Source organism: Ginsengibacter hankyongi (assembly GCF_008710285.1).
Taxonomy (GTDB): domain Bacteria; phylum Bacteroidota; class Bacteroidia; order Chitinophagales; family Chitinophagaceae; genus Ginsengibacter; species Ginsengibacter hankyongi.
In genome coordinates, this window is record NZ_VYQF01000004.1 from 115,343 (window position 1) to 230,685 (window position 115,343).

General features: G+C 37.1%; 93 protein-coding genes and 1 pseudogene (2 of these 94 running past the window's edge). 54 read left to right on the forward strand and 40 right to left on the reverse strand.

Annotation, left to right across the window (positions count from 1 at the left end):
• The 4 genes from FW778_RS14980 to FW778_RS14995 form a co-directional block, all read left to right on the forward strand.
• On the forward strand, positions 1 to 39 hold the 3' portion of the coding sequence (locus tag FW778_RS14980; protein WP_150415620.1) for a UxaA family hydrolase. It extends 1,614 nt beyond the left edge of the window; 39 of the gene's 1,653 nt are visible here — the last part of the coding sequence; the start codon falls outside the window, past its left edge; it ends in the stop codon at positions 37 to 39.
• A gap of 64 nt (positions 40 to 103) precedes the next feature.
• Positions 104 to 1,504: a glucuronate isomerase gene (gene uxaC, locus FW778_RS14985; RefSeq protein ID WP_150415621.1), complete on the forward strand. Its 1,401-nt coding sequence runs from the start codon at positions 104 to 106 to the stop codon at positions 1,502 to 1,504.
• A gap of 113 nt (positions 1,505 to 1,617) precedes the next feature.
• Positions 1,618 to 2,229 carry a SatD family protein gene (locus tag FW778_RS14990; protein WP_150415622.1) on the forward strand — a complete coding sequence of 204 codons (612 nt, stop codon included), beginning with the start codon at positions 1,618 to 1,620 and terminating at the stop codon, positions 2,227 to 2,229.
• Positions 2,226 to 2,951, forward strand: coding sequence for a DUF3307 domain-containing protein (locus tag FW778_RS14995; RefSeq protein WP_150415623.1), 726 nt, complete (start codon positions 2,226 to 2,228; stop codon positions 2,949 to 2,951). Before FW778_RS14990 ends, FW778_RS14995 begins: the two co-directional genes overlap by 4 nt.
• 88 nt (positions 2,952 to 3,039) lie before the next feature.
• Here FW778_RS14995 and FW778_RS15000 read toward each other — a convergent pair whose 3' ends face one another.
• From FW778_RS15000 to FW778_RS15035, 8 genes are all read right to left on the reverse strand, one after another.
• Positions 3,040 to 3,492: a YhcH/YjgK/YiaL family protein gene (locus FW778_RS15000; protein ID WP_150415624.1), complete on the reverse strand. Its 453-nt coding sequence runs from the start codon at positions 3,490 to 3,492 to the stop codon at positions 3,040 to 3,042.
• A 76-nt stretch (positions 3,493 to 3,568) separates the two neighbouring features.
• Positions 3,569 to 4,879 carry an MFS transporter gene (locus FW778_RS15005; RefSeq protein WP_150415625.1) on the reverse strand — a complete coding sequence of 437 codons (1,311 nt, stop codon included), beginning with the start codon at positions 4,877 to 4,879 and terminating at the stop codon, positions 3,569 to 3,571.
• A gap of 257 nt (positions 4,880 to 5,136) precedes the next feature.
• Positions 5,137 to 7,326, reverse strand: coding sequence for a pyrroloquinoline quinone-dependent dehydrogenase (locus FW778_RS15010; RefSeq protein WP_235906272.1), 2,190 nt, complete (start codon positions 7,324 to 7,326; stop codon positions 5,137 to 5,139).
• 102 nt (positions 7,327 to 7,428) lie between these two features.
• Positions 7,429 to 8,370, reverse strand: coding sequence for an RraA family protein (locus tag FW778_RS15015; RefSeq protein WP_150415626.1), 942 nt, complete (start codon positions 8,368 to 8,370; stop codon positions 7,429 to 7,431).
• Between the two features lie 57 nt (positions 8,371 to 8,427).
• Positions 8,428 to 9,606, reverse strand: coding sequence for a mannonate dehydratase (locus FW778_RS15020; RefSeq protein ID WP_150415627.1), 1,179 nt, complete (start codon positions 9,604 to 9,606; stop codon positions 8,428 to 8,430).
• 175 nt (positions 9,607 to 9,781) lie between these two features.
• A complete protein-coding gene (locus FW778_RS15025) occupies positions 9,782 to 11,272 on the reverse strand; it encodes a mandelate racemase/muconate lactonizing enzyme family protein (RefSeq protein WP_150415628.1) in 1,491 nt (496 codons plus the stop codon).
• 650 nt (positions 11,273 to 11,922) lie between these two features.
• Positions 11,923 to 12,990 carry a heparan-alpha-glucosaminide N-acetyltransferase domain-containing protein gene (locus FW778_RS15030; RefSeq protein WP_235906273.1) on the reverse strand — a complete coding sequence of 356 codons (1,068 nt, stop codon included), beginning with the start codon at positions 12,988 to 12,990 and terminating at the stop codon, positions 11,923 to 11,925.
• Between the two features lie 87 nt (positions 12,991 to 13,077).
• Positions 13,078 to 14,103: a sugar kinase gene (locus tag FW778_RS15035; RefSeq protein WP_150415629.1), complete on the reverse strand. Its 1,026-nt coding sequence runs from the start codon at positions 14,101 to 14,103 to the stop codon at positions 13,078 to 13,080.
• A 298-nt stretch (positions 14,104 to 14,401) separates the two neighbouring features.
• On the opposite strand from FW778_RS15035, the gene FW778_RS15040 reads away from it, so the two are divergent.
• Together FW778_RS15040 and FW778_RS15045 are read left to right on the forward strand one after the other, a co-directional pair.
• Positions 14,402 to 15,061: a bifunctional 4-hydroxy-2-oxoglutarate aldolase/2-dehydro-3-deoxy-phosphogluconate aldolase gene (locus FW778_RS15040; RefSeq protein ID WP_150415630.1), complete on the forward strand. Its 660-nt coding sequence runs from the start codon at positions 14,402 to 14,404 to the stop codon at positions 15,059 to 15,061.
• 32 nt (positions 15,062 to 15,093) lie between these two features.
• Complete coding sequence (locus FW778_RS15045; protein ID WP_150415631.1) at positions 15,094 to 16,389, forward strand: MFS transporter; 1,296 nt, start codon at positions 15,094 to 15,096, stop codon at positions 16,387 to 16,389.
• Positions 16,390 to 16,520: 131 nt separating this feature from the next.
• On the opposite strand, the gene FW778_RS15050 is transcribed toward FW778_RS15045, so the two are convergent.
• Positions 16,521 to 17,408 carry an AraC family transcriptional regulator gene (locus FW778_RS15050; RefSeq protein WP_150415632.1) on the reverse strand — a complete coding sequence of 296 codons (888 nt, stop codon included), beginning with the start codon at positions 17,406 to 17,408 and terminating at the stop codon, positions 16,521 to 16,523.
• 445 nt (positions 17,409 to 17,853) lie between these two features.
• Here FW778_RS15050 and FW778_RS23175 point away from each other — a divergent pair, with 445 nt between their 5' ends.
• From FW778_RS23175 to FW778_RS15105, 11 genes are all read left to right on the forward strand, one after another.
• On the forward strand, positions 17,854 to 20,220 hold the full coding sequence (locus FW778_RS23175) for a glycosyl hydrolase (protein ID WP_202552272.1): 2,367 nt from the start codon (positions 17,854 to 17,856) through the stop codon (positions 20,218 to 20,220).
• Positions 20,217 to 22,046, forward strand: a complete 1,830-nt coding sequence (locus FW778_RS15060) for a sodium:solute symporter family protein (protein WP_150415633.1) — start codon at positions 20,217 to 20,219, stop codon at positions 22,044 to 22,046. Before FW778_RS23175 ends, FW778_RS15060 begins: the two co-directional genes overlap by 4 nt.
• A 29-nt stretch (positions 22,047 to 22,075) precedes the next feature.
• Positions 22,076 to 23,296: a glycoside hydrolase family 130 protein gene (locus FW778_RS15065; RefSeq protein ID WP_150415634.1), complete on the forward strand. Its 1,221-nt coding sequence runs from the start codon at positions 22,076 to 22,078 to the stop codon at positions 23,294 to 23,296.
• A gap of 15 nt (positions 23,297 to 23,311) precedes the next feature.
• Positions 23,312 to 24,538: an AGE family epimerase/isomerase gene (locus FW778_RS15070; RefSeq protein WP_235906274.1), complete on the forward strand. Its 1,227-nt coding sequence runs from the start codon at positions 23,312 to 23,314 to the stop codon at positions 24,536 to 24,538.
• Positions 24,539 to 24,591: 53 nt separating this feature from the next.
• On the forward strand, positions 24,592 to 26,145 hold the full coding sequence (locus FW778_RS15075; protein ID WP_150415635.1) for a glycoside hydrolase family 28 protein: 1,554 nt from the start codon (positions 24,592 to 24,594) through the stop codon (positions 26,143 to 26,145).
• A 93-nt stretch (positions 26,146 to 26,238) separates the two neighbouring features.
• The gene (locus tag FW778_RS15080) at positions 26,239 to 27,123 is read left to right on the forward strand and encodes a sugar phosphate isomerase/epimerase family protein (RefSeq protein WP_202552273.1); all 885 of its coding nucleotides are present in this window, start codon (positions 26,239 to 26,241) and stop codon (positions 27,121 to 27,123) included.
• A 29-nt stretch (positions 27,124 to 27,152) separates the two neighbouring features.
• Positions 27,153 to 27,932 (forward strand): NIPSNAP family protein, encoded by a 780-nt coding sequence (locus FW778_RS15085; protein WP_150415636.1) that lies wholly within the window; start codon positions 27,153 to 27,155, stop codon positions 27,930 to 27,932.
• Positions 27,933 to 27,942: 10 nt separating this feature from the next.
• Positions 27,943 to 29,454: a TolB family protein gene (locus FW778_RS15090; protein ID WP_150415637.1), complete on the forward strand. Its 1,512-nt coding sequence runs from the start codon at positions 27,943 to 27,945 to the stop codon at positions 29,452 to 29,454.
• 42 nt (positions 29,455 to 29,496) lie between these two features.
• Positions 29,497 to 31,788, forward strand: coding sequence for a glycoside hydrolase family 3 N-terminal domain-containing protein (locus FW778_RS15095; protein WP_150415638.1), 2,292 nt, complete (start codon positions 29,497 to 29,499; stop codon positions 31,786 to 31,788).
• A 6-nt stretch (positions 31,789 to 31,794) separates the two neighbouring features.
• Positions 31,795 to 34,638 (forward strand): glycoside hydrolase family 31 protein, encoded by a 2,844-nt coding sequence (locus tag FW778_RS15100; protein ID WP_150415639.1) that lies wholly within the window; start codon positions 31,795 to 31,797, stop codon positions 34,636 to 34,638.
• A gap of 49 nt (positions 34,639 to 34,687) precedes the next feature.
• Positions 34,688 to 35,893: a glycoside hydrolase family 27 protein gene (locus FW778_RS15105; protein ID WP_150415640.1), complete on the forward strand. Its 1,206-nt coding sequence runs from the start codon at positions 34,688 to 34,690 to the stop codon at positions 35,891 to 35,893.
• Positions 35,894 to 35,932: 39 nt separating this feature from the next.
• Here FW778_RS15105 and mgrA read toward each other — a convergent pair whose 3' ends face one another.
• Complete coding sequence (gene mgrA, locus FW778_RS15110; RefSeq protein WP_150415641.1) at positions 35,933 to 36,931, reverse strand: L-glyceraldehyde 3-phosphate reductase; 999 nt, start codon at positions 36,929 to 36,931, stop codon at positions 35,933 to 35,935.
• A 435-nt stretch (positions 36,932 to 37,366) separates the two neighbouring features.
• Here mgrA and FW778_RS15115 point away from each other — a divergent pair, with 435 nt between their 5' ends.
• Complete coding sequence (locus FW778_RS15115) at positions 37,367 to 39,325, forward strand: gliding motility-associated C-terminal domain-containing protein (RefSeq protein ID WP_150415642.1); 1,959 nt, start codon at positions 37,367 to 37,369, stop codon at positions 39,323 to 39,325.
• Positions 39,326 to 39,349: 24 nt separating this feature from the next.
• On the opposite strand, the gene FW778_RS15120 is transcribed toward FW778_RS15115, so the two are convergent.
• Positions 39,350 to 39,571, reverse strand: coding sequence for a DUF3303 domain-containing protein (locus FW778_RS15120; protein WP_150415643.1), 222 nt, complete (start codon positions 39,569 to 39,571; stop codon positions 39,350 to 39,352).
• 193 nt (positions 39,572 to 39,764) lie between these two features.
• Between FW778_RS15120 and FW778_RS15125 the strand changes: the two genes are divergently transcribed.
• Entirely contained in the window at positions 39,765 to 40,676 is a 912-nt protein-coding gene (locus FW778_RS15125; protein ID WP_150415644.1) for a sugar phosphate isomerase/epimerase family protein, read from the forward strand.
• Positions 40,677 to 40,766: 90 nt separating this feature from the next.
• On the opposite strand, the gene FW778_RS15130 is transcribed toward FW778_RS15125, so the two are convergent.
• The 4 genes from FW778_RS15130 to FW778_RS23505 form a co-directional block, all read right to left on the reverse strand.
• Complete coding sequence (locus tag FW778_RS15130) at positions 40,767 to 41,120, reverse strand: hypothetical protein (protein ID WP_150415645.1); 354 nt, start codon at positions 41,118 to 41,120, stop codon at positions 40,767 to 40,769.
• Between the two features lie 86 nt (positions 41,121 to 41,206).
• Positions 41,207 to 41,590: an SMU1112c/YaeR family gloxylase I-like metalloprotein gene (gene gloA2, locus FW778_RS15135; RefSeq protein ID WP_150415646.1), complete on the reverse strand. Its 384-nt coding sequence runs from the start codon at positions 41,588 to 41,590 to the stop codon at positions 41,207 to 41,209.
• A gap of 63 nt (positions 41,591 to 41,653) precedes the next feature.
• Positions 41,654 to 42,025, reverse strand: a complete 372-nt coding sequence (locus tag FW778_RS15140) for a DoxX family protein (RefSeq protein ID WP_150415647.1) — start codon at positions 42,023 to 42,025, stop codon at positions 41,654 to 41,656.
• 34 nt (positions 42,026 to 42,059) lie between these two features.
• The gene (locus tag FW778_RS23505) at positions 42,060 to 42,272 is read right to left on the reverse strand and encodes a hypothetical protein (protein ID WP_235906275.1); all 213 of its coding nucleotides are present in this window, start codon (positions 42,270 to 42,272) and stop codon (positions 42,060 to 42,062) included.
• Positions 42,273 to 42,367: 95 nt separating this feature from the next.
• Between FW778_RS23505 and FW778_RS15150 the strand changes: the two genes are divergently transcribed.
• On the forward strand, positions 42,368 to 42,736 hold the full coding sequence (locus FW778_RS15150) for a hypothetical protein (protein ID WP_150415649.1): 369 nt from the start codon (positions 42,368 to 42,370) through the stop codon (positions 42,734 to 42,736).
• Positions 42,737 to 42,743: 7 nt separating this feature from the next.
• Here FW778_RS15150 and FW778_RS15155 read toward each other — a convergent pair whose 3' ends face one another.
• Positions 42,744 to 43,268, reverse strand: a complete 525-nt coding sequence (locus FW778_RS15155; RefSeq protein ID WP_202552274.1) for a DinB family protein — start codon at positions 43,266 to 43,268, stop codon at positions 42,744 to 42,746.
• A gap of 81 nt (positions 43,269 to 43,349) precedes the next feature.
• A complete protein-coding gene (locus FW778_RS15160) occupies positions 43,350 to 44,906 on the reverse strand; it encodes a hypothetical protein (RefSeq protein ID WP_150415650.1) in 1,557 nt (518 codons plus the stop codon).
• Between the two features lie 197 nt (positions 44,907 to 45,103).
• Here FW778_RS15160 and FW778_RS15165 point away from each other — a divergent pair, with 197 nt between their 5' ends.
• From FW778_RS15165 to ilvA, 11 genes are all read left to right on the forward strand, one after another.
• A complete protein-coding gene (locus tag FW778_RS15165) occupies positions 45,104 to 46,270 on the forward strand; it encodes a 2-isopropylmalate synthase (RefSeq protein WP_202552275.1) in 1,167 nt (388 codons plus the stop codon).
• 266 nt (positions 46,271 to 46,536) lie between these two features.
• Positions 46,537 to 47,985 carry an ATP-binding cassette domain-containing protein gene (locus FW778_RS15170; protein WP_150415652.1) on the forward strand — a complete coding sequence of 483 codons (1,449 nt, stop codon included), beginning with the start codon at positions 46,537 to 46,539 and terminating at the stop codon, positions 47,983 to 47,985.
• A 23-nt stretch (positions 47,986 to 48,008) separates the two neighbouring features.
• Positions 48,009 to 49,124, forward strand: coding sequence for a 3-isopropylmalate dehydrogenase (leuB, locus tag FW778_RS15175; protein ID WP_150415653.1), 1,116 nt, complete (start codon positions 48,009 to 48,011; stop codon positions 49,122 to 49,124).
• A 298-nt stretch (positions 49,125 to 49,422) separates the two neighbouring features.
• Entirely contained in the window at positions 49,423 to 50,319 is an 897-nt protein-coding gene (locus FW778_RS15180) for a branched-chain amino acid transaminase (RefSeq protein WP_150415654.1), read from the forward strand.
• Complete coding sequence (gene ilvD / locus FW778_RS15185; RefSeq protein WP_150415655.1) at positions 50,316 to 51,995, forward strand: dihydroxy-acid dehydratase; 1,680 nt, start codon at positions 50,316 to 50,318, stop codon at positions 51,993 to 51,995. The genes FW778_RS15180 and ilvD overlap by 4 nt, the downstream gene beginning before the upstream one ends.
• 51 nt (positions 51,996 to 52,046) lie before the next feature.
• Positions 52,047 to 53,792 carry a biosynthetic-type acetolactate synthase large subunit gene (gene ilvB, locus FW778_RS15190; protein WP_150415656.1) on the forward strand — a complete coding sequence of 582 codons (1,746 nt, stop codon included), beginning with the start codon at positions 52,047 to 52,049 and terminating at the stop codon, positions 53,790 to 53,792.
• Between the two features lie 53 nt (positions 53,793 to 53,845).
• Positions 53,846 to 54,628, forward strand: coding sequence for a class I SAM-dependent methyltransferase (locus FW778_RS15195; RefSeq protein WP_150415657.1), 783 nt, complete (start codon positions 53,846 to 53,848; stop codon positions 54,626 to 54,628).
• A gap of 42 nt (positions 54,629 to 54,670) precedes the next feature.
• Positions 54,671 to 55,258 carry an acetolactate synthase small subunit gene (gene ilvN, locus FW778_RS15200; RefSeq protein ID WP_150415658.1) on the forward strand — a complete coding sequence of 196 codons (588 nt, stop codon included), beginning with the start codon at positions 54,671 to 54,673 and terminating at the stop codon, positions 55,256 to 55,258.
• 10 nt (positions 55,259 to 55,268) lie between these two features.
• Entirely contained in the window at positions 55,269 to 55,655 is a 387-nt protein-coding gene (locus tag FW778_RS15205) for a glyoxalase superfamily protein (RefSeq protein ID WP_150415659.1), read from the forward strand.
• A 57-nt stretch (positions 55,656 to 55,712) separates the two neighbouring features.
• Positions 55,713 to 56,813 carry a ketol-acid reductoisomerase gene (ilvC, locus tag FW778_RS15210; protein ID WP_150415660.1) on the forward strand — a complete coding sequence of 367 codons (1,101 nt, stop codon included), beginning with the start codon at positions 55,713 to 55,715 and terminating at the stop codon, positions 56,811 to 56,813.
• Between the two features lie 7 nt (positions 56,814 to 56,820).
• Entirely contained in the window at positions 56,821 to 58,107 is a 1,287-nt protein-coding gene (gene ilvA, locus FW778_RS15215; protein ID WP_235906276.1) for a threonine ammonia-lyase, read from the forward strand.
• 85 nt (positions 58,108 to 58,192) lie between these two features.
• Here the strand turns inward: ilvA and FW778_RS15220 are convergent, their stop codons facing one another.
• Positions 58,193 to 59,365, reverse strand: a complete 1,173-nt coding sequence (locus tag FW778_RS15220; protein ID WP_150415661.1) for a trans-sulfuration enzyme family protein — start codon at positions 59,363 to 59,365, stop codon at positions 58,193 to 58,195.
• Positions 59,366 to 59,576: 211 nt separating this feature from the next.
• Here FW778_RS15220 and FW778_RS15225 point away from each other — a divergent pair, with 211 nt between their 5' ends.
• Positions 59,577 to 61,484 carry a TlpA family protein disulfide reductase gene (locus FW778_RS15225; RefSeq protein WP_150415662.1) on the forward strand — a complete coding sequence of 636 codons (1,908 nt, stop codon included), beginning with the start codon at positions 59,577 to 59,579 and terminating at the stop codon, positions 61,482 to 61,484.
• A 38-nt stretch (positions 61,485 to 61,522) separates the two neighbouring features.
• Here FW778_RS15225 and FW778_RS15230 read toward each other — a convergent pair whose 3' ends face one another.
• From FW778_RS15230 to FW778_RS15265, 8 genes are all read right to left on the reverse strand, one after another.
• Positions 61,523 to 63,058 carry a TSUP family transporter gene (locus tag FW778_RS15230; protein ID WP_150415663.1) on the reverse strand — a complete coding sequence of 512 codons (1,536 nt, stop codon included), beginning with the start codon at positions 63,056 to 63,058 and terminating at the stop codon, positions 61,523 to 61,525.
• On the reverse strand, positions 63,059 to 63,799 hold the full coding sequence (locus FW778_RS15235; protein ID WP_150415664.1) for a DUF2490 domain-containing protein: 741 nt from the start codon (positions 63,797 to 63,799) through the stop codon (positions 63,059 to 63,061). It lies immediately after the preceding gene.
• Positions 63,800 to 65,470, reverse strand: coding sequence for an assimilatory sulfite reductase (NADPH) hemoprotein subunit (gene cysI, locus FW778_RS15240; protein ID WP_150415665.1), 1,671 nt, complete (start codon positions 65,468 to 65,470; stop codon positions 63,800 to 63,802).
• Between the two features lie 105 nt (positions 65,471 to 65,575).
• A complete protein-coding gene (locus tag FW778_RS15245) occupies positions 65,576 to 67,267 on the reverse strand; it encodes a diflavin oxidoreductase (protein WP_150415666.1) in 1,692 nt (563 codons plus the stop codon).
• A complete protein-coding gene (gene cobA / locus FW778_RS15250) occupies positions 67,257 to 68,105 on the reverse strand; it encodes a uroporphyrinogen-III C-methyltransferase (RefSeq protein ID WP_150415667.1) in 849 nt (282 codons plus the stop codon). Before cobA ends, FW778_RS15245 begins: the two co-directional genes overlap by 11 nt.
• Positions 68,106 to 68,154: 49 nt before the next feature.
• Positions 68,155 to 69,396: a sulfate adenylyltransferase subunit 1 gene (locus tag FW778_RS15255; RefSeq protein ID WP_150415668.1), complete on the reverse strand. Its 1,242-nt coding sequence runs from the start codon at positions 69,394 to 69,396 to the stop codon at positions 68,155 to 68,157.
• Between the two features lie 93 nt (positions 69,397 to 69,489).
• Positions 69,490 to 70,398, reverse strand: a complete 909-nt coding sequence (gene cysD, locus FW778_RS15260) for a sulfate adenylyltransferase subunit CysD (RefSeq protein ID WP_150415669.1) — start codon at positions 70,396 to 70,398, stop codon at positions 69,490 to 69,492.
• A 16-nt stretch (positions 70,399 to 70,414) separates the two neighbouring features.
• The gene (locus FW778_RS15265; RefSeq protein ID WP_150415670.1) at positions 70,415 to 71,140 is read right to left on the reverse strand and encodes a phosphoadenylyl-sulfate reductase; all 726 of its coding nucleotides are present in this window, start codon (positions 71,138 to 71,140) and stop codon (positions 70,415 to 70,417) included.
• 611 nt (positions 71,141 to 71,751) lie between these two features.
• Between FW778_RS15265 and FW778_RS15270 the strand changes: the two genes are divergently transcribed.
• The 10 genes from FW778_RS15270 (at position 71,752) to FW778_RS15315 (ending at position 87,719) form a co-directional block, all read left to right on the forward strand.
• Positions 71,752 to 72,201 (forward strand): DoxX family protein, encoded by a 450-nt coding sequence (locus FW778_RS15270; protein WP_150415671.1) that lies wholly within the window; start codon positions 71,752 to 71,754, stop codon positions 72,199 to 72,201.
• A 57-nt stretch (positions 72,202 to 72,258) separates the two neighbouring features.
• Positions 72,259 to 73,095, forward strand: a complete 837-nt coding sequence (ygiD, locus tag FW778_RS15275) for a 4,5-DOPA-extradiol-dioxygenase (RefSeq protein ID WP_150415672.1) — start codon at positions 72,259 to 72,261, stop codon at positions 73,093 to 73,095.
• A 347-nt stretch (positions 73,096 to 73,442) separates the two neighbouring features.
• Positions 73,443 to 77,954 carry a glutamate synthase large subunit gene (gene gltB, locus FW778_RS15280; RefSeq protein WP_150415673.1) on the forward strand — a complete coding sequence of 1,504 codons (4,512 nt, stop codon included), beginning with the start codon at positions 73,443 to 73,445 and terminating at the stop codon, positions 77,952 to 77,954.
• 58 nt (positions 77,955 to 78,012) lie between these two features.
• Positions 78,013 to 79,485, forward strand: coding sequence for a glutamate synthase subunit beta (locus tag FW778_RS15285; RefSeq protein ID WP_150415674.1), 1,473 nt, complete (start codon positions 78,013 to 78,015; stop codon positions 79,483 to 79,485).
• A 245-nt stretch (positions 79,486 to 79,730) separates the two neighbouring features.
• Positions 79,731 to 81,125, forward strand: a complete 1,395-nt coding sequence (locus FW778_RS15290; protein WP_150415675.1) for an ammonium transporter — start codon at positions 79,731 to 79,733, stop codon at positions 81,123 to 81,125.
• 699 nt (positions 81,126 to 81,824) lie between these two features.
• Positions 81,825 to 82,898, forward strand: coding sequence for an outer membrane beta-barrel protein (locus tag FW778_RS15295; protein ID WP_150415676.1), 1,074 nt, complete (start codon positions 81,825 to 81,827; stop codon positions 82,896 to 82,898).
• Positions 82,899 to 82,942: 44 nt separating this feature from the next.
• On the forward strand, positions 82,943 to 84,484 hold the full coding sequence (locus tag FW778_RS15300; protein WP_150415677.1) for an ammonium transporter: 1,542 nt from the start codon (positions 82,943 to 82,945) through the stop codon (positions 84,482 to 84,484).
• Positions 84,485 to 84,546: 62 nt separating this feature from the next.
• Positions 84,547 to 85,758 (forward strand): Na+/H+ antiporter NhaA, encoded by a 1,212-nt coding sequence (gene nhaA, locus FW778_RS15305; RefSeq protein WP_202552276.1) that lies wholly within the window; start codon positions 84,547 to 84,549, stop codon positions 85,756 to 85,758.
• 209 nt (positions 85,759 to 85,967) lie between these two features.
• Entirely contained in the window at positions 85,968 to 86,312 is a 345-nt protein-coding gene (locus FW778_RS15310) for a hypothetical protein (RefSeq protein WP_150415678.1), read from the forward strand.
• Positions 86,313 to 86,450: 138 nt separating this feature from the next.
• Positions 86,451 to 87,719: an NRAMP family divalent metal transporter gene (locus FW778_RS15315; protein ID WP_150415679.1), complete on the forward strand. Its 1,269-nt coding sequence runs from the start codon at positions 86,451 to 86,453 to the stop codon at positions 87,717 to 87,719.
• Positions 87,720 to 87,734: 15 nt separating this feature from the next.
• Here FW778_RS15315 and FW778_RS15320 read toward each other — a convergent pair whose 3' ends face one another.
• Positions 87,735 to 88,622 carry a DMT family transporter gene (locus FW778_RS15320; RefSeq protein WP_150415680.1) on the reverse strand — a complete coding sequence of 296 codons (888 nt, stop codon included), beginning with the start codon at positions 88,620 to 88,622 and terminating at the stop codon, positions 87,735 to 87,737.
• Between the two features lie 329 nt (positions 88,623 to 88,951).
• Between FW778_RS15320 and FW778_RS23745 the strand changes: the two are divergent.
• Positions 88,952 to 89,131: pseudogene (locus tag FW778_RS23745) on the forward strand (2TM domain-containing protein); the annotation flags it as partial.
• Positions 89,132 to 89,420: 289 nt separating this feature from the next.
• Positions 89,421 to 90,524 (forward strand): T9SS type A sorting domain-containing protein, encoded by a 1,104-nt coding sequence (locus FW778_RS15330; protein WP_150415681.1) that lies wholly within the window; start codon positions 89,421 to 89,423, stop codon positions 90,522 to 90,524.
• 211 nt (positions 90,525 to 90,735) lie between these two features.
• On the opposite strand, the gene FW778_RS15335 is transcribed toward FW778_RS15330, so the two are convergent.
• Positions 90,736 to 92,028, reverse strand: a complete 1,293-nt coding sequence (locus FW778_RS15335; RefSeq protein WP_150415682.1) for an MFS transporter — start codon at positions 92,026 to 92,028, stop codon at positions 90,736 to 90,738.
• A gap of 421 nt (positions 92,029 to 92,449) precedes the next feature.
• Positions 92,450 to 93,487, reverse strand: a complete 1,038-nt coding sequence (locus tag FW778_RS15340; protein ID WP_150415683.1) for a DUF6340 family protein — start codon at positions 93,485 to 93,487, stop codon at positions 92,450 to 92,452.
• Between the two features lie 156 nt (positions 93,488 to 93,643).
• Between FW778_RS15340 and FW778_RS15345 the strand changes: the two genes are divergently transcribed.
• The 3 genes from FW778_RS15345 to FW778_RS15355 all read left to right on the forward strand — a co-directional run bounded on the left by FW778_RS15345 (position 93,644) and on the right by FW778_RS15355 (position 95,989).
• Positions 93,644 to 94,546 (forward strand): class I SAM-dependent methyltransferase, encoded by a 903-nt coding sequence (locus tag FW778_RS15345; protein WP_150415684.1) that lies wholly within the window; start codon positions 93,644 to 93,646, stop codon positions 94,544 to 94,546.
• A gap of 93 nt (positions 94,547 to 94,639) precedes the next feature.
• Positions 94,640 to 95,308 (forward strand): NADPH-dependent FMN reductase, encoded by a 669-nt coding sequence (locus tag FW778_RS15350; RefSeq protein ID WP_235906281.1) that lies wholly within the window; start codon positions 94,640 to 94,642, stop codon positions 95,306 to 95,308.
• Positions 95,309 to 95,431: 123 nt separating this feature from the next.
• A complete protein-coding gene (locus FW778_RS15355; RefSeq protein ID WP_150415685.1) occupies positions 95,432 to 95,989 on the forward strand; it encodes a hypothetical protein in 558 nt (185 codons plus the stop codon).
• 125 nt (positions 95,990 to 96,114) lie between these two features.
• Here the strand turns inward: FW778_RS15355 and FW778_RS15360 are convergent, their stop codons facing one another.
• Positions 96,115 to 96,567 carry a DUF4440 domain-containing protein gene (locus FW778_RS15360; protein WP_150415686.1) on the reverse strand — a complete coding sequence of 151 codons (453 nt, stop codon included), beginning with the start codon at positions 96,565 to 96,567 and terminating at the stop codon, positions 96,115 to 96,117.
• A 390-nt stretch (positions 96,568 to 96,957) separates the two neighbouring features.
• On the opposite strand from FW778_RS15360, the gene FW778_RS15365 reads away from it, so the two are divergent.
• Positions 96,958 to 98,997 (forward strand): sensor histidine kinase, encoded by a 2,040-nt coding sequence (locus FW778_RS15365; RefSeq protein ID WP_150415687.1) that lies wholly within the window; start codon positions 96,958 to 96,960, stop codon positions 98,995 to 98,997.
• Between the two features lie 87 nt (positions 98,998 to 99,084).
• On the opposite strand, the gene FW778_RS15370 is transcribed toward FW778_RS15365, so the two are convergent.
• Together FW778_RS15370 and FW778_RS15375 are read right to left on the reverse strand one after the other, a co-directional pair.
• Complete coding sequence (locus FW778_RS15370; RefSeq protein WP_150415688.1) at positions 99,085 to 99,327, reverse strand: hypothetical protein; 243 nt, start codon at positions 99,325 to 99,327, stop codon at positions 99,085 to 99,087.
• An 81-nt stretch (positions 99,328 to 99,408) separates the two neighbouring features.
• Entirely contained in the window at positions 99,409 to 101,988 is a 2,580-nt protein-coding gene (locus FW778_RS15375) for a phosphoenolpyruvate carboxylase (protein WP_150415689.1), read from the reverse strand.
• Between the two features lie 323 nt (positions 101,989 to 102,311).
• Between FW778_RS15375 and thrA the strand changes: the two genes are divergently transcribed.
• The 4 genes from thrA (at position 102,312) to FW778_RS15395 (ending at position 107,575) form a co-directional block, all read left to right on the forward strand.
• Positions 102,312 to 104,756 (forward strand): bifunctional aspartate kinase/homoserine dehydrogenase I, encoded by a 2,445-nt coding sequence (thrA, locus tag FW778_RS15380; RefSeq protein ID WP_150415690.1) that lies wholly within the window; start codon positions 102,312 to 102,314, stop codon positions 104,754 to 104,756.
• A 54-nt stretch (positions 104,757 to 104,810) separates the two neighbouring features.
• On the forward strand, positions 104,811 to 105,788 hold the full coding sequence (locus tag FW778_RS15385; RefSeq protein ID WP_202552277.1) for a homoserine kinase: 978 nt from the start codon (positions 104,811 to 104,813) through the stop codon (positions 105,786 to 105,788).
• Positions 105,789 to 105,878: 90 nt separating this feature from the next.
• Positions 105,879 to 107,174, forward strand: a complete 1,296-nt coding sequence (gene thrC / locus FW778_RS15390) for a threonine synthase (RefSeq protein WP_150415691.1) — start codon at positions 105,879 to 105,881, stop codon at positions 107,172 to 107,174.
• A 92-nt stretch (positions 107,175 to 107,266) separates the two neighbouring features.
• A complete protein-coding gene (locus tag FW778_RS15395; protein ID WP_150415692.1) occupies positions 107,267 to 107,575 on the forward strand; it encodes a YHS domain-containing protein in 309 nt (102 codons plus the stop codon).
• 29 nt (positions 107,576 to 107,604) lie between these two features.
• Here the strand turns inward: FW778_RS15395 and FW778_RS15400 are convergent, their stop codons facing one another.
• Positions 107,605 to 108,231, reverse strand: a complete 627-nt coding sequence (locus FW778_RS15400; RefSeq protein WP_202552278.1) for a YdcF family protein — start codon at positions 108,229 to 108,231, stop codon at positions 107,605 to 107,607.
• Positions 108,232 to 108,631: 400 nt separating this feature from the next.
• The gene (locus tag FW778_RS15405) at positions 108,632 to 108,856 is read right to left on the reverse strand and encodes a hypothetical protein (protein ID WP_150415694.1); all 225 of its coding nucleotides are present in this window, start codon (positions 108,854 to 108,856) and stop codon (positions 108,632 to 108,634) included.
• On the opposite strand from FW778_RS15405, the gene FW778_RS15410 reads away from it, so the two are divergent.
• Positions 108,855 to 110,600, forward strand: a complete 1,746-nt coding sequence (locus FW778_RS15410; RefSeq protein ID WP_150415695.1) for a glycoside hydrolase family 13 protein — start codon at positions 108,855 to 108,857, stop codon at positions 110,598 to 110,600. The two genes, FW778_RS15405 and FW778_RS15410, sit on opposite strands and share 2 nt — an antisense overlap.
• Before the next feature lie 201 nt (positions 110,601 to 110,801).
• Here FW778_RS15410 and FW778_RS15415 read toward each other — a convergent pair whose 3' ends face one another.
• Positions 110,802 to 111,323, reverse strand: a complete 522-nt coding sequence (locus tag FW778_RS15415) for a hypothetical protein (protein ID WP_150415696.1) — start codon at positions 111,321 to 111,323, stop codon at positions 110,802 to 110,804.
• A 371-nt stretch (positions 111,324 to 111,694) separates the two neighbouring features.
• On the opposite strand from FW778_RS15415, the gene FW778_RS15420 reads away from it, so the two are divergent.
• Positions 111,695 to 112,147, forward strand: a complete 453-nt coding sequence (locus tag FW778_RS15420; RefSeq protein WP_150415697.1) for an Hsp20/alpha crystallin family protein — start codon at positions 111,695 to 111,697, stop codon at positions 112,145 to 112,147.
• A 197-nt stretch (positions 112,148 to 112,344) separates the two neighbouring features.
• Here FW778_RS15420 and FW778_RS15425 read toward each other — a convergent pair whose 3' ends face one another.
• The 5 genes in view from FW778_RS15425 to nosD are tightly spaced (at most 24 nt apart) and all read right to left on the reverse strand, a layout consistent with a single transcriptional unit that may run on beyond the window.
• A complete protein-coding gene (locus FW778_RS15425) occupies positions 112,345 to 113,256 on the reverse strand; it encodes a transporter (RefSeq protein ID WP_150415698.1) in 912 nt (303 codons plus the stop codon).
• A 24-nt stretch (positions 113,257 to 113,280) separates the two neighbouring features.
• Positions 113,281 to 113,655, reverse strand: a complete 375-nt coding sequence (locus FW778_RS15430; protein WP_150415699.1) for a group III truncated hemoglobin — start codon at positions 113,653 to 113,655, stop codon at positions 113,281 to 113,283.
• Between the two features lie 17 nt (positions 113,656 to 113,672).
• Complete coding sequence (locus FW778_RS15435) at positions 113,673 to 114,440, reverse strand: ABC transporter permease subunit (protein ID WP_150415700.1); 768 nt, start codon at positions 114,438 to 114,440, stop codon at positions 113,673 to 113,675.
• Positions 114,441 to 114,444: 4 nt separating this feature from the next.
• The gene (locus FW778_RS15440; protein ID WP_150415701.1) at positions 114,445 to 115,155 is read right to left on the reverse strand and encodes an ABC transporter ATP-binding protein; all 711 of its coding nucleotides are present in this window, start codon (positions 115,153 to 115,155) and stop codon (positions 114,445 to 114,447) included.
• Positions 115,152 to 115,343 carry the final stretch of a nitrous oxide reductase family maturation protein NosD gene (gene nosD / locus FW778_RS15445; protein ID WP_150415702.1) on the reverse strand. Its footprint extends 1,044 nt past the window's final position, so 192 of the gene's 1,236 nt are visible here — the last part of the coding sequence; its start codon lies beyond the right edge, outside the window; its stop codon occupies positions 115,152 to 115,154. The genes FW778_RS15440 and nosD overlap by 4 nt, the downstream gene beginning before the upstream one ends.

A 115,343-nucleotide genomic window follows, 5' to 3' on the forward strand; every position in this document is an offset into this window, starting at 1 on the left:
AATGACTTTATACCATGGAAGCGCGGTGTAAGCCTTTAATGATTTTTTTCCCTCTCATTATAATAATTAAAATAATTTAAACATAAATCAACGAGGATTTAGTATGAAAAGCTTTTTGGATGAAGATTTTTTGTTGCAAACTGAAACTGCAAAAAAATTATATCACGATTTCGCAAAACAAATGCCTGTTATAGATTATCACTGTCATTTACCTGTGCAACAAATTGCTGATGATATTAATTTTGAAAATCTTACACAAATATGGTTATATGGTGATCATTATAAATGGCGTGCGATGCGTACTAGCGGTGTTGATGAAAGTTTTATAACCGGTAATAAATCTGATTTTGAAAAATTTGAAAAGTGGGCGGCTACTGTTCCCTATACTTTGAGAAATCCCTTGTATCATTGGACACACCTTGAATTACAGCGATATTTTAATGTGCATGAATTATTAAAGCCTGGTAGTGCAAAAGAAATTTATGATGATTGCACACAAAAACTACAGTCCAAAGAATATTCAGTAAGAAATTTACTTCGTAAAATGAATGTTGCCGTGGTTTGTACCACAGACGACCCTACTGATACCCTTGAATATCATCAAAAAATAAAGGCCGATGGATTTGAAATAAAAGTGCTTCCTGCCTTCAGGCCGGATAAAGCGATGGACGTGGATGATGTAAATGAATTTAATTTATACATAAAAAAATTAGAAGCTGTAAGCGGCATAAATGTCACTTCTTATCAAACTTATTTAGATGCTTTAAAACAACGTCATGATTTTTTTGCAACGATAGGTTGCTCGCTTTCAGATCATGGCCTCGAATATATATTTACGGAGGAATACTCAGATGATGAAATTATTGCGACATTTAATAAAATCCGCAATGGGAGAGAACTTTCATTGGAAGAAAGAGCGAAATTTAAAACTGCGATGCTGTATGTTTTTGCAATATGGGATCACGAAAAGAACTGGGTGCAACAATATCATTTGGGTGCGTTGAGAAATAATAATATACGAATGCTCGAAGTTTCAGGTCCTGATACTGGTTGGGACTCTATCGGAGATTTTCACCAGGGGAAAAAACTTGCTACGTTTCTTGGCAGGCTCGATTCATCCAATCAACTGGCAAAGACAATTCTGTATAATGTAAATCCTGCAGATAATGAATTGATGGCAACTATGATTGGAAATTTTAATGACGGAAGTATCAAGGGTAAAATTCAATTTGGTTCAGCATGGTGGTTTTTAGATCAGAAAGATGGAATGACCAAACAGATGAACGCCTTGTCCAATATGGGTTTAATTAGCCGCTTTGTAGGTATGATTACTGATTCACGAAGTTTTCTTTCTTATCCACGACATGAATATTTCAGGAGAGTTTTATGCAATTTATTCGGCGATGAAATTGAAAATGGCGAGTTACCCAATGACCTGGAATGGACGGGGAAAATTATTAAAGATATATGCTACTATAATGCAGAGAATTATTTTGCCTGGTAAGCCTTTTATTATTATCACGCAAAAACTTGATATTTTAAATTATCACGTATATGCGTGATATTTTTGTTTATCACGTTTAAACGTGATAATTTTATAGAAAGTATATTGTTCCAATGATTGCCGTTATTACAGGAGATATTACCGATTCAAAAAAAATTGATCCAAAGATCTGGCTAAAGCCTTTAAAGAAAGAATTAGATACTATCGGCAGCAGCCCGAAATTTTGGGAAATATACCGTGGGGACAGCTTTCAAATAATTATCAGCAAGCCGGAAGACGCTTTAAGAACAGCGATAAAAATTAAGGCTACTTTAAAATCGATCCAGGACATGGATGTGCGTATGGCAATAGGCATTGGAACCAGGACACACAATGCTCCGAAGGTTACAGAATCTAACGGTACCGCGTTTATTCATTCCGGTGAAAAATTTGAATTGCTTAAAAAAGAAAAACAAAATCTTGCTGTAAAAAGTGACTGGCCCGGGTTTGATAAAGAAATGAATCTTTTTCTAAAACTGGCTTTAATTGCTATGGATAACTGGACGGTAAATGCTGCTGAAATAGTAAAAACAACCATGGAAAATCCAGATAAGCTGCAGGAAGAATTAGGACAAATAGTTGGCATAAAACAAAATGCAATTAGTAACAGGCTTAAGCGGGCTTACTACGATGAAATAATGGAAGTAAATGAGATGTACCTGTCAAAATTAAAAACATTGAAATGATTGTTTTGCTGAAATTATTTATAGCTCATCTAACCGGCGATTTTTTGTTGCAGCCTGAAAAATGGGTTAGAGCAAAAGAAGAAAAAAAGTTGGGCGCATGGCAATTGTACTGCCACTCGTTGTTGCATGGCGTATTGGTTTTATTGCTCATGTGGGATACCAGCTTTTGGATGTGGGCATTGCTCATCGCGTTTGTTCATTTGGTAATTGATTCATTTAAATTACTGGTTCAAAAAAATAATACAAAGCGGGCACTTTTTTTTATAGATCAGCTACTTCATTTTATTTCCATTTATGCAATATGGTTATTGTATGAAGGGAAATACTTTTCATTTTCATTTTTGAAAAATGCCAATTTATTGTTGTTGATCGTGCTGATAATTTTTCTAACCAGGCCTGTATCATTTGCCGTAAAAATATTTATTTCAAAGTGGACGCCGGATACTGAAGCGGGTGATGATGTAGTATCGCTGCAAAGTGCGGGAATGAATATTGGCATTTTAGAAAGATTGCTGGTATTTGTATTTATGATTAACAACGAGTGGCAGGCCGTGGGGTTTCTTCTTGCCGCAAAATCAGTTTTCAGGTTTGGAAATTTGCAGGAAGCGAAAGACCGGAAACTTACAGAATATATTTTAATAGGAACCTTGCTAAGCTTTGGTATTGCTGTTCTTACAGGAATGGGATACCAATACGTGATCGCCCTAAAGCTGGGTTATTGAATTTTTCCTGGTAATTAATATCACGTAAAAGCGTGATAAATTGAATTATCACGTAAATGCATGATAATTAATTCGCCTCTAAAATTAATTATATTTTCACTTTTATTACCATCTTCTTAATAGCCCCATCGCCAATCATTGGAGCATGCACATCGCCTGGGAAAAAGATGGCAAATTGATTATTGGTTAATTGAAAGAACATATCGGGTGCATCATTAAAAAACAGCACATCCTTTTCAGGATTATATTCTCCTTTCTGCTGAAGGCAGTTCTTTCTTGGCTTCCAGCCTATTTTCTCTGTTCCATTTATGCAAAGCTGTATGTCAATGTGCTTATCATGGCATTCAAATTTTGCTACAGATTCTTCTATTGTCATTCCTGGTTTGTCAGAAACGATGGCTTTCAAGAGGTCGGTATCAATTTCATACCTGCCAGGTTCAATTGTATCCAGCTTTTGCGAGTTAACATATTCAAACGCTTTTTTAAATTGGGGATGAACACAAAAATACTTTTCTGCATTTGATAATGTATCTATAATCATATTCTGTTTTTATAAATGAAGTTATTCGGTTTTTATTATTTTAAATAAACTAACTGTATAGCATACCTGTAATTTTTTACAAGGCTGTTGCAGGTGAAATTACAGTTTTATCAGGCACATCGATTCCCGGTTCTTTTAAAATTTGCCGGTTGTCTTTTACTGCGATCATAGTTATAATTGCTGACAGTAAAAGTGCTACTGACATAAAGATATAAGAAGCGTCAAAATTGGTAGTTGCTCCATTTAAGTAACCTACAATATATGCGCCGATAAAAGATCCCAGGGCTCCAAGACTATTAATTAATGCAATAGCACCGCCTGAAACATTTTGGGGTAAAATTTCTGTGATGATTGCAAAGAATGGCCCGTAAGGCGCATACATAGCGCCGCCCGCAATTACAAGCAATACAAATGATAACCAAAAATTACTGGTTCCCACCAGGTAAGAGCTATAAAACGCAACGGAGCCGATCAATAAAAAAGGCCAAACAAAAGCTTTTCTGTTTAATGTTTTATCAGAGAAATAGGAAACCGTAAGCATGGCTATAATTGCAAGCAAATATGGAACAGAAGATAGCCAGCCCGTTTTAATGATATTCATATCGGGGGCCGAATTTAAGATTGATGGCAGCCACATTACAAAGCCATATACACCAATACTCCATAAAGCATATTGCAGGCAAAGAAGAATTACTACTTTAGATTTAAATGCTTGCGCATAATTCTTTACCGGCTTTATAATTTGTTGTTCTTCGTGAAGTTTTTGTTCAAGATTTATTTTCTCAGTATCAGTTAGCCATTTTGCATTTTTTGGCTTGTCTTCAACAAGATACCACCAAAAGAAAGCCCAGACGATGGCGGGCAAACCTTCAAAAATAAACATATAACGCCACCCAACCGATTTCACCAGGTAGCCTGATAGGATAGACATCCAGAGAATAGTTGCAGGGTTGCCAAGAATTAAAAATGTGTTTGCCCTTGATCGTTCAGATTTTGTAAACCACCTGCTTAAAAAAATAAGCATCGAGGGCATAACAGCGCTTTCTACGACACCCAACATAAAACGAATTGCAATTAAAATATTTATATTGCTTATCATACCTGTTGCCATAGCAAGAAATCCCCATAAAATAAGCGACCAGAAAATTAATTTTTTCGCACTTTTATTAGAAGCATACAACGCTCCTGGGATTTGAAAGAAAAAATATCCCAGAAAAAAAAGTGATCCCAGCAAAGAAGACATTGATGCTGTAATATTCAAATCCTTTGCCATCCCCCCGGCAGCGGCAAAGCCAAAATTGGCCCGGTCAAGATATGCAAGGCTATAGGTTATAAAAGCAATCGGGATAAGGCGATACCAGCGTTGTTTAGCAATCGTTTGATTCATGATTATTCAATTTAATTTTCGATCCATTTATTAAATACCTTTTTATAATTATATACAAATCAATTCTCATTATTTTGTACTCTCACCTTAATAACTATTTTCTTTATTGTATTATAACCGTCAAGCTTAAACGCATGACGATGAATTTCCTTCGGAGAAAAAATAAAGAAGCTTTGCAAATTTTTCAAGTTAGAATTTTTTCGGTTAAGCAATGTTGAATTTTATATAACCATTTATTCAATTTATTAAAACTTATTTCATTTCAATGTAAACGCAATATAGTTGCCGCCCGCCTTTCCGCCTCTTGCACCACCTGCTGCTATTACAATATATTGTTTACCGCCAACTTCATAAGTTATGGGAGTTGCAAATCCTCCGGCAGGTAATTGATATTCCCAAACAATCTTTCCTGTTTTCCGATCAAAGGCCCGGAACTTCTCATCGGGTGTTGCAGCTATAAACACAAGCCCTCCTGCTGTTGCCAAAGGACCGCCATAATTTTCAGTTCCTGTAACTGGAATTCCTTTCTTTGTTAACTCAGGATATTCACCCAAAGGTACTTTCCATAAATAGTTTCCTGTATTTAAATCGATCGCATTGAGTGTGCCCCAGGGTGGTTTAATTGCGGGATAACCATTTTGATCCGTTAATTTTTTCCAAACCTTATTTACATAAGCAGGCTTAAATCCAAACTCTTTACTTTTCACGTCAGGTATATTTATTGTACTATGCTCACTAAAAACGGGTGATTTAATATTTGAAGGCATATTCAACAAATATTGTACGATGGCAGTTCGTTCTTCGTCTGATAAACGTTGAAATGATGGCATTCTCCCGCCTCCTGCTTTTATAATCTTTTGAATTTCGTTTATTGTGCGTTTCTTTCCAATATTGACTAAGTTAGGAAATTCTGTGCCACTGCCTTTTTTATCCTTTCCATGGCAGGCAGCACAATTCATTAAGTAAAGAATATTACCGCTTGAGAGCGAAACAAATTCTTTATTTCTTGTCGCAGTATCTATCAATTGTGTTATCCAGGGGTCATCGTTTGAATTTTGATACAATACGCCATCAGCGCTTATCGCATTGCCGCCCCATTCGGCGCCACCGCTATAACCGAATAGTAAAGTTCCAGTAGTATTTTGAGGAGTAAATTTATTGTCAGTTCTATATTTTTTATATTCTTCTAAAACATAGGCATGCGATTCAGATGAAAGATTGGTAATATCTGCTTCAGTGAATATTTGGTGAGAAAAGGGCAGGGGCTTTAGTGGGTACTTTTGTGTTGGCCATGGATGTTCACCGGGAAGCCCACCGGTTGGTACGGGTCTTTCTTCAACAGGAAATATTGATGTGCCGCTATCGCGATCTAATATATAAATAACACCATCTTTAGTTGATTGAACTACCACATCCTCTTTCTTCCCATTGTGTGTTACTGTTGTAAGATTAGGGGGACAAGGAATGTCACGATCCCAAAGGTCATGGTGAATTGTTTGATAATACCATTTCATTTTACCGGTTGCCGCATCGAGGGCCATAATGCAATCTGAAAAAAGATTGGTTCCTTCACGATTACCTCCATAAAAATCCGACGAGGGAGAGCCTGTTCCAAAATATACAACTTCTCTTTTTTCATCGAGCGTTAAGCCACTCCAATTGTTGGCTGCACCAATATTTTTCCATGCATCTTTCGGCCAGGTGTCATGACCAAATTCGCCGGGACGTGGAACAGTGTGAAAAACCCATCTTAATTTTCCTGTTAAAATATCGAAAGCTCTGACATTCCCAGGCGCAGCATCTCCTGATTCGGGCACTGCCGAACCAATGATTAAAAAATTTTTATAAACAATTCCCGGTGTGTTGGCCGTTACTGAAAGTTGGCTTACATCATGGTCAGAGTCGGGAGCAAGGCCTTCATGAAGATCAACAACACCATTTTGTCCGAAACCTTTAACCAGTTTTCCGTCATTTGCGTTCACGCAAAAAAGATTTGATCCTGCACTATACAAAATGCGTTTATCCTCGCCGTTAGTCCAATAAGCAACACCCCTGTTTACATTAATTACATTGTATCTTTTTCCATCTTTCGAAGGTTCAAATTTCCATAATTGTTTTCCGGTGCCTGCATCGAGTGCAAACAAGTTAAGGTCTGCGGTAGTTCCATATAAAATTCCATTAACAACTATTGGCTGACATTGTATCTGTTTCGGCCTGGGAGGTTTTGAATCGTTTGGGTCCGGAACTTCAGCTGCATTGTACATCCAGGCTATTTTTAAATTATTTACATTGCCCGCATTTATTTGGTCCAAAGATGAATACCGGTTTCCTGCTTTGTTTCCGCCGTAAACAGGATAGTCTATTCCAACTTGCATGGAAGTTTCCTTGTGTTTACAACTGATCATCAACAAAAACACCAGAATAAAAAGCAGGAATGTTTTCTTCACTTTTTGATTACCTTATGTTTAATAAATAATAACTGCCGATGATTTTCCATGCAGAAGTTTTCGGGGATTTATTAAATAATATTCTTTAAACAAAATATTCGTCTATTCGTTGTAGTTATGAGTCTTTAGATAATCATTCAATTCTTTTCTCGTCATGGGTAGTTTACTGTCTGGATAATTGTTGATCCAGTTTATAAAATCTTTTTTTATTTCATCGGACCAGCGGCTATCAATTTGCCCGGCGAGATATTTCTTTTCCTTCAAACGCTGAAAGCCAAACTGATCGCGTAAGGCCGTAACTTCTGATGATATTACTAATTCTGCTACAAGATTAGCCGGTATGAAAATTGTGCCATACTGATTGGCGAGTACGACATCGCCTGGCAACACAATTGCACGCCCAACGCGGATGGGCGCATTAATGGAAGTGAGCATTTCCTGTTGAAGATAAGAAGGATCATCTCCTCTTATCCACCCGTTAAATCCTTTAATTTCTTTTAACCCGCCAAGGTCTCTAACGGAGGCATCGAAAATAACGCCGTTTTGTGAATTGGCATAGATTGCATTTCCAAGATTAGACCCTATCAATGTTCCATCAATAATTCTCCCATAACCATCCGCAACATATACATCACCTGGTTGCAAAATATTAATTGGCCATGAATTGGTTCCTCCTGAAGAATCACGGCCTTCGGATATTCCCTGTTGTTTTATAAGCTTTGCAAAGTCGGGTCTCAATGGCATATATTGTGCGGTTATTACGCGACCCGTCATCACACTATCGGGATTAATAATTTTCCAGTTTCCTTCATATTGGTTTTGATAACCCTGGCCACGAAGATAACCCCATGCTTCTTCCATGGCAACATTTTTTAATCGTTTCAAAATAGCATCTGAAACTTTAGGCCGGCCATCTGCAAAACGTTCGCCTTTCCAATCTGCCGTGAGTGATTTAATATACTCTGGTGAAGAACCCACACGTTGGGCAATGGCGTAACATAAGGTAAACACAAATGCTGTGAGTAATATTAATTTTTTATTCATGATTATTGTTGTTTTTATCCAATAGTTATATTGCCTTTGTCAATCTCTATTAAGCAGCTATGCTGGCTTAGCAGTTAAAGTTGTTCCTCTTGCTGCATCAATAAGTCCTCGTATGTAACCTATAGCAAATAAAGTTCCTATTGTACTGTATCCCGGAAAACTATTACTATCGCCGGCCATCGTAGGCACATGATCCGGTCGTATCGGGCCCTTGAAACCATTATCATACAATATGTGCATCAACCTCGCCATATCCATTTGCCCGTTATCTATAAAGGTTTCATGAAAGTGTTGTTTATAACCAACTACGTTTCTAAAATGAACGAACGTAATCACATTTTTTTTGCAAAAATATTCTATAGCAACAGGCAAGTCTTCCTGCTTACCTTCATCTCCCATTTCACCAAAAGTTCCATCCCATGTAATACCATTATTTGGACTTGGATAAATATCTATCATTCGTTTAAAGGCAGCAACAGATGTCATTATCCGCGGAATCGCCCTGATTGCATCAACGGGAGGATCATCAGGATGCATGGACAACTTTATTCCATATTTTTCTGCCTCGGGAACAACTGCCTTCAAAAAATATTCAAGATTTTTCCACATCAAACCATGCGTCAATGTTCCATATTCTGTTATTGGATCGCCTTCCATTTTATCAATATCAAAACCCATTACCAATGCGTCGCCACGGTCGGGCCTTGCTTTATCGCTACGGGCCCAGCTTATTAACGGCATCCAGTTGTAACACACGGTATCAATCCCCAATTGTGAAATATTTTTCATAAACGTAACGAAGTTGGCAATCTCTTCATCTCTTCCCGGAAGGCCCAGTTTAGTTTTGGTATTAAGGGCAGGCGGCCCTTCTATCACAGTTAGTTTTAGTCCTTCTTTGTCCCATGATTCCTTTACAGCTTTTATTACATCAAATTCCCAACTGTTTGCATTGTCCATTCCAACCATTTTTGGGTTGATTCCTCCAACAGCACCTAATACACCCATTTGCTTTGCAAGTTCAATTCTTCGTGGTTCCTTGCCTGCAAAATAAGCAAGGCACAATTTCATTCCTGCATCTTTAATATAATTTATTTCGGGGTTTTGGTCTTTTAAAGAGTTCCTGTTATTTTCATTTCGTTTATGCCTATCCGTTGCGAATGCGCCCATTGTCCCAAGTGATAAGGATGCAGCAACCGATGTACTTTTTATAATAAAATCGCGGCGATTGTCTTTCATGATTATGAATTTTTTGGACTTGAAAAAAAGAACAGATATTGTTTAAAATATAAATGGAAAATACGCAAAAACGATTTTATTCCACGGCCGGTTTCATGTATTATTCTATCATTTTAAGATATTATTCTATCCTGCCCTGAGTGATTAAAATATTGAACATCAATATTAAACTCTTTTAACTGAATACCCTGTCGTGTGAACGTATTTCATTCCATTCTGGTGTTGGGGCAAAAAAGCTTTTATCTTTTGCATGCAAATGCTTTTTTACTTCTTCTTCATTTAATTCAATGCCCAGACCGGGCGCAGAAAACGGAACGTTAGCAAAGCCTTTTGTTATCAATTGCCTTCCATCTGTTGTCTTCACTAAACCTTCCCACCATGGCACATCAATATTATGATGTTCACAGGCAAGGAAGTTTTGGGTTGCTGCTGCACAGTGCACATCGGCCATAAACGAAACGGGTGTACCAGCCTGATGCATCGCCATGGCTACACCGTGTTCTTCAGCATAATCTCCAATTCTCTTCGTTTCTAATAAGCCTCCTGAAGTTGCGAGATCAGGATGAACGATATCAACCGCATGAATATCTATTAATGGTTTAAAGTTTTTCAGAAGGTAGATATCTTCGCCGGTAAGCAAAGGAGTTTCAAGTGCATCAGACATTGTTTTCCATTGATCAGTTAATTCCCACGATACAATATCTTCCATCCAAGCAAGCCTGTATTTTTCCAGTGCCTTGCCCAATCTTATACCGTTATTCAAATCAAAGTGTCCATAATGATCTGTAGAAAGTGGTATATCATATCCCACCATATTGCGAACCTTCTCTACTATTTTAGTTAATTCATCAAGGCCTTTATCTGTTATTTGTATTTGAGTAAAAGGATGAAGTGTATTTGCATAAGACATATTATCGCCCTGCCATTGTTTAAGAGAGCCCTGGCTTTCCCAGAATTTTTGATTAACTAAAGTGCCTGGAATTTTTGTAAGCTCATCAATTGAAACATCCATTTTAAGCCATGTGTATCCCTGGTCTTCGGTGCGGTACTTAATTAATTTTAATTGTTCTTCGGGTGAATTAGCTTCAGGTGTATCAGCATACAGTCTTATCTTATCACGATACCTGCCTCCTAATAATTGCCATGCAGGAACGTTATATGCTTTGCCACATAGATCCCAAAGAGCCATCTCTACTGCACACACGCCACCCGCTTGGCGGCTTGGTCCGCCAAATTGTTTTATAATTTTAAATATCATCTCTACATTACATGGATTTAGACCAAGGATGCGGCTTTTCAACATCAAAGCATAGCGGGGATCGGCCGCATCCCTCACTTCTCCTAAACCATAAATGCCCTGGTTAGTGTCGATACGAATAATAGCGGTGCCTCCCATTGCAGCCGTGAGCGCATAGCGCATATCGGTAATTTTTAAATCGGACGGGGCCGAATAACGTTTAACCTTAGACGTAGTTAATGCAAGCGTGTCTTCGATAGACAATCCCATCATTCCTGCAAGCGTAATCCCCCCGAAAGCTGTTTTCTTCAAAAAATCACGACGGTCTTTTTTTGTTTCGGGATTATTTATTTCTGCCTGCGCTTTAAGCGCTTCAGCTTTTTCAAGTTCTTTATTGTTTTCACTTAATTGTTTTAAAATACTTTTCATAAAAAATGTTTTAGATGAGATTACGTAGCCGTTATTTTCAAAATGAATAATCGTTATCGTTAGTTTTCTCTGTTAGGCCGATTAAAAATTCTAACAAAATGTTCTGCAAATTTTATTTAAAACATTCCATCCGATTCTATTAATTTTTCAACAAAATAGTTATCAGATTCCCGGATCCGGTATTCTTTATAACATGTACACGCAATCGTTATATTAACTAAAAATAGCCAATTTATTATTGTTAGCAGCAAAAAACTCATATCTGGGAAATAAACTAAAACTAAATATTGAAAATATTTAAATACAAAAGTTTAATTCCAATCGCAATGCTGTACCGCACTAATTCTTTTTTTACTGCTCTATTGTTCCAGAGGAACGTTTTGTGCTAAATTAGTTCTTTGAAAATATATTGCTCGCCATATTCTACTTCAAGAACCTTGAGCATTCTTCTAAATTCATCTAAAAATAGTAGAACCACAAAAAATGAACACAAATTTGAAGTCTGATCTTTCTTTTTTCTAACAATCCTGCAATCCATATCACAAAAAAAGCAACCAGGAAAGAACGGATAATTCCGCCTGCACCTTCATTGAAAAATTGCGGATAGTGGAATCCCATCAATGTGTAAAAAGAATAGAGCAGGTAAGGAATTAAGTAGGTGGTAAGTGTACTTGTGCCGGCCGGCCGGATAACTTTAAACCAATCTTGCCTCTTATATCAATGAAATAAATTAGTAATTCAAAAATAAGAATGCCAAGACCTATACAAATAGCTACCCATGCCGGAGTTGCCCGAATCTTTGAAATGCCTGCAGCATAAGGCCTGATATATAATCCAAAAATCAGCATTGCAATTCCAACAGATGTAAACAAAATCCATAGTAATTTATCTTTTCCCTTACCGGCTAATTCCCTGTATAAAAGGGATATTACCACGCCTCCCATCGTTAATGCCACGGAAGCAGCATTGCCAATAACCCATAGGGAAAATTTCAGAGCATGAGTATGAAATGCAACGTTAATAATCATGAATAAAAAAAAGGCGGTTAGCTGTATCCAAAAATTACCTCTTGACAAAAGATAAATAAAAGCACAAACAAGATACGACCATCCGATGATGCCCAGAATACCCCACCAATACGGTTTAAATCCAACAGGGGCTGTTGGTTGTCCTCCTTTAAATAGCCAGGCCATCAGTAATAAAATCAATATACCTATACTTTGTAAAAAATACTTTTTTGATTTCTTCATAGCACCGGGATAATCAATCCATATAAGAAAAAAGGCAATGGTTATAAATATCTCCCACACGGCTTTTGGCAAAATTGCAATGCTGTTATAATTTTCTAAATTAACATGGAGAAATCCCATAACCAGCAAAGCAAAAGAGCGGGCTAAAATATAGGTGGCAACCTTATAAAAAGAATCGCCTCTCTTTATTCGTTTGGTGAGTGCAAACGTAAGAGACAAGCCTACAATAAAAAGAAAGATGGGAAAAATTGTATCAGCAAAACCAAGGCCATCAGCCTGTGCGCTTACATGTTCAATCCATTCAGGAATATTTTTAACGCCACTTACATCATTTACGAAAATCATAAAAAACATAGTGATCGCCCGGAATACATCTATTGATAATAGACGTTTTGGGAGCTGTCGCATCGTATTGGAAATGGAATCTTCTAGAACACGATCGCTAATTATTCCTTCGGATATTTGCATGTCCTACATTTTTTTTCTTTCCGTGACGATATCGAATATACATCATCATTTCAAGAAAAAAATCAATTAATTCTTACCGAAAAATATTTAACGCTGCACTCTTCCGCTTGCATCTCCTTTCATTAATCCTTTTACATCACTTAATGTAGCATGGTTTAAATCTCCGGGGATAGTATGTTTCAATGCAGAAGCAGCAACACCGAATTCGGCGGCATCTTTCATCGCCATTTCAGTAACCAATCCATAGATAAAGCCGCTTGCAAAAGAATCACCGCTTCCAACGCGGTCTACAATTCTTACTTCGTATTGTTTGGTATGATAAAATTCATTGCCATCATATACTAATGCACTCCATCCATTATCTGAGGCACTATGACTTTCTCTTAATGTAGAAGCAATGTATTTGAAGTTGAATTTTTCTTTCATCTGTTGAAATACATCTTTATAACCATCAAGATTTAATTCGCCTTTAGTTACATCGGTTCCTTTACTTTTAAATCCTAACGTTGTTTCTGCATCTTCTTCGTTGCCGATACATACATCAACATAAGCGCAAAGCTTCGTCATTACTTCTTTGGCTTTTTCCTTACTCCATAATTTCTTGCGATAATTAAGATCAATACTGGTGGTAATTCCTTTAGCCTTTGCCGCTTTCAAAGCTGCTTCGGTAAGGGCCGCAGCACTATCGCTTAACGCCGGCGTTATCCCGGTTGTATGAAACCATGAAGCGCCATCAAATATTTTATCAAAATCAAAGTCTTTAATTTCAGCTTCTGAAATAGCCGCATCAGCACGATCATATACCACTTGTGATGCACGCATAGACGCTCCTGTTTCCAAAAAATAAATGCCTAATCTTTTTCCGCCTCTTGCAACAAATTGCGTATCTACACCATAACGGCGCAGGTGATTTATTGCAGATTGTCCTATTGGATTATCCGGCACTTTGGAAACGAAAGTTCCCTGTAATCCATAGTTACAAAGGGCTGCAGCTACGTTTGCTTCTCCGCCACCATAGGTCACATCAAATATATCCGCTTGCACGAATCTTTTAAAATCGGGAGTAGATAACCGAAGCATTATTTCTCCAAGTGTTACAACTTTTTTTGCCATGATCATTTATAAATTAAAACTTAAACAGATTTATTTCTCAATTCGATAAGGCCGAATTTCTCTCATATTTATTGAAGCAACAAGAATTATAGCAATAATTATCAAAAAAAATACGGAATCGATTGCGTAGCGAACCGGAATTACAGGCTCTTTTTTCAATTTTTAATTTCGAAAAGAAAGGCACTTGCGTGAACAATTTCAATCGTTATAAGTTACAAATTCGGTAACGTTTGCGTAAAAAAATATGGTTTAATAATATAATTCCAATAACATTGTTCATCTGGAAAAAAATTATTTTATGGATACAAAAAATGAATTATTAAAATTAATCCCTGAACAGGGAGTATTACCCTTATATTTTTATAAGGATACCGAAGTAAGCATTCAGGTGCTAAAATCATTGTACAGTGCAGGTATAAGAGCAGTTGAATATACCAACCGCGGAGAAGCTGCATTGCTGAATTTTAAAAAAATGCGTGAAGTCTGTGATGCTGAATTAAAAGGAATGTACCTGGGAATAGGGACTATAAAGAATGGGAACATGGCGCAGACATTTATCGATGCGGGCGCAGATTATATTATTTGCCCTGGACTTATTGAAGAAGTTGCTACAGTTGCTGATAAGAATAATATGCTTTGGGTTCCTGGCTGTATGACTCCTTCGGAAATTATTCGTGCAGAGAATATGGGTGCAAAAATGATAAAACTATTTCCAGGAAATATTTTAGGACCAGGTTTTATGAGCGCCATAAAAGAATTATTTCCTGGGTTATTATTTATGCCCACCGGCGGAGTTGATCTTGATAAAGAAAATATTGCAGGTTGGTTTAAAGCAGGCGTATGCGCAGTTGGAATGGGGAGCAAATTGGTAAGCAAAAATTTATTGGAGCAAAAAGATTATTCAAAAATTGAAGCGCTTACAAAACAGGTAATAGATATTGTAAAGTCAGTGAGATAGATAGATAATTGTTTTAAAAATAAACATACGACATGCAGAAGAATATGGGAAAATACAGGTGGACGATTTGCGCTTTGTTATTTTTTGCCACTACAATTAATTACCTCGATAGACAGGTAATCAGTTTACTCAAACCTTATCTTGAAGTACAATTTAAATGGACGGAAAGCGATTATTCCTACATCGTTATGGCCTTCCAGTTATCGTATGCTTTAGGAATGATTTTCGTAGGAAGATTTATTGATAAAGTTGGAACTAAGTTAGGTTATGCCTTATCAACCCTGGCATGGAGCCTTGCTGCAATGGGACACGCTTTAGCCCAAAGTACCTTAGGATTTGGCATTGCACGTTCCGCTCTTGGTATTAGCGAAGCTGGTAATTTTCCTGCAGCAATAAAAACAGTTAGTGAATGGTTCCCTAAAAAAGAAAGAGCTTATGCAACAGGAATATTTAATTCAGGTTCTAATATAGGGGCTATTGTAGCGCCACTTACTGTTCCCTGGATTGCTGAAAAAATGGGTTGGGATTGGGCATTCATTTTAACGGGTGCAGTTGGTTTTATCTGGCTTATCTTATGGATATTTATTTATGAAATTCCTGCAAAAAATAAAAGACTTTCTAAGGAAGAATTTGCATATATCAATAGTGATTTGGATGAACCGGTTGATACACAAGAAAAGCCTCCCCGCACTTCATGGTTTAAATTATTAGGGTTTCGCCAAGCATGGGCATTTGTTATCGGAAAATTTTTGACAGATCCAATATGGTGGTTCTATCTTTTCTGGCTACCTGCGTTTCTTGATGCTCAATACGGAGTTACCGGAACTGCTATAGGGTTGCCAATTGCACTCGTATATACGATGACCACATTTGGAAGTATCTTCGGAGGATGGCTGCCTATGTATTTTATAAGAAAAGGCTGGCCCGTTTTTAAAGCACGAAAAACATCTATGCTTATTTATGCTTTTTGTGTGGTGCCTGTAATTTTTGCACAATGGCTGGGCTCGTTAAACATGTGGCTGGCTGTATTCATTATTGGTTTTGCAGCATCGGCACACCAGGCATGGAGCGCTAATATTTTTACAACGGTATCGGATATGTTTCCTAAAAAAACGGTTGCTTCTGTTACCGGGCTTGGCGGCATGTCCGGCTCGGTTGGAGGTATATTAATTGCATGGCTGGCAGGTATTCTATTCGATAAATATAAATTACTGGGTAATATTGAAACCGGCTATTATATCATGTTTTTCATCTGCGGTTTTGCTTACCTTATTGCGTGGGTCGTTATGCATTTGCTGGTTCCTAAAATGAAAATGGTGGATGTATAATTAATCTTAATTAAGCTGAATTAAATCTTACGATTAACTATAAGTGTTTTAATGGAGTCGATTATCTTCTGACGGGGTTAAACTTACAATAAAACGAAGGGAAATAATGATAATTCTTTTTTGAAAATATTTTAAACAAATCTTCTAACGCCGGTTGAAATATAATTTTGCCTGTATTCTTTTGGAGTACTGATTTTTTTCTTTTTAAATATCCGGTTGAAATTTGACATGTTGTTAAACCCACATTTGTACGCAATTTCATTAATGCTGTTAGTGGTGTCAATTAGCATTCTTGTAGCATGGCCCAGGCGCACTTCATTCAAAGTGTCAATAAAAGTTTTCCCGGTTCTTAATTTAAAAAACCTGCTGAGAGATACTTCCGCCATTCCCGCAATTTTAGCTGCATCTCCCAATGTTATGTTCTCACTAAAATTGTTATTGAGATAAGTCATAATCTTTTCAATTCTGCGGCTGTTGTATGAAGGCGTTTCTGTATTAAAGGCCATAACGGATAAAGTTCTCAAGTTCCTGGAAGTGGACAGGTCGTGCAGGATCGACATAAGTTCTAATACGGAATCGAAGCCGTGCTTTTGCTGTAGTTGGATTAATCTGGGCGTGATCGACAGGGTTGTAGCTTCTGAAAATAATACTCCTTTTGACGAGCGTTGCAGTAATGTTCTTATAAAACTTAATTGGTTGCGGTGCAAAAATTTTTCATCAAAAAGGTCGCGGTGAAACTGGATGGTGATTTCATTAATGACCTTGTTTTTACACTTATGAGTAAACCATCCATGTTGCAGGTTCGGGCCTACAAGAACCAACTCTGTATTTCCTATTTCTTCCACATGGTCGCCTACTATACGTTTCGCACCTGCCGCATTCTGAATAAAATTCAGCTCAAATTCATCATGAAAATGTAATGGAAAATCAAATTCCTTTTTAGATCTAGAGAACAACGAAAAGCAATCGTTTTGCGTAAGAGGCGTAATTTCTCTTAGTAATTTAGTCGTTAAACTCATAACAAAGCATTAAAAATGGATAAGATATATTAATAAAGTATTACAAATATGTCCAGTTTTGATACTCAAAAATCCTTGCGAATAAAGGAAATAAAAAGGTAAAAATATGATTTCAAATAATAAAACATAAATAAAAGATAAATATGTACTGATTTGGGGGTATAAATTGAAATACTTTTGAAGAAGCAAAGCTTGAGCAATGAGAAATTATTTTAATACGAAATTGGTGTTGATTTTATTATTCACTTTTTCAGTAAGCTTCATTTATTTAATGATTTCCCCATGAAGTTTTTTGTTTAACCCATTATTTAGCGTAGACGTAGAGAGAAAAGGGTGATTTATGATTATGCAATCGATGTTATAGAAATAATTTTTCCCCAGTGCGGTTTTGTACATCTTTATATAAGTAAAACATAGAACTAAAATGGCATTTTTAAATTTAAAAATGATAAAGAACTTATTTGTCTTATTATGCGCAGTTTTATTTTTTAAGATTTTACCAGCTCAATCTGAATTGGTGAAAATTAAAGGCAGCCAGTTTTATTTAGATGGTCATCCTTTTTATTATGTAGGCACTAATTATTGGTATGGAAGTGTACTCGCTCTAAAAAAAGACAAGCAAAAAGGTATCGACAGGTTGAGGCAGGAACTGGATTTCTTAAAATCGCATGGTGTAACTAACATAAGAATATTAGGAGGAGCAGAAGGAAAAGGTTTAATTAATGGTGTGCAAAGGGTTGGCCCTCCTTTACAAATTAAAGAAGGAGTATTTGATCCGGGTTATTTAAAAGGAATGGATGTGTTACTAACTGAGTTGGCTAAACGCAAAATGACCGCGGTTATTTATTTAAGTAATAACTGGAACTGGAGTGGAGGTTTTCTGCAATATCTTAAATGGAACGGGTTAATTCCTGATTCGGCATTTAATAAAGACATTCCCTGGGGTGAGTTGGGAAATTATACCAGTAAGTTTTATGACTGCGAAAAATGTAAGGCAGATTATTTCAAACAGGTAAAATATATTGTTGGGCATACTAATTCAATCACTAATAAAAAATATTCAGAAGATCCGACTATAATGGCCTGGGAAATCGCTAATGAGCCTCGGCCCATGCGCTCCTCCGCAATTAATTTTTACAGAAAATTTATAAGTAACACGGCTTCATTAATAAAAAAGATCGATTCCCATCATTTGGTAACTACCGGTACTGAAGGTTATATGAGTACGGAAAGTATCCAGTTGTATAAAGATGTTCACAATGATAAAAATATTGATTATCTCACTATACATATTTGGCCAAAAAACTGGTCGTGGTTCAAGGGCAAGGATATTGCCGGCGGCATGGATTCGGTTATTAGTAAAACAATTACTTATTTAAATGTTCATAAAAAAATAGCAGAAGAATTAAACGAACCGCTGGTAATAGAAGAATTTGGTTTGCCAAGGGATAATCATTCTTATGATATTGACTCGCCTACTACTTACAGAGATATTTATTACACCAAAATTTTAAGTGAATGGTTGAACAGTAAGCGTACTAGCGGACCGTTAGCTGGCGTAAATTTCTGGGCTTACGGCGGTATTGCAAAACCTATAAAAGGGCAAATCATGTGGAAAGAAGGAGATGAATATATGGGCGATCCGCCAATGGAAGAACAAGGATTAAACACAGTATTCAATTCGGACAAGAGCACTTGGAATGTTATTGATTCGTTTTCAAAAAACACAAATAAAAATCTACTAACGGATGATCTGCCAATTGATAAAAGAGCAACACAACACGTAATTAATTTATATCATAATTTAAAAAGGCTGCAAAAAAAAGGAATCATGTTCGGCCACCAGGATGATCTTGCTTATGGAGTTGGCTGGAAATATATTCCTGGCAAGAGCGACGTAAAAGAAGTTACAGGCGATTACCCGGCAGTACACGGCTTTGAGTTAGGCAGGATAGAATTAGGCCATCCTGTGAATCTTGACAGTATGCCGTTTGATAAAATGCGAAAATATATTCTGCAGGTTTATGAAAGAGGCGGCGTGGTTACATTGAGCTGGCATTTAAATAATCCATTAACGGGTAAAACGGCGTGGAATGCCGCTCCCGGCACTGTTGCGTCTATACTTCCCGGTGGGGAGAGGAATGAATTATACAAAACCTGGTTGGATAAAGTGGCGGATTTTATTGTAAGTTTAAAAACAAAAAATAGTGTGCCCGTTCCCGTTATACTTCGTTTGTTTCATGAGCTAAATGGCAATTGGTTTTGGTGGGGAAAAGATCATTGCACACCCGAAGAATTTAAAAAGCTTTGGCAATTTACAGTTTCGTATTTAAGAGATACAAAACATATTCGCCAGCTATTGTATGCGTATAACACCGATCGTTTTTCTTCTAAAGAAGAATATCTTTTAAAATACCCCGGTGATGAATGGACAGATGTTGTGGGTTTTGATATTTATCAAAGAAATGGCGGTGCAGATGGAAATGCTGCGTTCATTAAAGACGCAGGTAACATGCTAACAATGCTGGAAGAAATAGCCTCAGAGAGAAATAAAATCCCTGCACTAACAGAGTTTGGCTATGCAAAGGTGCCCGACAGTAGCTGGTGGACACAAGTATTTTTAAAAGCGCTGGACCATCATAAAATATGTTATGCATTAGCATGGCGCAATGCTGGCTATATGCCTTCCGGCGAAGCAGAATATTACCTGCCTTTTAAAGGCCAGCAGTCTGAAGAGGATTTTATAAAATTTTACAAAACTCCTGGGATTTTATTTCAAAAAGATATAACGAAAGAGCATCTTTATAAATGAAATTACAGTTTATAGATATAGCAATAGTTGCCCTGTATCTTTTAATGATGCTGATGCTGGGATGGTTTCTCAGGAAAAAAGCAAGACAGGATAACGAGAGTTATTTAATGGGTGGCAAAAGGCTTCCGTGGTATTTGCTGGGGCTTAGTGATGCAGCAGATATGTTTGATATAAGCGGAACCATGTGGATGGTTTCATTATGCTTCGTGTATGGGTTAAAAAGTATCTGGATTCCTTGGTTGTGGCCGGTGTTTAACCAGGTTATTAATATGATGTTCCTCGCAAAATGGTTGCGGCGTTCTAACGCCAATACAGGAGCCGAATGGCTGGCTACACGATTTGGCATAAAAGGTACTGGCGTAAAATCTTCTCATAATGTTGTTGTTGCTTTCGCATTAATTGGCTGCCTTGGTTTTTTAGCATATGGTTTTATTGGCCTCGGAAAATTTATTGAAATTTTTGTTCCCTGGAACCTCGTTCAGCCGTACATTCCGTTTCATGTAGCGCCTCAATATGTAGCGCATTTTTACGGAATTATATTTACGCTGTTTGCCATGTTCTATTCAATTCTTGGCGGCATGCGGAGTATTGTGTTGGGAGATCTTATTAAATATATAATCATGACTGTTGGCTGTATTGCTATTGCAATAATTGCCGTTATACACTTAAATGGCCATTCTTTAAATGTGCCGGCAGGGTGGAGCAATCCTTTCTTCGGCTGGCATCTAAACTTAGATTGGTCGGGCATTGTAGCTGATGTAAATAAAAAAATTACCGACGATGGGTATGGCCTTTTTGGTTTGTTTTTTATGATGATGTTGTTCAAAGGTGTATTTGCAAGCTTGGCTGGCCCTGCTCCTAATTACGACATGCAAAAAGTTTTGTCAACAAAATCGCCAAAGGAAGCTTCCAAGATGACGTGTTTTGTTTCTATTGTTTTATTGCCGATAAGATATTTAATGGTGATTGGTTTAACCGTTCTCGGGTTGTTATACTATAATCAAATGGATCTTTCTGACGGATTGGGACATACTGATTTTGAAAGAATATTACCGGGAGCCATCAACAGTTTTTTGCCGGCTGGAATTTTGGGGTTAGTGCTTACTGGTTTATTAGGTGCATTTATGGGCACTTTCTCCGGCACTATGAACGCGGCACAGGCCTATATTACGAACGATATTTATTTAAAATATATTAATCCAAACGCTACCAACAAAAAAGTTATCTATATAAATTATTTGTCAGGAGTTGTGGTGGTTACCATTGGAGTTGCACTTGGATTTTTTACAAAAGATGTCAATAGCATTTTGCAGTGGATAGTGTCAGGATTATATGGCGGCTATATTGCTGCTAACATGCTCAAATGGTATTGGTGGCGTTTCAATGCGAACGGGTTTTTTTGGGGCATGCTTGCAGGAATTGCAGTAGCGCTAATATTTTCAAGGTTTTTTGACGGCATACAATTCCTTTATTATTTCCCGGTTCTTTTTCTTATATCAATAACTGGTTGCCTTGTTGGAACTTATGCATCGCCGCCAACAGATACCGAAGTGTTGAAAAGTTTTTACAAAACGGTGCGCCCGTGGGGCTTTTGGAAGCCAATTCATACAATGGTAGTAAATGAAGATCCCCTATTTATTGCCAATAAAAGATTCAAACTCGATATGTTTAATGTAGCCCTTGGGATTATTGCACAGCTTTGCCTCACTATTTTGCCAATGTATCTTGTTTTGTGGATGAAACTTCCTTTAATCCTAACGGTTAGTATACTTCTAATAATAATAATTATACTTAAAAGAACGTGGTGGAATAAACTGGAAAACTAAAATATTAAACCTTTAGCAACATTTTTATAATGAATACATATTTTCATAAAAGAGTAAAAACATTAACGGCAACTTTTAATGATTTAATAACTAAGAGGAATAAGCCGCTTGAATCAGTAAATGGAATTTACGAGCGCTACGAAAACCCTGTTCTCACTGCAGCTCACACTCCTCTTACCTGGCGTTTCGATTTCAACGAAAAAACAAATCCTTTTTTTATCGAAAGGTTCGGGATCAACGCCGTTTTCAATTCCGGCGCAATTAAATTTCATAATAAATATGTATTAGTACCAAGAGTTGAAGGCCTCGACCGGAAATCTTTTTTTGCGGTAGCTGAAAGCGATAACGGGATTGATAATTTTAAATTTTGGGATCGTCCTGTTATAATGCCTTCCGCTAATGAACCGGAAACAAATATTTATGATATGCGTTTGGTTCAACATGAGGATGGGTGGATTTATGGTATTTTCTGTACCGAGAAACGAAATACCACGGCGCCAGAAGGCGATCAATCTGCTGCAATAGCTCAATGTGGAATAGCCAGGACTAAAGATCTTGTAAAATGGGAACGACTTCCTAACCTTAAAACCCATTCACCTCAACAGCGAAACGTTGTTTTGCATGCTGAATTTTATAAGAATAAATATGCTTTTTATACCCGGCCGCAAGACAGCTTCATTGAGGCTGGAAGCGGTGGTGGTATCGGTTTCGGTTTTTGTGATGATATTAAAAATGCAGTAATTGACCATGAAATTGTAATTGATAAAAAAGTTTACCATACAGTTTATGAAGCAAAAAACGGCTCAGGCCCCGCTCCGCTTAAGACTTCTAAAGGCTGGCTACACCTGGCACACGGCGTGAGAAGCACTGCGGCAGGATTGCGCTATGTGTTGTATATGTTTATGACAGACCTTAATGATATTACTAAAATAATTCACAAGCCCGGCGGATATTTTATGGCGCCGCAGGGTGACGAAAGAGTGGGCGATGTTTCTAACGTAATTTTTACTAACGGTTGGATAGCCGATGATGATGGCACTGTGTTTATTTATTATGCCTCTTCCGATTTAAGAACACATGTCGCCACCTCTACTATTGAAAAACTGCTTGATTATGTCATGAACACTGCAGAAGATGGATTTACTTCTGAAGCGTCCGTTAAAACGATTACGGACATTATTGACAGTAACCTGGTCGGAAAAGAATATAATGGTACAGTACAAACGCAGATTCAGGGTTATGATAAATGAAAAAGATAAGAAATTTTGCTCATAAGTAACGATATCGAATTGGTTAAGCAATTAACGCTTTATAAAAAGCAAATGCAGCAGGAGTTGTCAGCAATTCTGCACTTCTGGCAGCGGTATACGCCAGACACCGCATTTGGCGGATTTTACGGCAGGCTCGATAATCTTAATAACGTTTCGAAGAATGCCCCCAAAGGCTCCGTTTTAAACAGCAGAATTTTATGGGCATTCTCGGCCGCTTTTAATCTTCAAGGCAATAAAGATTACCTGGATGTGGCAAACAGGGCTTTTCAATACATCATTAATTATTTTATAGATAAAACCAACGGAGGAATTTATTGGACCGTTGATTACAAAGGGGAACCCCTGGATACAAAAAAGCAGATGTATGCATTATCATTTGGAATTTATGGGTTAAGTGAATTTTATGTGGCCAGTAAAAATCAACAGGCAAAAGAAACTGCTATAGCATTATACCACCTTATTGTTGAACACAGTTATGATAAAATAAATGGAGGTTATTTGGAAGCATTGTCTGCAGATTGGAAGGAAATAGGCGATTTGCGTCTTAGTAAAAAAGATGCAAACGAAAAAAAATCCATGAACACACATTTGCATATACTGGAATGTTTTGCTGCTCTCTACCGTATATGGCCAGACGAAGTTTTAAAAAATAAAATTGAGGAGTTAATTCAGATTTTTTTAGATCATATAATTGATAAAAAAAGCAATCACCAGGTGTTGTTTTTTGATGAACAATGGAATCCGAAATCAAATATAATTTCATATGGCCACGACATTGAGGCCGCATGGCTGATCCAGGAAGCTGCTGAAATTATTCAAAATAAAAATTTAATTGAAAAGATTAAAATACGTTCGGTACAACTTGCAAATGCCGCCGCCGAAGGATTAGATACAGATGGTGGCTTATGGTATGAATATGAAGTAGAGGAAAAAAATCTTATTAAAGAAAAGCATTCATGGCCACAGGCAGAAAGCATGATTGGGTTTTTTAATGCCTGGCAATTAACCGGCAATGAAGATTTACTGGAAAAGTCTTTTGCCAGTTGGAAGTTTATACAGCAACACATTCTTGACAAAAAAAATGGTGAATGGTTCTGGGGCGTTAAAGAAAATTATTCGCTAATGAACGAAGATAAAGTGGGACCCTGGAAATGCCCATATCATAATAGCAGGGCTTGTATTGAATTGATAAAAAGAATAGATAATACACTAAAGAGTTAGCTAATGAATAAAATTAGTTTTTATTTTTTGCCGTTGAGTTTTAAATAATAAACATGAAAAAAAATTTGTCCTTTTTCATATGTGTTTTTTTCACTTCATTATGTACAGCGCAAACACAAACTTTTAATATTAAAAGTTATGGCGCTGTTGGTGATGGAAAATCAATTTGTACCAAAGCCTTGCAAAACGCAGTTGACGCATGTCATAAAAATGGCGGGGGCGATGTATTAATTCCAACCGGTATTTTCGTAATTGGAACGGTGCATTTAAAAACCAATGTGCACTTGTATTTACAGAGTGGCGCTGTACTCCGTGGCAGCGGTAACCTGGATGATTACGAGACTTTTTATGCAGGCAAGCCTTTTAGCCCGGTTCATAAGGGAATGCTATTTACGGAAGATGCGGAAAACATCACGATATCAGGCGAAGGGCGGATTGACGGTAACGGCGATGTTTTTTTTGAAATGGATAAGGCAAAAAAACTAAGCAGCAGTGATACGAAATTTACGAGACAAAAAGATAATTTCCGGCATGTTGATGAGAGAATAGGCGACGGGCCTTTTGTGCCAAAAGACAGGCCCTACCAAATGTTTGTTTTTAGTAATTGTAAGAGGGTAACTGTAAAAGACATTCTTATTACGAAGTCGCCATTCTGGTGCATGCATTTTGCCGATTGCGATGCTGTACGCGTAAGTGGCATTCGCTTATGGAATAATTTACTGGCACCTAACGCCGATGGCATAGACGTAACTAGCTGCAACAATGTAATCATTGACGGGTGCGATATACGCAGCGGTGACGACGCGATTGCAATAGTTGGCTATAATCATCATTTTGAAATTCCGGGATTTAATAATTCACTACATCCATCAGGTAATATTATTATAAGTAATTGTAATCTTCAATCGTATTCAAGCGGCATCCGTATCGGTTTTTTAGATCAAAATTCTGTGAAGAATATTCACGTTAGCAACGTAAATATTACCAACTCTACAAGAGGTATTGGCATTTTTGTAAGAGACCAGGGCTCGATTGAAAACATCACGTTTTCTAACATTAATATTGAAACGCATTTGAGAACAGGTGACTGGTGGGGCAATGGCGAGCCTATTCATATTTCGGCAGTAACGGGAAAGGATTCTGTAAAACTCGGCCAGGTAAAACACGTATTGTTCCAAAATATTATCTGTACAGGTGAAAATGGAATATTGTTGTATGGAAGCGACGAAAGCATGTTGGAAGATATTTCATTCGATCATATAAGATTTAATCTTATTGACAGCAAACTCAATGAAGTTGCCGGTGGCAATATCGATCTTCGCGGAAGCAGTCTGCAACCATCCCTTTTTAAAAGCGATATTCCCGCGATGTATGCGCAATACATTAAAGGTTTGCGCATCAGCGATTTTCAGTTGGAATGGGTTAATACCCGGATGCCGTTTTTTACCAATGGTATCGAATTAAATCATTTTGAAGATGCGGAAATAAAAGATTTTAAAGGAAGCGCATCACCCACAAATCCCAAAGCATTTAAGATTTATGCTGAAAATGGCAAAGACTTCAAAACAAATAGTAATAATGGTGTTTCAACCCAAAATGTGCAATAATTTTTGTATAATATGTAAACCCTGCAAGCTGCTTACTTAAAAATGAGTAAATTGAAAGGCTAAATTATTCGTGAACTTTTTAAAATAAATAACATGACAACTTCAAGAAGATCATTTCTAAAATCAACCACGTTACTTTCAGCAGGGTTATACATGGCCCCATCAAAGTTTAAGATGAAATCGCCCACAATTGGCTTGCAATTATATACCGTAAGAGATGCAATGGCGAAAGATCCGGTATCGACGCTGGCAAAAGTTGCAGCAATAGGTTACAATTCAGTAGAAGGCGCAACATATACCGGCGATGAAAAATTTTACGGTATGAGCGCCGCTGAATTTAAAAGAGTATTGAAGCAAAATGGCTTGATCATTCCAAGCAGCCATTACCGGTTGGGCGAAGAAAAAGTGAATGGAGAAACGCAAAAAGGAACAATGCTTAATGATTGGAACAAAGCCGTAGATGACGCCGCCGAAGTTGGAATTAAATATATGGTGTGTGCTTATTTATCAGAAACCGAAAGAGGTGATCTCGATCACTATAAAAAAGTGGCTGATCAATTAAATATTGCCGGAGAAAGATGCAAAAAATCGGGGATTCAATTGTGTTATCACAACCACAATTTTGAATTTGTAAAACAGGGCGAAACTTATCCTTATGATATTTTATTAAAGAGCGAAAAGAACCTTGTCAAAATGGAAATTGATTTGTATTGGATTAAAAAAGCAGGCCAGGATGCAGTTAAACTTTTCCATGAACATCCCGGAAGATTTCCTTTGTGGCACGTAAAAGATATGGACAAGACGCCTGAACAAAATTTCACAGAAGTGGGAAACGGTATTATCGATTTCAAAGAAATTTTTAAGTATAAAAGTTTAGCCGGAATGAAATACTTTTTTGTAGAAGAAGACAAATGCCCCGGCTCACCATTTGATAGTATTACAAAAAGCATCAATTATATAAAAAAGAATTTGGTTTAAATTTTCAATCATAAACTTTGCGACTAAAAATGTACACAAAAATTAAAATGGGTTTTATCATCGCATCTCTAATGACTATTTCTTCATCATTATTTGCAAAAGGCGGGCGTAATTTTTATCAAATGAAAATTTATCATTTAAAAAATAATGAACAGGTTAATAGTGTTGATGAATATTTGCAGAACGTTTATCTGCCTGCATTGCATCGCTTAAATATAAAAAACATTGGTGTGTTTAAACCAATTGCAAACGATACCGCGGCTGTAAAATATATCTATGTATTAATTCCTTTTAAATCAGACGAAGAATGGGTAAAACTTGATAAAAATATTGTAAAAGATAAAGTGTACGATGAGGCTGCAAAAGGTTTTTTGGCTGCGCCATCGGATAAGGCACCTTATGAAAGAATGGAATCCATTTTACTGGAAGCTTTCGAAAGCCAGCAGCAATTATTATTACCGGCAACAAAAAATGCAGAAAGGGTTTTTGAATTGAGAAGTTATGAAAGCCCTACCGAAAATTTATCAGCAAAAAAAATAGGCATGTTTAACAAGGATGAAATAAATATTTTCAACCGGCTTGGATTTAATCCTGTTTTTTACGGAAGAGTTTTGTCCGGGAGTCGCATGCCTAACCTGATGTATATGCCCATATTTAAAAGTGTGGAAGATAGAAATGCGCAATGGAAAGTATTTGGTGCAGATGCAAAATGGAAAGAAATTTCGGCAGACCCAGTGAATGAAAATAAAGTTTCCGTTTCGCACATTGACAGTATTTTAATGCACAGCACTTCATATTCTGATTATTAAATTTAAAATCATGCCTTTCAAATTATCAGGCTTAAAGATCTTTATGTTGGCGGTTAGTGCGCTTCCGTCACTAAATTCCTTTTCACAAAAAGTTGGTGTTTTTGAAAATCAAAATGACGTGGGTAAAATATTACATCGCGGTAGCGGAACATACAATGAAGCTACGGGTGAATATTTTTTATCGGGGTCGGGAACCAACATTTGGTTTACCCATGATGACTTTCATTATGTATGGAAGAAGATAAAAGGCGATTTTATATTACAGGCAAGAGGAAAATTGATCGGTAAAGGAGTAGAAGAACATCGAAAATTTGGTTGGATGGTTCGCGCAAATCTCGACAGCACTTCTTCAATGATCGCTGGAACCATTCATGGCAGCGGCCTTACGTCATTGCAATACAGGAAAGCGCCTAAAACAAATGTTGAGGAAAAGCAATTCACCATTTCAGGACCTGATGTAATCCAGTTAGAACGAAGGGGAAATCAATACATCATGTGTGTTGCGCATTTTGGAGAGCCGTTTGTTACTGAGGAAATTACTGACGTTGATTTAGGAGAGGATGTGTATGTGGGATTGTTTATCTGTTCACACAATAAGGATGTAGTGGAAAAAGTAAAATTCGATAACGTACGAATCATCGTTCCTGCAAAGGCGGATTTTGTTCCTTATAAAGATTACCTGGGAAGCAATATTGAAACCATGGATGTGTTTACAGGAGCAAGAAAAATTTTATACACTTCTCCTGCATCTTTACAGGCGCCTAACTGGATGCGTGATGGGGAAAGCTTAATTTATAATACAAATGGATTGATGTATCGGATCAATATTCAAAATTGTAAACCAACATTGATTAATACAGAGCCGGTAAAAAATAATAACAATGACCACGTAATTTCCTTTAACGGAAAGATGTTGGGACTAAGTGCCGCAAGTATGGATCATAAATATAACTCCGTTGTATATACAGTACCGGTAAACGGTGGTACGCCAAAACAAATAACGCCAACCGGCCCATCATATTTGCATGGATGGTCACCCGACGGCAAATGGCTAACGTTTACGGGCGAACGAAATAGCGAATTTGATATTTATAAAGTTCCTTCTAACGGCGGAGAAGAAATTCGCCTTACAACTACTCCTGGTTTGGACGATGGCTCTGAGTACAGTCCCGATGGAAAATACATTTATTTTAACTCTGTAAGAAGCGGTACCATGCAGTTGTGGCGCATGAAGCCGGATGGAAGCGACCAGCAACAATTAACGAATGATGAATACAATAATTGGTTTGCCCATATATCTCCCGATGGTAAATGGATTGTGTGTTTATCTTTTTCAAAAGATATTAAGGCTGATGATCATCCATTTTACAAACATGTTTATTTGCGCATGATGCCGGCTACAGGCGGCAATCTTAAGGTAATTGCTTATTTATACGGAGGGCAGGGTTCTATCAATACACAATCCTGGTCACCTGATAGTAAGAAAATTGCGTTTGTTAGTAACAGTGATGTAATAAAATAATTTGATGAATTGAACAATTTAGAAACCTAATTAAAGCTTGATATGAGACGCGTAGTTAACATTAAAAGTGCAATGCTTATTTTATTAATTGCAATAATTGCATTGCCATTAAAAAATAAAGCGCAACAGGTAAACGATCCCGCCATTGATGCGAAAGTGAATGCGCTGGTAAAGCAAATGACATTGGAAGAGAAAGTGGGCCAGATGGCGCAGGTTTCCATTGAGTCTCTCGGTAAAATAAGAAATGGGAATTTTGTTTTTGACCAGGATACTTTTAAAAAAGCCGTTATACAATATAAAATAGGCTCTATTCTTAATACGCCCGGCTTACAAAATGCGCAACAATGGAATAATATAATACAGGAGATACAAAATGCGGCTAAGCAAACAAGATTGAAAATTCCTGTATTGTATGGGCTTGATGATAATCACGGTGTAAATTATGTTGCGGGGGCTACTTTATTTCCCCAGGAAATTGGACAGGCCGCCACCTGGAATCCGGAACTTATTTATAATGCCGGGGTAATTACTGCTTACGAATCGCGGGCAGCAAGCGTGCCGTGGACTTATTCACCTGTGTTAGATTTAGGTACAAATCCGCAATGGCCGCGTATTTGGGAAGATTATGGCGAGGACCCCTATTTGAGTTCACGGATGGGCGTTGCATTTGTACATGGTGTGCAGGATCCGCTCGGCAGCAAAGACAAACTTGTAGTAAGTCTAAAACATTACATGGGTTACTCCGATCCCAAATCGGGGCATGACAGAACAGATGCATGGATCCCCGAAAATTATTTGCGGGAATATCATTTGCCGGCCTTTCGTGCATGCGTAGACGCAAACGCCAGGACAGTTATGGTTAACTCAGCATTAATTAATGGGATACCAACTCATATTAATAAACACGTTCTTACTGATATTTTAAAAGACGAATTGGGCTTCACAGGTTTTACTGTGAGCGATTGGCAGGATATTGAAAATGTGTACCGGCGCGATCATATCACTAAAGATATTAAAGGTGCAATTATGCTGGCTATAAACGCCGGAATTGATATGTCGATGATTCCTTATAATTACAAGGAATTTTGTACCGACCTCATTGCTTTGGTTAAAGAAGGAAAAGTTTCTATGAGCCGAATCAACGATGCCGTTACAAGAATTTTGAGGGTGAAAGAAGAATTAAAACTCTTTGAAACGCCAATGACTTATTTAAAAGATTATCCAAAATTTGGAAGTGCCGAATTTGAAAAAGCATCTTATAATACTGCCGCGGAATCTATTACGCTTTTAAAAAATTCTAACAACGTTTTGCCTTTGCCAAAAACTGCCAGGGTTTTGGTAACAGGCCCCAATGCTAATTCCATGAGAACATTAAATGGCGGTTGGACCTATACATGGCAGGGAGAGAGAACAGATGAATACGCACAGAAATACAATACTATTTTAGAAGCCGTTCAGAACAAATTCGGCCCTACAAATGTATTGTATGAGAGAGGTGTGTCTTACAATACGGCCGGAAAATATTATGAAGATTCAATTGTTGATATGGACGCGGCTGTAAAAGCTGCCGCAAATGTTGATTATATTTTATTATGTATTGGTGAAAATAATTATACAGAAACACCGGGCAATTTGAATGATTTGACCTTATCTCACAACCAGTTGTTGCTTGCAAAAGCAATGATTAAAACGGGCAAGCCTGTAATTTTTATTTTGAATGAAGGACGGCCAAGGATTTTTAATGAGGTGGAATCTGCTGCAGCTGCAGTTATCGACGTATATCTTCCTTCAAATTTTGGCGGCGATGCTTTGGCGGATATTCTTACGGGAGATGTTAACCCGAGCGGAAAGCTTCCAATAACCTATTCACGTTTCACTAATGCACTGGCAACCTATATACATAAGCCTTCCGAAGGTGATGGCAATCCACAAGGCGGAGATTTTTATCCGCAATATCAATTCGGATTTGGATTGTCTTATACATCTTTTGAATACAGTAACCTTTCTGTTAATAAAAATGTTTTTTCACCTGGCGACACGGCAACTATACATGTTACTGTAAAAAATTCGGGTAACCGTGATGGTAAGGAAGTTGTTGAATTGTTTGCGTCTGATCTTGTTGCTTCTTTAACCCCGGATGTAAAAAGGCTAAGAGGTTTTGAAAAAATTGATTTAAAAGCCGGGGAATCAAAGACGGTAACTTTCCGGCTTCCAATGAAAGATCTTGCCTACGTAAATTCAAACAATAAAACAGAGTTGGAAGCAGGCGATTTTAAACTCCAGGTTGCAAATCTTAATGCATCTTTCAGTGTTAATAAAACGGTGATCTATTAAATAGATATGAAAACGATTGCTACGTATTTTTTTATCGCTTTTAACCTGTTAAGTGTATCTGCATCATATGCACAAAATGCCAGGTTTGAAAAGCTCGATAATGGAGTAATAATTTACTTTTCAAATCATGAAACCAATTCCACGAGGGCTTTACAACTTGTGGTAGTTGATAAGAAAATTATCCATGTAATTAAAAGCCCCGAACTGCCACTGGTGGCCGATACCAGCCTCATGATTTTAAAAAATAGTTCTAAAACGCAATTCTTTGTAACTAATACAAACGACGAGGTAACACTTTCAACCGCGGAATTGAAAGCAACTGTTTCTTTAGAAACTGGCCTGGTAACATTTGAAGATTCAGCCGGAATTAGATTATTACGGGAAGATAATAATGTAAAAAATTTTAAGCCCACTGTAATTGATGCGGGGCAATCGTGGCAGGTTCAGCAATCATTTATCACTCCAGAAGATGAAGCCTTTTATGGCCTCGGCCAGCATCAGCAGGGCTTAATGAATTATAAAGGAAATATAATTACGCTTTTGCAAAACAATACTGAAGTGGCCATTCCATTTTTAGTTTCAAATAAGAATTATGGAATTCTCTGGGATAATTATTCTATTACAACATTTGGCGATGGAAGAAGTTATGAACCCCTTAATCATTTAAGGTTGTTTGATGCGAATGAAAATGCCGGATCGCTTTCGGCAACTTATGTTCTTAAAATGGATTCTTCCAAAATAATCACAAAAAGAAATGAAGACTCAATCGCTTATGATTATTTATCCGATTTAAAAAACTTTCCCGCTTCATTTGAATTAGGTAAAGGAATGGTAATGTGGAATGGATTTATTCAGTCACCTTATTCCGGACTTCATAAGTTTTCGTTTAGATATGGTGGTTATATTAAGGCATGGCTTAATGATTCTCTGTGTTTAAATGAATGGCGCCAATGCTGGAACCCTGAAATGACGATTATCCCATTCGTAATGGAAGCCGGCAGGAAATATCATATCAAATTAGAATGGATTCCGGATGGTGGTGAATCTTACATTTCGTGCAATTGGCTTCGCCCGGCAAATGATGAAGAAAAGCGTCACTTTATGCTCCGATCGGAATCGGCTGATAATGTTGGCTATTATTTGGTGTATGGTGAAAAAACTGACGACATAATAAGTGGTTACCGGCAACTCACAGGCAAAGCGCCAATTGTTCCAATATGGGCGCTTGGATTTTGGCAAAGCCGGGAACGATATAAGACACAGCAGGAAGTTATATCTACCCTAAAAGAATTTCGTAAGAGGCAAATTCCAATCGACAACATTGTGCTGGACTGGCAATATTGGGAGCCCGATCAATGGGGGAGCCAGCAATTCGATTCATCAAGATTTCCAGACCCGTTTGGCATGATTGACTCGCTGCACCATTTGTATCATTCACATATGATGGTTTCGGTATGGCCGAAATTTTATAAAGGAATTGCCAATTATGATTTAATGAATAATAAGGGGTTTTTATTAACAAGAAATATTGAAGAAAACCGGAAAGATTGGTTAGGCTACGTTTCTACATTTTATGATGCTTTTAATCCTGAAGCAGCAAAAGTATTTTGGAGCCTTGTTTATAACAATTTATACCGGAAAGGCGTAGACGCTTTTTGGATGGATGCACCTGAACCTGATATTCATTCTAATTTGAATATTGAACAAAGAAAGGAATTGATGTTTCCGAATGCTTTGGGCTCTGCAACAAAATATTTTAATGCTTATCCACTTGTGAATGCCAAAGCGGTTTACGAAGGGCAGCGTTCAGTTGCTCCCAATAAGCGGATATTCACATTAACCCGTTCTGCTTATGCCGGTTCGCAACGTTATGCCGCTGCAGTTTGGAGTGGAGACATTGGATCACGCTGGCATGATATGAAAAATCAAATTTCAGCCGGAGTTAATTTTTCTATGTCCGGAATTCCTTACTGGACCATGGATGCCGGCGGCTTTGCCGTAGAACACCGTTATGAAAATGCGAAAGGGGATGATCTTCAAGAATGGAAAGAGCTAATGACGAGATGGTACCAATTCGGCGCTTTCTGCCCGTTATTTCGGGTACATGGCCAGTTTCCTTACCGCGAAATATTTAATGTGTCTTCTCCAGGCGAAGATGCTTATGAGAGCATGCTGTATTATGATCAACTGCGTTACAGGCTTCTGCCTTACATCTATTCAATGGCTGCTAAAAGTTACCTGGATGATTATACCATTATGCGTGGTTTAATAATGGATTTTCCAAATGATAAAAACGTGATCGACATAAACGATGAATATTTATTTGGAAATAGTTTTCTAATAAACCCGGTATATGAGAGAGATGCGGTGAGCAGGAAAGTTTATTTGCCTTCAGGCGATGGATGGTATAATCTTTATGATGGGAAATATTTTGAAGGAGGTCAAAATATAAATGCACCTGCACCTTACATGCGCATGCCTGTATTTGTAAAGGAAGGTTCTATAATTCCCTTTGGGCCTGCATTACAATATACCGGAGAAAAGAAAGCTGATACAATATCATTATTTATTTATACCGGTAAAAACGCATCTTTTATTTTATATGAAGATGATGGCACAACTTATAATTATGAAAAAGGTAAATATGCTACCATCACATTTAATTACAATGAAGCTGGTAAAGAATTAACTATACAGAACAGGCAGGGAAATTTTCAAGGTATGCTGCAAAAGAGAATATTTAATATTTATTGGATAAAAAAAGATAAACCCCTTGAATTGAAGTTTGATAAAAAATATGATAAGGAGATTGTATATAAGGGGCAAAAATTATCAATCAGAATGAATTAAATGGTTATATGAATTTTAGGAAATTTAGATTATTAAGTAAAATAACATCATGAAAAAAATCTTCTTCTTTGCATTTATTTTCTGCAGCACAAAAATGTATGCGCAAAAATTTGAGGGATTAGCGCTAACACCGCCGATGGGATGGAATAGCTGGAATACATTTCAAACAAAAATCAATGATTCGTTGGTAAGAGAAATTGCCGATGTAATGGTTTCTTCAGGGATGAAGGACGCGGGCTATACCTATCTTGTTTTGGATGATGGATGGATGTCAAGGGAAAGAGATAGCGTTACAGGAAATCTTGTTCCTGATCCAAAGAAATTTCCCAACGGAATGAAAGTGCTGGTTGATTATGTACATTCAAAAGGCTTAAAGTTTGGATTATACAATTGTGCAGGCACTAAAACCTGTGCAGGCTATCCGGGTACAAGAGGATATGAATACCAGGATGCGAGATTTTATGCTTCCCTGGAAATTGATTATTTAAAATTTGACTGGTGTAATACGGATGGAATTAATGCAAAGGAAGCCTATACTACTATGAGTAAGGCATTAAAAGCAGCAGGTCGCCCGATTGTTTTTAGTCTATGTGAATGGGGTACTAATAAACCGTGGGAGTGGGCTGAGAATGTTGGTGAACTTTGGCGTACAACAGGAGATATTTCGGCAGTTTATGATGGATATATTGATCATGGAACCTGGAAGCAAACAGGTGTAATGCCGATAGTTGATCTGCAAAAGGGATTAAGAAAATATGCAGGCCCCGGCCATTGGAACGATCCTGATATGCTTGAGGTGGGTAACGGTATGAGCGTAGCCGAAGATAGAACGCATTTTTCGATGTGGTGTATGCTTGCAGCACCGCTGATGGCAGGCAATGATTTAAGAAAGATGTCGAAAGAAACACAATCGATATTAACCAATAAAGAAGCGATAGCGATTAACCAGGATAAGTTAGGTATTGAAGGATTTCAATATGAAGATAAAGATAGTCTTGAGGTGTGGGTAAAGCCTTTGGAGAATGATGATTGGGCCGTATGTTTTTTAAACAGGTCTGCTAAGCCGATGAAAATAAATCATAACTGGAAGGATGAATTGATTACAGATCCATTATTTCATAAAACAATGAATGCAAAAGAACATCCATATAAAATAAGAAACGTCTGGGCGAAAAGTAATGCAGGTGACACACAAAAACCTTTAGTTGCAATAGTGCCTTCTCATGATGTAATGATGTTGAGGCTAACGAAATAACTGTTTAATGTTTTAAACCTATATTCGATTTTTTAAAGATTACTGGTTAAGAATCTTATCAATTCTTTCCAATTCCTCTTTTGAGAAACTATAATTTTTAATAGCGCCGATTGCGTCAGATACCTGCTTTGGTTTACTTGCTCCTAGAATAACCGAAGTAATGCGTTCATCTTTTAAAACCCATGCAATAGCCATTTGTGCAAGCGATTGATTTCTTTCAGCAGCGATTGCATTTAATTTTTTTGCTTTATCTATAATTTCATTGGTAACCTGGGATTCACTGATAGCACCATTTTCGAGATGCCTGCCTACCCTTGAATCTTTGGGGATTCCCTTTAAATACTTATTAGTAAGAATTCCCTGGGCTAATGATGAGAAGGTGATACAACCTACTTTTTCTTTACCTAAAAGATCTAATAAACCATTTTCAACCCAGCGGTCAAGCATTGAATATCTTGGTTGATGAATAAGACATGGAGTTCCCAGTTTTTTCAACATTTCAAATGCCTTTGCTGCTTCTTCCGGTTGATAACTTGATATGCCTACATACAAAGCTTTGCCTTGCCTTACAATGAGATCGAGCGCAGTCATCGTTTCTTCCAAAGGAGTTTCAGGGTCCGGGCGATGATGATAAAATATATCAACATAATCCAATCCCATTCGTTGTAAACTTTGGTCGAGACTTGCAACTAAATATTTTTTTGAGCCCCAATCGCCGTAAGGCCCATCCCACATTAGATATCCCGCCTTGGACGAAATAATTAACTCATCCCTGTAAGGCTTAAAATCTTTTTTAAATATTTTACCAAATGTTACCTCAGCAGCGCCCGGTGGCGGACCGTAATTATTAGCAAGATCAAAATGTGTAATACCATTGTCGAAGGCCGTATGCAAGATCTTACAGCAATTTTCGTAATCATCAATCTCACCAAAGTTGTGCCATAAGCCCAATGAAATTAATGGGAGTTTGAGACCACTGTTGCCGCATCTGCGGTATTGCATCAGGTCATAACGATTTTTATTTGCAGAGTAACTCATTATAGTTGTTGAAATTTTTTATAAATACGATTAGCCATATCAGTTATGAAACTCCTTTATTGTTGCTGTTGCTTGTGTTGCACTTTAAGATAATGGCGGTAGAATTCCAATGAGTACCTATCTTTTAAAAACATTGAATGCCTATAGTCTTTGTCTTAATCGTGTTTCTATTACTCCATTTACTAATTGTAATAACGCGTGAAATAATATCAAATGTAAATATTTTTTCTATACCCCGCCGCTATGGAATGTAATAGGAAAATGTAAATCGGCTGTTTAAAAATATTGTCACTTTCATTTCGCTTCGGATTTAATATTTTAACTTTAACAGCGGTAAAAGAATTAAGGAAATAACGAAAGAAATTTCATCTTCTTCCGTTATTTCCTTTTTGATGTATAAGAATCTGCCTTTGAAAAATATTGTTTGGGTGAAATATGTATAAGTTATTAATGAAGGAAACTGTTATGAGACCGCCATTAAAAATGTTGGTTGCCTTTTTGTTATTTACATTTCTTTATTGTTTTGAATCGAACGCTCAACTATGCCAGGGGAGCCTCGGTGACCCCGTGGTCAATATCACTTTTGGTGCCGGCTCCAATTCAGGACCGCCACTTGGTAGCACTAATTATACCTATGTTCCAAAGGATTGTCCGAACGATGGCTTTTATACAATCGCCAATTCAACAAGAAACTGCTTCAACGGCACCTGGCATACACTCACCGAAGATCATACGCCCGGTGATGTCAACGGTTACATGATGGTGGTGAATGCTTCCTACACGCCCGGAGATTTTTTTGTAAAAACAGTGGATGGCCTTTGTCCGAATACCACCTACGAATTTGCTTCCTGGATTTATAATGTGCTGCAGCCATACGCGTGCGACGGCCATGGAATAAAACCTAATATAACTTTTAGCATTGAAACAACTTCGGGCACTGTATTGCAAACTTACTCAACCGGCGACCTCCCTATGGTGGCCAACTGGACGCAATACGGCTTCTTCTTTTCAACTACTTCCGGCACAAATTCCGTCGTTTTAAGAATGACTAATAACGCCCCGGGCGGGTGTGGTAACGATCTGTTGCTGGATGATATTACTTTTCGTGCATGCGGCCCGTTAGTTACTGCTAATATAAATGGAGTTGCTGATTCTGTTGATGTTTGTACGGGAGATAATTCTGTTTTCACGTTGCACGCAAATGTTTCTGCAGGGTATTCGGATCCTGTTTATCAATGGGAGCTTAGTATAAATAATGGCGCTTCGTGGGCAAATATCTCTGGCGCAAATGATACGGTTTACACCCGGCCCGCTACCCCTAATGTGGCGACTTACCTATATAGATTGGCAGTTTCACAGCGGGAAAATATAAATGTATCAACCTGTTCAATCCTTTCAAATATTGTAAAAGTAGGCGTGAATGAATATCCGGTGACTGATGCGTCTAACCGTGGCAGTTGTATTGGTGATACACTGTTTTTAAATGCTAATGGCGGCAGCTTTTTTTCGTGGGCAGGGCCAATGAATTTCTTAAGTACCGAGCAATCTCCATTTATTGCCCCGACTGCTGCAGAAAATAGCGGAATTTATTTTGTAAAGGTTACTTCTTCCAAAGGTTGTACAACCGCAGATTCCACAAAGGTTGATTTAATCTCAAAGCCGTCGGTTTATGCGGGTGATGACGCTGAGATCTGCGAGGGAGCTACGGTTCAACTAAATGCTGCAGGAAGTGATAATATCACCTCATACTCGTGGGCGCCGCCACAGGGAATTTCAGATCCAAATATTCCTAACCCTGTTGCTTTACCAAAGGAAACAACATTATATATTCTTACAGTTGCAAACAATGAATGTAAAGTGTATGATTCTTTATTAATTACGGTTGATAAAAACCCATCCGCAAATGCAGGGCCGGATAGAGTAATTATCAAAGGGCAATCTGTTACTTTAAGCGGAACTGCGGACGGAACTGATGTTAATTATTTTTGGGCGCCAAATACTAATATAACGGGAACTGAAACACTTGTACCTGTTGTAAGCCCACCAGCAAGCCAGGTGTATGTATTGAATGTAATTTCAAATAAAGGTTGTGGAACCGCTACAGATAGTGTGCTGGTAAAAGTTTACCAACAGTTGTACATTCCGAATGCGTTCACGCCTAACGGTGACGGTGTAAATGATAATTGGTTTATAGAAACGTTGCAGGCGTATCCCGGTGCGCAGGTTAAAGTCTATAACCGTTACGGGCAAATAGTTTTTGACAATCACAGAAAAAATATTTGGTGGGATGGAAAATTCAAAGGTGTTCAACTTACCTCGGGAGCCTATGTGTATATAATCGATTTGAAAAATAATACCCCGGTCATAAAAGGTGTTGTGTATGTTCTGTTATAAGCCACTAAATATTTTTTCGGAAGTTTAAATAGCGTCGACTCTTTCTTTTGCCTGCGCCGATGTTATTACCGGGATAACCTTAAAATCAGCAAGGTCATTCCAGTGTTGAATCCATTCATTAATTTTTTCTTCCGAATCGCTTTCCATAACCTGGTAGCAAGTTGTTACTTCCTCGTTAATCCAACTATTTATATAATGAACTCCTGTGGGCAGTTGCCTTCCTTTTTCCTCAATCTTTTGTATAATTCTTTCACTTTATTTTGGCGGAAAGTTTCGATGATCATATACATCATAAAATAATTTTTGCAAGTTTTAACTAATGAAATATAATTATCAAAATAAAAAAGCAAAGTAAAGAAAATGAATAAAATAATATGCAATAAAACTTAGAACTATTAAGTATTTTTAATCTCCTTTCTTCAGCTAAATAAAAATTTATATGAATACTTCCCGCCGCACATTTATTAAAACCGGCAGTATAACGATTGGCGGCGCAGCAATGCTTCCGGATATTTTAAAAGAAAAGAAGACGAATGCTATTTTGGGATTGCAGTTATACACAGTGAGAGACGATATGAAAACAGATCCTGCAGGAACTTTAAAGCGCCTGGCAGCCATGGGCTTCAAATACGTTGAACATGCAGGCTATCATGACCGTAAATTTTATGGATATTCAATACCGGATTTCAAAAATCTTTTAAAAGATAATGGATTAAAAATGGAAAGTGGCCATAACCCACTCACGTCTAAATATTGGGATAAGGCCACAAATGATTTTACGGAGGAATGGAAATATACTATTGAAGACTCGGCCGCTATTGGATTAAAATACATGATAAGCCCGGGGGTTGATGAAAGCATGTGCAAGAACATGGACGATTTTAAATTATATATGGACATGCATAACAAAACCGGTGAGCTTTGTAAAAAAGCAGGAACACATTTTGCCTTTCATAATGAAAGTTATGAATTTAACCACAGCCTTAATGGCACCGTATTGTACGACTTGCTGCTTCAATTAACTGACAAATCTTTAGTGGCACAACAAATTGACATTGGTAATATGTATGAGCCGGGCGGAAGGCCTTTATATTATTTAAAAAAATACTCGGGAAGATTTTTATTGATGCATGTAAAAGATGAATTGAAAAGAGATTCTCCGGGAACTGATGGCAGAGTTTATGAAAATACGTTATTGGGAAAGGGAGTTATTGACGTAAAAAATGTTGTTGATTATGCACGTAAAACAGGAACGAAATATTTTATAATAGAGCAGGAAGAATACCAGGGAATAGCGCCGCTCGATTGTGCGAAAGAAGATTTAGAAAAAATGAAAGGGTGGGGCTTTTAGTAAGAGTTCAGCAACATTTTGGCTAACTAATTTTACCACATTTCATTAATCAAAGTAAGAAGTTGGTTTCTACCTTTTTTATTTTTGAATTTATTCACCGGCTTCATTTTTTGCAAACCATTTTTTAAAAACATAGTGATATATCTGAGTGGTTCCGTTTAAAACGGGAAATGCATTCACAAATATCCATCCGTCTTTACCCATATAATTCAATGCATCAACAACCGTATTAAATTTTTTCAATTTCCCTTCATCATCCTTAAGCCTTGTATCTTTCCAGATGCTTTTTTGTTCACCATAATTTATATCAATGGTAACTTTATTGCTTAAAAGCCTTGGCGTTGCAATTACTTCGCAATACTGTTCAACTTTTGACGAATCAATTTGGGAAAAGGAAACAGATGAAATAAAAACTATTATGGCGGTAATGATGAGCTTTTTCATGAAGCAGAATTTTTGCAATGATTTAATAGTAAATGTAAAAAAAATAAGCGCAATCCCGTAATAACTAAACCTGCCATCTTTAACTATCACTTCTCATACAATTCAATGGGCAAATCATCGGGATCTGCAAAAAAAGTAAAACGTTTGTTGGTGGTTTCGTCTATACGAACGGGCTCACAAGCGACGTTATGTTTTTTTAATTTTTCAATTACAACATTTAAGTCATTTACTTCAAAAGCAATATGCCTCAAGCCTGTTCCTTCCGGCCTTGACAATCTTGGTGGTGGCGCGGGAAATGAAAAAAGCTCAATAATATATACACCATTTAATGCGAGGTCTAATTTATACGACTGCCTTTCTTTTCTATAAATTTCTCTTATAATTTCAAGCCCTAAAATCTCTGTATAAAAAACTTTTGACTTTTCATAACTGGAACAAATAATTGAAATATGATGGACACGATTAAGCATACACGCAAGTTATCAATTAATGTAATTGATATTCGATCGATTTCCGAACGGTTATTGATTTCTTTATACCGTGTTCATCTTCTTATGCCACAGGTAATAGGAAAGAAATAAAAAAATTATTGGCAGCACCATAAACATTAACGATGATTGAAGTCCGTATGTTGCAAGTACCGAATAAGTGGCGCCGGCCAGGTCGAAAAATAAACCTGCATAAGCCCACTCTGTTATTCGTTTAAACCCGGGAATGAGTATAGCAATTACCCCCAGCACCTTTGCAACACCAAGAAACGGAACGATATAATTAGGATAGCCCAATTGATTATTCATAAACTTAATTGCATCGGCAGTGCTCAAAACATCTGGAATGGCTGAAAATAGCATGGACGCTGCAAACAATCCAGTGATAATCCAATATAAAATTTTTGTCTTTTTCATTTTACTCCATGTAATATTAATAAATTAATTACCGTTAGTTTGATTTCTCCACGCGATTAAACATCCAGTTTACTCCATATGTATCGGTACAACTTCCAAAGTATGCGCCCCAAAACATGTCTTGTAATTCCATGGAAATTTTTCCATCTTTTGATAACGCATTTAGAGATTTATTGGCAACCATTCCAATGATCTGTCTTCTAGTAGGATCTGCTATTGCCTGAAATACATCCCGTCGCGCTTCCATATGCAAGTATTTACTTGCGCAAATTTTTTTGATTTTTTTTACATAAGCCATAATGCAACGTCTTAGTAAGGAAGGTTGTCAACAATAAAAAAATAATGAAAAATCTTTTCGTCATCAGTATATTATTCTCCGGGATGCTATTTTTTTGCGGTAAAAATAAGCTAGAAGCTAACGGTAAAGTGCACGTGCGAATAGAAAACCTGGCAGGATTTACAATAAGAAATGTAAGCGTTGGAAATGCAAATTATGAGATCGTGATCCAGGGGCAGATTACTAATTGTAAAATTTTGGATCAGCCAATATATGCCGGGTATTGCAGTTTTATGAAAGACAGTGTTCAATCAGGTGCCGGTGTAGGAGTTTGTGGAACGCCGTCTCCACCTCTATTTAAACCGGGGTATTACACTTTCAGAGTAACTCCTGAAGTTAACGGGTATAATAATATAATTGTAATTGAAAATTAGCCCCGCATCAGTTTAAATATTTTTCTTTGATAATATTAATGTGATGCAATTCATGCCCGGCAAGGTGATAGCCCAATGCCCGCACCGTTACTTTATTTTTGTTTGCAACACCTTCTCTTAATAAAGCTGTCTTGTCAAAGCTTTCAAACAAAGTAATCGTTGCATTGCGAACGGATTCATATTCATTCAATATATTTTCAATACTTCTGTTGTTTGCATTTGAAAAAGTGGCATAGTCATCCTGTTCAAAACCCGGGAGTTCAGTTTTGTCATTTCTCGCAAAACATAAAGCACGGTAAGCATAAATGCGTTCATCATCTATTATATGAACCAATATTTCTTTTATGTTCCATTTATCTTTTGCATACCGGTAAGTAAGTTTTTCTTCCGGTAGAGAGAAGATGAATTCTTTTGTCTTGTCAAAATTTTCTTTTAAATGTTTTAATAGCAATCCATCATCTGGCAATAGACTAATATACATTATTGCATATGATGGAAATTCTCCGTTTTTTGGTTTTTCTATTTTTTTCACGTGTGTAAAAGCTTTAAACGATCTTCACTATTTTACATAGTTCGATTATATGCCTGAATGTTTTTTTCACTCTTTTTATTTTCAATGGTGCGCCATCCTCTTCCCCGCCAAATATTTCTCTCTTATAATTTCATACACCGGTTTGTTATACACTTTACTTTCCAGCCATGAAATAATATCGAGGTAGGCAAAGGCTCTTGTTTCAAATTTGCTTTTTTCAAGATCCTTAATTCTATCAAGCAATTTTTCAAATTCAGGTTGCAGTTTTCTTGCGGAGAGATAAAATGAATTCTTCAAAAATTTAAACATCTCCTCTTCAACAAGGCTCAGATTTTGCATCTTCGCCATAAAGCGGTATACTGATTTTATTAAATATTCCAGCAGTTGAAAATTGCCCAATTCATAATGAGAGATTAAATGCAGCAGTCTTGAATAGCATTGCAAATCGGTGCGCAGGTCAACTTTCCAGTTGATGATTTTATTTAAATAATCTATTGCAGTGTCATAATCTTCGGCACCAAAATATAAGGAAGCAATCTTATAATAAAAAACAAGTACCCTGTGATGATCCATATAAATACTAAACTCTTTCAGCTGTTGCTCAATTTCAGGAACCATTGCTATTCCTTCTTTAAACGTTCCTTCTAAAAAATGCTGGTTAATTTTTGATGTATATAAATAAATAAAAACCTGCACCCTGTTATTGTTGCTTTGTTTTACAATATCCGAATCCCGGAAAGTTTCAAGCTGTTGGATTGTTTTACTAAAGCCGTTATAATTCCTTAACGTAAAATGTGCATTCAATAAATTGTGCATTCCCTTTATATAATTAGCCGTTTCCATTTCCTTCATTCCTGATTCATCGGTGAAAAGATCGACCCACTTCTGTGTATAACGGTAATACAATAAAAAATCCTGCCTTATAAAAGCATACCAGCAATAGCTTTGATTGTAATATAATTTTTCATAAAAGCCTTCGGGATTTTTTATATCATCACTCAGGTGTTGCTTAAAATAATTTTCAATCACTTTTTCATCCTCTTTATTTCTTGCGTGCCCGTTTTTGATATACCAGCTATACAATTGCAGCGCAAGGTTGGAAAGTTTTGTAACCCTCACTAACTGCACATTTGTTTGATTGGATTGATCAGTTAAAGCATCGGCACGGTCCTGCATGCTTCGGGTGATGTGTAATGTTTCAATTTTCTTTTCAAGAAATAACACTTCTATAAGAAAACTAATCTGGTTGTGTTCAATTGCGTTTTCTTTTACCCGGTCTAATATTTTTAAGCTTTGCAGGTAAAGTCCTTTGTTGTATAATATTCTTGCATAATCCAATTGTTCATGCATTTGAATATCTATGTTTTCATTGCTTTCGAGTACACGAAGGCTCGCCAGTATTTGCCTGTATAGATGAGCTTTCATATTGGAAAGCTGCTCTTTTTTTATAGAGACAGTTTTATTAATGAGTTCCTTTTCATCATACTCTTTCATCTTATCAAATGCATCAAATAACTGTACAATTTTAAGATCGGGGGATGAAGAGTTTCTTTGTACATAAAGCTTAAAATTCCTCTTTTCCGACTTTTGAAGGGAATGAATCAATTGAAATACGGAGTCTGTTGATCTGTTGGGCATCGTAATAATTTTACCGCGAATGGTAGTAATAACAAGGGTTTCAATAAATTACCGTTCCTTTCGGCAATGTAAATTTCTGCTTTTTTGTTCAAAATTGTTTTGTTATAAATTCTACTTTCATACTATTATAAATCCCGGTTACTATTTGTCACCTAATTTTTGCTCCGAAACGATTGCCAAGAATAAAGTAATATATTATGGATAAAATAATAATATTTGATACAACGCTTCGTGACGGAGAACAAGTACCCGGCTGTAAACTTAACACAAAAGAAAAAGTTGAGCTGGCGCTGGATCTTGAACATTTAGGCGTTGACGTTATAGAGGCTGGTTTTCCAATTTCAAGCCCGGGAGATTTTGCTTCCGTAAATGAAATTTCAAAAAGTATTACAAATGCAACTGTTTGTGCGTTGTCCCGTGCGGTAGAAAAAGATATACAGGTTGCAGGCGAAGCATTAAAATATGCAAAACGTCCACGCATTCACACGGGTATTGGCACTTCTGATTTACACATAAAAAGTAAATTTAACTCTAACCGTGAAGATATTTTGGCAAGAGCAATTCAATGTGTAAAGTGGGCAAGAAAATATACTGACAATATAGAATTTTATGCAGAAGATGCAGGAAGAACGGATAATGATTACCTGGCAAGGGTTATAGAAGGAGTTATTAAAGCTGGCGCAACAACAGTAAATATTCCAGACACTACCGGTTATTGTTTGCCATATCAATATGGTGAAAAAATTGCTTACTTAATTAATAACGTTTCTAACATTGACCAGGCAGTTATATCATGTCATTGTCACAATGATCTGGGTTTGGCCACCGCTAATTCTATTGCAGGTGTTATCAGTGGCGCAAGGCAAATAGAATGTACAATAAACGGATTAGGCGAAAGGGCAGGGAATACATCGCTGGAAGAAGTGGTGATGATTATAAAGCAACATAAAGATTTAAATTTTTATACCAGCATTGATGCAACACAATTAAACCCGATGAGCAGGAAGGTTTCCGATATTATGCGTATGCCGGTGCAGCCGAATAAAGCTATCGTGGGAAGTAATGCATTCTCACATTCTTCAGGTATTCACCAGGATGGGTTTTTAAAAAATGCTGAAACTTATGAAATTATTAATCCATTAGAAGTTGGAGCCGACGACTCGAAGATTGTACTAACGGCAAGGAGTGGACGCAGTGCGCTGGCGCACCGGTTTAAGAAACTGGGTTACGAGTTTGACCGGAATGGTGTTGATGTTTTATATGATTGGTTTTTACAGGTGGCAGATGGTAAGAAGGAAGTGGAAGATGCCGATCTTACCCTGCTTGCAGAAAAATATAAAGAAAGAAATTTTGTTACAACTTAGTTTCATGCAGTTTTAGTTTTATGATCGGTGGGGGATTGTCCCCCACTTTTTTAGCATGTGAAGAAATGAGTAGAAACATTAAGTGGAAAACCGGGAGAAGCACCTTGTAAAATCGATGCACGCCTCCCTTATATGTATAGTGATAAATATTTTATGCATGAAGTATCCAGCCTGCACGCTTTTTGATTATTTAATAACTAATAAAAAAGATATAGAAGCATTTCAAGCAACTTTAGCCTGATCTGTATTCTTCTTTTACAATAAGAATGAAACAAACTTTTCTTTTGCAGGTAAAAAACCTAACTGTTCAACTGTCGGGCAAACCTGTGTTAAATAATGTTTCATTTGAAATAGACAAGGGTGAATGCCTGGCGATCATTGGCCTATCAGGAAGTGGTAAATCGACATTAATAAAAACCCTGGGAGGTAATTATTTTGGCGCAGGAGGCGTTTTATTCGAAAAAGAAAATGGCAAAATGCCTAATGTTATAATTATTTCGCAACAGCATTTTTTTAAAAATTTATCAAATACCTCTACGTTTTATTACCAGCAACGATTTAATTCCTGCGATTCGGAAGACGCATTAATGATAAATGATGTTTTGGAAAACTTGTCGGATGATGAGCTAACAATACAGGAAACTTTGGAAATGCTAGGAATTGGGCATCTCAGGTTTACAAGGCTTATACAATTATCTAACGGCGAGCATAAACGTTTTCAGTTAGCGAAGGCTATTCTTCAAAATGCAGATTGGATTTTATTGGATAGCCCTTACACCGGGCTTGATGCAGGAGCAAGAAAATTATTAAATAAAATTATCGATAAACTTATTGCAAACGGCATTCACATTTTGTTAGTCACTTCCCACGCAGATATACCTGCATCTGTTACGCATATCGCTTTATTGGATAATGGCGAATTAAAGGAAAAAATGCCCCGGAAAGAATTTAAACATGTAATTCCCGGAAAAAATAATTTGCCACTAGTAAATTCGAAATCACTGGAAACAATAGCTTCGGTATATGACAATGATGAATTTTCTGTTGCAATTAAAATGGTTGATACCAATGTTATTTATAACGGCAGAAAAATCCTTGACAACATTAACTGGAAAGTAAATAAGGGTGAATGTTGGAGTGTTTCGGGGCATAATGGTTCAGGAAAATCTACTTTATTAAGCTTAATTACGGGAGATAATCCGCAGGCATTTGCAAATGAAATTTATTTATTTGATAAAAGAAAGGGAAGCGGCGAATCCATATGGGACATCAAACAAAAAATTGGTTTTGTATCACCGGAGTTGCATCATTATTTTGACGCGGCATGTTCCTGCTTTGAAGTTGTTGCATCAGGATTGTTCGATACCATTGGTTTATTTAGACAACTAAGTGAAAAGCAAAGAGCAATCGTAACCAAATGGATGTCGCTATCGCATTTGGCAAATTTTGAAAAAAGATTATTCAGGCAATTATCTAATGGGGAGCAAAGATTGGTTTTGTTAGCACGTGCTTTGGTAAAAAATCCACCAATGCTAATACTGGACGAACCTTGCCAGGGGCTGGACGATGAAATGAGCGCATGGTTCATTGCTTTAATAAATGATATATGTGTTGGAATGAAAAAAACATTGATATATGTAAGTCATTACGAGGAAGAGATTCCACCATGTGTTACCTATACTTTAAAACTTGAACAGGGGAAAATTGCAGCTTAACGGAATAAAAATATTTATAAAGAATGGAAAAAAGGATTGCAGTTATATTAGGAGATGGAATAGGACCGGAAGTAACACATCAATCTATAAAAGTATTGAATGCTATTGCTGCAAAGTACCGACATAATTTTACTTATACATATGGGTTAATGGGTGCAATTGCAATTGATAAAACGGGTGACCCGTTGCCTCAACATACAATCGATATTTGCCGTCAAAGCGATGCGATCTTATTTGGTGCTATTGGTCATCCAAAATATGACAACGATCCTATAGCAAAAGTTCGGCCTGAGCAGGGTTTATTAAGACTGAGAAAAGAATTGCAGTTATTTGCCAACATACGTCCGGTTACAACTTATCCTTCGTTGCATCATCTTTCTCCTTTGAAAGAAAAGCAATTGCAGGATGTTGATTTTATAATGTATCGTGAGTTAACAGGCGGTATTTATTTTGGCAAAAAAGAATTGAGTGATGATGGTACAGAAGCCTCTGATTTATGCATTTACAATAAAAACGAAATTGAGCGTATTGCAAGACTGGCTTTTGTTTCAGCACAACAAAGAAGAAAAAAATTAACATTGGTTGACAAAGCGAATGTTTTAGAAACCTCAAGGCTTTGGAGAAAAACGGTACAGGAAATTTCTTCAGATTATCCTGATGTAAAACTGGATTACATGTTTGTAGATAATGCAGCAATGCAAATAATTGTAAATCCAAAACAATTTGATGTAGTGCTGACTGAAAATATGTTTGGCGATATTTTAAGCGACGAATCAAGCGTTATCAGTGGTTCTTTGGGATTATTGCCATCTGCGTCTCTTGGTGTTTCTTCTGCGTTATTCGAGCCTATACATGGTTCGTATCCGCAGGCAGCAGGAAAAGATATTGCTAATCCTGTTGGCTCTATTTTATCAGCAGCTATGATGCTCGATTATTTTGGCTTATACAATGAGGCGGCGGAGGTGAGAGAAGCGGTGGCCTGGACGTTAACCAACGGATTTGTATCGCAGGATATCGACCCTGAAAATCCACATTACACTTCTACTATTGGTGAATTCGCAAGCGATTATATCAGCAATGATATTCCGCCAAACATTAATGCTAAAAATATTGCATTTGGTAAGGCAACGATTATTTAATTTGAAATGCACGTACATTAAAATCAACAATGATTTTAATGAATAGAATATAGGTTTAATAAAAAGTTCTTTGTTTTTATAAAAGGGTTAGTTAAGTTTGCTGAATATTTTACTCAATGTTTAAGGGCAAACTAAATAATAACTTTCTCAGTATTTCAGCAATTATTATTGCTGTCAGCGTCATTATACCCTTTAACATTGGAGAAGGAATTATTGCTTAAAAATTTAACTAAAGTATATAACCCCCGCTCCAAAAAGCGGGGTTTTTTTATTAACCGTATTCAGGAAAACAAAAATTATGTATTACAACACAAATACTTTTATTTATCTCAATGGAGAGATTGTAAAGGCTGCGGAAGCAAAAATTGACTTATACAGTCAAACGCTTCATTATGGCTATGGTGTATTTGAAGGAATCCGTTCTTATAAATCATCATCAGGCAAAACGAAAATTTTTAAAGAAGAAGAGCATTTTGATCGATTAAAAAATTCGGCTAATGCCTTGAACCTTCCTTATCAGTGGACTGCCAGAGAGTTGATAAAAGCGACCTACGAAATTTTAGATAAAAACAATCAGCAGGACGCATACATTAGACCGTTAGTATATGCGCCCGCCAACATGAGTTTTAATCCAAATAAAGAATCTTTTATTGTAATTGAAACCTGGGAGATGCAACCCTTTCTTGGTGAAAAATTATTACGTGTAATGACGTCATCTTTTGAAAGACCCAATCCTAAAGGGTTTAAGATTGAAGCAAAAGCAACAGGCCACTATGTAAATTCTATTCTTGCCAGCCAGGAAGCAAAGGCAAAAGGTTTTGATGAAGCATTGCTGAATGATATGAATGGCTTTATTGCAGAAGGCCCCGGAGCAAATGTTTTTATGCAAAAAGATAGAGTTTTATACACACCTCAGTTGGGAAATATTTTACCAGGCATTACACGGGCTACTGTATTGGAAATATGTGAGACATTGGATATACCTGTTGTGGAAAAGCAAATAACAACATCTGAAATGCATGGTGCAGATGCTGCATTCTTTTGTGGTACCGCTGCAGAAGTAATTGGAATGGAATCGCTCGATAATATTCCCTTTAAAAAACAATGGAAAGATACTTTAGGAATACAAATTCAAAACGCTTATAAAAAATTAGTTGTGGAAAAAGCGTTTACAACTACCTCAATTACTATATGAACGAATTAAACAAATACAGCAAGACAATTACGCAGGATCCTACTCAACCTGCAGCCCAGGCAATGTTTTATGGCATTGGCTTAACAGATGATGACCTTAAAAAACCACAGGTTGGTATTGTAAGTATGGGATACGATGGCAATACGTGCAACATGCATCTGAACGAGTTGGCAAAGCTCGTTAAAATGGGAGTGTGGGATAACGATTTGGTTGGACTCATCTTTAATACTATTGGAGTAAGCGATGGAATGAGCAACGGTACGGATGGTATGCGCTATTCGTTAGTTAGCCGTGATATCATTGCTGATTCCATAGAAGCTGTTTGCGGTGCTCAATATTATGATGCACTAATTGCAGTGCCTGGCTGCGATAAAAACATGCCCGGCTCCATTATGGCAATGGGTAGATTGAATCGCCCTTCTATTATGGTATATGGTGGAACTATTGCGCCGGGTCATTACAAAGGAAAAGACTTAAACATTGTTTCAGCTTTTGAAGCATTAGGACAAAAAATAAAAGGTGATTTAAGTGAAGAAGACTTTAAAGGAATCGTGATGCATTCTTGTCCTGGAGCAGGCGCCTGTGGCGGAATGTATACGGCGAACACTATGTCAAGTGCAATTGAAGCGTTAGGAATGAGTTTGCCCTATTCATCATCAAACCCTGCTTTAAGTGAAGCAAAGAAAAATGAATGCAGTGCCGCAGGTGCAGCCATTCGTTTGTTGCTTGAAAGAGATATTAAGCCTTCCGATATTATGACAAGAAAAGCATTTGAAAATGCAATGACTATTGTTATGGTGTTAGGCGGAAGCACAAACGCAGTTTTGCATTTGATTGCAATGGCTAACAGTGTTGGTGTTGAAATAACCCAGGACGATTTTCAAAAAATAAGTGATAAAACTCCTGTGTTAGCGGATTTAAAGCCAAGTGGAAAATATTTAATGGAAGACCTTCATAACATTGGTGGCGTACCCGCAGTTATGAAATATTTATTACAAAAAAATATGCTGCATGGTGATTGCTTAACGGTAACAGGAAAAACCATCGAAGAAAATCTTAAGCATGTTCCGGATTTAAACTTTGAAGCACAAAAAATTATTCTTCCGATAGAAGCGCCGATAAAATCAACCGGTCATTTACAAATATTGTATGGCAACTTAGCCGAAGGCGGAAGTGTTGCAAAAATAAGCGGACACGAGGGTGAACTATTTGAAGGTCCTGCAAGAGTTTTTGATGGCGAACACGAATTGATTAGTGGAATTAATTCAGGTAAAATTAAAAAGGGAGATGTTGTTGTCATAAAACACGTTGGTCCGCGCGGCGCTCCGGGTATGCCTGAAATGTTAAAACCAACTTCTGCAATTATTGGTGCCGGACTTGGTAAGGATGTTGCATTAATTACTGATGGCAGATTCAGTGGCGGAACCCATGGTTTTGTCGTCGGACATATAACTCCTGAATCTTTCGACGGAGGGCTGCTCGGGCTTGTAGAAGATGATGATGTCATTGAACTAAGTGTTCCGGATAAAAAAATTACTTTAAAGGTTGATGAAAAAGTAATTGAGGAAAGAAGAAAAAAATGGAAACAGCCGGCTCTATTAGCAACGAGAGGAGTTTTATATAAGTATGCAAAATCTGTTACAACTGCAGCTGAAGGCTGCATAACAGATAAGTAAAATTTGACTGGTTGTCTTAAAAAAGTTATTAGAAAATTTAAAAATATTGTTATGGAAGAAATTCTTGAAAAAGTAAAAGAAAAAGTAAAAACAGAACCAAAAGAAACGACATCAGTTTCCGGCTCTGTCGCTTTACTTGAAATTCTTATAGCAGAAAATGCAGATATAATTTTTGGCTATCCGGGAGGTGCTATTATGCCCGTGTATGATGCATTGTGGGATTATAAAGATAAACTAAATCATGTTTTAGTGCGCCACGAACAAGGAGCAATACATGCCGCACAAGGCTTTGCAAGAACATCTGGTAAGCCGGGAATTGTGTTTGCAACCAGCGGACCTGGCGCAACAAACCTGGTAACAGGGCTTGCAGATGCGATGATTGACAGCACTCCACTCGTATGTATAACGGGGCAGGTATACGCACATTTATTAGGAACTGACGCTTTCCAGGAAACGGACGTTATTAATATTACAACACCTGTTACCAAGTGGAATTATCAAATAACTGATGCAACCGAAATTCCATCTGTTTTGGCAAAAGCATTTTATATCGCGAAGAGTGGTAGGCCAGGGCCCGTGTTAATCGACATTACAAAAAATGCGCAGTTGCAAATGTTTAATTACAACGGCTACACGAAGTGTACGCACATCCGCAGTTATCGTCCGAAGCCAATTGTAAGAAAAGAATACATTGAAGAAGCAGCTAAACTCATTAATGATGCGAAGAAGCCTTTCGTAATTTTTGGCCAGGGAGTTATTCTTGGTAAAGCAGAAAAAGAATTTAAAAATTTTATTGAGAAAGGTGGCCTTCCTGCTGCATGGACAATCCTTGGATTAAGTGCGTTGCCCACCAATCATCCGCTAAATGTAGGCATGCTAGGCATGCACGGTAATTACGGGCCAAATGTATTAACAAATGAATGCGATGTATTGATAGCCGTTGGTATGCGCTTCGATGATCGTGTAACAGGGCGGCTTGATAAATATGCTAAACAGGCGAAAATAATTCATCTCGATATCGATCCTTCTGAAATTGATAAGAACGTAAAAACAACCGTACCGGTTTGGGGCGATTGTAAGGAAACGTTGCCTTTACTCACAAATCATATTGATAAAAAACATCATTCAGAGTGGGTAGAAAAATTTCATGAGTATGCACAGGAAGAAACAGATATCTGCATAAAAAAAGAATTAAACCCAACAACAGAACAACTTACGATGGGTGAAGTAATAAATCTTTTAAACGAATTAACCGGTGGCGATGCGGTAATGGTTACTGATGTTGGCCAGCACCAGATGGTGACTTGCCGGTATGCAAAATTTAATCAATCAAAAAGTAATATTACTTCGGGAGGCTTAGGAACGATGGGGTTTGGATTGCCTGCAGCTATCGGTGCAAAATATGGCGCACGGGACAGAACGGTAATCGCCATAATTGGCGATGGAGGTTTTCAAATGACTTTGCAGGAATTAGGTACAATTATGCAGGATGATATAAACGTGAAAATTATAATTCTTAATAATGAATTTTTAGGAATGGTACGCCAATGGCAGGAGTTATTTCATGAAAGGCGCTATTCATTTACCGATATAAAAAGTCCGGATTTTATTGCCTTAGCTAAAGCATACAATATCGATGCGCAAAGAGTTTCTCAAAGAGAAAAATTAAAAGATGCATTAAAGCAAATGCTGGAAAGCAAAAAATCATACCTGCTCGAAATTATGGTTGGTAAAGAAAATAATGTATTCCCAATGGTACCCCAGGGTTGCAGCGTTGCTGAAATAAGGCTTAAATAATTTTACAATACATGTTGAATAGAAGGGCCTGATTTAAAATAGATTGAATCTAAATGAAAACACCTAATGGCTTTACAGGTTGGAATGCCAATCTGTATAATGATAAACATTCTTATGTTTTTAAATATGGGGAAGACCTGGTCGAACTTTTAAATCCACAAGCCGGTGAACGAATACTTGACCTGGGTTGCGGTACTGGTTATTTGACAAGCATAATTGCTGCGTCCGGCGCTACTGTTATTGGGATTGACAATTCGATAGAGATGGTGGCGCGGGCAAAAAGCGAATATCCCGAATTAGAATTCCAGGTGCAAAATGCAACGGATTTTCGCTTTGATGAACATTTTGATGGAATCTTTTCGAACGCGGTTTTACATTGGATCCAGGACCAGGATAAAGCTATTGAGTGTTTTTATAATAATCTGAAAAGACATGGAAGATTAGTATTGGAAATGGGCGGCAGAAATAATGTTGCGAAGATTATTAAGGCATTGCAAAAGATTTTGATAAAACGTGGGTACCAGCAAAATGCTACGATTCCTGTATGGTATTTTCCTTCATTGGGCGAGTATACCTCACTGTTAGAGTCAAAAGGGTTTAGGGTTACTTTTTCAGTTCTTTATGACAGGGAAACAAAATTGAGTGACGATATTGATGGCATTAAACACTGGTTAAAAATGTTTGCTACCTCATATTTTAATGGAATCGACGAAAGTGATACTGACCATATTTTAAATGAAGTGCAGGAATTACTTGAACCTACAAATTATAGAAACGGAAGTTGGTATGCTGATTATAAAAGATTACGAGTCCTGGCTTTTAAGCAAAAAAATTAGTAGTAAGAAATTAAAAAAATAATCATTATTAAAAAATATTAAATGAAACAGGAATTCACATTAACGGTTTATACTGAAAACCAAATTGGTTTGCTCAACCGTATAGCTATTATTTTTTCAAGAAGAAAAATTAATATACATTCTTTAAATACTTCTCCTTCTGAAGTACCGGGCATCCACCGTTTTAATATTGTAATTGATGAAACAGAAGAAGTAGTGAAAAAATTAGCTCGCCAGATTGAAAAGCAGGTAGATGTTTTAAAAGCATACTATAATACCAACGACGAAATCGTTTGGCAGGAAATGGCATTATATAAAATGCCAACGGATGCTATAGCCGAAAAAGTAAAAGTGGAAAGATTACTGCACGAATTTGGCGCCAGGGCAATTGCAATAAGAAAAGACTACACAGTGTTTGAAGCAACCGGTCATCGTGAAGAGACAGATAAGTTGATTGCATTTTTAGAACCTTATGGCCTGATTGAATTTGTAAGAAGCGCCAGGGTTGCTATTATAAAAGACAGCAGTGGCTTTCATGAAAAGGTAAAAGAGTTTGAAAAAAGGGAGCCTGGCGAAGAAGTAATAGAGAATGAATATTTAGATAAACAGGAAGAAGTGTTTAGCATGTAATATTTTATATATGGTCGTTCTGCAAACTATACCCATATTAAGAATATTTGATTATCAAAAGGCAATTGAATTTTATGTTGATTGGCTTGGCTTCAAAATAACATTTGAACATGTATTTGAAGAAGGCATGCCTAAGTATATTGAAGTGGTAAGAGAAGGACTGACTATTCATTTAAGTGAGCACCATGGCGATTCTACACCCGGGACAAGAGTTTTTTTATGGTGCACGGGCTTAAAAGAATTTCATGAAATGCTGATAGAAAAAAAATATAAATACAACCGGCCCGGTTTGGAAGAAACTTTTTATGGTTCATGGTGCATGGAAGTGATAGACCCTTTTGGAAATAAATTATCATTTAATGAGAAAAGAAAGTTAGTTGATAACGGGAAAGACTAAACGAAATGGATATTTACGAATAATAAAACCAATACAATAAAATAAAAACAAATAAAAATGGCAAAATTAAATTTTGGTGGCACTGTAGAAAACGTTGTTACCCGTGATGAATTTCCTTTGGCAAAAGCACAGGGAGTATTGAAAGATGAGGTAGTAGCTGTAATAGGTTACGGTGTGCAAGGCCCCGGCCAGGCATTAAACCAAAAAGAAAATGGTATTAATGTAATTGTAGGCCAACGTAAAAATTCAAAAAGCTGGGACAAAGCCGTGCGTGATGGTTTTGTAGAAGGTAAAACTTTATTTGACATTGAAACTGCGTTAGCAAAAGGTACCATCATTTGTTATTTATTAAGTGATGCTGCTCAAATTGCTATGTGGCCAACCGTAAAAAAACATTTAACTCCCGGAAAGGCGTTATATTTTTCTCATGGCTTTGGTATTACCTATCTTGATCAAACGGGTATTGTTCCACCGAAAGATGTTGATGTATTTTTAGTGGCACCAAAGGGCTCAGGCACTTCATTAAGAAGGATGTTTTTGCAGGGTCGTGGATTAAACAGCAGTTATGCAATCTTCCAGGATGCAACAGGTAAAGCCTTTGATAGGGTTGTTGCATTAGGCATTGCCATTGGTTCAGGATATTTATTTGAAACAACTTTTAAGAAAGAAGTGTACAGCGATTTAACTGGTGAACGTGGAACTTTAATGGGAGCCATACAAGGAATCTTTGCTGCACAATTTGAAGTTTTAAGGAAAAACGGCCATTCACCTTCTGAAGCGTTTAATGAAACAGTTGAAGAACTTACGCAATCGTTAATGCCATTGGTTGCAGAAAATGGAATGGATTGGATGTACGCGAATTGCTCAACAACAGCGCAACGTGGCGCATTAGATTGGTGGAAGAAATTCCGTGATGCTACGTTACCTGTATTTAATGATTTGTATGAAAGCGTAGCTACGGGTAAAGAAGCCGCCCGTTCAATTGAAAGCAACAGCAAAACTGATTACAGGGAAAAGCTGGAAGTAGAATTAAAAGAATTAGCTGATAGTGAAATGTGGCAGGCTGGAAAGACTGTAAGAAGTTTGAGGCCTGAAAATCAACCTGCAGTTGCAGATGACGTGAAGGAAGCGTCTAAGATGGAAACAACTTCAAATTAGTTTTTAATTGACTGAATTAATCTCAAATAGGGCAACTCCTGCAGATCCATTATATAAAAAATGGGGACTTGATTTTCCGGCTGCGGCAGACCGGCTAAAGAAAATCATTTATCGTACCCCGTTAGCTTACAATCATCATCTTTCAAAAAAATATGAATGTAATGTTTTTTTAAAAAGAGAAGATCTGCAGGTAGTTCGTTCTTACAAAATTCGCGGCGCATATAATATGATGAGTAACCTGGATGAAAGCCAGTTAAAGCAAGGAGTCGTATGCGCCAGTGCAGGCAATCATGCTCAGGGTTTTGCTTATTCATGTAAACAACTTGCGTGCAGAGGTGTGGTGTTTATGCCTGTTATAACTCCTAATCAAAAGGTTAGCCAGACAAAAATGTTTGGCGAAGATTTTATTGAAATAAAGTTAGTTGGTGATACTTATGATGAATGTTCTGTCGCGGCAAAAAGATTTACTCAAGAAAATGGAATGATTTTCATTCCGCCGTTTGATGATTATAAAATTATAGAAGGACAGGGCACCGTGGGCGTCGAAATCCTGGAAGAATTAAACAAAGTGGAGTATTTGTTTGTTCCCGTAGGCGGCGGCGGATTGGCAGCCGGTGTTGGAGCTTTTTTTAAGTCGCTTTCTCCAGCAACGAAAATTATTGGAACAGAGCCCGAGGGAGCTCCATCTATGTATGAAGCCCTGAAAGCCGGTTACCCGGTAACGTTAGAAAATATAGAGAGATTTGTAGATGGTGCTTCTGTAAAAAAAGTCGGTGACATCACTTTCTCTATTTGTAAAGAAGTATTAGATGATTTGCATTTGGTTGCTGAAGGGAAAATTTGCTCTACCATTTTAAAATTATATAATGAAGATGCAATTGTTGCAGAACCGGCAGGAGCCTTGGCTATAGCTGCATTAGATGATTATGCAGAACAAATTAAAGGTAAGAATATTGTTTGCGTTGTAAGTGGTGGCAACAATGATATTGACAGGATGCAGGAAATAAAAGAGCGGTCTTTACAATATGAAGGACTAAAACATTATTTTTTAATTCGCTTTGCACAACGCCCCGGGGCATTAAAAGAATTTGTAAACCATGTATTAGGTCCGACAGATGATATAGCACGATTTGAATACATCCAAAAGCATAACAAAGAATACGGCCCCGCGTTAGTAGGCATAGAATTGAAGTCTAAAAAAGATTATGATATTTTATTGCGAAATCTTCGGCACTATAATGTAAAATTTACAGAACTTAAAGGCGGTGATGATGCTTTTAGTTACCTGGTATAAAATAGTTGTTAATACTAACGGTCAATAAATGTTCCCATATAAAGACTGAAAAGCAGGACTTTCCTGAATTAATTTTCAGCCTTTATCAACATTTTTCCAATGCCTGCAAAATATCATTCAAAATATCATCCACATATTCTAGTCCTACAGAAATGCGTATAAGCCCGGGCGTTATATTCACCTTCAATCTCTCTTCTTCTGTAAGCTTGCCATGGGTAGTACTTGCGGGGTGAGAAGCAATGCTTCTTGAATCGCCAAGATTGGCCGTTAGCGAAAGCATTTCCAAACTATTTAAAAATTGTCTTCCGCTTTCAATTCCGCCTTTTAATTCGAAACATATAATTCCTCCTCCATTTTTCATTTGCTTAATTGCGATTCGGTGTTGTGGATGGCTTGCTAAATAAGGATATTTTAACCAGGATATTTTAGGATGATTTTCCAATTTAGTGGCAATTTGCAAAGCATTATTCGCATGACGTTCCATGCGCACATCTAATGTTTCCAAACTTTTACTCAATACCCATGCGTTGAATGGAGATAAGGATGGGCCTGTATTTCGGCAAAATGAAAAAATTTCACTGACCAGTTTTTTATCACCTGCAATTACACCCCCCAGCACTCTTCCCTGCCCGTCAATCCACTTCGTGGCTGAATGTACAACGAGATTAGCTCCAAAATCTATCGGCCTTTGGTTTACCGGTGTGGCAAAGCAATTATCAACATTTAAAATAAGATTATGCTTTTTTGCCAATGCACCAGCAAATTCAAGATCTATAATTTCAAGCCCTGGATTGGTAGGTGTTTCAAGGTAAATCATTTTTGTATTTGGCCTTATAGCCGCTTCCCATTCACCAGGTTTATCAGCGCTTACATAAGAAAATTCAATTCCATAATTAGGTAAATATTTTTTGAGAATATTGTGCGTACTTCCAAAAACCGCATCACATGATAAAATGTGGTCGCCATGTTTTAATAGAGCCATAAAGGTTGCAAATACAGCACTCATGCCTGTTGCAGTAGCAACGCCTGCTTCTGCCCCTTCTAGCAAAACCATTTTATCAATGAATTCCTGTACCGTTGGGTTGCTGAACCTGCTGTAAATATTATCATTCGTTTCATCAGCAAATGCTGCCCGCATCTCTTCCGCATTATCAAAACAAAAGCTGCTCGTTAAGAACATAGGAGTGGAATGTTCCATTTCATTGGTGCGTTCTGTTTGAATCCGGATTGCTTCAGTAATGGGATGTAATTTCTTCATTTGCTTACTTTTTTTGGTACAAAGATTACCATGTTTTTGAATAGGGATTGCAAATGTACTTCACGAACGTCTTTATAACAAAGCAACTTTTGAATATATAGCGATATAAGAAATCATTTTAAATTAATTTCTTCTAAAACAGTGTCTCGCTATTGACGATTTTGAATTTGCTGCTATAATTTATTAAATTTATTATCTAAACTAAAAAGCCATGCGCACCAAAACTTTTCTATTCGTAGTGGTATTGTTTTTCACTCTCTCATCTTTTGCACAAAATAATTTTAAGTTTTTTCCCGAAAAGCCAAAGGCCGGAGACGTAATTACCATCACTTATACGCCCTCGGGTAATATTGCAAATACATCGGCTCCAATAGAGGCAATTGTTTATTCTATGGGAAGTAAAGGACAAACGACGAATGAACTTCAACTTAAAAGAATCGGGCACGATTATACCGCTGTTGTGCCTACTGACACCTCAGAGAATTTTGCATTTTTTAGTTTCTCATCGGATAAAAAATTCGATAATAATTTTAATAACGGATACTGGATTCAATTATACGATGGCGATAAAGTAAAGAAAGGCGCCAATAATAACACTGCACTATTCTACGAATATTATGGAAGAAATGTTGGCATGGACGCCAATAATGAAAAGGCTTTGCAGTATATGGAGGAAGAATTTAAGGCCTATCCCGAATCAAAGAAAAATAATTTGATTGCTTATGCAAGATTATACTCGCAGGTACATACAGAAGAAGCATCTGTGTTTATTCAAAAAGAAATTGAAGAACAAATAAAATCCGGCTTGAAAGATGAAAATGATTATGCAAATGTTCAAAATTTATATTCACTTGCTAAACTGCCGCAACAATCAAAACTTATCAACGATCTGAAAAAAGAAAAATTTCGGGATGGCAAATGGGCCAAGGCGGAATACATTCAAAAATATTTGGCTGAAAAAGATGTTGCTAAAAAAGAACCAATGCTGGATGATATCATTTCAAAAATATCTAACGATTCTTCATGGAAATATCTTGAACCTTCTTTGCCCTTTTTTAAATCTGCCGTCCCTGCTGCATATGCAGCAAATAAAGATTGGGAAGGTATGAGAAAAGCAGTTGAAAAATATAATATTAAAGGTGCCGAGCTGGCTTCACTTTACAACAATAATGCATGGGAAATACAAAAGACTGGTACTAATTTAAATGAAGCGGAAGCCATGTCGAAGATTGCTACCGAATGGGCTAAGAATGAATGGAAAAATCCATCTGGTGTAAAGCCAGGTTATCTTACAAACAAGCAATGGACAAATTCCCGTGAAAACATTTATGGTATGTATGCCGATACTTATGCAATGGTTATGTATAAGCAGGGAAAATATAAAGAAGGATTCCCCTATACAAAAGATGCCGCAATAAAAATTGGCAAAGGACAACAAGCCGATGAAAATAATACTTATGCATTACTTGCAGAAAAAACATTACCTGAAAAAGAATATGTAAAACAACTAGAGCAATTTGTAAAAGACGGTAAATCAACTTCTGAAATAAAAGACATTTTAAAGAGATTTTATGTAAAAAAACATCAATCGGAAAATGGGTTTGATGACTATATAACTGCGCTTGAGAAAGAAAGTTATTTAAAAATGATTGCGGAAATTAAAAAAGGAATTCTTAAGGATAAAGCGCCGGCCTTTACTTTGGTTGATTTAAAAGGAAAGAAAATAAATATCAAAGACCTGGAAGATAAAGTTGTGGTTGTTGATTTCTGGGCAACGTGGTGCGGCCCCTGCAAAGCCTCGTTTCCGGCTATGGAAAAGATGGTGACAAAATATAGAGAAGATCCCGAAGTAAAATTTGTGTTTGTAGATACGTGGGAACAGGAGGCTAACAAAGAAAAAAATGCAGCAGATTTTATAACGGCGAATAAATACGATTTCGATGTGCTGATGGACAATGACAGCAAAGTAGTTGATCAATTCCAGGTTACAGGCATTCCTACAAAATTTATAATTGATAAAAAAGGAACTATTCGTTTTAAATCAATAGGCTTTGATGGGAGTGATGATAAATTAGTAAGCGAGCTTTCTGCAATGATTGATATGGCCAAGAGTATGTAGAAGTATTTCGATTACTTGTATTGCAGGTATAAAAATTATCAATGCATTAAATGTGCAAACACTTTCCAAAGTGTGATGCAGCTTGTAAGTATAACTAAAGCGCCGATTGCAATAAACATTTTTTTCACCGGAACTTTTCCAACCAACCTTGCTGCTAACGGTGCAGCAAGCAAGCCACCAACAATAAGCCCGGCTATTTCTACTATGGGAAGGCTTTTTAAGAAAATAAAAAAAGTAATGGAGCTGCATAGCACCACAAAAAATTCCGCAAGGCAAACGGAGCCTACAACATAACGTGGACTTTTTCTTTTTGAAATTAATGTGCTTGTAACAAGCGTTCCCCAGCCACCGCCGGCAAAAGAATCGACGAAGCCACCAATGGTCGCTAACCATCCGGCTCTTTTTATTTTACCATTAACCTTTTTTTTATTGAATGCTTTTTGCAGAATAAAATAACCAAGATATAAAGTATAAAATGATAGCGGTATTCTTATATAATCAGCGTATTTAAATTTCTGGGCAGAAACAGCCAAAGTGGCGCCGATAACTGCACCAATGATTCCTGGAATAACAAGAGATTTGAATAGTTTTTTATTGATGTTGCCAAAACGATGATGACTATAACCCGATACCCCACTCGAAAATACTCTTGCAGAGTGCACCCTGCTGCTAACGATTGCAGGATTAACACCATTGGCTAACAAAAATGTAGTTGATATAGTTCCATAACCCATGCCCAATGACCCATCCACCATTTGTGCAATGAAGCCGGTTACGAACATGATGAAAAATGGTTTGGTATCTACATATTGCGGAATGGTTTTTATGCTATCCATCAATTTATTAAAAGGAACATAAGATAAAATGCCATGACCTAATATCATAAAGAAAAAAGCAAGGAGACACCATCCAACAATTTTTTGCCACTGTTTTGTTCCTGTCTTAACTGAGTCTTGTTCTATAATTTGCTTGGCTGCTAATACGTTAGTAATCTCATTTAAATGTTTAACCTTTTCTGCAAAATTTCCATTTAATCCATTTCTAATTAAATGCATGTTTGTTAAAACATTTTCTATTTCATCAGGCATCATATTATTGATCTGCTCTTTCAGTCTTTTTGCAACGGTTGGCGATTTACCGTTAGTTGAAATAGCAATTTTAAGATCTCCTTTTTTTACAACAGAGCTCAAATAAAAATCACAGAGTTCAGGCTTGTCTGCAACGTTTACCAATTTACCTGAACGATGTGCGTCATCCCTTATCTGTTTACTTATTGTTATATCATTTACAGCGGCTATTACAATATCTGCATCTTCAAAATCAGTAAATGAATAAGGCCTTTCTTCAATTGTTATATTGGAGAAATCTTTTGCAACTTCATATATTTTATCTTGGACAGTAACTCCAACAAGATGAATGATAGTTGCAGGAGAATTGCTAATAACCGCAGTTAGTTTTTCCAAAGCAACATTGCCGCCGCCAATAATAAGCAGGCGCAGCTTTTCAAGCTTTAGAAAAACGGGAAAGAGTTTATTTCCCTCTTCAACTACTATATTTTCTTTTTCTTCTGTCACCTATGCTTGCTTTGTTTTCTTAGTTTTTTTGAAATTAAATTGCTGAAAAATATTTACACGAAATATATTTTGATCTTCAAGAACAGATGTGCTGCTGTGCCATAGAAATATCTTAATATACTGACACTGTAAATTAGTGATGGAATTCAGTTTAAAATTAATTCCTGAAGAAATTCTGTTCTGATCAAAAAATGATTTAGCATTGATATTACCAGGATTAACCATTATTTCATTTCCAATTAATAGCCTGGTATTATTTTCGTCTAAAGGGAATTGCCATTCAAACTTGTACCGTAAACGAAAAATGTATTGATAGCTATTAATCTTTTTGTTATTTACAACTTCCTGGAGAAAACGTTGTTCGGCTCTTAATCGTTGAACAAGATTGGTTTTATGTATTGCAAGCTGGTAAAATAATTCCTGCCACGGTCGCCATTCATTTTTTAATAATAGTTTTTTATCTGCGTATTGAGCATTTTTAAAAAAAGCCAAACCACCTGTAACCGAAAAATTATTATTCAAAGAATAAGCCAATCCTGAACGAACTAAAAGTTGTGACCATTTATTAGTCCAGTCTTTCGTTCTTAATTGAACATCACTTGGTATTGACCATTTGTTAGGAAGGCGAATCGTATTATAATATCCTGCCCAAATCATATTGGTTCGCTGCGTTGTGCGTTGCGCAACAGATGCAACAGGAAATAGCAAAATAGCCAGGACGATATTTTGTTGAAGTATCACTTAATTGTGGAATATTTTTCTATAGGAATAGTCACCAAATCTTTCATTTGGTTTTCTTTCTTTTTTAAAATCGGCAAATAATAAATCCAGTTCACGGAGAATTTCAGTTTCGTCCAGGCTTTCTTTATATAACTGGTTTAGCCTGTAACCTTCATGATCGCCACCTAAATTAAGATTGTATTTTCCTAACGCAGTTCCTATAAAACCTATTTCCGAAACGGACGACCGGCCGCATCCATTGGGGCAACCTGTCATTCTTGTAATTATATTTTCATCGGACAAATCATACTTTGCAAGTAGTGCTTCAATCTTCGTAAGTAATGAAGGAAGATAGCGCTGTGATTCAGCCAATGCTAAAGGGCATGTTGGTAATGCCACGCATGCCATTGAATTTTTCCTGATCACAGAAGCATTGTTAGTATGCTCAATAATTTTATATTCTTCTAAAATATCGTTAATTTCCTTTTTGTCTTCTGGCGAAACATCACTCACTATTGCTTTTTGATTTGCGGTAAACCTGAATTTTACTTTTCCTGTTTTTGCAATTTTTAGCAAGGCTGATTTTATAGCCACTTGTTCGTTATCAAGCACTCTTCCATTTTCGACAAAAAGAGTATAATACCAATTACCATTAATATCCTTTTGCCAGCCGTAATAATCTTCGCGTTTGTTAAAGACATAAGGCCTTAATTCTTGAAACTTAAAGCCCATACGCTTTTCAACCTCCGCTTTAAATTGATCTACTCCCATTTTATCCAGGGTATATTTCATCCTTGCCTGCTTTCTGTCAACACGATCGCCATAATCTCTTTGAACCGTTACTATTTCGTAAATCGCGTTAAAAGTTTTTTCTCCTGCTTCTACGAAACCAATTTCTGTTGCTAATCGTGCGTAAGTATCCGGGTTGCCAAAAGTGAATGCCAGGCCTCCGCCAACAGCAAAATTGAAACCCACTAATTTTTTATTTTCAATGATGGCGATCAATCCCAGGTCATTACCAAATACATCAATGTCATTGTTAGGCGGAATGCAAATTCCTATTTTAAATTTACGAGGAAGATATGCATCACGGTACAAGGCATCTTCTTCCAGTTTTTTATCAACTATTTTTTCTTCATCAAGCCATATTTCATAATAGGCCCTGGTCTTCGGTTTCAGGAAATTGCTTATTTTATCCGCATATTCAAATATTTCTTCGTGCAGTGGTGATTGCGTAGGATTGGGGCTGCAGGTTACATTCCTGTTTACATCGCCGCAAGCGGCAATAGAGTCCAGGTGTACCTGGTTAAATATCTTATGAGTTGGTTTTAATCTTGATTTAAGAACCCCATGCAATTGAATGGTTTGGCGTGTTGTGATTTTAAGTTCATCTGTAGAATCTTTCCCTGCAATTTCGTTCAGGGCTATCCATTGCTCTGCAGTCAAAATACCTCCCGGCATGCGCAGGCGTATCATGAATGAAAACAATCGTTCCAATTTTTTTTGTGCTCTTTCTTCTCTCCGGTCGCGGTCATCCTGCTGATACATTCCATGAAATTTCAGAAGCAGTGTATCCTCTTCCCGCATGGCGCCTGTTATTTCATTATTTAAGCTCTCAACAATGGTTCCTCGCAGCGCATCTCCGGTAACTTTTATTCTTTCCAGTAACGGTAAATTTTTTGTATCTGACATGGTTGGTATATGGTTGTGGGTTGTGAAAACTAAATTGTTAATGGTAAAGCGTGAATTATAAAATGGTTGCCTGTTCAAAATCTCCTTTTACCATTGTCAATTCAATTAATATACATCGGTAACATATTTTCCTTCTTCTTTTAAATCATCAAGATATTTTACCGCGTCAGTGTTTGATCTTTCGCCAAATTTTTCAATGATAGCTATTATCGTTTCTTCAACATCAATACTCATCGGATCTTTTGTGCCACATACATATACGTAAGCGCCCGTGTGCAACCATTCAAAAAATTCGTTTCCATGTTGCATCATCTTATGTTGCACATAAATTTTTTCCTTTTGGTCTCTTGAAAAAGCAGTGCTCACTTTTGTAAGCGTGCCGGTTTCAAACCAGTTTTGAATTTCACTTTGATATAGAAAATCAGTAACAAAATGTTGTTCTCCAAAGAACAACCAGTTCTTGCCGGTGGCTCCCTTTGCATCCCGTTCTGCAATGAACGAACGAAATGGTGCAATGCCTGTGCCGGGCCCTATCATAATTATATTTTTATCTTCATCAGGTAGCCTGAACCGGTTATTAGGATGTATATAAAACTGCAACTCATTGTCTGTGTTGAAATGCGATAGAAATTCGGAAGCTAAACCATATTCAATCGTGTCATTTACTTTGAAAGAATTTTTAGCAACTGTGATATGTATTTCTCCTGCATGCGCTTCGGGCGACGATGCAATAGAATATAACCGGGGTGCGATAGGTTCTAATATTTTTACAACTTCAGTAAATTGATCTGCATCTTTTACAGGATATTTTTTAAGCAGCTCCGATAAATCACATCTTTCTATCTGAATATCTTTTTGAATAACTCCCGCATATTGCTTCACCACACGTTCGGGCAGATAAGTAATATTTAATTTTTTATGTAAAAGATTATATAATGAAATCAATTCGCCTTTATAATCAATGTTAGTAGTATCGTCGATTTTTGTTAATGCAATAATTTCTTCTATTAAAGCTTTTTTATTCTCAGGAATAATTCCAATAGAATCTCCCGGCTGATAAACTACATCTTCCGCTTCTATTTCTATGTGATAGGTTTCTTTGTTGCTTTCCCTGTCGTTTAAATTTATGTGAGCCAGCAACTTGCCATTATATATTTTTTTGCCTGATGATTTCTTTGTTACTGTATTAGGCGCTACAATGGATGGCAGGCTTGTATTATCGTTTAATGCTTTGCATATTTCATTAAACCATTGTTCGGCTTCAGTATCAAAGTCAATGTCGCATTTTTGTAAAGGGGCAATACGCCTGCCTCCCAGCTTATTTAATTGTTCATCCACGTCTTCTCCAGCTTTGCAAAACAGTGGATAAGATGTGTCGCCAAGTGCCAGCACGCTGTACTTTAATTTGTCAAGTTTAAATCCATTATTATGTACATGATCGTAAAACTTTTTGGCTGCTGCCGGCGGCTCACCGTCACCGTGAGTACTAATAACAGCAAGAAAATAATCTTCTTTAGTAAGATCGTTTAAACGGTATTGATCCAAGCTTTGCACCTTTGCCTGAATGCCTTTTTTCTTTGCCTTAACAGCAAACTCCGTTGCTAATTTTTTTGAGTTGCCGGTTTCTGTTCCATAGGCAATGGTAATTTTGCCAGGGTTGGTTTTTACAGCGATTTTTTCATCGGATGACTTTGTTGATACGATGCCATTCAAATATCCATTTATCCAAATCAATTCATCAGAAGTTGATTCGTCAATAAGATGCCGCAAGGTTTTTAATTTATTTTCAGCTAACATGCTTCTGTAAATTTTCCGGGTTAATAATTTTGATTACCTGGCTTGTCACGGGCTTGAAATAATATTCGCCGCTGTTTTTATTTTTAAGCCACGCAAATTGTTCATGAAGTGAAACCACTTTTCCGATGATAACTAAAGAAGGTGAAATAAATTTCCTGCCTTTCAATTGTTTTCTATAATCATATAAGTTGGTAATATGTACATTTTGAAAAGGTGTTGTTGCCTGTTCTATTATTGCCAATAATTTATCTTCATGGATATTATTAGCAGTTAATTTTTCAACTACCTCGTTCAATGTTTCAGAAGACATATAAAACACCAGGGTATCATCTGAATTAGCTAATTCTTTCCAATAGGCATCCGTAACAATATCAGATTTATAGTAAGTAAGAAAACGCACCGATGTGGCATAACCTCTTGCGGTAAGCGGAATGCCTGTGGACGCGGCTGCTCCTAACGCTGCGGTAACGCCTGGGATTATTTCATAAGGAATATAATTGGCAACCGCCGTTTCTAACTCATCCAGTATATTAGAAAAAACAGATACGTCTCCTCCCTTTAACCTGACAACCAATTTACCTAACAGGCAATAGTAAACGATCAATTCATTTATCGTTTGCTGCGGTGTTGAAATACCAAGCCGGCATTGTTTACCTACCGGAATGATTTCAGCACCAGGGTTAACATAAGCATGTAAGATTTCATCACTCACCAGGCGATCAACGAGCACAACATCTGCCGCCTGTAAATATCGGGCAGCCTTTACCGTTATAAATTCAGGATCGCCCGGGCCAGCGCCCGCAATAATCAATTTTCCGTTTTTTAAGTGCTGTTTCATTATCAGTCTACTTAGTTAGTAGGTTATATTTCCAAAAAAATTTATATTATTATTGAATCATACAGGCGCCCACAGTAACACAACTTGTTTCATCAATTAATATGGCGCCGCCGTTCTGCCTTAGTTTTTTATAAGGATCAAAAGCGACCGGGGATGCGGTTTTAATAGTTACTTTAATAATATCATTTAATACCGCTTTTTCAGGAGATTCATTTTTCTGCAATGTGTTTACGTCTAATTTGTATTCTAATTCTTTTACAACACATCTTACGAGACGACTATTAATTTGGAGGAAATATTTATTACCCGGCTTCAGAGGTTTGTTATCCATCCAGCATAACATCGCTTCAAATTCCTGTGCAATTTTTGGTTGATTATTTTGCTGCACAATCATATCTCCGCGGCTTACATCCACATCATCTTCCAAATGCAATACAACGCTTTGCAAAGCATACGCTTCTTCAATTTCATTGCCGCCAATTTCAATTGCTTTAACGGAGCTTTCAATGCCAGACGGCAGTACTACTACCTTATCACCTTTTTTATAAATACCACTGATTACCTTGCCGGCATAACCCCTGTAATCATGAAGATCTTCTGATTGTGGGCGAATAACATACTGTACAGAAAACCTTGCATCTGTAAGGTTAACGTCAGAATCTAATTGAACATTTTCTAAATGATGCAATAAAGATTCACCATCATACCATGGAAAATGTTTTGACTTTTCTACTATGTTATCTCCGTTCAAAGCGCTAATGGGGATATATTTTACATCTTTAAGTCCTAATGATTTTGCAACTTCCTGGTAGTCGATAACTATGTTATTATAAACATCCTGTGAATTGCCCACTAAATCCATTTTATTAATGGCAACAACTATGTGCGGAATGTTCAGCAACGATGCAATTACGTAATGACGTCTTGTTTGTTCAACAACACCATTTCGTGCATCAACCAAAATGATAGCTAACTCGGAATTGGAAGCACCTGTGACCATGTTGCGGGTGTACTGAATATGCCCGGGAGCGTCGGCAATAATAAATTTTCGTTTAGGGGTTGAAAAATACTTGTAGGCAACATCAATGGTAATGCCCTGTTCACGCTCTGCACGCAGGCCATCCGTTAGTAAGGCCAAATCAATTTCTCCATTACTTTTATTCTTACTTTGCTTTTCAATAGCAGCAAGTTGATCAATTAAGATTGATTTGCTATCGAACAATAATCTTCCGATTAATGTACTCTTGCCATCATCAACACTTCCGGCAGTTATAAATCTTAGAATGTCCATATTTATGAGTTGTCAATTGTGAGTTGTTAATTGTGAATTGTCAATAGCGAAGGCCAGTCTAGTTAACTAACCGTTGACCATTCACCATTCACTTTAAAAATATCCCGTCTTCTTCCTGTCTTCCATTGCTGCTTCTGAAACTTTATCATCTATTCTTGTTTCGCCGCGTTCGCTGGTTTTAGTAGCAATAATTTCTCTAATGATATCATCAATGTTCGACGCATTTGATTCCACGGCAGCAGTACAAGTCATATCACCAACGGTGCGATAGCGAACTTTTTTTGTTGATACAACATCACTTTCATCGGGAATAATAAATTCAGAAACCGATACTAACTGTCCTTCGTACTCGATAACTTCTCTTTCATGAGCGAAATAGATGGAAGGCAATTCTATATTTTCTCTTTTAATATAATTCCATATATCAAGCTCAGTCCAGTTGCTGATTGGGAAAGCTCTTACGTTTTCTCCTTTATGGATTTTTCCATTATAAATATTCCATAATTCAGGTCTTTGTAGTTTCGGATCCCACTGACCAAATTCATCTCTCACAGAAAATATTCTTTCCTTCGCTCTTGCTTTTTCTTCATCTCTTCTTGCACCACCAATTAATGCATCAAATTTGAACTCTTCAATAATATCAAGCAGTGTATAAGTTTGTAACGAATTTCTACTTGCAAATTTTCCTTTCTGTTCTGTAAGATTTTTTTCCTTAATAGTATCTGCTACTTTTCTTACAATTAATTTTTCGCCAATTGTGTTTACCAGTTCATCCCTGAAATGCAAAGCTTCAGGGAAATTATGTCCTGTATCAATGTGTACTAACGGGAAAGGGAATTTCCCTGGCCGGAAAGCTTTTAATGCAAGATGAACCAATGTTATTGAATCTTTGCCACCTGAAAAAAGCAATGCAGGACGCTCAAACTGGCCTGCCACTTCACGCATAATGTGTATCGCTTCCGATTCCAATTGCCCCAAATAATCTAAATGATATTTACTCATCTTTAATTTATTTAACTCATGATGCCTGCTGATGTATGTGCAGGCCACATTCTTTTTTAGTATTATCTTCCCACCACCAACGTCCTGCACGAAAATCTTCGCCGGGCCTTATGGCTCTAGTACATGGTGCGCATCCAATGCTCACAAAACCTTTATCATGTAACGAGTTGTAAGGAATGTCGTTTTCATTAACGTATTGTTTTACTTCTTCAGTGGTCCAGTTAAGTATAGGATGATATTTTATAATGTTGTTACTCTCATCCCACTCAACCCTTGGCATATCATGACGCTCAGCAGAATGTTCTGCACGAAGGCCTGTGATCCATATTGAATTATCTTTTAGTGCTCTTTTTAGAGGAGCTACTTTTCGTATGTAGCAACAGTCTTTCCTGTTTTCGACAGATTCGTAAAAAGAATTGGGGCCTTTTTCAGCAACAAAATTTTCCAGCGATATGGTATCAGGATAAAATGCCTTTACATGTGTATCGTATTTTTCGTTGGTGGCCCTCCAAACAGAATAAGTTTCCGGGAATAATCTCCCTGTGTCTAATGTAAAAATTTTTATGGGTAGGTGATTATTTAAAATTTTATGACTGATAACCTGGTCTTCATAACTGAAGCTTGTTGAGAAAATTACTTCACCTGGAAATTGACTGGTCAACGCCAATAGAACTTCATCAATGTTTAAAACATTTGCTGCGTCTGCTATTGATGAGACTTTATCTTTTAGCTGTTGAAACATTTTATTATTAATAGTTTGATGGATTTATAAAAGAGAATTTTATTGAAATGGTTGTTGCTTTATGGAATTAATAATCAGCAACAACAGGGCATCGAGTTGCCACAATTGCACATATTAATGAGCGGAAAGAATGACTTCATATTATTTTAATTCTAATAGTCTACCACAAAAGTAGGGTATAGATTTTTAAAAATTGAAAATATTTTTAAACATTACCATTAATTATATTAAAACAATAAGAAAAAAATAAAAATAAATGATGTAAGCGTTGTGCCAAAGTCTTTATGGGCCAGTGTTTCAGCAACTGATGTTGAAAGTTTATTTATTGTAAAATATTTTTTTGAAAATTTTAAAATCATAACAATACAATAAAAAGAACAATTGCATCTGGTAATAATTTTAATTTTTTATTGATCCATATCAATGGAATTTCTTATCTCACCTCAATGGATGGAAGCATATAGCCATGGTAGCTTTGCGGTATAAAAGTTTATATAAATGATTGACAAGAAAAAGACTCGAATGGTTTTTGTTCCCAAAGTAAGAAGAGGGAAAGAAAAACTTTTTATACAACAACATGCATAATTTATACATTAAAAATTAAAATCAACATGAAAAAATTATTAGCAACAAATTCGAACAACTGGATGGCTTTAATAGCACGGCTTGCAGTAGGGATTACTATTTTTCCACATGGCGCTCAAAAATTATTGGGATGGTTTGGAGGTTATGGTTATAATGGTACAATGGGATTTTTAACCGGGCAAATACATCTTCCGTGGATTATCGCTTTGCTTGTAATTTTAATTGAATTTTTTGGGTCCCTGTTTTTAATATTTGGTTTTCTTACACGGATAGCAGCCTTTGCAATTTTGGGAAGTTTTTTAGGTGTACTCTTTAAAGTTCATATTCAAAATGGATTTTTTATGAACTGGGGGATGCAGCCTAACAAGGGAGAAGGCTATGAATTTTTCATTTTACTTTTCGGCCTGGCGCTTATTGCATTAATTGCAGGGGGTGGTAAAGCAAGTGTAGACGCAGCAATTACAAAGAATAAATAAATAGAAAAAAGATATTATCTTTTGATTAGAAAAGATAATTAAAAGAAGTTAATTGAAATGACAACATTATCTGATTTTAAAAAATTTACCACTAATCTGAAAAAACAGGATCATTTGATGCCTGTTTTATTTATTGGTCATGGTTCTCCCATGAATGGGATTGAACATAACCAGTTTAGTGAAAACTGGGCGAACCTTGCAAAGGAAATTCCTTTGCCTACAGCGATATTAGTAGTTTCAGCTCATTGGTTAAGTCGTGGCACGAAAATTACCGCTATGGATTTTCCTCAAACTATACATGACTTTGGTGGTTTTCCCCAGGAATTATTTGATGTACAATATCCTGCTCCGGGTAATCCGCAACTGGCACAGGAAACTGCTTCGATCATTAAATCAACCAATGTAGAATTAAATCATGATTGGGGCCTGGACCATGGCGCATGGACGGTTATACGAAATATGTATCCTGATGCAAAAGTTCCGGTATTGCAGTTAAGCATTGATTACACCAAAGGTCCGCAGTTTCATTATGAACTGGCGAAGGAACTTTCTTTATTACGCAATAAAGGTGTGTTGATAATGGGAAGCGGAAATATGGTACATAACCTTCGGATGGTTTCATTCGATAAGATTGATACAGAGTTTGGCTTCGATTGGGCAATTGAAATGAATGAAGTTTTTAAAAAGAACATTATCAGCCGCAATCACCAGGCATTGATAAATTATGAAAACCTTGGTACCGCGGCAAAGCTTGCAGTTCCTACACCTGATCATTATTATCCGTTATTATATTCATTGGGGTTGCAGGGCAAAGATGAGGAAGCATATATTTTCAATGATAAATTAATGGCTGGTTCGCTTACAATGACATCGCTGGTAATTAATGCCGGTTGAATAAATTTGTATTGAAATTTACAGAAGCAATTCCTTAATCAACATTTTGTTCACAATTCTTAAAAAAGACGCTCTTAATTAACGAGTCTGATGAAGCAGGTTGGGCATTGTAGATTTTTTGACCTGAGTTCTTCTGCCAGCCTACGTCTCAGACAAAATGCCTATCTTTGCCCACTGTAAAATCAACCTATTTTTGTTTTCTTGTCACCATTGAATAAGAATAATTTCGGAAGGATCCGTTTTCCGATATTTTTAAAGAAATCTAATTAGAAAAGCAAAAATTAAGAGCTTTAGTTTCTGATCAAAATAAAAGCAGGTTAAATTAATTCTTAATATTTAATATAAATATGGCCAATAAAGGTTTATACGCTCCGGAATTTGAACATGACTCATGCGGAATTGGATTTGTTGCTAATATAAAAAGCAATAAAAGCCACCAGATAATTTCTGATGCATTGACCATTTTAGAAAACATGCAGCACCGCGGAGCTTGTGGGTGCGAAGTCAATACAGGTGATGGAGCAGGAATTCTTATTCAGACACCACACGAATTTTTCTTTGATGAATGTATAAAGCTGGGGATTCATTTACCTACTTATAGCAAATACGGAGTAGGTGTTTTATTTTTCCCAAAAGATATAAGGCTAAGAGAAGAATGCCGCGATATTTTCAACCGTTCTGCAGAAACCCTTGGACTTGAAATAATGGGTTATCGCCGTGTACCTGTAAATACCGATGGTATAGGTCTTACCGCATTATCTGTTGAGCCTGAAATTGAACAGGTTTTTATTGCTTGTCCAGACCATATCAATAACCCGGATGATTTTGAAAGAAAATTATTTGTGTTAAGAAATTATGCCGCACAAACTATTAATAATACCGTAAGAAAAGATGCGATTGGATTTTATGTTGCCTCGCTTTCTTATAAAACAGTTATTTATAAAGGGCAACTTACAAGCCTTCAATTGCGTGGATACTTTCCTGACCTTAGCAATAAAAAAATTGTTTCTGCATTTGGATTAATTCATTCCCGTTTTGCTACCAACACTTTTCCATCGTGGAAATTGGCCCAGCCTTTCCGTTATATAGCGCATAATGGTGAGATTAATACTTTGCAGGGAAATTTGAATTGGCTTCGTACCAGTGAAAAAGGATTTGTGTCCCAATACTTCAGTAAAGAAGAAATGGAAATGTTACTACCCGTGGTAGAACAGGGTCAATCCGATTCTGCGAGCCTTGATAATATGATTGAATTGCTTACATTATGCGGCCGTTCTCTTCCACATGTTATGATGATGTTGATTCCTGAAGCATGGGATGGCAACGAGCACATGGATCCTGTTAAAAAAGCTTTCTATGAGTTTCATGCTTCATTTATGGAACCATGGGATGGGCCCGCTTCTATTTCGTTTACCGATGGAAGATTGATTGGAGCTACTTTAGATAGAAATGGACTTCGCCCTTCCAGATATTGTATTACAACTGATGATCGTGTTATAATGGCCTCAGAGACTGGTGTTCTTCCCATAGATCCCAAACTCATTAAAGAAAAAGGAAGGTTACAGCCAGGGAAAATGTTTGTGGTGGATTTAGAAGAAGGAAGAATTATAAGTGATAATGAAATTAAACAAAAAATCTGTTCGCAGAAACCATATAGTGAATGGCTCAATAAATATAAGATCCGTTTAGAAGAATTACCTGAACCAAGGGTTATGTTCACTCATCTCGAACATCAACAGGTATTTAAATATCAGAAAGCATTTGGCTATACAACAGAAGACCTTGATGTATTAATTGCTCCAATGGCAATTACAGGAAAAGAGCCAATTGGCTCTATGGGAAGTGATGTTCCATTAGCAGTTTTAAGCGACGAACCCCAGCACCTGAGCAGTTATTTTAAACAACTTTTTGCCCAGGTAACTAATCCTCCTATTGATCCTATAAGAGAACGGCTGGTAATGTCACTCGCAACTTTTGTGGGTAACAATGGTAATCTTTTACAGGAAGATCCTTTATCATGTCACTGCGTCGCTTTAAAACACCCGGTATTATCTAATCATGAATTAGAAAAAATAAGAAGTATAGATACCGGGATTTTCCAGGCAAAAACTTTACAGACGTATTTTATGGCTGATGGAAAGCCGGGTTCTTTGCAAAGAGGAATAGAAAGATTGTGCCGTTATGCGGTTGATGCTGTAGGAGATGGTTTTGAAGTTTTGATTTTATCAGACAGGGCAATTGATTCAGAACATGCTGCTATCCCTTCGTTATTAGCCACGGCTGCAGTTCACCACCATTTAATAAAAAAGGGTTTGCGTGGGCAGGTCGGTTTGGTTATTGAAGCCGGCGATGTATGGGAAGTGCACCACTTCGCTTGTCTTATTGGTTTTGGCGCTACCTGTATCAATCCTTACCTGGCTTTATCAACTATTCGTGATATGAAGATTTCTGGAAAACTCCAGACAGATCTCAATTCAAGTGAGCTCAAAAAAAATTACGTAAAAGCGGTTAACGATGGATTGCTGAAGGTGTTTTCAAAAATGGGAATCTCTACATTACAATCATACCAGGGCGCCCAAATTTTTGAGATCATTGGCATTAATAAATCCGTTATTGATAAATATTTTACAGGCGCCACTTCCAGAATTGAGGGAATGGGATTAGATGAAATTGCGAATGAAACTTTAATAAAACATTTCTTTTCTTTCAGCAAAAAAAATATTCCTAACGAACGGCTCACTGTTGGCGGATTATATCAATGGAAACGTAAAGGGGAATTTCATTTGTTCAATCCTCAAACCATTCACCTTTTGCAGTATTCAACTAGATCGAATGATTATTCAATCTTTAAAAAATATTCAAAGCTTGTGAATGACCAGGGTGAAAAAGCTGCAACGCTGAGGAGCCTTTTTCAATTTAAAAATAACCGCCCATCGATTTCTATAGACGAAGTAGAACCTGCCGAAAATATTTATAAAAGATTTGCAACAGGCGCAATGTCATTCGGCTCCATTTCATGGGAAGCACATACCACATTGGCTATTGCCATGAATCGCTTAGGCGGTAAAAGTAATACCGGTGAAGGCGGTGAAGATGAAATCAGGTATGAGAAATTACCTAACGGAGATTCGATGCGAAGTGCTATCAAGCAGGTTGCTTCAGCAAGGTTTGGTGTTACCAGTGAATATCTCACCGAAGCAGATGAATTACAAATTAAGATGGCGCAAGGTGCAAAACCTGGTGAAGGCGGACAGTTGCCGGGCCATAAAGTTGATGATTGGATCGGCAGGGTGCGTCATGCAACCGCGGGTGTGGGATTAATTTCACCACCACCTCATCATGATATTTATTCTATAGAAGACCTCGCACAATTAATTTTTGACCTTAAAAATGCAAACAGGAACGCCAGGATAAATGTGAAGCTTGTTTCTAAAGCAGGTGTAGGTACAATTGCAGCAGGTGTTGCAAAAGCAAAGGCGGATGTTATTTTAATTTCAGGCCATGATGGCGGGACAGGCGCTTCACCCATTAGTTCAATAAAACATGCGGGTTTACCATGGGAACTTGGCCTTGCTGAAACGCATCAAACGTTAGTTAAAAATAAATTGCGTAGCCGCGTTGTTGTGCAAACAGATGGCCAGTTAAAAACAGGCCGTGACATTGCCATTGCGACTTTATTGGGCGCTGAGGAATGGGGAGTTGCTACGGCGGCTTTGGTAGTAGAAGGTTGTATTATGATGCGCAAATGCCATTTAAATACTTGTCCTGTTGGCGTTGCCACTCAAAATCCGGAATTAAGGAAACGCTTTACCGGCGATGCAGATCACGTTGTTAATTTGTTTAAATTTTTAACCCAGGAATTGAGAGAGATTATGGCTGAGTTGGGCTTCAGAACAATTAATGAAATGGTAGGGCAGGTAGATTATTTGGAGAAAAGAGAAAATATTTCACATCCAAAGTTTTCTAAGCTCGATCTTTCACCGATATTATATAAAGAGCCTGCATCAAAGTTTACAGGCTTGTTTAAGTCCGAAGAACAAGACCACGGTTTAGCTGAAGTACTGGACTGGAAATTATTAAAAGCGGCCCAGCCTGCAATTGATCACCTTAAAAAAGTTAAGCAGTCTTTTGACATACAAAATACGGACCGGACAACGGGCACAATTTTGTCTAATGAAATTTCAAAAAAATATAAAGCAAAAGGTTTACCTGATGATACAATTCATTTCAAATTTACCGGTACCGCAGGACAAAGCTTCGCTGCTTTTAATACAAAAGGTGTAACACTTGAACTGGAAGGGGATGCTAATGATTATTTTGGCAAGGGATTGAGTGGGGCTAAATTAATTATATATCCTTCTAAGGATGCTGGTTTCGTTCCTGAAGAAAATATTCTGATTGGAAATGTTGCTTTTTATGGAGCTACATCCGGTGAAGCTTACATTCGCGGTAAAGCCGGCGAACGTTTTTGTGTTCGTAATTCAGGAGCAAATGTAGTAGTAGAAGGAGTAGGAGATCACGGTTGCGAATACATGACCGGCGGTTATGCGGTTATTTTAGGAGAAACAGGAAGAAATTTTGCTGCCGGAATGAGTGGTGGCATCGCCTATGTATACGATGTTCAGCACAATTTTGATTCTTTATGTAATAAAGAAATGGTAGACCTTGACAGTATTGACAGGGAAGACGAGAAATTATTACAGGAGATGATCAGTAACCATTATCGTTTTACGAACAGCACTGTCGCAAAATTTCTTCTTAATGATTTTGAAAACCAATTGAAAAATTTTGTAAAAGTATTTCCTAAAGACTATAAAAAAATATTGGTTGAAAAAAGACAGATGGTTGAAGTTAAGTAATACAAAGGCAATATTTATTCGCAGAGAAATTTATAAAAAAAATTTAATTGTTAGTTGAATGGCAAAACCAACAGGATTTTTAGAATTTACAAGAGAACTTCCGTACAAGAGGCCGCCCTCTGAAAGAGTAAATGATTATAATGAATTTGTAGAGAGATACACAGATGAAAAATTAAACCAACAAGCCGCACGATGTATGGATTGTGGTGTTCCTTTTTGTCACCATGGATGCCCGTTGGGAAATGTTATTCCTGAGTTTAATGACGCGGTGTACCGTAAGAGTTGGAAGGAAGCTTATGATATACTTACTTCAACTAATAATTTTCCTGAGTTTACCGGGCGTATATGTCCTGCTCCCTGCGAAACATCCTGCGTATTAGGTATCAATCAGCCTGCAATTACCATTGAGGAAATTGAAAAACATATTATCGAGATCGCATTTGATCATGGTTTTGTTAAACCAAAAAAACCGAACATAAGAACCGGTAAAAAAATTGCAGTTGTTGGTTCCGGCCCAGCGGGAATGGCAGCAGCAGCCCAATTGAATTATGCAGGCCATGCTGTTACTGTTTTCGAAAGGGATGATATGCCCGGAGGATTATTACGGTATGGAATACCAGATTTTAAATTAGAAAAATGGGTGGTGGATAGAAGAATTAAATTAATGGAGGAAGAAGGCATTGTATTTAAGTGCAGCGCAAATGTGGGTGTTGATATTAGCATTAATGATTTACTCAGAGAATATCATGCAATCGTTTTAGCCGGAGGTTCTACTATTCCACGGGATCTGACAATACCGGGAAGAGAATTAAAGGGTATTTATTTTGCCATGGACTTTTTAAAGCAACAGAACAAAAGGGTTGCTGATAAACTACTAACTGATCAAGACATTTTCGCAACGAATAAAAATGTGGTCGTGATTGGCGGGGGAGATACCGGCAGTGATTGCGTCGGTACTTCTAACAGGCATAAAGCAAATTCTGTAACCCAATTTGAACTGTTACCAAAGCCTCCTGATAGTCGGACTTCTTATATGCCCTGGCCAACCTACCCAATGTTAATGAAAACTACCAGCTCTCATGAAGAAGGAGCTCAGCGTCACTGGGCTATTGCTACCAAGGAATTTGTAGGAGATCAAAATGGTAATCTTAAGGCTTTGAAAATTGTTGATCTCGAATGGAAATTTACAGACGATAGTCGTCCGGCAAAATTTGTAGAAGTAGAGGGAAGTGAAACTGAAATTTCGTGCGAGCTTGCCCTCTTGGCTATGGGATTTGTTCACCCTCAACATACGGGGTTGCTGGAACAGTTAGAAATTGAACTCGATGAAAAGGGAAATGTTCGGGCTTCAGAAAAAAATTATCATACCAATATCGCAAAAATATTCACTGCAGGTGATATGCGCAGGGGACAATCATTAGTTGTCTGGGCGATTTCTGAAGGACGGGAATGCGCCAGGAAAGTTGATGAATATCTGATGGGGCATTCTTTGCTAGAAGCAAAAGACCAGAACATTTTACACAACGTATAATCTTCATTTTTAATAGTCATCTTCTAAACCTGCTTTAATGCAGGTTTTTTTTTCGTGTATATATAATACCCCTAATGTACCAAAATATTTATTCACACTAATTTTCAAAAAAGTTGAAAAATTCCTTAACTAATTAATTATCAGTGTTGGCTCAGTTTATGGCAACATATTATTATATTATATATATAATTTATTTGACTATTATTTTCCGATTTTATCAACTATTTTTGGATAAAAATATAAAAATGAAGAAAATAACACTTGGCAAAGCCGCTCCATTCATTATTTTAATGCTTATTTCCGTCCTGGCATTGTTTGTCCCTTCATTTGCAGAATATAATGCCCAGGGAAAATACAATTCAGCGGACATTGCATGGATTATAGTAGCTACAGCACTGGTGTTCTTAATGACGCCTGGACTAGCATTCTTTTACGGTGGTATGGTGCATAGGAAAAATGTGCTTTCCACAATGATTAAAAGTTTTGTAGCCACCGGGATTGTAAGTATATTATGGGTAACCGTAGGCTTCAGTTTGGCCTTTGGAAAATCTATAGGGGGGTTTATTGGGAATCCATTTACGCATGTTTTTTTCAAAGGAGTATTTTCAGGAGCACCATGGAGTTTAGCGCCCACTATTCCATTAATGCTTTTTGCGCTTTTCCAATTAATGTTTGCCATAATTACTCCAAGCCTGGTTGTTGGCGCTGTTGCTGAGCGTATTCGTTTTTCTTCTTATATTCTTTTTATTGTAATGTTCAGTCTTTTTGTTTATGCTCCGTTAGCACACTGGACATGGAATCCGGAAGGATTTTTATTTAAAATGGGGGTACTTGATTTTGCAGGCGGCACTGTAGTTCATATTTCTGCCGGATGCGCTGCACTTGCTGGTGCGATAGTATTAAAGCGCCGGACAGTACACTTGGAAAATAAAGAAATACCACCGGCTAACATTCCATATGTGTTAATTGGCACAGGTCTCTTGTGGTTTGGCTGGTTCGGCTTTAATGCTGGGTCTGCATTAGCCGCAAACTCGTTATCAGTTTCTGCTTTTGCAACTACAAATACCGCTGCCGCTGCCGCTGGTTTGGCCTGGATGTTTTTTGATGTTTTAAAAGGAAAAAAACCTTCAGTACTGGGATTTTGTATCGGAGCGGTTGTTGGCCTCGTGGCAATAACGCCGGCAGCTGGTTATGTTGCTATACCGCAAAGCATTTTCATTGGAGCAGTAGCTGCATTAATTTCAAACATCGCGGTATATTACAAATCAAAATCAATTTTAGACGATACACTTGATGTTTTTCCTTGCCATGGAGTTGGAGGAATTGTTGGCATGATTATGACTGGGATTTTTGCTACAAAAAATATTAATAGCGGCGGTAACAATGGTTTGTTCTACGGTAACCCGGCTTTCTTTTTTACACAATTGAAAGGTTTAGCCGTGGTGATTACTTACAGCTTTTCCGTTTCTTATGGAATATTTAAATTCATCAATTGGGTAATGCCAATGAGAGTTAGTAAGGCTGATGAAGAAATGGGATTAGATGCGTCTCAACATGATGAGAAATATTTGCAGGGCACTTTGCTGTTGAGAAATAGTAGTGTCGCAATGGAACTCGAAAAAACCATCCAGGATTATTAGCCTGCTGATAATAGATCTAAATTGTTAGACGAGAATGTTTAATTAATCATTATTGACATTAATTGAAACAATTAGCGTCATTTATATTATCTCTCCGTTTAAAATCCGATTTTTTTGTTCTCTTGTGAGAATAAAAAAATCGGATTTTGTGTTTTATCGCCAATCTTTATTTCCCCCTTCCTTGCAAGTTTACAAATGTGAATCGACCATTATTTAATATTTTATATTAAAAATATAAATATATAAAAATATTTATCAACATTGTAATTTTTAAAATGTGGATTAGTTTATAAAACATTGATAAATATATATTTAATAAAATTGTCATAGATATTATAAATATAAATATGTGAATTTTATTTCAGATAAATAGAAAAAATAAATATGTTTGACTTATGAATTTGAATAATATTGTGAAAATCGTGAAACTGGTAATTTACTTTATTGTTAAAATGTTATCTTTTCGTATGCCTGAGGGCCACAATTATTTAAATCCAAACACATTCCAGGATACTGCCAAAATCGCCTGGGATAAAAACACATATCCTTACTTTATGAAACACATTTGCAAAGTACGATGCTGGTAGAAATTAATGGTGCTTTTACCAAAAAAAGGAAAGGAGCATAACTGTTTATATAACTTCTGAGAAAAGTTAACCAGTTATACCCCTTTCATTATTAATCTTTAAATCTAAAACAATGTTAAGAAAATTTTTCTTAGGCGCAATCGTATGTTTAAGTTTTATTCAGAGTTTCTCGCAAGATTCCACACAAACTGCTGCACCAACTTCTCCTGCACCAACCATAACAGGATCAGTTGATGCATACTTCAGGTATAATTTTAATGATCCAAAATCCGGCGGACCGTTAAATGATTTAAATAATTATACCAGCTTTACAAATTCTCAAAATTCCTTCCAACTTGGAATGGCAAGTATAAGAGCCGATCATAGTTTTGGCAAGGCCAGTGCCACTATAGATTTAGGATTCGGTACCAGAGCAGAAGAGTTTTCTTATGGGGATCCTGCTCATCCTACATTATTCGCAGTTAAGCAAGCTTACGTAAGCTACGCTGTTTCCAGTAAATTTAAATTAACCGTCGGTAAATGGGCAACACATATAGGTTACGAAGTAACTGATGCTTACCTTAACCGGAACTATAGCATGGACTATATGTTTTCCTATGGCCCCTTCTCTCATACAGGTCTTAAAGCAGATATAGGGCTTGGAGCGAAAAGCGCCTTAATGCTGGGAGTGGCCAGCACAACGGATCATGTTGCTGACACCAGCTCAAGAAAATATGCTATTGGACAATTCAGTACCGGCACATCAAATGATAAAGTAAAGTTTTATCTTAATTACCAGGGTTCCTACGGTGGCGCGTATAGCGTTACTCAATTCGATGCGGTATTAACAGCGGCAATTACCAGCAAGTTTAGTATTGGATATAATGGCACTGTACAAACATTAAAACCTGAAGGCATGTCAAGTGCAAGCTGGTGGGGCTCTGCTGTTTACCTGACTGCCGATCCAACAACTTCATTCGGGATTACACTTCGTGCAGAATATTTCGATAATAAAAAAGCGGTGGTTGCTGCTCCCGCTACCAGCATATTTGACGTAACACTTTCGCCAAATTTCAGGGTCGGAAATCTCACCATAATTCCTGAATTAAGGTTAGATGCGGGAAAAGATGAAATTTTTGAAAAAAGCGATGACAGTCCCACTAAAACGACGGTTACGGGCATACTCGCCGCAACATATCATTTTTAACTCTTACCTAAACAATTTTACACACACCAAAAAAACCTTAAAAAATGAGATTATCTGATTTCACCAAAAGCCTTTACTTTTCGCGGAAAGGATTTTTCAAAATCTTTATTCCTTTTCTGATCATTTTATTTATTACCGTGGCAATTCCATCTTATGCGCAGGACGCAACAGGTGCAAACACAGGTACGGCAGCAGACGTTACTGCCACCGTTGCCGGTAAACCTACTTTGGAAGAAGTTGCCGCTTCTTCCGGTCATAATAAGATCGCGATAAACATCATGTGGACCTTATTAGCAGGATTTCTGGTAATGTTTATGCAGGCAGGATTTGCCTTGGTTGAAACTGGCTTTACACAAAAGAAGAATGTTGCCCATACAATGGGAATGAACTTCTTGGTATATGCCTTAGGTATGATCGGATTCTGGATTTGTGGGTTTGCTTTCATGTTTGGAGGCGCTTTAAACGCGGCCACATTGGGTGGAGCACCAGGCGTAGTTCCCCATGAATACATAGTCCACATATTTGGTAAAGATTTTGGAATTATCGGTACTGTTGGTTTTTTCCTAAACAGTAAAGTATATGATGTGGGTGTATTTGCCTTATTCCTTTTCCAGATGGTATTTATGGATACTACAGCAACGATACCCACCGGTTCTATGGCCGAAAGATGGTCTTTTAAATCATTCCTCATTTTTGGATTATTCATATCCATGTTTGTTTATCCACTCTTTGGTAACTGGGTTTGGGGCGGCGGATGGTTGTCCCAACTTGGAGTAAATTTTGGTCTAGGTCATGGACACGTTGACTTTGCAGGATCTTCAGTTGTACATATGGTGGGTGGAGTTGCTGCATTGGCAGGCGCAATAGTAATCGGTCCACGCATAGGTAAATATGGTAAAAGTGGGGAAGTAAATACCATACCAGGCCATAATATACCAATGGCAATTCTTGGCACATTTATACTTGCCTTTGGCTGGTTTGGTTTTAACCCTGGTTCTACCCTTGCAGGTGGCGACTATCGAATAAGCATAGTTGCTGTTAATACTATGATGGCCGGAACTGCCGGAACTTTATCAGCTTTACTTTTTATGTATGCCAAAGGCCAGAAGCCGGATCCCGGAATGTTGTGTAATGGATTACTTGCCGGTCTCGTAGCCATAACAGCTCCGTGTGCTTTTGTGAACTCCATAAGCTCAGTAATAATAGGCGCAATTGCAGGAATATTGGTTATTGTAGCTTACAACTTTGTAGATAGGAAATTAAAGATCGACGATCCGGTTGGAGCATTTGCAGTACATGGTGTAAATGGTGCATGGGGTGTCCTTTCCCTGGGACTTTTTGCCGACGGTTCTTATGGAGACGGGTGGAATGGAGTGCCCGGAACTGTAAAAGGATTATTTTATGGAGATGCAAAACAATTTCTTGCTCAGTGCATTGGAACACTAACGTGTTTCGTATTTGTGTTCGTGGTGATGTATATTTTCTTTAAACTTTCCAATAAGATCACTCCGATAAGAGTATCACCGGAAGCAGAAATTGGGGGGCTCGACATTCCTGAAATGGGAGTTCATGGCTATGTAGATTAATTTTTTTCATTTTCCGGAAGCGTTCTAATAAACGCTTCCGGAATTTTTTAAATAAAAGAGGTTTGACAAAATTCATCAGAAACGCAATTAACCCTGTAAAGCTGTTTATCGCAGACAGCCGGTTTACCGGAGTCTTGTTGCTTTCCTGCACTGCCGTTTCATTAATATTATCTAATTCATCAGCCGGTGAATGGTATAGAGGTTTATGGAATAGTGACCTGCATTATCATCTTCCTATTCAGCTTCCTCATTCCGGTCTGAAATGGATTAATGATTTTTTGATGGCCATTTTCTTTTTGTTTGCAGGGATGGAAATAAAACGTGAATTGCTGGTAGGTGAATTGTCTAGCTTTAAAAGGGCTGTAATGCCTTTCGGCGCCGCATTGGGCGGAATGATTGTTCCTGCGCTTATTTATTCTTCTTTTAATATTACTTCAAGCTTTGCACATGGATGGGGAATACCTACCGCCACAGATATTGCGTTTTCAATAGGTATTGCATCATTGTTTGGAAAGAGGGTTCCACAAAGCCTAAAAATATTTTTGATGGCCCTTGCCATTATTGATGACCTGGGAGCTATTGTGGTTATTGCACTCTTCTATGGTAACCATGTAAAATGGATTTTCCTGTTAGGCGGCGCCGTTGTATATGGTGCCATTTGGGCTGTTAACTATTTTAAAGTTAAACAGGGCATTGTCCAGGTCATTCTCTCATTGATTTTATGGTATATGATTTTTAATTCGGGAATTGAGGCAAGCATCAGTGGTGTATTAATTGCGTTTACCATACCGGTAAACTCTTTACCTAAATTTGAAACTGCTATCAGCAGGTTTGTAAACTTTATTATTTTGCCACTTTTTGCCTTGGCAAATACCGCAATATTATTACCACCAGATGTTGTATACTCCTTGCAAAGTTCAGTGGGTATTGGAATTATGTTTGGCCTTGTAATTGGCAAGCCCATTGGTATTTTTATTTTCAGCAGGGCTATGATTGCATTTAAAATTGCAAAGCTGCCTACCAACACAAACCTAAAGCAGTTATTAGGTGTAGGCTCTTTGGCCGGCATTGGATTTACCATGTCGATCTTTACGACCACGCTTGCATTCCAGGATGAGTTATTTAGAGACATTGCAAAAATTTCGATCCTCTCCAGCCTAGTATTATCTATGATTTTAAGTTTTATCTACTTTAAGATGATTGACAAAAAAATTGTAATACCTGCACACAAAAGGCCTCCTTTGGTACAACCGGCGCCACTGGCAATAGGTTAACAGGTATAGAAGAAATAGAATTTGCAACCGGTAATAAAATAGATTTGAAATATTTCCCTTTTGGAAACTTAAAGGCCTCTTCATTTCTATGGAAGGCTTTTTTAAAATAAGAGAGATATGAATTCAATACTTTAAATAAATAGAGTCATTAAAAAATTTAAAAGAATTTGCATAAATTGAATTGGTAGTGTTTAAACTTTGAAGCCATCATGTCCACGATAATAATTATTGCTTTTATTCTTGTAATTGTAATTGCCTGTCTATTTCTTGCATGGCGGGATGATAAAATAGGTGATCTCGAAAAAAGGGTTGAAATACTCGAACAACAGGCAAATAAAAAGATTGTGAGCAGGCTGTTTTTTGTTGAATTAAAATCAATCAACAGCGTGTTGGATACTTTAAATAATTGCTTTTACCAAATTGATAAAAACGGCGATTATGATATTGACACCGAATACAGGCTCGATGATGTAACCGATGAATGGTGGGATTCTTTATCAATCAATGATCTTGAAGTAGTTAATAAGATGAAGAATGCTAAGCCATTGACTTAAATTTTACAATACCAAATGGTTTCATGTTGCGTTAAATAACATTACCAGTTTGGGTTTAAGCCTTTGTGTTAGAATATTTAATTTATGCAGCTTTTTTAAACGAATGCTTGCTTCAATACTTTAATTGTTATTAATTATATGAACAGGCATAAACTGCATCCTTCACAATTAAGAAAGTTCTGGAAGGCTTTGGGTCCCGGACTTATTTCCGGCGCCAGCGATGACGATCCCTCAGCGATTACTACATTTTCACAGGCTGGTGCAAGATTTGGCCTCTCTACTTTGTGGGTTGCCATACTTTCTTTTCCGGTACTTGCTACTATACAGGAAATGTGCGCCAGAATAGGAATGGTAACAAAAAAGGGAATTGCCGGTGTAGTAAAAGCACATTATCCCAAATGGGTATTGTATGTTTTAATAGGGCTAAGTTGCCCGGCGTTCCTGCTTAACATGGGCGCCGATATTTCAGTGTTGGGCGAAACAGGAAATTTATTATTTCCACACATTGCGCCTTTGTATTGGAGTATTGCATTTACTTTATTATTGCTGTTATTGATGATTGTTCTTTCATTTCAAAGGCTTGCACGTGTTATGAAATTCGTTTGTTTAAGCCTCGTAGTATATGTTGTCGCTCCTTTTTTTTATCACCAGGATCTAAGTTCGATTTTGAAACATTCGTTTATCCCTTCCTTTCACTTTAATAAAACCTATATATTACTGATTACCGGTTTAACGGGCGCCATTATTTCTCCCTATTTATTTTTTTGGCAAACTTCCTCTGAAGCTGAAGAAGATAGGGTAGCTGATATCAATAAACCTGTAAAGAGAAAATTTTTTAGAGCCATGAGAATAGACATTATCACAGGAGCTTTTTTTGCAGTACTCATTATGTATTTTGTAATACTTACAACTGGCACTGTTTTACATAACAACGATATTTATGAAATAAATACAGTTGCTGAAGCAGCAGTTGCGCTAAAGCCTTTGGCAGGCAATGTAGCTTATATATTGTTTTCTATTGGAGTCATTAGCACAGCTTTTCTAATCATTCCTGTTTTAAGCGGATCTGTTTCTTATATTTTGTCAGAAGCCTTTAACTGGAAATCCGGTTTCAATAAATCGTTTGGCGAGGCAAAAGAATTTTATATCATTATTATTGTGGCGATGTGCCTTGGAATTATTATGCAGTTGCTGCGGATCAATGCAATAAAAGCATTACTTTTTACAACAGTAATTTATGGCATCATTGCTCCATTTCTAATTGGTATCATCATGCATATCTGCAACAACAAAAAGATCATGGGACAGCACATAAATAAAATCACGTCAAACTTAATAGGCATGGTAACGTTGTTACTGATGCTAGGTGTTCTTATAGTTTTAGGATATTTTTTGTTCATATTGTAACATTTGTTTTAAGACTCATAAAGCCCTTCTCTTGAAAACAAGATACAAGCCGGCAATTACAAAGGCCACCCCAAAAAAAGTGTATAAACTAAGGGGTTCTTTCAACAGTATAGACGCAATAATAAAACCGGATATCGGGCAAACAAACAACCAGAAAGAAGCTTTAACAGGATTATCTTTCAATAAGTAAAGCCACAATTGCACTGCGGCGATGGAAACAGGTATGGCCAGCCACAACACAGAAGCAATCCACTTAAAATCGAAAATATTTTTATCACGGTGATACGTTACTAATAATACCGGCAAAAGAATAATGCCACCCGCTAACGTTTGCCAGCCATTGATGGTGAGAATATGAAGATCGCTCCATTTGTTTTTGGAAAAATAAATTGCACCTGCTGAGTAAGAAATCATGCTGATTAATAAAATTGTTATACCCATTGGCGTTGCATAACTATCTTTTATTAATGGGTAAGCCGCAATTATGATACCTGCTGTACATAACAATAAACTTATAATAGTAACCATCTTTATCGGCTGCCGAAACCATATAGCTGCCATAATACTAATCAATACAGGACTGGTTCCTACTGAAAGAGATCCTAATCCTGCGGAAACATTTTGCATAGCGGTGACATATAGGCCCAGGTAAATACTGATGTTCAGCAAGCCATAAATAACCAGTTGCTTCCATTCCTGTTTTTGCGGTAAACGCTTACCCAATATAACATGAGCTATAAAAAGCATGATAGCACCGGCAATAAAAAATCTTGTAACGGCAATTACAAATGGCTGTGCAGATTGAAGCCCGATCTTTGTGGCAGCGGATGCTGATGACCATAAAAGTGCAAAGAAAAATCCTGCTACTATGAAACTAAATCTATGGGTCGGATTGCTTTTCAATTATCCTGGTATTTGAAGGAGCGCAATATTATAAAAAAATATGCACTTGGTAATTAATGCTAGGCCATGCCGCCCCAGCGGTGATTCTTATGTGTTGATCCGAATCATTACATACCCTTCAGTAATCATTTTATTAAAATTGAATAATTGTGAACTTTACGGGTGTGAAATAAAGAACAGAATAATAAACTAAAAACTTACTATCATGAACGACGAAAAAGATAATCAACTCTGAAAGGAGGCGAAGAACAGGGCAGGATGTAAAATACATCTCATTATCTATCTTATTATAAACGGAATCCTTTGGGGTATTATGGTTCTTTACAGCTGGAGTAAATTCATATGCATGGCTGATATGGCCAACGGTGGGCTGGGGCATTGGTGTAACTTTTAATTATTTCGGTGTATATAAATTCAACCACACCGCGGAAAATGAATACCAGAAATTAACAGGAAACCGGCATGGGGTGTATAAATTAACCTGCTGGCAGAATGATGGACATTATTGAATGGTTTGGTATCAATTTATTTTAATTATAAAAGTCGAAAGATGGCTTTTTGTAATAGAGAAATAACACAATGATTCAACAGATTTAATGATCACAGTATTTTTACGCAATATTATGCAAAAGAACACGTTTTAGTAGGCAAATACATTAATCGTAAGCGAAACCCAGCTCTGTAACATTTAAAAGTGGGTACGCACTTAAACAACAAAAACCATTTTTTACCGGCTTTATTTATTTATTACTTATTTAAAAATTTTACATTTATCGACAATTTTTTACAAATCCATTTATGAAAACACTTTTTAGTAAACGGGCATTTCTTTTTTGCCTGGTTGCATTCTTCACTGTAAGTGTAAATGCACAATTCACCGAAACTTTTGAATCGCAAACCCCATTTCAAAACACCTTTAACAGCAATGGGCAAGCGTTTTCCCTGACTAACGCCTTTACAATTTATAGCTCCAGGTCTGGCTTTGGCTACCAGCATTCCAACCGGTTCGTAGATAACAGCAACCTGGTTGCCACTAACCAGGCCAATTCAATCAAAACTACTAACGCGACTGCGTTTACAGTAAAAGACTTTTGGCTATACGTTTCCGCAGATGGAGGTAATAATCCTTCGGCAGATGGCTCCATTATTATTACAGGAAAACTTGCCGGGGTAACCCGTTTTGCCATCACTAAAACCGCAGGTTTCGGTACATCCTTTGTGCCGGATAATGGTTTTTCCAATATTGATCTTACAACGGAAGGCGGCGTGGATAACAGTAATATACCCATTGACGAAATAGAATTTCAATTACAAGGAAATTTTAATTATATCGGCATTGATAATTTTACATGGGCACCCCAATTGGTTTTGCCGATATCTCTAATTTCTTATTCTGCAACGCTAAGTGCCACGCAACAGGTAGTATTAAACTGGCAGATGGCGAATGGGAATAATACCAGCCAGTTCATAATTAAAAAAAGTAGCGATGGCAGAAACTTTAAAGAAATAGGATCAGTAAGTGCTGCGGGTAATAATAATGCTGTGGCAAGCTACAACTTTATAGATGCTTCGCCATTCGGGAGCGCCAATTACTACCTTCTTGCAGAAGTAGACAAAGATGGGCAGGTAAGGCAATTGGGCGTTAAACAAATAATACTTTATAACCGGTTCAGTTCTGCTTCTATGTATCCTAACCCGGTAGCAGGAAGTAGTTTTACATTACATACCAGCCTATCTGCGAATACTTTTAATAGCTACCTGATAACCGACATCTCGGGAAGAATTGTGCAAAAAGGAGATATAATTGCAACCCGGCAAAAGATAGATGTTCCTACGCTAGCTACTGGTAGTTATACAATACAATTGAGCGACGGCGAAGTAATTAAGTGGATAAGAAATTAACTGTGTAAAAGGGCATCTTTTTTACCGGACGAGGTGGTTACGGCGCTTGCTTCGTCATTTGAAGGAACCGCCATAGCTATTCCTTGCTATTTGCCATGGGAATTCCCATGGCAAATAGCAAGGAAAGTAGCAATATTTCAATAAGAAAAAATAAAATGTTGTTTTTGCAATATTGGAGAAAAATAAGTCGATTTACGGGATTCTATCCGTATCAATTTATTTCGTCAACTGCGTGGTCACTCATCGAAGACCTGGCCATTAGCAATGCGGCGACCGAAAGTATTGCTGCTGACGCAAGATAATATCCAACATATCGAACGCCGTAGGCTTCTGCAAGCTTGGTGGCCAGATATGGAGTAAGCGATGCTCCTAAAATTCCTGCCAGGGTAAAAGCGAGGGACGTTCCTGTATATCGAACAGGTATGGGAAAAATTTCAGCCAGCGCAGTCCCCAAAGGGCCATAGGTAAGCCCCATGAGAAACATACCAAGTATAAGAAATATAACAATTAACGTCCAACTGCCTGGTATGAATAGTTGTGAGAATAGCAGGCCAAAAATGAAAACGGCGATCGTTGCAACAATCATCGTGTTGCCGCGGCCGTAGCGATCAGCTAACCTGCCTGCTATCAGAATACCTATTGCAAAAAACAACATCGACACCGCTTGCGCTCCCAGGAAGCCGCCGTGCCCGTAATGAAATATAGCAGTGCCCCAGCTTAACGCAAATACCGTCATTAAATAGAAGAGTAAAAAATTGGTAATGGAGGCAAAGGTTCCCAGGAACAGGGCTTTTGTATGTTTAGTAAATACATCTATTATCGGCAACCTGACCCGTTCGTCATTTTCAATGATCTTCAGGAAATCCGGCGTTTCAATAAGTTTCAAACGCACATACAGCCCTACCCATACTAAAAGGGCACTTGCAACGAACGGAATCCGCCAGCCGAAATTCATAAATTGTTCATCGCTCATCAGGTTGCCCAGTATAAGAAATATGCCGGTAGAAAATATAAAACCGAGCGGTGCGCCAAATTGTGGAAACATTCCATACCATGCCTTTTTGCCCGGCGGAGCATTTTCAGTAGCAAGCAGCACAGCGCCACCCCATTCTCCACCAAGACCAACTCCTTGCCCGAATCTTAATAATGCTAATAGAAGAGGAGCTGCAATACCGATGGAACGATAGCCGGGAAGGAGGCCAATAGCTACCGTTGATGTCCCCATGGTCATCAGCGCTGCAATCAGCGTAGACTTACGTCCAATACGATCGCCGAAGTGCCCGAATAATGCTGCACCGACCGGCCTGGCAAAAAATGCCAATGCAAAAGTTGCCAATGATTCTAAGATTGCGGTGGTTTGGTCGGCAGCCGGGAAAAAAAGCTTTGGAAAAACCAGTACCGCAGCTGTACCATAAATGTAAAAATCGAAAAATTCAATGGTCGTGCCGGTAAGGCTCGCCAACAATATACGGCGGGTGCCGTTTCGCGAACTTACTTCAGTCATAAAGTCAATTTTCTAATAACGAGGCAGCAAACTTAAGGGATTTAATATAGTTATGTCAACGTGAAATTAATGTTTCTATCATTCGAAAGAAGAGACATCGAATGGAACTTAAAGAGAAAATTTCAACGAGCTAAATAAACTGCCCTGCTACATATTACTTTCCTGGGAATCTAATTATCAACCAGTGCCAGGTCTATGATCGTAAGCGTAGCAAAAAAAAGCTATAATGGATCTGCTATTAACTGTTCATCTGCGGATGTTCAACTAACTACTGCTCCCAGTGGAGGAATCAGTACATATAGATATTCTATTAATAACGGTTCATATTTTCAGCCGGTAATGTATTTTGTAGCTTGAGCGGCAGACGAAACTAGGTTGCGGTATTAGAAGAAGACCTGCTATAGTTTGAAATAATTGTAGATCATCGGGGTTGCTGATCCTCCAGAATTACATCATCAATTTTCCTGTTCTTAAGGATGTTAACATAGCTCAAAGCAAGATGGTTATTGTAATTTTCATATGCTTTTTGTGCCCACTGGATTGCTGAATCAACATCGCCATTTATTTCATTTATAATTGCCATGTTATAACAAGCCCTGCCTGCAATTTTGCGCTTAGGGTTATTCACTTCGGCCTGCCACAACTTTGCAGCGCCATCCCAATTACCCGTCCTGGCCTTTCGGGTAGCGATTTTAAAACTGGCGGAGCCTCTTACGTAATAGTCTCTTGTAACTCTTACCCATAAAGGAATTATATTGAAAGCATAATCATGCCCGGCAACATTACCTACTTCTTTTACTGCTTCGCGTCGGTCAGTTAACGCCTGTGCCGCCAGCAGGGGATTTATGCCTCTTGCATGGAAAGTGATCGTTCTGTTTATCGAAGCCTCATCAAGTATGTTTTTGCCTCTCACTTCATATATTCGCCATCCTGCATTTACAATGGTATGCATATTGGCTTGTTGTTCTATCGCGGGCACATTGCCCAATACAGTTTTGATGGTTGTCTTATTTACAGAATAATCTATTTGTGATTTTGTGTCGAAAAGCTCGAGTGAAAAAAGCGCATCGGCATTATTGTCGGAACAATATTTTTCAATAAGATCCCAGGGAAGCGGAGCAGGAAACATGCCCGGAGCATCGGTGGTCAGGCCACTGTTGGTAAGCAATGTAACTTCATCAAAACGATTATTTTTTTTTAGTTCATCTGAGAGGCCGGTGATAGTAGCCTGTGAGCCTTCCTTATCAAGATTGGGGCTTTCGAGGGAAACAGCTTTATCAATTACATTAAATACTTTTGATTTTTTTGAAACTTCGGTCCTGTTTACTACCACTACGTTCTTTATGTACGGTGGCAGCGTAACGGGTGCAGGCTGCAGAACGCTTATGTGAACCAAATTGGTTGAAGCGCAGGAAGAAAATGCAATAATTATTATTACATTAATGAACAGATTTTTCATAACATTGAATTATTGTATTTATGAAAACGCTTTTATAGCGCCTGTAGTATTAGTTTCCGGCTCATTTTTCCCCGGATCTTCATCTTGCAATCGGCCACAGATCAATTTGGCCAGTAAAAGAATTAGAAATTTTTAATTTGTGATCTGCGGCCAAGTATGACAACAACTGAAATAGAATCCTGCATTGAATCAGCGGAAGAGAACTCCTTACTCTACGAAGAAAAAAGCTTTGATAAGCGTAGTGAGGCCATAGATTTCATAGAGTTCCAGGTTTTGGACCCGATAGAAGTACTATCGCAAAAATCAATTCAGCAAGATGAACTGGTTTTGCTGAAAGATCGAGCTGAAAAAGTAATATTCGAACTGTATAAAATTGATATTAAGCTATTTCAAAAACTTAAGAAAACTATCCGAACAAAGGGATTAAATGCAACAGCGTTCAAAAGCATGGTTAGTGAATATTTCGATTTTGATTTAACATATAAAAAGAAGGTTAAAGAAACAGGATATGACAATCTGGACATCTTCATTAATGGATTATTGCCGTGTGAGACTATTCCCGAACAGGCTAAACCGTTAGAACCTGAAATGGTTTATTATCAAAAAACGCCGGCAAGAATTATTTTTGAAATAGTGGAGCAAGCTCATTTTATAAAAGAAGATGTTTTTATTGATATAGGTTCTGGTTTAGGACAGGTAGCCATCCTGGTGAATCTCCTCGCCGGAATTAAAACCAAAGGAATAGAATTCGAGCCATCGTTCTGCAGCTACGCAACAAGTTGTGTTATGGCGCTTAAATTACCTAGTGTAACCTTCATGAATATTGACGCACGCAAAGCAGATTATTCGGAAGGAACCGTTTTTTTTATGTTCACGCCTTTCAAGGGTGAAATGTTACAAGATGTCCTGGAAATTTTACGGAAAGAATCTTTGCTTAGGAAAATTAGAATCATCACCTACGGTCCTTGTACTGCAGAGGTGGAACTGCAAAGTTGGCTGCGTTCTGCCGCTCCAAAAAATGAGAATATGTATAAAGCAGCGTTTTTCACGAGTTGCTGAATTATTCAAGTGATTGAATAATTACGTTCCTATAACAGTAAAGGACAAACGTAGTAAGTTTAATAACAAGGTTGGCGTAATTTATTAAAGAAAATGACAGGAGAGAATGTTTGTAAAAGATTGCCGGAAAAGGAAATAAATAAAAGTGAACTGAATTACCTGACTATGAATAATAACGACAGAAAAAGAACAATAGATAAGAAGAATATTTTCGCAATTATTGGAAGCGCAGCTGAGAACTCCTCAAATCTTAAACTGGTAAAAGCTTTAGCTCATATTACTGAAGACAAATTTAACTTAACGGTATTTGACAACTTAAGAGAATTGCCACATTTTAGTCCTGAACTTTCAATTGGAAAGGCGCCAAAAATAATACTCGACTTTAGAGAGAGTATTAACCGTGCAGACGGACTTTTAATTTGTACACCGGAGTACGTGTTTAGCATTCCATCTGGTTTAAAAAATGCTATCGAATGGTGTGTTTCAACAATCGTATTTTCAAACAAACCAACGGGGCTCATTACTGCATCTGCCGATGGGAAGAAAGGACATGAAGAATTACAATTAATAATGAAAACGGTTGAAGCAAAATTTACCGAACAGTCGACACTTCTTATTCAGGGTATAAAGGGAAAGATAAATGAACAGGGAACAATTACCGACAGCAAAACAAATTTAGATTTTATGACTTTTATTGAAGCATTCGAAGAACTGTTTAAAAATTCCGGCGACACAAAGAACATAGATGCTGTGGAGGTTTAACGCCAACGTATTTCCTCAATAAAAAGAAAAAATGTTGAACGTTGCTAATTAAGCGTTCCTAAAAAAATTATTAAATTTTCCTGCAATCCCAGATCGGCACGATAAATGTTTTAATTTACCCGCATGCCCAGAATCTTTTTTACTTTACTTCTTATTGTATTAGCTAATTGCTTGTTTGCGCAATATGTACATTATTCGGATACAAGGAATATAAATAGTAAAACAGAGGCAGCCCCGCCTGCACCAAAAGCAGCGCCAAATATTATAAAACAAATAGTAAAGGATACAGTAAGAGATACGGTGAAGGTTGTTGTGCACGATACAGTAAAGGTGATAATACGAGACACTATAAGACTTGCCGTAAGAGATACTGTTAGGCTAACCGCAAGGGATACCGTAAAAATTATAGTTCACGATACGGTAAGAGTAGCCGGGGAAAAAATTGTTTATCATAAATGGCCCGATCGATGTCCTGGTCTTTCAGGCGCGGTCCCTGTCTTAACGAATTATGTTCCTAAAGACATTGTTCCCAAAATAACAGAAATATACAAAGGACATTTATATTCCATCACCAGTATAAAGGTGGGCAATAACAAACTTAACTATAAATTAAAAGTTTGCGAGAACGGTGAAATTAAGTTTGAATATGCAGACGAGAATGGTGATATTATAACCAAATAAGTTTTGGGGAATAAAGCACCTTTCGCTTTAAATTCGATGTTGTGGGCCACTTTCATTGAAATATAAAAACTTTTATATAAATCTGGTCTTCTCTTTCGGTAAAGTGTGTGGAAGATGTTTGACGCTTAGTGAAATACCTTTGTTTCCTGGATCGGCGTACAATGCTCAGATAATATTTCTACTTTATCTCCATTTTTAACTACAACAATACTGCAACGCTGATCTTCATCAAAAGGGCTACCACGGTACATTCCCTTCCCTTTCCACCTGGTGCTTACTATGGCAGTATTATCATAAATAGTGGTCTCAAATTCGCTACGGCTCATATCTTTTAATAAATAAGACGATTCGCCTGCCGTGGCTACCACGCTGTCCCTGCTGAATGTGCCACCACTTCTTGTAAAATAAATATAAGAAGGCGATAATACAGAGTCAACTTCCTTCATGTTCTTATGCTCCCATCCATTATCAAACCGGTTTATAACACTAATGACTTCACCTTCTGTGAGGGAGGCCTGCTTGGGATTACAGGAGTCAAAAACTATTAAAAGAAAAAGGCTAAATAGAAATTTTCTCATATTACATTGAAATCTTTGTTGTTAGAAAATTGAAGATAAGAATTTTTTGTACTTGCACGTAACGGTTACGCTGATATGGTAATTGTTTTATGTGGTAAAATGATTTTAAATACAACAGCGCTAAATACTTAAAACAGTAGTTTTCAGTATCAATCTCCAAATAGAATTTGAAAAAAAATTAATATATAAAAAACGAAGAAAATTTGCATTTGCTGTAAAACATTTTTACGTTTACAGTGCATTATATTTATTTACCAAACCTACATATCGAATCCCTTAAGCTTTAAATAATCTCCTCGTAAGTAAAAACATTGTTGCCTGGAATATAAATGTTTCTGATAACCAAAATATCCGGCTGCATTAACCCCTAAATTATAAAGGAAGAAATTTATGGAGCATGGCAGAGTGTTAATACCGGCACACGGCTGTAAAAGCATTAAAAAAATCGTTTGTATTTTTTTAATCATTATTGTATCTAATACTTCCTTTGGCCAACAAAATTTTGAAGCGAAAAAAGGAGTGCTGGACCTTCGCAACTGGAGCTGGAAGAAAAACGGGATAACGGATTTAAATGGCGAGTGGGAATTCTATTGGAAATCGCTATACACCCCTTCATTTTTTGATTCGTCGAAAGCAAATTCTGCCGTATATAGTGTGGTTCCGGGTTTTTGGAACAATCTAATACCCGGAAAGGGATTACTTAAACCAGGCTTTGGCTACGGCACTTACCGGTTGAAAATATTGTGTCCCGCATCCAACGAAAAGTTGGCGCTGAAATTTTTAACGGTTGGCTCTGACTACAAATTGTTTGTAAATGGTACACAGGTTTTGCAGGAAGGAAACGTAGGCACCAGCAAGGCAACTTCCATTTCTGCGTTTATGCCTGCTGTAATTCCCGTTATGCCAGAAAATAATGAATTAAATATTGTTATCCAGGTTTCAAACTACACCTATGATGAAGGCGGTCTATGGGACTTTATAAAACTGGGAACAGAACAACAGATAAATACTTTTCATATTAGAAATGTGTCGCGTGATTTTTTTATTGCCGGCAGTTTTTTCCTGATGGGCATATTTTATTTTGTAATCTATTTTTTTTACAGGCGCAGATTATCGCCTTTATATTTTAGCATATTTTGCCTGCTGCTTGCCATAAGGCCACTGGTTACTGATGAATTGGCTATCAATTATATTACAGACTGGAACTGGAATTTGATAAAACATATTGAGTTTGTATCTCTCTATTTAACAGTTCCCGTGCTATCGCTTTTCTCTTATGAATTATTTCCAAAAGAGTTTTCAAAAAGAATACTACGTTATATCTTAATAGCAAGTGTTCCGTTTGTATTTATGGCCCTGTTTACTTCTCCTTTTGTATTTCGGTATTTTTTGCATCCTTTCGAAATATTTATATTGCTGACTGCTTGCTATGGCTTGTTTGTATACACAAGGGCGGTAAAAAACAGGAGACCTGGCGGTATCTATTTTTTAACGGGTTTTGTATTTCTTTTTATAACATTTATAAACGATGTACTATACACCAATCTTATTATTGAAAGTATTCACCTGGTTTATGTGGGTCTTTTTCTTTTTATTATTTCGCAGGCTATTGCTCTTTCAAGACAATTTTTCTGGACCTTCTCCAGGCTTGAAATCGTAAACACTCAATTAGAAAAGATTAATGATGAGTTAAGCCGTAAAAATAATACCATTAATGAAGCAAACAAACAGCTAACGCGGCTTAACGCAGAACTGGACAGCCTCGTTTATCGTACTTCACATGATCTGAGATCACCGGTCACTTCTATTCTTACGCTTATTGAAATTATCAGGGAAGAAAAAGACGAAGCAAAAAGAAATGAATATTTCAACCTTCAAACGAAGACATTATTCAGGCTAGATTCTTTAATATCGGATACACTGGATTTTGCAAAAAATAAAAGAGTGGAATTAAATTATGAGCCGGTTGATTTCAGGGAATTGATAGAAAGTATTTTGCAGGATCATATTTTTTCTGATAATTCGGAGAATATTGCAAGGATTGTTGAGATAGAACAGCAGGGAATATTTGTAAGCGATAAAACCCGGCTAAGCATGGTAGCTAGTAACCTGGTATCCAATGCGCTCAGGTATCATAACCTCAATCAGGATAAACCCTGGGTGAAAATAATTGTAATTGCAAATAACACGCAGGCTGAATTAGTGTTTGCTGATAATGGCCAGGGTATTGATGAGAAGCATATTGATCATATTTTTACCATGTTTTACAGGGCTAATAAAAAAACAACCGGTTCCGGCATTGGACTGTATATCGTGAAAGAAGCGGTTGAAAAGTTAGGCGGCGCAATCCAAATAGAGTCGAAGATCAATGAAGGAACGAAATTTACTATCATCATCCCCAACCAGGGAAATGAATCAGCCCGGGACTAAGAATGATCTTTATAATAACTTTAAATAAAAAAGTATCGCCCGGAAGCGATACTTTTTTATTAATGTCTTCAAGGGAACAATTGAAATTTATTTATCCTTATCAGTTTTATTTTTAACTTCTCCTGTAGTGGTGTTCACCTTGGTTTTATGTTTAACACCATTTTTTTCCCTTTTTACTTTATAACCATTGTGATGTTTGTGTTTGCTAAAAGTGTTGTGTACTTTTTGCCCTGCTGTGGAGGTTTTTTTAACCTTGGTTTGCGAATCCTGGGCCTGTGAAGCAAGGCTGAAGCTTACAACAAGAGCTACAAATAATAATAATTTTTTCATCTTTTTCATTTTTTGTTTAGTATACAGGTATATAATCAATTAGCCTGCCACATTAATTTTCACCGAAATTATTTCGCCGTCTTAAGCGGAATTTCTCCCGGCATTTATAATGCCAAACGAGCAACGCATTGCCAGCTTTTCGTAAATGTCTTTTACCGGATTGGTAATCAGTTCTTCTTCCAACTCGCGGATATTTGAAATGGCAAACTGCTGAATGGTGACTAATGGTAAAACTATTTTTTCACGCATGCCTATAGATTGTTGCTCAACAGCATAGTCAGCCATCAATTCATTTTTACCGGAAAGCTGGAATAGATATTTTTCAGTAGTTACATATTCCGTATAAATCATGTTCCATATATCTGCATACTTTTCGTCTTTTGATAAATATTCAGTTAATGGGAAAAAACATTTCTTCATTGCCATTTCGCAATTGTCGATAAGCGTTTTAAAAAATAATGAATTCTGGTATAAGGTTTTTAATTGATTGAATTTTCCTTCTTTTTCCATTTTTTGTAAAGCTTCGCCTACGCCATAAAAGCCGGTAACATTTTGTTTCAATTGGCTCCATGCGCCTACAAAAGGTATGGCACGCAGGTCTTCAAAATTTATTTTATTAGAGCCTCCACGTTTGGAAGGCCTGCTGCCTATATTGGTTTCACCATAAAATTTTAGGGGGCTTATATGGATTAAATAATCCATAAAATCAGGATGATTTTTAAGCCTGCTGTAAGCATTAAAACTTTCATCAGCCAGTTCCTGCAATAAAGCCTCTTCTTCTTTTTCCAGGGTAATAGACTTGTTTGAAAATATATCATTTGAGATGCCTGCATGAATTAATTGCTCAATATTATATTGAGCTGAATCAATGGTTCCAAAGTTGGAGCTAACGGTTTGTCCCTGTATGGTTAATTGTATTTCTTTGTTGGAAATATTTTTACCCATAGAAGCATAAAACTTATGGGTTTTACCACCACCTCTTGCAGGCGGACCACCACGCCCGTCAAAGAAAACAACATTAATATTGTATTCTTTTGAAACCGCCGTTAATTCTTCCTTTGTTTTATAAATGCCCCAGTTACCCATTAAATATCCGCCATCTTTAGTGCCGTCACTAAAACCAAGCATAATAGTCTGGTTATTGTTTCTTTGCTTTAAATGTTGGCGGTAAGGTTCATTCTCATACAACGCTCTAACAATTTTTGCTGCATTCTGCAAGTCTTCAATTGTTTCAATAAGCGGTACAATGTCAACATTTAATTCTTCTTTTTTCCATCCGCATAAAATGAAGAGGCCATAAACTTCGAGTACATTTAATGCACTGCTGGAATGGCTGATGATATAACGGTTGCAGCCCTGCTCGCCATTGTATTCCTGTATTAATTTAATTGCTTTTATACTTTCGATTGTATCATTAATTACAGGGTCCTTGTAATCTTTTTCTGCAAGCACTTCGTTATTATTACTAAGCAACTCAATCTTTTTTTCGTCGCTTAATTTTGAATAGTCTGCGGGTATTACATTTCCTGCAGCCGCCAATGCCTGGAATACTTTTTTATGAATAGAACTGTCCTGCCGTATATCAATTGAAGCGAAGTGTAATCCAAAAACATTTATTTTGTTGATGAGGTTATCAACGAGGTGCAGAAACAATCCGTTATGCTGGTAAATAAGCGTTTGCCTTATTGTATTTAAAACTTCAACAATTTCATTTTTGGTTAAGCGGGTTCGGTTACCGGGAATAAAGATATTGTTATACAATTGTTTTTCAAGGTCCGATAAAAGAACATCTACTCCTTTGAAAGTGAGGCGGCGCCTGAGTTTCCGTATTTCAAGATAATAGCATTTTATAATGCCACCCCTTAATGCATCAGCAACTTTTAATGTTATTTCAGTATTTACAAAAGGGTTACCATCCCTGTCGCCACCGGGCCAAAAGCCCATTTTGATAATGGGATTATTTTCGTGTACGGCATCTGGAAATTGGCTTTTTAAGAAAGAAAGAATTCTTCCGGCAGCAGCAAAAAAAACATTTTCGAGATACCATATCAGGCTCAATGCTTCATCATAAGGTGTCGGCTTTTCTTTTTTAAAGAAAGGCGTTTTACCTAATTGTTGCAGGTACATGTTAATCTGAGCAGCATTATTTTCTGATAATGATTTTGAAAGATCATTAATAATGCCCAACACGGAACCGGGGTAAAATTGCGTGGGATGCGCAGTAAGCACCAGTTCAATAGAAAAATCTTCCAGCTTTTTTGCCAGTTCAGTTTCTTTATTTTTTTGAATTACTTCCAGCTCGAGTTGCTTAAGAGTACCTGCGCCGCCGGTATCATGCACGTGAGGAAAAGCGGCATCTTCCAATGCATCAAATAATACAACCTGCCTTTCTACAAATTGTGTAAAGCGAAAAAGCAAATCAAGTTGATCTGCCTGCGAAGTAAGGGAAGTGTGTTTTTTAAAAAATTCCTTGATGATTTCTGTGGGGCTCAGTTTCTTTTTATAGCCTTCTTCACAAATATTTACAAACAGTGATAAAAGAATACCTGTCTTTTCAATGCGGTGAAAAGGTAAAGACGTAAAAAGGCTGTTATACAGTTGAAACTTGATGCCAACGTAATTCTTAAAATGCTGCAGCCCACGGGAAGCCTGGTTATCCATAATCAATAAAAATTAAAATACCTGCCCTCCGGCAAGCGGGTTAAAAAAGCAGCAATCGTATCGGGGCATGAAAATACTTCAAAATTTTCGTTTAAATTTTCTCTTTACAATCAATTAGCTTAATTTCGGCCTCCATCGTGGTAAACAACAACAATTATATCAACCCGTTTATTTCAGCAGCAGTGATTTTCACTTCTACTACCACAGTTATTACAACCCGCAAGGGTTAAACATTTCCATATAGTCCCCCGGGCTTTTAGCCGTTTCAAAATCTAAAAATGTTATTCATTTTAAATTCTTAATTCTCAATTTTTAATTCATATATGCAAGTTTTAAAATTCGGCGGTACTTCAGTTGCAAATGCAAAAAATATAAACACAGTAGTTTCAATTGTACAGGAAAAATTAAAAGAAGATATAAGAGTAGCCGTTATTCTTTCTGCCCTTGGCGGTATTACAGATGCGTTGCTGGAAGCGGCAACACTTGCATCTCTTGGTGATATTACTTACAAGGAAAAATTGCTGGCAATAGAACAGCGGCACCTCGCAGTTGTAAAAGAATTAATTCCGCTCGATAAGCAAAGCAGTGTATTAAGCATGGTTAAAAAACGCTGTAATGAAATTGAAGATACCTGCAACGGGGTTTTTTTGTTGAAAGAATTATCACTTCGCACAAAAGACTCTATCGTGAGTTATGGCGAATTATTATCATCGCAAATCTTTGCGGCGAAATTAAAATCTCTTGATATCAATAATACCTGGAAAGATGCGAGGGATCTCATTATTACCAGTTCTGATTTTGGAAACGCAACTGTTGATTTTACCGTAACCAATAAAAATATAAAAGATTTTATAGCTACCGTTGATAGCCCGGTTATTATAGTTCCCGGTTTTACAGGTAAAGATAAAAGCGGAAACACTACAACTTTGGGAAGAGGTGGTTCTGATTATACGGCTGCTATTATTGGCGCCGGCATAGAAGCTTCTGTTGTTGAAATATGGACCGATGTTTCAGGGATGATGACGGCTGATCCAAGATTGGTTTCCAATGCAAAAATCATTCAGGAGATCTCTTACCAGGAAGCAATGGAATTATCACACTTTGGTGCAAAGGTTATTTATCCGCCAACCATTCAGCCATTGATGAATAAAGGAATTCCGGTAGTTATAAAAAATACTTTTGCTCCATCCTATCCGGGAACATGGATCCATAATGAAATAAAAAAGAACGGTAATAGCATTCGCGGAATTTCAAGCATTAATAATCTTTCTCTTATAAGCCTTGAAGGAAGTGGTATGGTTGGAATTCCCGGATTTTCAAAAAGATTATTTGAAGCCTTGTCCAATGAAAAAATCAATGTTATTCTCATTACGCAAAGTTCATCGGAGCATTCTATTTGTGTGGGAATTGAAGAAGCAAATGCCGACAGGGCCAAGACAGTTATTGATGAAGCCTTTGCTTATGAAATAGAAATTAAAAAAGTAGAGCCGCTTGTGGTTGAGAAAGGTTTGGCAATAATTGCCCTCGTTGGCGACAACATGAAAAATCACCCCGGCATCAGTGGGAAAATGTTTGGTGCATTGGGAAGAAATGGTGTAAATGTAAGAGCCATTGCTCAGGGTTCTTCTGAAAGAAATATATCTGCAGTAATTGCATTAACTGACGTAAAGAAAGCAATTAATGTATTGCATGAAGAATTTTTTGAAACGACTTATAAACAGGTAAATCTTTTTATAACCGGAACAGGAAATGTAGGAAGCAAATTGTTGGCTCAATTGCAACAGCAACAAAAACATTTACAGGAGCACCTTCGCTTACAGGTACGCGTAGCCGCAATTTCCAACAGCAGGAGAATGTTGTTTAATGATGAAGGAGTTGACCTTTCTAAATGGAAAGAATTATTGCAGGATGGCGAGGCCATGGATATGAATGAATTTATTGCAACCATACAGGAAAAGAATTTACGCAATTCCGTTTTTGTGGATGTAACGGCCAATGAAGCTATTGCAAAATCATATCCTGAATATTTGAAAAAAAGTATTTCCGTTGTTGCCTGTAATAAAATTGCCTGCTCTTCATCTTACGAATATTATAAAAAATTAAAAGACCTTGCAAGAGAATTTAATGCTTTATTTTTATTTGAAACCAATGTGGGTGCAGGTTTGCCTGTTATCGGCACGTTAAACGATTTATTAAGAAGCGGTGATAAAGTAAACAGGATAGAAGCTGTATTAAGCGGCACACTTAATTTTGTTTTTAATAATTATACCGGTGAAAAAAGTTTTGCAACGGTAGTCCGGCAGGCACAGGATGAGGGATATACAGAGCCCGATCCGAGATTGGATTTAAGTGGTACGGATGTAATGCGCAAGATCATGATATTGGCGAGAGAGTCAGGGGAGGAGTTGGAAATGGAAGATATAAGCAATGAATCATTTATGCCGGAGTCGTGTATGAAAGGAACGGTTGAGAATTTTTATAATGAAATGGAAAAGCATGAAGATCATTTTTTACAATTAATAACGAAGGCAAAGCAGGAAGGAAAGAAATTGAAATTTGTGGCGAAGTTTGAAAATGGTAAAGCGGCCGTTGGTTTGCAACATATAGATCCGCAACATGATTTCTATCATTTGTACGGAAAGGATAATGCAGTGCTTTTTTATACCGACCGTTATACAGAGCAACCATTAGTTATTAAGGGCGCAGGTGCCGGAGCCGAAGTAACTGCGTCTGGTGTGTTTGCAGATATAATAAGAGCGGCAGGATGAAACCCTTGACCCCTGATGGGGCAACAATATTTAAAAGAATTATACAAATAGAATATGCAGAAACAGGAGCAAATAGAAAATGTAAGTAGTTCCCCTTTAGGGATTAGCAGTGTTACTGTGCATGCACCTGCAACTATTGCCAACCTTGTTTGCGGCTTTGATGTGTTGGGACTTGCCTTGAATGATCCTTATGATGTAATGAAATTATCCATCAGTGAAACGCCTGGGATACGCATTCAACATAATGATGTTTACAACCTGCCAACAATTCCTGAACAGAATGTTGCGGGAGTTTCTCTTTTAGAAATGATGCAGGAGCTCGATAGTCATTATGGCTTTGATTTAGTAATTGAGAAACATATAAAACCCGGTAGTGGCCTTGGTTCCAGCGCTGCGAGCGCTGCTGGTGTAGTTGTAGCCGCTAATCATTTACTGGGAAATATTTTTTCAAAAGAAGACCTGGTGCGTTTTGCAATGGCTGGCGAAAAGCTGGCCTCCGGTGTAAAACATGCTGATAATATTTCACCCGGTATTTATGGCGGTATTACTTTAATACGTTCTATTTTCCCTTTGGATATAGTTTCTTTAACGGCGCCGCCTATGTATGTTGCAGTGGTTCATCCGCAGATAGAAGTAAAAACTTCAGATGCACGTGAAATTCTTCGTAAGGAAGTATTGCTGAAAGACGCAATTAAGCAATGGGGGAATATTGCAGGGCTTGTTGCAGGTTTTATGAAAAATGATTACGGATTGATTAGCCGTTCGCTGGAAGATGTGATCATTGAGCCTGTCCGCAGCATGTTAATTCCGGGCTTTGATGATGTAAAGAAAAAAAGCGTTGATGCGGGAGCGTTAGGTGGTGGTATATCCGGTTCCGGCCCTTCTATTTTTATGTTGTGTGAAGAAAAAAACACAGCGTTAAAAGTTGAAAAAATAATGAAAGATATTTATGATAATACCGGATTAAAATATCACACTTACGTAACCACTATAAATAATGAAGGAATTAAAGTGGAAGTTAATAATCATTAAATAAATAAAAATTAATGCTCAAGCCCGGCAAGACGACGTTTTTAGTTCCCTCTCCACGGGAGAGGGGTTGGGGTGAGGCCAAATTTTACTATGCTTTACTTCAGTACGAATAATAACGCTCCAAAAGCCGATTTTAAAGAAGCAACCATTAAAGGTCAGGCGCCTGATAAAGGACTGTATTTTCCTGAAACGGTTCCCGTGTTAGATAAAAGTTTTATTGATAACATCAATAAATATTCGAAAGAAGAAATTGCTTTTAAAGTTATTCAGCCTTATATAGGCGATCTAATACCCAAAGCTGAACTGGAAAGGATTGTGGCAGAGACAATCAATTTTGATTTTCCTCTGGTTAAGGTTGAAGAAAATATTTTTTCACTCGAATTATTTCATGGGCCTACGCTTGCATTTAAAGACGTTGGCGCAAGATTTATGAGCCGTTGCCTTGGTTATTTTGTAAAAGATAATAATAAAAAGGTTACCGTTCTTGTAGCAACTTCAGGAGATACAGGTGGTGCGGTTGCCAATGGTTTTTATGATGTAGATGGGGTAGATGTGGTAATATTATACCCGTCAGGAAAAGTAAGCAGTGTACAGGAATTGCAATTAACCACATTAGGAAAAAATATTAAGGCTCTTGAAATTGATGGCACATTTGACGATTGCCAGCAAATGGTAAAGCAGGCTTTTGCAGATGGAGATTTGAATAAGCAATTATTTCTTACTTCTGCCAATTCCATCAATGTTGCAAGATGGTTGCCACAACAATTTTATTATTTCTTCGCATATACCCAATGGGCTGATAAAAATAATCCTCCTGTTATAAGTGTACCCAGTGGTAACTTTGGTAATATTTGTGCGGGACTATTGGCGCATCGTTCAGGCTTACCCGTTAGTCATTTTATTGCCGCCTGTAATGTAAATAATGTTGTAACTGAATATTTGGAAACAGGCAATTATTCGCCTAAAAAATCTGTAGCAACCTTATCCAACGCAATGGATGTAGGCAATCCAAGCAATTTTGTTCGCATACTTGAATTATTTGATAAGGAATTCCAATCGCTTAAAAATGTTATGAGCAGTTATTCTTTTTCTGATGAAGAAACAAAAAACATTCTTAAAGAAGTTTATTTAAAAGATAATTATTTATTAGATCCCCATGGAGCTGTTGGCTATGGTGCGTTAAAAAAATACTTACAACAATATCCTCATTTAAAAGGAATGTTTTTAGAGACAGCACATCCCGTAAAATTTTATGATGTAGTAGAACCGATCATTAATGAAAAAGTGCCAATGCCTTCTGTTATAAATGATCTTTTTAAATTGACAAAGAAGAGTGTAAAGACGAAAGCAAAGTATGAGGAATTGAAAGAGTATTTATTGGCTTAATAATTTGAACCCTTAATGTTATAGCAGTCATGCTTTTCTTTAATTTTTAATAATAAAAATGAAATAAATTTGCATAAACTATTTTATTTCTTATGAAAAATATTTCAGTATTAATTATTTGCTTGGCAATTACTTTATTCATTGCATCTTGCGGAAACCAGGAGGCGGGTAAAAATTTAGACGCAAACGTTGCTGCGATAGCTAATGTTGATACAATAAAATATACTCCTGCTATGGTCGATAACAAAAGAGACCCTTCATGTGGAATGCCTGTATCAGCAGGTATTGGGGATACGGTACATTATAAAGGGAAAGTGTTAGGATTTTGTTCCAAAGAATGTAAAGATGATTTTTTAAAAGATCCTGAAAAAGGAATAACTGCGGCTGATTTAAAGAAGTAAGACTAGAGTTGCATTTTTATAATTTAGCCTTACTTTAATTTGTACCATACATACGCTGCCGCTTCTTTCAAATAGACATCCCAGCCTAATAGTACGGAGGGCTGCGGAATAATGGATGACAAGCTAAACCTGCTTCTTCCGTCAACATAATTACAGGGATATGCAACAGTTGTGATTCCGGCATTTTTAAATATGAGTGAAGCTCGTGGCATATGGCTTGCAGAAGTGATAAGCAAGTAAGGAGGATTTATTTGTAAAGAATCCAGGATTTGCTTTGCGTATACAGCATTATCAAAAGTATCATTCGATCTGTCTTCAACGAAAATTACTGAATCCGGAATTCCCATTATGACAAGTTCACCTTTAGCCCATCGGCCCTCGCGAAAACTTTTATCGTCCGTTTTTCCGTTACCGCCGCTTATTAATATGTGTTTGATAACGCCAAGCTTATATAATTTTTCTGCTTGTATAAACCTGTCTGCTGTTGCATTGAAATATCCGCTTCCATCGGGGGCCGGGCTTCCGAATCCACCCGGTACAATTCCGCAACTGTAAGTAATATTTTTATCGATTGATGCCGGTAATGGCTGCCATTGTTTTGCATACCAGTCTAAAAGCCATTTGTTGCTAAACAAAAGAAAAATGCATAAAGCCATTATTCTGCAAATTTTTTTCAGTGATGCTCTACGGAAAAGAAATCCTGCAATAACTAATATAATTATCCAGTTGAAGGGCGATAAAAAAAATGATAAAACTGAAGAAGCTAACTGGCGCATATTCTTTTATAATTTATGTGAAAAGTTTAATAAAAATAAAAGAAAGATATTTCCCAAAGGTGTTATAAAAAAACAGGTCCTTCTGTAGAAACAGAACGACCCTTTACGATTGCTTGATATGAGAAATTTTAATTGTATTCGTTTGGCTGATTCACAGCTTAAAACCATTTTTCACCTTCTTTCTTCCTCAGTAGCTCTTTTATAACATGAAATTAGGCCGCATTGAAATGGGAAACTAATCAAATTATGGCTTGTTATATTATCGCAGAGGCGATTATTGTTAATGAAATGCCTTGCCTGCATTGCGTTTCGGGAAAAAATCGCGATGATGCCCAAACTGGTTTCCGGGTATATAATTTTGTTTTTTTTTAAATAAATGCGAAATAAAAAGGCGATGTAATTTTACAAAACCCGGCTCAAAACGCTTCAATGAGATATAAGTTGTAATATTGAAAGCCTTATTATTTGGCCGGCTTACGAAAAATACATAAATAACGATTTGCATGATAAAGAAAAATTACCTGCTCCTACTTTTGATTGTTACATTGGGTTGTGCACAATGGTCCTGTAAATACAAAACAACTGCCGAGCATGCTGCGAATACCGATAGTATCCCAGGAAAAAAATGGTGGAAAGAAGCCATTGTTTATCAAATTTATCCGCGCAGTTTTAAAGATAGTGACGGCGATGGAATTGGTGATTTGAAAGGAATTATATCCAAACTGGATTATATAAAAAGTTTAGGAATTAATACGGTCTGGATCAATCCCATTTATTCTTCACCGAATGATGATAATGGTTACGACGTGAGTGACTACCGTAACATTATGAAAGATTTTGGCACCATGGCAGATTTTGATTCATTATTGAAAGGCATGCATGAACGGGGAATTAAGCTGGTGATGGATCTTGTAGTGAACCACAGCAGCGATGAACACGAATGGTTTAAACAGAGCCGGAGTTCAAGAACCAATCCTTACCGCAATTATTATCATTGGTGGAATGCTGAAAAAGGGAAGCCCTCTTATCGATTTAGTTTGTTTGATATTAATCATGATGCGTGGATGTACGATTCAACAACCAATGCATATTACCTGCATTATTTTTCGCGTAAGCAACCCGATCTAAACTGGGAGAATCCAAAAGTACGCAGTGAAGTATATGATATTATGAAATTTTGGGCCGACAAAGGTATTGATGGCTTCAGGTTAGATGCGTTCCAGTTTGCTGCGAAAGACACTACATTTCCCGCGTTTCCAAAAGGATTTGAAAAGCATTTCTCATTGTACTATGCCATGCAGGGAAACCTGCATAAATATTTACAGGAGATGAATAAAGAAGTGCTAAGTAAGTATAACGTTATGAGTGTGGCAGAAGGCGCCGGCAATTCATTTGAAGATGCACATGACCTTGTGGATTCTAACCGCCATGAATTAAATATGGCGTATGCTTTTGATGGTGTTGATATTGCAAAGCCCGGTGGATATAGTTTATTAAAATTGAAAGAAGTGTTCGCCCGGTGGGATAGTGCTTTTGCAAGTAACGGATGGCTCTCAATTTTTCTCGCAAACCACGACCAGGCAAGGCTTGTAAGCAGGTTTGGAAATGACAGTCCCGAATTCAGAGCGCCTTCGGCAAAAATGTTGGCTACTTTTATTATGACGATGCGTGGCACACCTTACTATTATAATGGTGATGAACTGGGAATGACCAATGCGGGCTTTACTAAAATAGAAGACTATCGTGACATGCCTACGCTGAATGAATACCGGCATCTTGAAAGTACCGGCGGAGATATCCCAAAATTTTTGAAAGAAAAGCAATTTACCGATCGCGACAATGCTCGCACTCCTTTTCAATGGGATAGCACAGCTAATGCAGGTTTTACAACCGGTATACCATGGATAGAGGTAAATAAAAATTATAAAACCATAAATGAAGCTGCTGAAGAAAATAATCCTAACAGCGTATTAAATTATTTTAGAAAAATTGTAAAGCTGCGGAAAGAAAATCCATTGCTTGTTTATGGAAAATATACATTACTGGATAAAGATAACGATGACGTGTATGCGTACACGCGAGAACTGGACGGGAAAAAGTTTTTAATACTTTTGAACTTTAAAAGTAAGCCTGCGGCCTTTAATACAGGCATTGATATCAGTAAAGCCAAATTGCTTTTAGATAATTATTCAAAGCCTTCTGACGGCAATACTTTACAACCTTATGAAGCAGCGGTATGGGAGTTATAAGAATAGTTTTTTAATTTTTAAAATGGAATGGTAAAAGATAAATTATAAGACTAATTACAAAAACATTATTTGCCCATCCATTGATTGAAGTCATTCCGCCCGGTGACTACATCGTTTTAAAAAGTATTAATTTGAGATACATTTTAAAATAATAGTAGATGAGAAAATGCTACGGCTTTTTATAGGAAATACTCAAGAATTTTAAGCCCGCACCCTCACAGGTCTTGTTATCATTTTGGAAAGCATCACGCTCCAGTATTCTGCTTTTGCTTTAAGTAATAATAGCTCTCTCTGGGAGTTGATAAGACCATCATAAAACATAATAGAAGCAGTTTTAGCACGATTCCTGAATTCGAACTCCAGTTCAATGGCAAAAAGATTTTTGCTGTTTTCAGACTGCGTTATGTTTCCCGGTTCGGAAGTTTTATATTTTGTAACCAATTTACAATTTTGAACTTCGTTGAGCGATATCAGTGACGAATTGTATTTATTCTTAATCTTTTCAACGATCAATATTTTCCTGTGAATGCCATCAATACCGATCACCTTGTTTTGAAGCATTTCCTGACTGCAAAAAATAAGATTATTTGCGGCGCCTTCACGGCTTAGTTGTAAAAATGCACCTTCTTTTCTCTTGCGGGCCAGTCGGGAAAAGAAACTGATACAACGAAAGATAAACGCTGCAAAAAAAAGCAGGCTAAAAATTATAGTAATTGGTAACATACGAACAATTGGATTTAGAAATTATTACAGACCAATAATTGAATAACTACTTTTTTTGAAAATAATTGTTCAGAAATATAAATTTCTTCCAAAAAATTAAAGTTATTAAAAAAAGACGTATAAATACCCCGCTTTACCAGAAGTTTTCACACGTTTTTCGGAGCTTCTGCGTCTCTTTAAGAGGAATTTTACGAAGGTCCTGTGTAGGTGTTATCATCATGGGTCGGTTACAGAAATTTTGACTTTCAAACTGACATTTTTTAGGGATGTAAGACAATTTTTATCTTTTTAAAGTGCTAAAATCGCAGTGGCACGCGGGTTGATTTTTTACTTTTGAAATTTATTTATTAACCATTAAAAAGGAGGTAATTATGACACTCGTAAAAAGAAATGGAAGTTTATTAAATCCATTGCCGATGCTTTTTGATGATTTTTTTAATCGGGATTTGTTCAACTGGAATAACTCCAACTTCTCTGACACAAACACAACAATTCCTGCGGTTAACATTAAAGAAACAGCAGAGAATTACGAAGTTGAAGTGGCTGCTCCCGGCATGACTAAAAAAGATTTCAGAGTTGAGCTCGATGGAAATTCCCTGACCATTAGTTCCGAAAAAAATAATCAAAAAGAAGAAAAGGAAGATGAAAGATATTACCGCAAGGAATTTAGCTACCAGGCTTTCCAAAGGACTTTTAATTTGCAAAAGGATGTTGTGGATATTGACAAAATTGAAGCGAAGTATGAAAATGGATTGCTTCATCTTCTGATTCCAAAAAAAGAGGAAGCTAAGCAAAAGCCTCCACGGCTTATCCAAATTTCTTAATTAACAAGCTTCCTTATTTGAAAAGTTGCCTCTTACAAGGCAACTTTTTAATTTATACAGAAGCGATAGCTGAAACTTATTTTTTTACAATTTCTATTGTAATTCCTGGCTCTTATATTAACAACCCGACTGTTACATAGCGGCCGCCGTAAACGAAATTATTCCTATACAGCAATGTTATAAACAGTCCTCGCTTCTTACAAAGAAAACGTTACATGTGCCATTCCTTTAAACTTTAGTTGGGTTTGGCCTTCGGCAAAATTTTGCGAGAGAGGTAATTGTGCGTTTATGCCAACACCAATTTTGTTAAAGGTAAATTCAACACCGGCAATTGCATTGGTAACATTGCTGCCAGTATATTGAACTGTCTTGCTGTTAAATAAATTTCCTGATACGTTTTCATAACCAATTCCTGCGTTAGGCGATACACCAACTTTGCCGCTATTAGCCCTGTAAAAAGCTATAAGATTTGTAGATAGCTTATTGCCGTATTTATAATTCTGTTTATTAAAAGTATTGATCTTATAACTGGCCGATGCATTTAAGCCAAAATTGTTGATGCTAATATTATAAATGCCATTCAATAGAAAATCTGTGCTGCCGGTTCCTAGCTCCGCATTAACATCAGCTATAGTTATGCCGGGATCTGCAAGGTCAAGATTGAAAGACCCGGTAGCAAGTTTAATTCCCGCCCCTAACCATAATTGTTGTTGTATAATCTTTTTACTATGACTAACAGAAGTGGTACTTAATATTTTGTACTGTCCAATAATAGTAACATCGCCCAAGCCATGCGGAGTTGATGTGCCATCATCGTCTAGCTGCTTGTTGGAATAATAAGGGATAAAGCCAAGCACCTGGAATTTTGATCCCAAATTGATGCCGCCCCAAACTTCCATACTGTGGTAATAGTTGTTGCTGTATTGCGAAGGATCACTAAATAAAGTTGTGTGATATTGTGCATAATTATACCTCATACCCATAAACCCGCGCCGGAAATCTGGAAATAGACCCATATAAACGTTGCTGCCGCCGCAACCGCAAATGGGGCACGCTATGCTGGCAGATGCAAACAATAAAATACTGAAAAAGAGAAAAATTTTTTTCATAATGTAGTGTGGTCGGAGATTGATTTATGCGTTTAATAGTTTTTGTTGCATTACCCGGGCTATACTTAACGCCCTTTCTTTTGCAAGTTCTGCTTTTTCGCCTTCAAATAATTCATCCGTTGTTTCATTAAATAATTTTAGCCAGCGTTCAAATTGTTTTGCTTCAAGGCCTATCTTCTTATGAATATGTGCATGTAATGCCATTGGATTGCCGGTGTAGCCTCCGGTATAAAAAATGGCGTTCTCCCAAAAACGATACATTACAGGCAAATGAACCTGCCAGTTAACCGGAATCTGCACGTTGAAAATTGGCCCTAATATCTCATCTTCTTTTACCTTATCGTAAAAAGTGTTAATAAGGTTTGCTATATCCGTTGCATCTGTTATATCCATTTTCATAAACTTAGATTAAACCGTTAAAGATCTTTCCTGTTAAACCTTCTCAGAGAGGCCCAAAGAGGTGCCCATATCCATAACAATAAAACGACAAATGAAATAATTATTCCTGTCTGCGTTCCAAAAAAATCTTTAAAGATGGCGCCGGTATAACCCATCAGCGCTGATACATCAAGTTGCAATAAAATTAATATCCGCGAAAGATCAACCGGGTTTAAACTGCTAATTACCACCATAAGTTTTTCTAATGGATAGTCCTGGAACTGGAAAAGTATAAAAAGAACAAGACCATCAAAAATTAAAGAAAAGTAAAGCCATAATAAAACAGATATGCCAATACCTTTTGCTTTGTCTCTTGTGTATACAGCTGCCAGTAATGCAATTGCTACAAAAATTATCGTTAATAGTAAACCAACTCCCAGTAAGATTAATGCTGCGGGAGTAAAAGAATATATGAACACCGCTATACCTACTCCAATGAAAAAAGCGAGGCTTAAAGCAATAGCTATACCTCCAAAAAGGCTCATCCAAATGTGTTTTCTTTGAAGTGGTTGACTCACGAGCAGTTCGATAAATTCAGAACTGTTGTAAACGTATATGGTGGAAAAAATAATACATATTAAAGGAACAATTATTAATACAATATTCATTAAACTGAGGAGGCCCTTTGATGTATTATCATCAAGATTAAACAATCCAAAAGATATGGCCAGCAATAACAAAGTGTAGGCTATAACAATTTTGTTCCTTAGGATATCGACAATAACATATTTGATAATTTTTTTCATGCAATTAATTTTTTTGCATAACCGAAGCTATGGCTTTGGATAATTTTTGTTCGCCGGTATCTTCACGAAGGCGGTCGATGCTTTTATGAAACAACAGGTTGCCGTCTTGCATATATATAACATGTGTCACCAGGTCGTCGAGTTCGCTCAATATATGCGATGTTATGAGCACTAATTTTCCTTTTTGTTTTTCTGCAATTATTTTTTCTTTCAATATTTCTGATGCTACGGGATCGAGCCCTGCTGTGGGTTCATCCAAAATCAATACATCCGGGTTAAAAAGAAAAGCTAAAGAAGCACTTACTTTTTGAGTAGTGCCACCCGATAACGTACGCATGCGTTTTTGCATCAGGTCCGGCAGTTTGAATGCTTTAACCAAATCTTCATCCAGCGATTGGCCGCCGCTTTTAAACCTGATATCCTTCATCATGTTCAGTAACTGGCCAATAGTCATATTTTCAGGATAACGTCCTATTTGAGGCATGTAGCCGATGTGTTCCCTGTAGAGCCAATCGTGCAAAATATTTTTCTCATTAAAAGTGATAAATCCATTATCGGGTATTACCATGCCCAGCATACATTTTACCAACGTCGTCTTACCGCTACCGTTAGGTCCTATTAATGCAATGCATTGACCTTTGCCGCACGTTGCAGAAACATTATTTAAGGCAGTGAGTTTCCCAAATTTTTTGGTAACGTTATTAGCTATAATCATAAATGTATCGGTTTCATATACGGAAAATTATCTACTAAGTTTTCTGGGGTAATACCTGGTAAAATTTTTTCTATTTTATCTAACATCGTCGCCATAATACTTCTGAATAATATCATTGCTGAAGGATTTTCAGCAACTATCATTGAGAAAAGACTGACGGGGTGATAAGGCACATCTCCAATATTATT

What these genes read in the sequence shown, in the direction of transcription:
- FW778_RS15265 (WP_150415670.1), bottom strand. Translation starts at nt 71,140, where the DNA reads ATGTTTCAACAGCTAAAAGATAAAGTCTCATCAATAGCAGACGCAGCA.
- FW778_RS15085 (WP_150415636.1), top strand. Translation starts at nt 27,153, where the DNA reads ATGTACACAAAAATTAAAATGGGTTTTATCATCGCATCTCTAATGACT.
- FW778_RS15080 (WP_202552273.1), top strand. Translation starts at nt 26,239, where the DNA reads ATGACAACTTCAAGAAGATCATTTCTAAAATCAACCACGTTACTTTCA.
- ilvN (WP_150415658.1), top strand. Translation starts at nt 54,671, where the DNA reads ATGAAACAGGAATTCACATTAACGGTTTATACTGAAAACCAAATTGGT.
- FW778_RS15415 (WP_150415696.1), bottom strand. Translation starts at nt 111,323, where the DNA reads ATGTTACCAATTACTATAATTTTTAGCCTGCTTTTTTTTGCAGCGTTT.
- FW778_RS15090 (WP_150415637.1), top strand. Translation starts at nt 27,943, where the DNA reads ATGCCTTTCAAATTATCAGGCTTAAAGATCTTTATGTTGGCGGTTAGT.
- FW778_RS15345 (WP_150415684.1), top strand. Translation starts at nt 93,644, where the DNA reads ATGACAACAACTGAAATAGAATCCTGCATTGAATCAGCGGAAGAGAAC.
- FW778_RS15000 (WP_150415624.1), bottom strand. Translation starts at nt 3,492, where the DNA reads ATGATTATAGATACATTATCAAATGCAGAAAAGTATTTTTGTGTTCAT.
- FW778_RS15440 (WP_150415701.1), bottom strand. Translation starts at nt 115,155, where the DNA reads ATGATTATAGCTAATAACGTTACCAAAAAATTTGGGAAACTCACTGCC.
- FW778_RS15315 (WP_150415679.1), top strand. Translation starts at nt 86,451, where the DNA reads ATGAACAGGCATAAACTGCATCCTTCACAATTAAGAAAGTTCTGGAAG.
- FW778_RS15170 (WP_150415652.1), top strand. Translation starts at nt 46,537, where the DNA reads ATGAAACAAACTTTTCTTTTGCAGGTAAAAAACCTAACTGTTCAACTG.
- FW778_RS15430 (WP_150415699.1), bottom strand. Translation starts at nt 113,655, where the DNA reads ATGAAAATGGATATAACAGATGCAACGGATATAGCAAACCTTATTAAC.
- gloA2 (WP_150415646.1), bottom strand. Translation starts at nt 41,590, where the DNA reads ATGCTTAATCGTGTCCATCATATTTCAATTATTTGTTCCAGTTATGAA.
- FW778_RS15225 (WP_150415662.1), top strand. Translation starts at nt 59,577, where the DNA reads ATGCGCACCAAAACTTTTCTATTCGTAGTGGTATTGTTTTTCACTCTC.
- FW778_RS15035 (WP_150415629.1), bottom strand. Translation starts at nt 14,103, where the DNA reads ATGGCAAAAAAAGTTGTAACACTTGGAGAAATAATGCTTCGGTTATCT.
- FW778_RS15385 (WP_202552277.1), top strand. Translation starts at nt 104,811, where the DNA reads ATGCAGAAACAGGAGCAAATAGAAAATGTAAGTAGTTCCCCTTTAGGG.
- FW778_RS15295 (WP_150415676.1), top strand. Translation starts at nt 81,825, where the DNA reads ATGTTAAGAAAATTTTTCTTAGGCGCAATCGTATGTTTAAGTTTTATT.
- mgrA (WP_150415641.1), bottom strand. Translation starts at nt 36,931, where the DNA reads ATGAGTTACTCTGCAAATAAAAATCGTTATGACCTGATGCAATACCGC.
- FW778_RS15405 (WP_150415694.1), bottom strand. Translation starts at nt 108,856, where the DNA reads ATGCAAATCGTTATTTATGTATTTTTCGTAAGCCGGCCAAATAATAAG.
- FW778_RS15285 (WP_150415674.1), top strand. Translation starts at nt 78,013, where the DNA reads ATGGCAAAACCAACAGGATTTTTAGAATTTACAAGAGAACTTCCGTAC.
- FW778_RS15410 (WP_150415695.1), top strand. Translation starts at nt 108,855, where the DNA reads ATGATAAAGAAAAATTACCTGCTCCTACTTTTGATTGTTACATTGGGT.
- FW778_RS15340 (WP_150415683.1), bottom strand. Translation starts at nt 93,487, where the DNA reads ATGAAAAATCTGTTCATTAATGTAATAATAATTATTGCATTTTCTTCC.
- cobA (WP_150415667.1), bottom strand. Translation starts at nt 68,105, where the DNA reads ATGAAACAGCACTTAAAAAACGGAAAATTGATTATTGCGGGCGCTGGC.
- FW778_RS15015 (WP_150415626.1), bottom strand. Translation starts at nt 8,370, where the DNA reads ATGAATAAAAAATTAATATTACTCACAGCATTTGTGTTTACCTTATGT.
- thrA (WP_150415690.1), top strand. Translation starts at nt 102,312, where the DNA reads ATGCAAGTTTTAAAATTCGGCGGTACTTCAGTTGCAAATGCAAAAAAT.
- FW778_RS23505 (WP_235906275.1), bottom strand. Translation starts at nt 42,272, where the DNA reads ATGGAAGCGCGACGGGATGTATTTCAGGCAATAGCAGATCCTACTAGA.
- cysD (WP_150415669.1), bottom strand. Translation starts at nt 70,398, where the DNA reads ATGAGTAAATATCATTTAGATTATTTGGGGCAATTGGAATCGGAAGCG.
- FW778_RS15105 (WP_150415640.1), top strand. Translation starts at nt 34,688, where the DNA reads ATGAAAAAAATCTTCTTCTTTGCATTTATTTTCTGCAGCACAAAAATG.
- FW778_RS14990 (WP_150415622.1), top strand. Translation starts at nt 1,618, where the DNA reads ATGATTGCCGTTATTACAGGAGATATTACCGATTCAAAAAAAATTGAT.
- FW778_RS15195 (WP_150415657.1), top strand. Translation starts at nt 53,846, where the DNA reads ATGAAAACACCTAATGGCTTTACAGGTTGGAATGCCAATCTGTATAAT.
- FW778_RS15040 (WP_150415630.1), top strand. Translation starts at nt 14,402, where the DNA reads ATGGATACAAAAAATGAATTATTAAAATTAATCCCTGAACAGGGAGTA.
- FW778_RS15020 (WP_150415627.1), bottom strand. Translation starts at nt 9,606, where the DNA reads ATGAAAGACAATCGCCGCGATTTTATTATAAAAAGTACATCGGTTGCT.
- FW778_RS15165 (WP_202552275.1), top strand. Translation starts at nt 45,104, where the DNA reads ATGGATAAAATAATAATATTTGATACAACGCTTCGTGACGGAGAACAA.
- FW778_RS15050 (WP_150415632.1), bottom strand. Translation starts at nt 17,408, where the DNA reads ATGAGTTTAACGACTAAATTACTAAGAGAAATTACGCCTCTTACGCAA.
- FW778_RS15065 (WP_150415634.1), top strand. Translation starts at nt 22,076, where the DNA reads ATGAATACATATTTTCATAAAAGAGTAAAAACATTAACGGCAACTTTT.
- cysI (WP_150415665.1), bottom strand. Translation starts at nt 65,470, where the DNA reads ATGTCAGATACAAAAAATTTACCGTTACTGGAAAGAATAAAAGTTACC.
- FW778_RS15130 (WP_150415645.1), bottom strand. Translation starts at nt 41,120, where the DNA reads ATGAAAAAGCTCATCATTACCGCCATAATAGTTTTTATTTCATCTGTT.
- FW778_RS15300 (WP_150415677.1), top strand. Translation starts at nt 82,943, where the DNA reads ATGAGATTATCTGATTTCACCAAAAGCCTTTACTTTTCGCGGAAAGGA.
- FW778_RS15095 (WP_150415638.1), top strand. Translation starts at nt 29,497, where the DNA reads ATGAGACGCGTAGTTAACATTAAAAGTGCAATGCTTATTTTATTAATT.
- FW778_RS15205 (WP_150415659.1), top strand. Translation starts at nt 55,269, where the DNA reads ATGGTCGTTCTGCAAACTATACCCATATTAAGAATATTTGATTATCAA.
- FW778_RS15245 (WP_150415666.1), bottom strand. Translation starts at nt 67,267, where the DNA reads ATGTTAGCTGAAAATAAATTAAAAACCTTGCGGCATCTTATTGACGAA.
- FW778_RS15125 (WP_150415644.1), top strand. Translation starts at nt 39,765, where the DNA reads ATGAATACTTCCCGCCGCACATTTATTAAAACCGGCAGTATAACGATT.
- leuB (WP_150415653.1), top strand. Translation starts at nt 48,009, where the DNA reads ATGGAAAAAAGGATTGCAGTTATATTAGGAGATGGAATAGGACCGGAA.
- FW778_RS14995 (WP_150415623.1), top strand. Translation starts at nt 2,226, where the DNA reads ATGATTGTTTTGCTGAAATTATTTATAGCTCATCTAACCGGCGATTTT.
- FW778_RS15425 (WP_150415698.1), bottom strand. Translation starts at nt 113,256, where the DNA reads ATGAAAAAAATTTTTCTCTTTTTCAGTATTTTATTGTTTGCATCTGCC.
- FW778_RS15370 (WP_150415688.1), bottom strand. Translation starts at nt 99,327, where the DNA reads ATGAAAAAATTATTATTATTTGTAGCTCTTGTTGTAAGCTTCAGCCTT.
- FW778_RS23175 (WP_202552272.1), top strand. Translation starts at nt 17,854, where the DNA reads ATGATAAAGAACTTATTTGTCTTATTATGCGCAGTTTTATTTTTTAAG.
- FW778_RS15355 (WP_150415685.1), top strand. Translation starts at nt 95,432, where the DNA reads ATGCCCAGAATCTTTTTTACTTTACTTCTTATTGTATTAGCTAATTGC.
- FW778_RS15335 (WP_150415682.1), bottom strand. Translation starts at nt 92,028, where the DNA reads ATGACTGAAGTAAGTTCGCGAAACGGCACCCGCCGTATATTGTTGGCG.
- FW778_RS15160 (WP_150415650.1), bottom strand. Translation starts at nt 44,906, where the DNA reads ATGCCCAACAGATCAACAGACTCCGTATTTCAATTGATTCATTCCCTT.
- FW778_RS15270 (WP_150415671.1), top strand. Translation starts at nt 71,752, where the DNA reads ATGAAAAAATTATTAGCAACAAATTCGAACAACTGGATGGCTTTAATA.
- FW778_RS15100 (WP_150415639.1), top strand. Translation starts at nt 31,795, where the DNA reads ATGAAAACGATTGCTACGTATTTTTTTATCGCTTTTAACCTGTTAAGT.
- FW778_RS15365 (WP_150415687.1), top strand. Translation starts at nt 96,958, where the DNA reads ATGGAGCATGGCAGAGTGTTAATACCGGCACACGGCTGTAAAAGCATT.
- ygiD (WP_150415672.1), top strand. Translation starts at nt 72,259, where the DNA reads ATGACAACATTATCTGATTTTAAAAAATTTACCACTAATCTGAAAAAA.
- FW778_RS15360 (WP_150415686.1), bottom strand. Translation starts at nt 96,567, where the DNA reads ATGAGAAAATTTCTATTTAGCCTTTTTCTTTTAATAGTTTTTGACTCC.
- FW778_RS15075 (WP_150415635.1), top strand. Translation starts at nt 24,592, where the DNA reads ATGAAAAAAAATTTGTCCTTTTTCATATGTGTTTTTTTCACTTCATTA.
- FW778_RS15330 (WP_150415681.1), top strand. Translation starts at nt 89,421, where the DNA reads ATGAAAACACTTTTTAGTAAACGGGCATTTCTTTTTTGCCTGGTTGCA.
- FW778_RS15435 (WP_150415700.1), bottom strand. Translation starts at nt 114,440, where the DNA reads ATGAAAAAAATTATCAAATATGTTATTGTCGATATCCTAAGGAACAAA.
- FW778_RS15115 (WP_150415642.1), top strand. Translation starts at nt 37,367, where the DNA reads ATGTATAAGTTATTAATGAAGGAAACTGTTATGAGACCGCCATTAAAA.
- FW778_RS15045 (WP_150415631.1), top strand. Translation starts at nt 15,094, where the DNA reads ATGCAGAAGAATATGGGAAAATACAGGTGGACGATTTGCGCTTTGTTA.
- gltB (WP_150415673.1), top strand. Translation starts at nt 73,443, where the DNA reads ATGGCCAATAAAGGTTTATACGCTCCGGAATTTGAACATGACTCATGC.
- FW778_RS15350 (WP_235906281.1), top strand. Translation starts at nt 94,640, where the DNA reads ATGACAGGAGAGAATGTTTGTAAAAGATTGCCGGAAAAGGAAATAAAT.
- ilvD (WP_150415655.1), top strand. Translation starts at nt 50,316, where the DNA reads ATGAACGAATTAAACAAATACAGCAAGACAATTACGCAGGATCCTACT.
- FW778_RS15310 (WP_150415678.1), top strand. Translation starts at nt 85,968, where the DNA reads ATGTCCACGATAATAATTATTGCTTTTATTCTTGTAATTGTAATTGCC.
- FW778_RS15180 (WP_150415654.1), top strand. Translation starts at nt 49,423, where the DNA reads ATGTATTACAACACAAATACTTTTATTTATCTCAATGGAGAGATTGTA.
- FW778_RS15030 (WP_235906273.1), bottom strand. Translation starts at nt 12,990, where the DNA reads ATGCAAATATCCGAAGGAATAATTAGCGATCGTGTTCTAGAAGATTCC.
- FW778_RS15290 (WP_150415675.1), top strand. Translation starts at nt 79,731, where the DNA reads ATGAAGAAAATAACACTTGGCAAAGCCGCTCCATTCATTATTTTAATG.
- FW778_RS15025 (WP_150415628.1), bottom strand. Translation starts at nt 11,272, where the DNA reads ATGAAAAGTATTTTAAAACAATTAAGTGAAAACAATAAAGAACTTGAA.
- FW778_RS15005 (WP_150415625.1), bottom strand. Translation starts at nt 4,879, where the DNA reads ATGAATCAAACGATTGCTAAACAACGCTGGTATCGCCTTATCCCGATT.
- FW778_RS15395 (WP_150415692.1), top strand. Translation starts at nt 107,267, where the DNA reads ATGAAAAATATTTCAGTATTAATTATTTGCTTGGCAATTACTTTATTC.
- FW778_RS15150 (WP_150415649.1), top strand. Translation starts at nt 42,368, where the DNA reads ATGAAAAATCTTTTCGTCATCAGTATATTATTCTCCGGGATGCTATTT.
- uxaC (WP_150415621.1), top strand. Translation starts at nt 104, where the DNA reads ATGAAAAGCTTTTTGGATGAAGATTTTTTGTTGCAAACTGAAACTGCA.
- ilvC (WP_150415660.1), top strand. Translation starts at nt 55,713, where the DNA reads ATGGCAAAATTAAATTTTGGTGGCACTGTAGAAAACGTTGTTACCCGT.
- FW778_RS15060 (WP_150415633.1), top strand. Translation starts at nt 20,217, where the DNA reads ATGAAATTACAGTTTATAGATATAGCAATAGTTGCCCTGTATCTTTTA.
- FW778_RS15220 (WP_150415661.1), bottom strand. Translation starts at nt 59,365, where the DNA reads ATGAAGAAATTACATCCCATTACTGAAGCAATCCGGATTCAAACAGAA.
- FW778_RS15255 (WP_150415668.1), bottom strand. Translation starts at nt 69,396, where the DNA reads ATGGACATTCTAAGATTTATAACTGCCGGAAGTGTTGATGATGGCAAG.
- thrC (WP_150415691.1), top strand. Translation starts at nt 105,879, where the DNA reads ATGCTTTACTTCAGTACGAATAATAACGCTCCAAAAGCCGATTTTAAA.
- FW778_RS15375 (WP_150415689.1), bottom strand. Translation starts at nt 101,988, where the DNA reads ATGGATAACCAGGCTTCCCGTGGGCTGCAGCATTTTAAGAATTACGTT.
- FW778_RS15420 (WP_150415697.1), top strand. Translation starts at nt 111,695, where the DNA reads ATGACACTCGTAAAAAGAAATGGAAGTTTATTAAATCCATTGCCGATG.
- ilvB (WP_150415656.1), top strand. Translation starts at nt 52,047, where the DNA reads ATGGAAGAAATTCTTGAAAAAGTAAAAGAAAAAGTAAAAACAGAACCA.
- FW778_RS15400 (WP_202552278.1), bottom strand. Translation starts at nt 108,231, where the DNA reads ATGGCTTTATGCATTTTTCTTTTGTTTAGCAACAAATGGCTTTTAGAC.
- FW778_RS15140 (WP_150415647.1), bottom strand. Translation starts at nt 42,025, where the DNA reads ATGAAAAAGACAAAAATTTTATATTGGATTATCACTGGATTGTTTGCA.